The sequence below is a fragment of the Cupriavidus sp. 96C5-1 genome (assembly GCF_057798855.1).
Map to the genome: position 1 here is coordinate 1 of NZ_JBYOJU010000028.1, position 113,046 is coordinate 113,046.

General features: G+C 65.3%; 103 protein-coding genes and 4 pseudogenes (1 of these 107 only partly in view). 57 read left to right on the forward strand and 50 right to left on the reverse strand.

What is annotated here, in order from left to right; genetic code table 11:
* Nucleotides 1-377 precede the first annotated feature (377 nt).
* Nucleotides 378-635, reverse strand: coding sequence for a hypothetical protein (locus tag AC3FOF_RS26435; RefSeq protein ID WP_488728293.1), 258 nt, complete (start codon nt 633-635; stop codon nt 378-380).
* On the opposite strand from AC3FOF_RS26435, the gene AC3FOF_RS26440 reads away from it, so the two are divergent.
* The 8 genes from AC3FOF_RS26440 to AC3FOF_RS26475 all read left to right on the forward strand — a co-directional run bounded on the left by AC3FOF_RS26440 (nt 634) and on the right by AC3FOF_RS26475 (nt 11,301).
* Nucleotides 634-2,250, forward strand: a complete 1,617-nt coding sequence (locus AC3FOF_RS26440; protein ID WP_488728294.1) for an acyl-CoA carboxylase subunit beta — start codon at nt 634-636, stop codon at nt 2,248-2,250. The genes AC3FOF_RS26435 and AC3FOF_RS26440 overlap by 2 nt on opposite strands.
* A gap of 41 nt (nt 2,251-2,291) precedes the next feature.
* A complete protein-coding gene (locus tag AC3FOF_RS26445; protein ID WP_276264822.1) occupies nt 2,292-3,446 on the forward strand; it encodes an acyl-CoA dehydrogenase family protein in 1,155 nt (384 codons plus the stop codon).
* Nucleotides 3,447-3,489: 43 nt separating this feature from the next.
* Complete coding sequence (locus AC3FOF_RS26450) at nt 3,490-5,469, forward strand: acetyl/propionyl/methylcrotonyl-CoA carboxylase subunit alpha (RefSeq protein WP_488728295.1); 1,980 nt, start codon at nt 3,490-3,492, stop codon at nt 5,467-5,469.
* Nucleotides 5,470-5,565: 96 nt separating this feature from the next.
* Entirely contained in the window at nt 5,566-6,351 is a 786-nt protein-coding gene (locus tag AC3FOF_RS26455; RefSeq protein ID WP_488728296.1) for an enoyl-CoA hydratase/isomerase family protein, read from the forward strand.
* An 83-nt stretch (nt 6,352-6,434) separates the two neighbouring features.
* Entirely contained in the window at nt 6,435-8,009 is a 1,575-nt protein-coding gene (locus AC3FOF_RS26460) for an acyl-CoA synthetase (RefSeq protein ID WP_488728297.1), read from the forward strand.
* A 35-nt stretch (nt 8,010-8,044) separates the two neighbouring features.
* Nucleotides 8,045-8,656, forward strand: a complete 612-nt coding sequence (locus AC3FOF_RS26465) for a methyltransferase domain-containing protein (protein ID WP_488728298.1) — start codon at nt 8,045-8,047, stop codon at nt 8,654-8,656.
* Between the two features lie 373 nt (nt 8,657-9,029).
* On the forward strand, nt 9,030-10,337 hold the full coding sequence (locus tag AC3FOF_RS26470) for a dicarboxylate/amino acid:cation symporter (protein ID WP_017224080.1): 1,308 nt from the start codon (nt 9,030-9,032) through the stop codon (nt 10,335-10,337).
* Nucleotides 10,338-10,428: 91 nt separating this feature from the next.
* A complete protein-coding gene (locus AC3FOF_RS26475; protein WP_430869530.1) occupies nt 10,429-11,301 on the forward strand; it encodes an amino acid ABC transporter substrate-binding protein in 873 nt (290 codons plus the stop codon).
* A gap of 75 nt (nt 11,302-11,376) precedes the next feature.
* On the opposite strand, the gene glnA is transcribed toward AC3FOF_RS26475, so the two are convergent.
* Nucleotides 11,377-12,852 (reverse strand): type I glutamate--ammonia ligase, encoded by a 1,476-nt coding sequence (gene glnA, locus AC3FOF_RS26480; protein ID WP_488728299.1) that lies wholly within the window; start codon nt 12,850-12,852, stop codon nt 11,377-11,379.
* Between the two features lie 585 nt (nt 12,853-13,437).
* On the opposite strand from glnA, the gene AC3FOF_RS26485 reads away from it, so the two are divergent.
* The 9 genes from AC3FOF_RS26485 (at nt 13,438) to AC3FOF_RS26525 (ending at nt 25,245) form a co-directional block, all read left to right on the forward strand.
* Nucleotides 13,438-14,310, forward strand: a complete 873-nt coding sequence (locus AC3FOF_RS26485) for a branched-chain amino acid ABC transporter permease (protein WP_017224083.1) — start codon at nt 13,438-13,440, stop codon at nt 14,308-14,310.
* A gap of 2 nt (nt 14,311-14,312) precedes the next feature.
* The gene (locus AC3FOF_RS26490) at nt 14,313-15,389 is read left to right on the forward strand and encodes a branched-chain amino acid ABC transporter permease (RefSeq protein ID WP_017224084.1); all 1,077 of its coding nucleotides are present in this window, start codon (nt 14,313-14,315) and stop codon (nt 15,387-15,389) included.
* A 13-nt stretch (nt 15,390-15,402) separates the two neighbouring features.
* Nucleotides 15,403-16,212: an ABC transporter ATP-binding protein gene (locus AC3FOF_RS26495; RefSeq protein ID WP_488728300.1), complete on the forward strand. Its 810-nt coding sequence runs from the start codon at nt 15,403-15,405 to the stop codon at nt 16,210-16,212.
* Nucleotides 16,209-17,021 carry an ABC transporter ATP-binding protein gene (locus tag AC3FOF_RS26500; RefSeq protein ID WP_488728301.1) on the forward strand — a complete coding sequence of 271 codons (813 nt, stop codon included), beginning with the start codon at nt 16,209-16,211 and terminating at the stop codon, nt 17,019-17,021. Before AC3FOF_RS26495 ends, AC3FOF_RS26500 begins: the two co-directional genes overlap by 4 nt.
* A 47-nt stretch (nt 17,022-17,068) precedes the next feature.
* Nucleotides 17,069-18,922, forward strand: coding sequence for an AMP-dependent synthetase/ligase (locus AC3FOF_RS26505; RefSeq protein WP_488728302.1), 1,854 nt, complete (start codon nt 17,069-17,071; stop codon nt 18,920-18,922).
* 50 nt (nt 18,923-18,972) lie between these two features.
* Entirely contained in the window at nt 18,973-21,210 is a 2,238-nt protein-coding gene (locus AC3FOF_RS26510; RefSeq protein WP_276264829.1) for a 3-hydroxyacyl-CoA dehydrogenase NAD-binding domain-containing protein, read from the forward strand.
* A 60-nt stretch (nt 21,211-21,270) separates the two neighbouring features.
* Complete coding sequence (locus tag AC3FOF_RS26515; RefSeq protein WP_488728303.1) at nt 21,271-22,440, forward strand: ABC transporter substrate-binding protein; 1,170 nt, start codon at nt 21,271-21,273, stop codon at nt 22,438-22,440.
* Between the two features lie 112 nt (nt 22,441-22,552).
* The gene (locus AC3FOF_RS26520) at nt 22,553-24,166 is read left to right on the forward strand and encodes a class I adenylate-forming enzyme family protein (RefSeq protein ID WP_488728304.1); all 1,614 of its coding nucleotides are present in this window, start codon (nt 22,553-22,555) and stop codon (nt 24,164-24,166) included.
* 221 nt (nt 24,167-24,387) lie between these two features.
* Nucleotides 24,388-25,245 (forward strand): helix-turn-helix domain-containing protein, encoded by an 858-nt coding sequence (locus tag AC3FOF_RS26525; protein ID WP_017229548.1) that lies wholly within the window; start codon nt 24,388-24,390, stop codon nt 25,243-25,245.
* 21 nt (nt 25,246-25,266) lie between these two features.
* On the opposite strand, the gene AC3FOF_RS26530 is transcribed toward AC3FOF_RS26525, so the two are convergent.
* Nucleotides 25,267-26,871 carry an AMP-binding protein gene (locus AC3FOF_RS26530; RefSeq protein WP_488728305.1) on the reverse strand — a complete coding sequence of 535 codons (1,605 nt, stop codon included), beginning with the start codon at nt 26,869-26,871 and terminating at the stop codon, nt 25,267-25,269.
* Nucleotides 26,872-27,153: 282 nt separating this feature from the next.
* Between AC3FOF_RS26530 and AC3FOF_RS26535 the strand changes: the two genes are divergently transcribed.
* From AC3FOF_RS26535 to AC3FOF_RS26550, 4 genes are all read left to right on the forward strand, one after another.
* Complete coding sequence (locus tag AC3FOF_RS26535) at nt 27,154-27,405, forward strand: helix-turn-helix domain-containing protein (RefSeq protein WP_035815455.1); 252 nt, start codon at nt 27,154-27,156, stop codon at nt 27,403-27,405.
* Nucleotides 27,406-27,407: 2 nt separating this feature from the next.
* On the forward strand, nt 27,408-28,745 hold the full coding sequence (locus AC3FOF_RS26540) for a type II toxin-antitoxin system HipA family toxin (RefSeq protein WP_488728306.1): 1,338 nt from the start codon (nt 27,408-27,410) through the stop codon (nt 28,743-28,745).
* Nucleotides 28,746-28,906: 161 nt separating this feature from the next.
* Nucleotides 28,907-30,082 (forward strand): acyl-CoA dehydrogenase family protein, encoded by a 1,176-nt coding sequence (locus AC3FOF_RS26545; RefSeq protein WP_017229544.1) that lies wholly within the window; start codon nt 28,907-28,909, stop codon nt 30,080-30,082.
* A gap of 254 nt (nt 30,083-30,336) precedes the next feature.
* Nucleotides 30,337-31,953: a histidine kinase N-terminal 7TM domain-containing protein gene (locus tag AC3FOF_RS26550; RefSeq protein WP_488728307.1), complete on the forward strand. Its 1,617-nt coding sequence runs from the start codon at nt 30,337-30,339 to the stop codon at nt 31,951-31,953.
* 23 nt (nt 31,954-31,976) lie between these two features.
* Here the strand turns inward: AC3FOF_RS26550 and AC3FOF_RS26555 are convergent, their stop codons facing one another.
* Nucleotides 31,977-32,741 (reverse strand): SDR family oxidoreductase, encoded by a 765-nt coding sequence (locus AC3FOF_RS26555; protein WP_017229542.1) that lies wholly within the window; start codon nt 32,739-32,741, stop codon nt 31,977-31,979.
* A 554-nt stretch (nt 32,742-33,295) separates the two neighbouring features.
* On the opposite strand from AC3FOF_RS26555, the gene AC3FOF_RS26560 reads away from it, so the two are divergent.
* The 3 genes from AC3FOF_RS26560 to AC3FOF_RS26570 all read left to right on the forward strand — a co-directional run bounded on the left by AC3FOF_RS26560 (nt 33,296) and on the right by AC3FOF_RS26570 (nt 37,417).
* Nucleotides 33,296-33,736, forward strand: coding sequence for a hypothetical protein (locus AC3FOF_RS26560; RefSeq protein ID WP_017229541.1), 441 nt, complete (start codon nt 33,296-33,298; stop codon nt 33,734-33,736).
* A 341-nt stretch (nt 33,737-34,077) separates the two neighbouring features.
* Complete coding sequence (locus tag AC3FOF_RS26565; protein WP_488728308.1) at nt 34,078-34,521, forward strand: GNAT family N-acetyltransferase; 444 nt, start codon at nt 34,078-34,080, stop codon at nt 34,519-34,521.
* Nucleotides 34,522-34,963: 442 nt separating this feature from the next.
* Nucleotides 34,964-37,417, forward strand: coding sequence for a DUF3772 domain-containing protein (locus tag AC3FOF_RS26570; protein WP_488728309.1), 2,454 nt, complete (start codon nt 34,964-34,966; stop codon nt 37,415-37,417).
* 102 nt (nt 37,418-37,519) lie between these two features.
* On the opposite strand, the gene AC3FOF_RS26575 is transcribed toward AC3FOF_RS26570, so the two are convergent.
* Nucleotides 37,520-38,524: an AraC family transcriptional regulator gene (locus tag AC3FOF_RS26575; RefSeq protein WP_488728310.1), complete on the reverse strand. Its 1,005-nt coding sequence runs from the start codon at nt 38,522-38,524 to the stop codon at nt 37,520-37,522.
* A 195-nt stretch (nt 38,525-38,719) separates the two neighbouring features.
* On the opposite strand from AC3FOF_RS26575, the gene AC3FOF_RS26580 reads away from it, so the two are divergent.
* Nucleotides 38,720-39,700 (forward strand): quinone oxidoreductase family protein, encoded by a 981-nt coding sequence (locus AC3FOF_RS26580; RefSeq protein WP_017225348.1) that lies wholly within the window; start codon nt 38,720-38,722, stop codon nt 39,698-39,700.
* An 11-nt stretch (nt 39,701-39,711) separates the two neighbouring features.
* The gene (locus AC3FOF_RS26585) at nt 39,712-40,560 is read left to right on the forward strand and encodes a TauD/TfdA dioxygenase family protein (protein ID WP_017225347.1); all 849 of its coding nucleotides are present in this window, start codon (nt 39,712-39,714) and stop codon (nt 40,558-40,560) included.
* Here AC3FOF_RS26585 and AC3FOF_RS26590 read toward each other — a convergent pair.
* The 4 genes from AC3FOF_RS26590 to AC3FOF_RS26605 all read right to left on the reverse strand — a co-directional run bounded on the left by AC3FOF_RS26590 (nt 40,538) and on the right by AC3FOF_RS26605 (nt 43,391).
* Nucleotides 40,538-40,753: a hypothetical protein gene (locus tag AC3FOF_RS26590; protein WP_488728311.1), complete on the reverse strand. Its 216-nt coding sequence runs from the start codon at nt 40,751-40,753 to the stop codon at nt 40,538-40,540. The genes AC3FOF_RS26585 and AC3FOF_RS26590 overlap by 23 nt on opposite strands.
* Before the next feature lie 480 nt (nt 40,754-41,233).
* Complete coding sequence (locus AC3FOF_RS26595; protein WP_488728312.1) at nt 41,234-41,929, reverse strand: DsbA family oxidoreductase; 696 nt, start codon at nt 41,927-41,929, stop codon at nt 41,234-41,236.
* Nucleotides 41,930-42,005: 76 nt separating this feature from the next.
* On the reverse strand, nt 42,006-42,245 hold the full coding sequence (locus AC3FOF_RS26600; RefSeq protein ID WP_276268184.1) for a DUF1289 domain-containing protein: 240 nt from the start codon (nt 42,243-42,245) through the stop codon (nt 42,006-42,008).
* Nucleotides 42,246-42,332: 87 nt separating this feature from the next.
* Nucleotides 42,333-43,391, reverse strand: coding sequence for a beta-keto acid cleavage family enzyme (locus AC3FOF_RS26605; RefSeq protein ID WP_488728313.1), 1,059 nt, complete (start codon nt 43,389-43,391; stop codon nt 42,333-42,335).
* A 166-nt stretch (nt 43,392-43,557) separates the two neighbouring features.
* On the opposite strand from AC3FOF_RS26605, the gene AC3FOF_RS26610 reads away from it, so the two are divergent.
* Nucleotides 43,558-44,628, forward strand: a complete 1,071-nt coding sequence (locus AC3FOF_RS26610; protein WP_488728314.1) for an AraC family transcriptional regulator — start codon at nt 43,558-43,560, stop codon at nt 44,626-44,628.
* 151 nt (nt 44,629-44,779) lie between these two features.
* Here AC3FOF_RS26610 and AC3FOF_RS26615 read toward each other — a convergent pair whose 3' ends face one another.
* From AC3FOF_RS26615 to AC3FOF_RS26625, 3 genes are all read right to left on the reverse strand, one after another.
* Nucleotides 44,780-45,949, reverse strand: coding sequence for a porin (locus AC3FOF_RS26615; RefSeq protein ID WP_017224961.1), 1,170 nt, complete (start codon nt 45,947-45,949; stop codon nt 44,780-44,782).
* Between the two features lie 167 nt (nt 45,950-46,116).
* Complete coding sequence (locus AC3FOF_RS26620) at nt 46,117-46,686, reverse strand: RBBP9/YdeN family alpha/beta hydrolase (RefSeq protein WP_276268188.1); 570 nt, start codon at nt 46,684-46,686, stop codon at nt 46,117-46,119.
* A gap of 90 nt (nt 46,687-46,776) precedes the next feature.
* A complete protein-coding gene (locus AC3FOF_RS26625) occupies nt 46,777-48,123 on the reverse strand; it encodes an MFS transporter (RefSeq protein ID WP_488728315.1) in 1,347 nt (448 codons plus the stop codon).
* A 423-nt stretch (nt 48,124-48,546) separates the two neighbouring features.
* Here AC3FOF_RS26625 and AC3FOF_RS26630 point away from each other — a divergent pair, with 423 nt between their 5' ends.
* Nucleotides 48,547-48,852 carry a DUF485 domain-containing protein gene (locus AC3FOF_RS26630; protein ID WP_488728316.1) on the forward strand — a complete coding sequence of 102 codons (306 nt, stop codon included), beginning with the start codon at nt 48,547-48,549 and terminating at the stop codon, nt 48,850-48,852.
* Nucleotides 48,849-50,510, forward strand: coding sequence for a cation acetate symporter (locus AC3FOF_RS26635; RefSeq protein ID WP_035807419.1), 1,662 nt, complete (start codon nt 48,849-48,851; stop codon nt 50,508-50,510). Before AC3FOF_RS26630 ends, AC3FOF_RS26635 begins: the two co-directional genes overlap by 4 nt.
* Nucleotides 50,511-50,618: 108 nt before the next feature.
* Here AC3FOF_RS26635 and AC3FOF_RS26640 read toward each other — a convergent pair whose 3' ends face one another.
* The 3 genes and pseudogenes from AC3FOF_RS26640 to AC3FOF_RS26650 all read right to left on the reverse strand — a co-directional run bounded on the left by AC3FOF_RS26640 (nt 50,619) and on the right by AC3FOF_RS26650 (nt 54,004).
* A complete protein-coding gene (locus AC3FOF_RS26640; protein WP_488728317.1) occupies nt 50,619-51,524 on the reverse strand; it encodes a hypothetical protein in 906 nt (301 codons plus the stop codon).
* Between the two features lie 416 nt (nt 51,525-51,940).
* Nucleotides 51,941-52,528 (reverse strand): annotated as a pseudogene (locus AC3FOF_RS26645) (helix-turn-helix domain-containing protein); the annotation flags it as partial.
* A gap of 711 nt (nt 52,529-53,239) precedes the next feature.
* Entirely contained in the window at nt 53,240-54,004 is a 765-nt protein-coding gene (locus AC3FOF_RS26650) for an isochorismatase family protein (protein WP_276263588.1), read from the reverse strand.
* A 459-nt stretch (nt 54,005-54,463) separates the two neighbouring features.
* On the opposite strand from AC3FOF_RS26650, the gene AC3FOF_RS26655 reads away from it, so the two are divergent.
* The 8 genes and pseudogenes from AC3FOF_RS26655 to AC3FOF_RS26690 all read left to right on the forward strand — a co-directional run bounded on the left by AC3FOF_RS26655 (nt 54,464) and on the right by AC3FOF_RS26690 (nt 59,295).
* On the forward strand, nt 54,464-54,892 hold the full coding sequence (locus tag AC3FOF_RS26655) for a hypothetical protein (RefSeq protein ID WP_488728318.1): 429 nt from the start codon (nt 54,464-54,466) through the stop codon (nt 54,890-54,892).
* A 13-nt stretch (nt 54,893-54,905) separates the two neighbouring features.
* Nucleotides 54,906-55,322 carry a glycine zipper family protein gene (locus tag AC3FOF_RS26660; protein ID WP_488728319.1) on the forward strand — a complete coding sequence of 139 codons (417 nt, stop codon included), beginning with the start codon at nt 54,906-54,908 and terminating at the stop codon, nt 55,320-55,322.
* Between the two features lie 322 nt (nt 55,323-55,644).
* A pseudogene (locus AC3FOF_RS26665) lies at nt 55,645-55,752 on the forward strand (EamA family transporter); the annotation flags it as partial.
* 279 nt (nt 55,753-56,031) lie between these two features.
* Nucleotides 56,032-56,994, forward strand: coding sequence for a chromate resistance protein ChrB domain-containing protein (locus AC3FOF_RS26670; RefSeq protein WP_488728320.1), 963 nt, complete (start codon nt 56,032-56,034; stop codon nt 56,992-56,994).
* 30 nt (nt 56,995-57,024) lie between these two features.
* Nucleotides 57,025-58,227, forward strand: a complete 1,203-nt coding sequence (locus AC3FOF_RS26675) for a chromate transporter (protein ID WP_488728321.1) — start codon at nt 57,025-57,027, stop codon at nt 58,225-58,227.
* Nucleotides 58,228-58,250: 23 nt separating this feature from the next.
* Nucleotides 58,251-58,415: pseudogene (locus AC3FOF_RS26680) on the forward strand (superoxide dismutase); the annotation flags it as partial.
* Nucleotides 58,416-58,549: 134 nt separating this feature from the next.
* Nucleotides 58,550-58,636, forward strand: a pseudogene (locus AC3FOF_RS26685) (chromate resistance protein ChrB domain-containing protein); the annotation flags it as partial.
* Between the two features lie 32 nt (nt 58,637-58,668).
* On the forward strand, nt 58,669-59,295 hold the full coding sequence (locus tag AC3FOF_RS26690) for a 3-keto-alpha-glucoside-1,2-lyase-like domain-containing protein (protein ID WP_035811556.1): 627 nt from the start codon (nt 58,669-58,671) through the stop codon (nt 59,293-59,295).
* On the opposite strand, the gene AC3FOF_RS26695 is transcribed toward AC3FOF_RS26690, so the two are convergent.
* Entirely contained in the window at nt 59,269-59,616 is a 348-nt protein-coding gene (locus tag AC3FOF_RS26695) for a hypothetical protein (RefSeq protein WP_488728322.1), read from the reverse strand. The two genes, AC3FOF_RS26690 and AC3FOF_RS26695, sit on opposite strands and share 27 nt — an antisense overlap.
* A gap of 59 nt (nt 59,617-59,675) precedes the next feature.
* On the opposite strand from AC3FOF_RS26695, the gene AC3FOF_RS26700 reads away from it, so the two are divergent.
* A complete protein-coding gene (locus AC3FOF_RS26700; protein ID WP_017226804.1) occupies nt 59,676-60,962 on the forward strand; it encodes an MFS transporter in 1,287 nt (428 codons plus the stop codon).
* Between the two features lie 187 nt (nt 60,963-61,149).
* Here the strand turns inward: AC3FOF_RS26700 and AC3FOF_RS26705 are convergent, their stop codons facing one another.
* Nucleotides 61,150-62,148, reverse strand: coding sequence for a hypothetical protein (locus AC3FOF_RS26705; RefSeq protein ID WP_488728351.1), 999 nt, complete (start codon nt 62,146-62,148; stop codon nt 61,150-61,152).
* Nucleotides 62,149-62,807: 659 nt separating this feature from the next.
* On the opposite strand from AC3FOF_RS26705, the gene AC3FOF_RS26710 reads away from it, so the two are divergent.
* Nucleotides 62,808-63,122, forward strand: a complete 315-nt coding sequence (locus AC3FOF_RS26710) for a hypothetical protein (RefSeq protein ID WP_276263572.1) — start codon at nt 62,808-62,810, stop codon at nt 63,120-63,122.
* 192 nt (nt 63,123-63,314) lie between these two features.
* Here the strand turns inward: AC3FOF_RS26710 and AC3FOF_RS26715 are convergent, their stop codons facing one another.
* Both AC3FOF_RS26715 and AC3FOF_RS26720 read right to left on the reverse strand, forming a co-directional pair.
* Complete coding sequence (locus AC3FOF_RS26715) at nt 63,315-63,968, reverse strand: NrsF family protein (RefSeq protein ID WP_488728323.1); 654 nt, start codon at nt 63,966-63,968, stop codon at nt 63,315-63,317.
* A 6-nt stretch (nt 63,969-63,974) separates the two neighbouring features.
* Nucleotides 63,975-64,493 (reverse strand): sigma-70 family RNA polymerase sigma factor, encoded by a 519-nt coding sequence (locus AC3FOF_RS26720; protein WP_035811552.1) that lies wholly within the window; start codon nt 64,491-64,493, stop codon nt 63,975-63,977.
* A gap of 269 nt (nt 64,494-64,762) precedes the next feature.
* Here AC3FOF_RS26720 and bufA1 point away from each other — a divergent pair, with 269 nt between their 5' ends.
* From bufA1 to AC3FOF_RS26740, 4 genes are read left to right on the forward strand one after another with little or no spacing between them, the layout of a single operon-like run.
* Nucleotides 64,763-65,083: a BufA1 family periplasmic bufferin-type metallophore gene (bufA1, locus tag AC3FOF_RS26725; RefSeq protein ID WP_017226799.1), complete on the forward strand. Its 321-nt coding sequence runs from the start codon at nt 64,763-64,765 to the stop codon at nt 65,081-65,083.
* 14 nt (nt 65,084-65,097) lie between these two features.
* Nucleotides 65,098-65,988, forward strand: coding sequence for an MNIO family bufferin maturase (gene bufB, locus AC3FOF_RS26730; protein ID WP_488728324.1), 891 nt, complete (start codon nt 65,098-65,100; stop codon nt 65,986-65,988).
* Complete coding sequence (locus AC3FOF_RS26735) at nt 65,960-66,775, forward strand: HvfC/BufC family peptide modification chaperone (RefSeq protein ID WP_488728325.1); 816 nt, start codon at nt 65,960-65,962, stop codon at nt 66,773-66,775. The genes bufB and AC3FOF_RS26735 overlap by 29 nt, the downstream gene beginning before the upstream one ends.
* Nucleotides 66,772-67,236, forward strand: coding sequence for a DoxX family protein (locus AC3FOF_RS26740; RefSeq protein WP_488728326.1), 465 nt, complete (start codon nt 66,772-66,774; stop codon nt 67,234-67,236). The genes AC3FOF_RS26735 and AC3FOF_RS26740 overlap by 4 nt, the downstream gene beginning before the upstream one ends.
* A gap of 363 nt (nt 67,237-67,599) precedes the next feature.
* Here AC3FOF_RS26740 and yihG read toward each other — a convergent pair whose 3' ends face one another.
* The 3 genes from yihG to AC3FOF_RS26755 form a co-directional block, all read right to left on the reverse strand.
* On the reverse strand, nt 67,600-68,499 hold the full coding sequence (gene yihG, locus AC3FOF_RS26745) for a 1-acylglycerol-3-phosphate O-acyltransferase, YihG family (RefSeq protein WP_488728327.1): 900 nt from the start codon (nt 68,497-68,499) through the stop codon (nt 67,600-67,602).
* A gap of 198 nt (nt 68,500-68,697) precedes the next feature.
* Nucleotides 68,698-69,720, reverse strand: a complete 1,023-nt coding sequence (locus tag AC3FOF_RS26750) for an FAD:protein FMN transferase (protein WP_488728328.1) — start codon at nt 69,718-69,720, stop codon at nt 68,698-68,700.
* Nucleotides 69,721-69,730: 10 nt separating this feature from the next.
* Nucleotides 69,731-70,144, reverse strand: a complete 414-nt coding sequence (locus AC3FOF_RS26755) for a c-type cytochrome (RefSeq protein ID WP_017226793.1) — start codon at nt 70,142-70,144, stop codon at nt 69,731-69,733.
* 229 nt (nt 70,145-70,373) lie between these two features.
* Here AC3FOF_RS26755 and nosZ point away from each other — a divergent pair, with 229 nt between their 5' ends.
* Genes nosZ through AC3FOF_RS26790 form a run of 7 tightly spaced genes read left to right on the forward strand, consistent with a single transcriptional unit; the run spans nt 70,374 to nt 79,102 of the window.
* Complete coding sequence (gene nosZ, locus AC3FOF_RS26760; RefSeq protein WP_035811537.1) at nt 70,374-72,302, forward strand: TAT-dependent nitrous-oxide reductase; 1,929 nt, start codon at nt 70,374-70,376, stop codon at nt 72,300-72,302.
* 59 nt (nt 72,303-72,361) lie between these two features.
* Nucleotides 72,362-74,980: a 4Fe-4S binding protein gene (locus AC3FOF_RS26765; protein WP_017226791.1), complete on the forward strand. Its 2,619-nt coding sequence runs from the start codon at nt 72,362-72,364 to the stop codon at nt 74,978-74,980.
* Nucleotides 74,977-76,257 (forward strand): nitrous oxide reductase family maturation protein NosD, encoded by a 1,281-nt coding sequence (locus tag AC3FOF_RS26770; RefSeq protein ID WP_276263565.1) that lies wholly within the window; start codon nt 74,977-74,979, stop codon nt 76,255-76,257. The genes AC3FOF_RS26765 and AC3FOF_RS26770 overlap by 4 nt, the downstream gene beginning before the upstream one ends.
* Nucleotides 76,232-77,173: an ABC transporter ATP-binding protein gene (locus AC3FOF_RS26775; RefSeq protein WP_488728329.1), complete on the forward strand. Its 942-nt coding sequence runs from the start codon at nt 76,232-76,234 to the stop codon at nt 77,171-77,173. Before AC3FOF_RS26770 ends, AC3FOF_RS26775 begins: the two co-directional genes overlap by 26 nt.
* Before the next feature lie 2 nt (nt 77,174-77,175).
* Entirely contained in the window at nt 77,176-78,000 is an 825-nt protein-coding gene (locus AC3FOF_RS26780) for an ABC transporter permease (protein ID WP_017226787.1), read from the forward strand.
* Complete coding sequence (locus AC3FOF_RS26785) at nt 77,997-78,518, forward strand: nitrous oxide reductase accessory protein NosL (protein WP_017226786.1); 522 nt, start codon at nt 77,997-77,999, stop codon at nt 78,516-78,518. The genes AC3FOF_RS26780 and AC3FOF_RS26785 overlap by 4 nt, the downstream gene beginning before the upstream one ends.
* 2 nt (nt 78,519-78,520) lie before the next feature.
* Nucleotides 78,521-79,102 carry a nitrous oxide reductase accessory protein NosL gene (locus AC3FOF_RS26790; protein WP_488728330.1) on the forward strand — a complete coding sequence of 194 codons (582 nt, stop codon included), beginning with the start codon at nt 78,521-78,523 and terminating at the stop codon, nt 79,100-79,102.
* Between the two features lie 71 nt (nt 79,103-79,173).
* Here the strand turns inward: AC3FOF_RS26790 and AC3FOF_RS26795 are convergent, their stop codons facing one another.
* The 8 genes from AC3FOF_RS26795 to AC3FOF_RS26830 all read right to left on the reverse strand — a co-directional run bounded on the left by AC3FOF_RS26795 (nt 79,174) and on the right by AC3FOF_RS26830 (nt 91,018).
* Entirely contained in the window at nt 79,174-79,962 is a 789-nt protein-coding gene (locus AC3FOF_RS26795; protein WP_488728331.1) for a peptidylprolyl isomerase, read from the reverse strand.
* Nucleotides 79,963-79,972: 10 nt separating this feature from the next.
* Nucleotides 79,973-80,716: a respiratory nitrate reductase subunit gamma gene (gene narI, locus AC3FOF_RS26800; RefSeq protein WP_017226783.1), complete on the reverse strand. Its 744-nt coding sequence runs from the start codon at nt 80,714-80,716 to the stop codon at nt 79,973-79,975.
* Between the two features lie 2 nt (nt 80,717-80,718).
* Complete coding sequence (gene narJ, locus AC3FOF_RS26805; protein ID WP_488728332.1) at nt 80,719-81,393, reverse strand: nitrate reductase molybdenum cofactor assembly chaperone; 675 nt, start codon at nt 81,391-81,393, stop codon at nt 80,719-80,721.
* 11 nt (nt 81,394-81,404) lie between these two features.
* A complete protein-coding gene (gene narH / locus AC3FOF_RS26810) occupies nt 81,405-82,928 on the reverse strand; it encodes a nitrate reductase subunit beta (RefSeq protein WP_488728333.1) in 1,524 nt (507 codons plus the stop codon).
* 17 nt (nt 82,929-82,945) lie between these two features.
* Nucleotides 82,946-86,749 (reverse strand): nitrate reductase subunit alpha, encoded by a 3,804-nt coding sequence (locus AC3FOF_RS26815; protein ID WP_488728334.1) that lies wholly within the window; start codon nt 86,747-86,749, stop codon nt 82,946-82,948.
* A 40-nt stretch (nt 86,750-86,789) separates the two neighbouring features.
* A complete protein-coding gene (locus AC3FOF_RS26820) occupies nt 86,790-88,241 on the reverse strand; it encodes a NarK family nitrate/nitrite MFS transporter (protein ID WP_488728335.1) in 1,452 nt (483 codons plus the stop codon).
* A 164-nt stretch (nt 88,242-88,405) separates the two neighbouring features.
* Nucleotides 88,406-89,083, reverse strand: a complete 678-nt coding sequence (locus AC3FOF_RS26825; RefSeq protein WP_488728336.1) for a response regulator — start codon at nt 89,081-89,083, stop codon at nt 88,406-88,408.
* A gap of 12 nt (nt 89,084-89,095) precedes the next feature.
* A complete protein-coding gene (locus AC3FOF_RS26830) occupies nt 89,096-91,018 on the reverse strand; it encodes a type IV pili methyl-accepting chemotaxis transducer N-terminal domain-containing protein (protein ID WP_488728352.1) in 1,923 nt (640 codons plus the stop codon).
* Nucleotides 91,019-91,516: 498 nt separating this feature from the next.
* On the opposite strand from AC3FOF_RS26830, the gene AC3FOF_RS26835 reads away from it, so the two are divergent.
* The gene (locus AC3FOF_RS26835) at nt 91,517-91,732 is read left to right on the forward strand and encodes a DUF3079 domain-containing protein (protein ID WP_276263564.1); all 216 of its coding nucleotides are present in this window, start codon (nt 91,517-91,519) and stop codon (nt 91,730-91,732) included.
* Between the two features lie 391 nt (nt 91,733-92,123).
* Here the strand turns inward: AC3FOF_RS26835 and AC3FOF_RS26840 are convergent, their stop codons facing one another.
* On the reverse strand, nt 92,124-92,321 hold the full coding sequence (locus AC3FOF_RS26840) for a hypothetical protein (protein WP_488728337.1): 198 nt from the start codon (nt 92,319-92,321) through the stop codon (nt 92,124-92,126).
* Nucleotides 92,322-92,337: 16 nt separating this feature from the next.
* Between AC3FOF_RS26840 and AC3FOF_RS26845 the strand changes: the two genes are divergently transcribed.
* On the forward strand, nt 92,338-93,480 hold the full coding sequence (locus AC3FOF_RS26845) for a tetratricopeptide repeat protein (protein ID WP_035811544.1): 1,143 nt from the start codon (nt 92,338-92,340) through the stop codon (nt 93,478-93,480).
* Between the two features lie 134 nt (nt 93,481-93,614).
* Nucleotides 93,615-94,316, forward strand: a complete 702-nt coding sequence (locus AC3FOF_RS26850) for a DUF3053 family protein (RefSeq protein WP_035811542.1) — start codon at nt 93,615-93,617, stop codon at nt 94,314-94,316.
* 317 nt (nt 94,317-94,633) lie between these two features.
* Here the strand turns inward: AC3FOF_RS26850 and AC3FOF_RS26855 are convergent, their stop codons facing one another.
* From AC3FOF_RS26855 to AC3FOF_RS26870, 4 genes are all read right to left on the reverse strand, one after another.
* On the reverse strand, nt 94,634-94,879 hold the full coding sequence (locus AC3FOF_RS26855) for a hypothetical protein (RefSeq protein ID WP_017226773.1): 246 nt from the start codon (nt 94,877-94,879) through the stop codon (nt 94,634-94,636).
* 78 nt (nt 94,880-94,957) lie between these two features.
* Nucleotides 94,958-95,470 (reverse strand): universal stress protein, encoded by a 513-nt coding sequence (locus AC3FOF_RS26860; RefSeq protein WP_017226772.1) that lies wholly within the window; start codon nt 95,468-95,470, stop codon nt 94,958-94,960.
* A gap of 278 nt (nt 95,471-95,748) precedes the next feature.
* On the reverse strand, nt 95,749-96,168 hold the full coding sequence (locus AC3FOF_RS26865) for a MarR family winged helix-turn-helix transcriptional regulator (RefSeq protein ID WP_035811536.1): 420 nt from the start codon (nt 96,166-96,168) through the stop codon (nt 95,749-95,751).
* Between the two features lie 71 nt (nt 96,169-96,239).
* Nucleotides 96,240-97,532, reverse strand: a complete 1,293-nt coding sequence (locus AC3FOF_RS26870; RefSeq protein ID WP_017226770.1) for a hypothetical protein — start codon at nt 97,530-97,532, stop codon at nt 96,240-96,242.
* Between the two features lie 357 nt (nt 97,533-97,889).
* Between AC3FOF_RS26870 and AC3FOF_RS26875 the strand changes: the two genes are divergently transcribed.
* The 4 genes from AC3FOF_RS26875 to AC3FOF_RS26890 all read left to right on the forward strand — a co-directional run bounded on the left by AC3FOF_RS26875 (nt 97,890) and on the right by AC3FOF_RS26890 (nt 100,433).
* Nucleotides 97,890-98,402, forward strand: a complete 513-nt coding sequence (locus AC3FOF_RS26875) for a hemerythrin domain-containing protein (protein ID WP_035811540.1) — start codon at nt 97,890-97,892, stop codon at nt 98,400-98,402.
* A 238-nt stretch (nt 98,403-98,640) separates the two neighbouring features.
* Nucleotides 98,641-99,321: a Crp/Fnr family transcriptional regulator gene (locus AC3FOF_RS26880; protein ID WP_017226768.1), complete on the forward strand. Its 681-nt coding sequence runs from the start codon at nt 98,641-98,643 to the stop codon at nt 99,319-99,321.
* A 112-nt stretch (nt 99,322-99,433) separates the two neighbouring features.
* Nucleotides 99,434-99,733, forward strand: coding sequence for a DUF2249 domain-containing protein (locus tag AC3FOF_RS26885; RefSeq protein ID WP_488728338.1), 300 nt, complete (start codon nt 99,434-99,436; stop codon nt 99,731-99,733).
* A gap of 253 nt (nt 99,734-99,986) precedes the next feature.
* Nucleotides 99,987-100,433 (forward strand): RrF2 family transcriptional regulator, encoded by a 447-nt coding sequence (locus AC3FOF_RS26890; RefSeq protein WP_017226766.1) that lies wholly within the window; start codon nt 99,987-99,989, stop codon nt 100,431-100,433.
* Between the two features lie 56 nt (nt 100,434-100,489).
* Here the strand turns inward: AC3FOF_RS26890 and AC3FOF_RS26895 are convergent, their stop codons facing one another.
* The 15 genes from AC3FOF_RS26895 to AC3FOF_RS26965 form a co-directional block, all read right to left on the reverse strand.
* Nucleotides 100,490-101,665 (reverse strand): DUF8744 domain-containing protein, encoded by a 1,176-nt coding sequence (locus AC3FOF_RS26895; protein ID WP_488728339.1) that lies wholly within the window; start codon nt 101,663-101,665, stop codon nt 100,490-100,492.
* The gene (locus AC3FOF_RS26900; protein ID WP_017230221.1) at nt 101,614-101,967 is read right to left on the reverse strand and encodes a metal-sulfur cluster assembly factor; all 354 of its coding nucleotides are present in this window, start codon (nt 101,965-101,967) and stop codon (nt 101,614-101,616) included. Before AC3FOF_RS26900 ends, AC3FOF_RS26895 begins: the two co-directional genes overlap by 52 nt.
* 111 nt (nt 101,968-102,078) lie before the next feature.
* A complete protein-coding gene (locus AC3FOF_RS26905) occupies nt 102,079-102,723 on the reverse strand; it encodes an anaerobic ribonucleoside-triphosphate reductase activating protein (RefSeq protein ID WP_488728353.1) in 645 nt (214 codons plus the stop codon).
* A 58-nt stretch (nt 102,724-102,781) separates the two neighbouring features.
* On the reverse strand, nt 102,782-102,982 hold the full coding sequence (gene nrdD / locus AC3FOF_RS26910; RefSeq protein ID WP_017230224.1) for an anaerobic ribonucleoside-triphosphate reductase: 201 nt from the start codon (nt 102,980-102,982) through the stop codon (nt 102,782-102,784).
* A gap of 62 nt (nt 102,983-103,044) precedes the next feature.
* The gene (locus AC3FOF_RS26915) at nt 103,045-105,075 is read right to left on the reverse strand and encodes a ribonucleoside triphosphate reductase (RefSeq protein ID WP_488728340.1); all 2,031 of its coding nucleotides are present in this window, start codon (nt 105,073-105,075) and stop codon (nt 103,045-103,047) included.
* A gap of 224 nt (nt 105,076-105,299) precedes the next feature.
* Nucleotides 105,300-106,061, reverse strand: a complete 762-nt coding sequence (gene cobA, locus AC3FOF_RS26920; protein WP_488728341.1) for a uroporphyrinogen-III C-methyltransferase — start codon at nt 106,059-106,061, stop codon at nt 105,300-105,302.
* Nucleotides 106,062-106,071: 10 nt separating this feature from the next.
* On the reverse strand, nt 106,072-107,550 hold the full coding sequence (locus tag AC3FOF_RS26925; RefSeq protein ID WP_276263602.1) for a cytochrome D1 domain-containing protein: 1,479 nt from the start codon (nt 107,548-107,550) through the stop codon (nt 106,072-106,074).
* A gap of 53 nt (nt 107,551-107,603) precedes the next feature.
* On the reverse strand, nt 107,604-108,767 hold the full coding sequence (gene nirJ / locus AC3FOF_RS26930; RefSeq protein ID WP_488728342.1) for a heme d1 biosynthesis radical SAM protein NirJ: 1,164 nt from the start codon (nt 108,765-108,767) through the stop codon (nt 107,604-107,606).
* Nucleotides 108,768-108,769: 2 nt separating this feature from the next.
* Entirely contained in the window at nt 108,770-109,225 is a 456-nt protein-coding gene (gene ahbB, locus AC3FOF_RS26935) for a siroheme decarboxylase subunit beta (RefSeq protein WP_488728354.1), read from the reverse strand.
* 105 nt (nt 109,226-109,330) lie between these two features.
* The gene (locus tag AC3FOF_RS26940) at nt 109,331-109,819 is read right to left on the reverse strand and encodes an Lrp/AsnC family transcriptional regulator (RefSeq protein WP_488728343.1); all 489 of its coding nucleotides are present in this window, start codon (nt 109,817-109,819) and stop codon (nt 109,331-109,333) included.
* Nucleotides 109,816-110,799 carry a siroheme decarboxylase subunit beta gene (ahbB, locus tag AC3FOF_RS26945; protein WP_488728344.1) on the reverse strand — a complete coding sequence of 328 codons (984 nt, stop codon included), beginning with the start codon at nt 110,797-110,799 and terminating at the stop codon, nt 109,816-109,818. Before ahbB (AC3FOF_RS26945) ends, AC3FOF_RS26940 begins: the two co-directional genes overlap by 4 nt.
* Before the next feature lie 13 nt (nt 110,800-110,812).
* Entirely contained in the window at nt 110,813-112,063 is a 1,251-nt protein-coding gene (locus AC3FOF_RS26950) for a cytochrome D1 domain-containing protein (RefSeq protein WP_276263551.1), read from the reverse strand.
* Nucleotides 111,988-112,377: a c-type cytochrome gene (locus AC3FOF_RS26955; RefSeq protein WP_488728345.1), complete on the reverse strand. Its 390-nt coding sequence runs from the start codon at nt 112,375-112,377 to the stop codon at nt 111,988-111,990. The genes AC3FOF_RS26950 and AC3FOF_RS26955 overlap by 76 nt, the downstream gene beginning before the upstream one ends.
* Entirely contained in the window at nt 112,359-112,664 is a 306-nt protein-coding gene (locus AC3FOF_RS26960) for a c-type cytochrome (RefSeq protein ID WP_017230997.1), read from the reverse strand. Before AC3FOF_RS26960 ends, AC3FOF_RS26955 begins: the two co-directional genes overlap by 19 nt.
* 182 nt (nt 112,665-112,846) lie before the next feature.
* Nucleotides 112,847-113,046: the 3' end of a nitrite reductase gene (locus tag AC3FOF_RS26965; RefSeq protein WP_035818480.1), read on the reverse strand. It continues 1,483 nt past the right edge of the window; the window shows 200 of its 1,683 coding nt (coding positions 1,484-1,683); its start codon lies off the right edge, out of view; the stop codon is at nt 112,847-112,849.

Sequence of the window (113,046 nt, forward strand, 5' to 3'; positions counted from 1 at the left end):
GCGCGGTGGCTCCAGATTTTGGGTATTCGCCCCAAGCCGGGGCCACCGCGCCCACGACGAAACCTGCAAGGATAGGGAGACAGTGGCCATCCGCGCCGGTAACGGCAGATGCGTGGGCCACCACGGGCCATTGCCATCAGGGGCGCTATACTGAAACCAGTGCCATCCGCATTGGCAATGCCGTTCGCGCCGGTAGCGCCAGCAGTTTATTAGAACCGCCGCGCCCACCACGAATCCGCAAAGCCACCAATCCCGATAAGCCAGCCCCCCCTGCAAGGGGTCGCTTTCTTTTGGTTACTTTTCTTTACGAGTAAAGAAAAGTGACACCTCCATGTGCCCAAGAGCCTGACACCACTCCGCCTTTAGGCCCTGCAACCCTAAATCATGCCCCTAAAAAACCAAAGAATTAAATATAAATACTCCAAAAAAACCAACTGAAATAGCAATAACCATTGATGACCAGCTAAAAAAATCCATATTGCCGCAACCAGCACAGCCAGTTCTCGCAAGACCGGGCCGCCGCCCATCCCTACCATGGCTTCACACCGGCGCACCGCGCGGCCCGGCGCCCGGAGGCGCCAGCGGCGGCAGTGCGGCTGCGGCCGGATCGCCCTTGCGCAACGTCCAATCACCATGGCAAATATCGAATCCAGACTTTCCGCCGGCAGCGAAGCATTCCAGGCCAATCGCGCCGGCATGCTTGCCCTGCTGGAGCGTATCCGCGCCTTTGAACAGCGTGCCGCCAATACCTCCGCCGCCTCGCGGGAGCGCTTCGAGAAGCGCGGGCAACTACTGCCGCGCGAACGGCTGGCGCTGCTGCTCGACCCGGGTGCGCCCTTCATCGAGCTGTCCTCGCTGGCGGGGCTCGGGCTGGACAACCCGGACCTCGATAAAAGCGTGCCCGGCGGCGGGCTGATCGCAGGCATCGGCTTCGTGTCCGGCATCCGCTGCATGATCAGCGCCTCGGACTCCGGCATCAATGCCGGCGCCCTGCAACCCAAGGGCCTGGACAAGCAGCTGCGCGTGCAGGAGATCGCGCTGGAGAACAAGCTGCCCTACGTGCAGCTGGTGGAGAGCGCCGGCGCCAACCTGATGACCTACAAGGTCGAGGATTTTGTGCGCGGCGGGAACCTGTTCCGCAACCTGGCGCGCCTGTCGGCGGCCGGGCTGCCCGTGGTGACGGTGACGCACGGCTCGTCCACGGCCGGCGGCGCTTACCAGACCGGGCTGTCCGACTATATCATCATGGTGCGCGGCCGCTCGCGCGCCTTCCTGGCCGGCCCGCCGCTGCTGATGGCCGCCACCGGCGAAGTGGCCACCGAGGAAGAACTCGGCGGGGCGGTCATGCACACCACCGTGTCCGGCCTGGGCGACTACCTGGCCGAGGACGACCGCGATGCGCTGGGCATCGCGCGCGACATCCTGGGCAAGATCGACTGGCCGCGCGAGCAGCCCGCCGTGCGCGCCTTCAAGCCGCCGCGCTACGACGCCGAGGAGCTGCTGGGCGTGATGCCGATGGACCACAAGCGGCCGGTGGACATGAAGGAGGTCATCGCCCGCATCGCCGACGACTCCGACTTCCTCGAGTTCGGCGGGAACTACGGCGGCGCCACCGTGTGCGGCCATGTGCGGATCGAAGGCTGGCCGCTCGGCATCATCACCAACAACGGCCCGATCGACCCGGCCGGCGCCACCAAGGCCACGCACTTCATCCAGGCCTGCTGCCAGTCGCGCACGCCCATCCTCTACCTGAACAACACCACCGGCTTCATGGTGGGCCGCAGCTACGAGGAGGACGGCATCATCAAGCACGGCTCCAAGATGATCCAGGCAGTGAGCAATGCCACCGTGCCGCAGATCACGATCTACTGCGGCGCGTCGTTCGGCGCCGGCAACTACGGCATGTGCGGGCGCGGCTTCCATCCGCGCTTCTGCTTCTCGTGGCCCAACGCCAAGACTGCCGTGATGGGCGGCGAACAGGCCGCCCGCACGATGGCCATCGTCACCGAGGCCGCCATGAAACGCAAGGGCGGAGAAGCCGACACCGCCCAGCTCGAAGCGCTGCAAAAGGGCATCGTGGAACGGTTCGACCGCCAGATGAGCGTGTTCGTCACCAGCGCGCACGTGCTGGACGACGGCGTGATCGACCCGCGCAGCACGCGCGCCGTGCTGGCCAACGTGCTGGCGATCTGCCGCGAAGGGGACGCCCGCGCGCCGCAACCCATGCAGTTCGCCGTGGCGCGCCCCTGAGGCGGCCGCCGGCAGACCAACCCGACACAAGGATCCGCGACATGCAACTCACCACCGAACACGAGGCGCTGCGCGCCACCATCAAGCGCTTCATCGCCGAACAGGTCAACCCATATGTGGACGCATGGGAAGAGGCCGAGATATTCCCCGCGCACGAGGTCTTCCGCAAGATGGGCGCACTGGGGCTGCTGGGCCTGTCCAAGCCCGAAGCCGACGGCGGCTCGGGGCTCGACTACTCCTACAGCGCCGTGCTGGCCGAGACCCTGGCCGACATCAACTGTGGGGGCGTGCCGATGGCCATCGGCGTGCAGACCGACATGGCGACGCCCGCGCTCGCCCACCACGGCAGCGAGGAAGTGCGGCGCGAGTTCCTGGCGCCCGCCATCAGCGGCGAATACGTGGCCTGCCTGGGGGTGTCCGAGGTGGGCAGCGGTTCCGACGTGGCATCGATCAAGACCACCGCGCGCCGCGACGGCGACGACTACATCATCAACGGCGGCAAGATGTGGACCACCAACGGCACCCAGGCTGACTTTTGCTGCGTGCTGGCCAACACCTCGGACGGCGCGCCTCACCGCAACAAGACGCTGATCGTGGTGCCGATGAAGACGCGCGGCGTCTCCGTGGCCAAGAAGATCCGCAAGATCGGCATGGACTCGTCCGACACGGCACAGCTCTACTTCGACGACGTGCGCGTGCCGCAGCGCTGGCGCATCGGCGAGGAGGGCATGGGTTTCACCTACCAGATGGAGCAGTTCCAGGTGGAGCGCCTGTGGGGCGCGCTGAACACCTGCGGGGTGTGCCAGAAGGCCATCGGCCTGACCATCGAATACACCCGCGAGCGCAAGGCCTTCGGCCGCTCGATCCTGGACAACCAGTGGGTGCACTACACCCTGGCCGAGCTGCAGACCGAGGTGGAGGCGCTGCACGCGCTGTGCTGGCGCGCCGTGGGGATGATGGTGCGCGGCGAGGATGCCACGCGCCTGGCGACCATGGCCAAGCTCAAGGCCGGCCGCCTGGTGCGCGAGGTATCGGACCGCAGCCTGCAGTTCTGGGGCGGCATGGGCTATGTGATGGAAAGCCCGGTCTCGCGGATCTTCCGCGACGGGCGGCTGACCTCCATCGGCGGCGGCGCGGACGAAGTCATGCTGCAGATCCTGTGCAAGTACATGGGTACCTTCCCGCAAGGGAAGTAGGCGCAGGGCAGGCCAGACAGAACAACATCCATATCGGGGCACCATGAAGCAGTCCACGCCATTCCACAAGATCCTGATCGCCAACCGCGGCGAGATCGCCCTGCGCGTGATGCGCAGCGCGGCCGCGCTCGGCTACCGCACGGTGGCGGTCTATTCGAGCGCCGATGCCGGCGCCCGCCACGCCGCCGAGGCCGACCAGGCGGTGCATATCGGCGACGCCGCGCCGGCGCAGTCCTACCTGCGCATCGAGGCCATCATCGACGCGGCCCGCCGCACCGGCGCCGATGCGGTGCATCCCGGCTACGGCTTCCTGGCCGAGAACGCGGCCTTCGCGCGCGCTTGCCGCGAGGCCGGGCTGGTCTTTATCGGGCCATCGCCCGAGTCCATCCTCGCGATGGGCAACAAGGCCGGCGCCAAGCGGCTCATGATGGCGGCGGACGTGCCTTGCATCCCCGGCTATCAAGGCGAAGACCAGAACGAAGCGCGGCTGTGCGCCGAAGCCGAACGCATTGGCTTCCCAGTGATGATCAAGGCCACGGCGGGCGGCGGCGGGCGCGGCATGCGGCTGGTACCGGACGCGCGCGCCTTCGCCGAGCTGCTGCGCAGCGCGCGCTCGGAGGCGCAGGGCGCCTTCGGCGATCCGGAGGTGATCCTGGAGCGTGCCGTCGTCGAGCCGCGCCACATCGAGATCCAGATCCTGGCCGACCGCTACGGCAACGCCATCCACCTGGGCGAGCGCGACTGCTCGGTGCAGCGCCGCCACCAGAAACTGATCGAGGAGGCGCCATCGCCCGCCGTGAGCCCGGAACTGCGCGCCCGTATGGGCGCCACCGCCGTGGCCGCGGTCAAGGCGATCGGCTACGAAGGCGCCGGCACGCTGGAATTCCTGCTCGACCGCGACGGCAACTACTACTTCATGGAGATGAACACGCGGCTGCAGGTGGAGCATCCGGTCACGGAGGCCATCACCGGGCTGGACCTGGTGGCGCTGCAGTTGCGCATCGCCGCCGGCGAGCCGCTGCCGCTGGCGCAGAAAGACGTGCGCTTCTCCGGCCATGCCATCGAGGTCCGGCTGTGCGCCGAGGACGCGCAGCAGGGGTTCATGCCGCAGAGCGGCACGGTGGCGCTGTGGCAGGCTCCGGCCGCGCTGCGGACCGAGCATGCGCTGCAAAGCGGCGCGGCGATCCCGCCATACTACGACTCCATGATCGCCAAGCTGGTCAGCCACGGCGCGGACCGGGAGGAAGCCCGCCGCAGGCTGGCGCGCGGGCTGGAGGACCTGGTGGCGCTGGGCGTGACCACCAACCAGGCCTTCCTGGCGCGCTGCCTGGCGCATCCCGCCTTTGCCGCGGGCGAGGCGACCACCGCCTTTATCGGCCAGCACCAGGACGCGCTGCTGCGCGAGGACCCCGCCCGGCACGGGCGCGCCGCCGCGCTGGCCGCGCTGCTGCTCTACGAGACCGCGCCTGGCCGCGCGCCGGGCGTGCCGTCCGCCAGCCTGTCACCGGCGCTGCCGATCGGGCTGCGCTATCGCGTGGCCGGTGCCGAGCACCAGGCCAGCCTGGCATTCCTGGGGGCCAACCGCTTCGAGGTCCGTCTCGGCGAGGCACGCCACGCCTTCGAAACCCTCCAGCTGACGGCAAGCACGGTGCGCTTTTGCTGCGACGGCGTGGTCGAAAGCGCGGTGTTCCATCGCGACGGCAACACGCTGCTGCTGCGGTACCAGGGCCACCCGGTGCGGGTCGAGGACCATACCCGCATTACCGCGGAACGCGCCGGCGAGGCGGCCGGCGACGGCAAGCTGCGCGCCTCCATGAACGGCCGCGTGGTCAATGTGATGGTGGCCGCCGGCGACCGCGTGGAAGCCGGCCAGCCCATGGTCACGCTCGAAGCCATGAAGATGGAACATATCCACGTGGCGCCGGCCGCTGGCCGCGTCGGCGCGGTGCACGTGCAGGTGGGCGACCAGGCCGCGGCCATGCGCGTGATCGCCGAGATCGAGTTCGAGGCGCAGGCGGCATGAGCGCGCCATGCCTTGCGCCATGTCTTCCAATCGATGTCTTCCAACTCTTTCAGTTCTTCCAATTCTTCCAATTCTTCCAATAGCGAGCAAGACACCATGAGCGAAACGGAAACCCCGGCTGTCCTGCACGAGCAGCGCGGCGCCGCGTTCTGGATCACCATCAACCGGCCCGACAAGCGCAACGCCATCAACAAGGAGGTGGTGGCCGGCATCCGCGCGGGCTACCGTGCCGCCCACGCGGACTCCTCGGTACGCGCCATCGTGCTGACCGGCGCGGGCGACAAGGCCTTCTGCGCCGGCGGCGACCTGCAGCCCGGCAAGGGCTTCGCCTTCGACCTGTCGCAGCCCAACCTGGACTACGCCGACATGCTGCGCGAAGCGCAGCAGGCCACGCTGCCCACCATCGCCCGCGTCAACGGCACCTGCATGGCCGGCGGCATGGGCCTGCTGTGCATGACCGACATGGCCGTGGCCGCCGACAACGCGCTGTTCGGCCTGCCCGAGGTGAAGGTGGGGGTGTTCCCGATGCAGGTGCTGAGCCTGCTGCAGGCACTGGCGCCGCTACGGCTGGTGCGCGAGTGGTGCATCAGCGGCGAGCCGTTCTCCGCCGCCGAGGCCAAGGCCGCCGGCCTGGTCAACCACCTGGCCGCGCCGGGCGAACTGGATGCCCGCACCGAGTGGCTGGTGGCGCGCGTGGCCGACAAATCGCCCACCGCGATCCGGCGCGGCAAGTACGCCATGCAGGCCATGGCGTCGATGAGCTTCGCCGAAGGCATCGCCTATACCGAAAGCCAGATCGCGCTGCTGGCCATGACGGAGGACGCCCGCGAAGGGCTGGCCGCCTTCAACGAAAAGCGCAAGCCGGTCTGGACCGGCAGATGATGGCGCCGGCGCCCGCCGGCAATTTGTCAGACAACTTGCGAGATGGAACTTGCGAGACAGGGGAGTCGCATATGGGAGATGCCGTGACTGGGAAGCCATCCTCACTGTCGCCGGGCGATAGCCCCGGCATGCTCGCGCTGGGCATGGCCGACTGGCTGTGCCGGCGCGCCGCGCGCGGGCCGCAGCGGCCGGCGCTGACCTGCGCCGGCCAGACCTGGACCTACGCCGAGCTGGTGGCCAGGACCGGCCGGATGGCCACGGTGCTGGCGGCCGGCGGCGTGCAGCCAGGCCAGCGCGTAGGCTACCTGGGGCTGAACGATCCCCTGTTCCTGGTCACGCAATTCGCCTGCGGCTGGCTGGGCGCCGTCTTCGTGCCGCTCAACTTCCGCCTGACCGGCCCGGAACTGGCCTTCATCGTCAACGATGCCGGCGTGCACACGCTGTTTGCCGACGACGGCTACACCGGCCTGATCGACGAAGTCCGCCCCCGGCTGGAATGCCAGCGCTACCTGGGCCGCACCGCCGCGCCGGGCTGGGAAGGGCTGGATGCGCTGATGGCAAAGGCCGCGCAGGCCGGCGCCGTGCCGCCGCTGGCCGCCACCCACCCCGACGACGTGGCCGCCGTGATGTACACGTCCGGCACCACCGGCAACCCCAAGGGCGCCATGCTGACGCACGGCAACTTCTGGTCCAACAACCTCAACGTGATGTTGATGAGCGACATCGCCAGCACCGATGTCGCGCTCAACTTCGCCCCGCTGTTCCATGTGGGCGGCATGTGCTGCGTTACCTTGCCGATCCTGATGGCCGGAGGCCATCTTGTCCTGCAGCGCAGCTTCGACCCCGCCGGCGTGATGCAGGACGTGGCCGAACACCGTGTCACGGTCAGCTTTGCCGTGCCCGCCATGCTGCTGTTCGTCAGCCAGCACCCGGATTTCGAGCGGGCGGACCTGTCCAGCCTGCGCAGCATCTCGGTAGGCGGCGCGCCGATGCCGGAGCCGCTGCTGCGGCTGTTCTCCGCGCGCGGCATCCCGGTCAACCAGGGCTATGGGCTGACCGAGACCGCCGCCGCCACCACCTTCCTGGCCCCCGAGCGGGCCCACGACAAGCTGGGCTCCTGCGGCACCCCGGCGTTCCTGACCGAGGTGTGCGTTCGGGCATTCGACGGCACGCCGGTCACCGCCCCGCACGAGCGCGGCGAGCTCTGCGTGCGCGGCGCAAACGTGATGAAGGGCTACTGGAACCGGCCCGACGCCACGGCCGGCGCCTTCTACGAAGGCGGCTGGTTCCGCACCGGCGATGTGGGATACGCCGACGAAGAGGGCTTCTACTACATCTGCGACCGCCTCAAGGACATGGTCATCACCGGCGGCGAGAACGTCTACCCGGCCGAAGTGGAAAGCGTGCTGTACGAGCACCCGGCCATCGCCGAAGTCGCAGTGATCGGCGCCCCCGACCCGCGCTGGGGCGAGCACGTGGTGGCCGTGGTGGCGCTCAAGCCGGGCGCCAGCCTGACGCTCGAAGCCTTGCAGGCCTTCGCCGAAACCAGGCTGGCACGCTACAAGCTGCCGCGCGAACTGCGCGTGGTGGCGGCGCTGCCGCGCAATCCGACCGGCAAGGTACTCAAGATCCGCCTGAGGGAACAGGCCACGGCCTAGGGCAGGGCGAGGACAAGAACTTCAGGAGATAAGCCATGGCCGGACCGACGATCGATTTCTGGCAGGCCCGCTTCGAGGCCGGCCAGACCCCGTGGGAGCGCGATACCGCCAGCCCGCAACTGGGCAAATGGCTGGCCGCCGGCGAGATCCGGCCAGGGGAGGATGTCGTCGTGCCGGGCTGCGGCGGCGGCTGGGAAGTCGCCGCCCTGGCCGCCCACGGCGTGCGCGTGCGCGGCCTCGACTATGCACCCGCCGCGCTGGCACGGGCGGCCGGCCGCCTGGAGCGGCAAGGCCTGCGGGCGCCGCTGGAGCAGGCGGACGTGCTGCAATGGCAGCCGCCGGGGGCTGTCGATGCCGTCTACGAACAGACCTGCCTGTGTGCCTTGCACCCGGACCACTGGACGCGCTACGCCGACCAGCTCCACGCGTGGCTGCGGCCCGGCGGGCGGCTGTTCGCCCTGTTCATGCAGATGCGCCGCGATAGTGCCGCGCAGGGCATCGTCGAAGGCCCGCCTTATCACTGCGATATCAACGCCATGCGCGCCTTGTTCCCGGCCGGGCGCTGGGAATGGCCAAAGCCGCCATTTGCCGCGGTGATGCATTCCAATGGGGCGTTTGAACTGGCGATGGTGCTGGAGCGGCGCTGATCCCGGGGCTCAGGGACCTCACGCCTGGCTTTCGAAAGCCACGTTCCGGCAAGATCCAGAGCACACAGCAAAGTGTGATCGAAAAGGCGCCATCGCCTGTCAAGCTTCTGCCTGAAGGCCTTCAGCGACGGGAAGCATGCCGCCGCCGCACGCTCGCAGGCCGGCCTGTTGGACACCTATACCCCTATACCTATATCCAACACGGCAAACGTGGCCAGGAAGGCGGCAGCAAGTGTGCCGGATCATAGGTATGGAGCGGCTTTGGACAGTCGGGAGCAAGTCCGGGATTGCCCATTGCCGTACCCGTGACCTATCGTTACTCAGGTGCAGACCTCGGCGCAGGACGTCCCCCCGGAGGCCCCAAGGAGAAGCCATGAGCAAGAAGTCCCATATCACGACTTATATTGTCATCGCGATGATTCTCGGCGGCCTGGTCGGATACGCTTGCCACACTGCCTTCCCGGATCCCAGGCTCGCGAAAGACGTTGCCGGATACATCTCGATCGTCACCGACGTGTTCCTGCGGCTGATCAAGATGATCATCGCGCCGCTGGTCTTCTCCACGCTTGTGATCGGCATTGCACACATGGGCGATGCCAGTACCGTGGGGCGCGTCGGCGTCAAGGCATTGGGCTGGTTCATCACCGCGTCGCTGGTATCCCTGACGCTGGGCCTGATCATGGCCACCCTGATGCAGCCGGGCAGCCACATCGGCCTGCCTCTGCCCGAGGTGGGCGCCGCCACCAACCTCAAGACCAACGCCTTCACGCTGAAAGACTTCGTGGCCCACACGGTGCCCAGATCCGTGGCCGAGGCGATGGCCAACAACGAAATCCTGCAGATCGTGGTCTTCTCGATCTTCTTCGGCACGGCCCTGTCCGCCCTCGGCGAGCGGGGCGCGCGGATGGCCGGCGTGATCGAGGACCTGGCGCAGGTGATGCTGAAGATCACCGGTGCGGTAATGTGGCTGGCGCCGGTGGCGGTGTTCGCCGCCATTGCATCGACAGTGACGACGCAAGGCCTTGGCATCCTCCTGACCTTTGCCAAGTTCATGGGCAGCTTCTACCTGGCCCTGATCGTGCTGTGGGGGCTGCTGACACTGGCGGGCATGGTGTTCCTCGGCAAACGGACCTTCACGCTGATCCGCCTGATCCGCGAACCGTTCCTGCTGTCGTTCTCCACGGCGAGTTCGGAAGCCGCTTACCCCAAGCTGCTGGAAGCGCTCGACCGGTTCGGCGTCAACCGCAAGATCTCCAGCTTTGTGCTGCCGTTGGGCTACTCGTTCAACCTGGACGGGTCGATGATGTATTGCACATTCGCGGTCCTGTTCATCGCCCAGGCGTACGACATTCACCTGCCGCTGGGCACCCAGATCACCATGCTGCTGCTATTGATGCTCACGTCGAAGGGGATGGCGGGCGTGCCGCGCGCATCGCTGGTGGTGATCGCGGCCACGCTGAACCAGTTCAACATGCCGGAAGCGGGCCTGCTGCTGATCATGGGCGTCGATCAGTTTCTCGACATGGGCCGCTCGGCGACCAATGCCGTGGGGAACTCGATCGCCTCCGCCGTGGTGGCCAAGTGGGAAGGCCAGCTCGCCGAGTCCACCCTTGATGAGGGCGAGGGCGGCATCGGGGGCGAGCCGGTGCCGCTGCACAAGCCGGACGCCGTGCACGCGTAGCCGTCTGGGCGCAGACCTGGGAGGAGCGCGCATGCATTCCCTACAAGTACGCCAGTGGATCCTGGCCGGCCGCCCGATGCTGCAGGCTGCCATGGCCCTGTGCATGGCGATATGCGTTGGCATCGTTTCGGCGCAGGAACCCATCGAACTGGCCGGCACGCTGAAAAAGGCCAAGGACACCGGCAGCCTGACCATCGGCTATCGGGAGTCGTCCCTGCCGTTCTCGTATCTGAATCAGGCCCACAGGCCGATCGGGTACTCGATCGACATCTGCACGGCCATCGTGCAGGCCGCCGGAGCGGAAGTCGGACGCGAGCTGTCGATCCAGTGGGTGCCTGTCACGTCCGAAAACCGCTTTGACGCCATTGTCTCGGGCAAGATCGACCTGGAGTGCGGATCGACCACCCGCAACACCGAGCGTCAGCAGCTTGCCGCATTCTCGCCGGTGATCTTCATTGCCGGTACCAAGCTGATGGTGCCGCATGGCTCGCCAATCAGATCGTTCCGTGACCTGAAGGGCAAGACCGTGGTCGCCACGGCGGGCACGACCAACGCCCAGGCGCTGGAACGGCTGTCCGCCCGCTTTGATCTGGGACTGAAGATCATCCGGGCGCGCGACCATGCCGATGCGTTCGAGGTGCTGCGGCACGGCGGCGCCGACGCCTATGCGGGAGACGATGTGCTCCTGTACGGCTTCCTTGCCAAATACGCCGCCGGCAAGAAGTTCGACATCACCCGCGATTTTCTCTCCTACGATCCGTACGGGATCATGCTGCGCAAGGGCGATCCCCAGTTCTCGGCCGTCGTGGACAAGGCCGTTCGCGACCTGATCACCTCCGGAGAGCTGGAGCGCCTGTACAAGCAATGGTTTCTCAACCGGCTGCCCACTGGCGAGCGTCTTGGCATTCCGATGAGCGCGCAACTGGAGGACCTCATCGGTGCGACGCCGGAACAGCCGAACTAGAAGCGCATCGGCACAAACCGGTGTCAAAAATGACGCCCGCAAAACACGTGGATGGCCGCCGCTCAGCCTGATTCCTCAAACATCGAAATAGAGATAAAACTCCCACGGGTGCGGCCGCAGCTTCAACGTATCGATCTCGCGCCTGCGCTTGTAGTCGATCCAGGTGCTGATCACGTCTTCCGTAAAGACGTCCCCTTTTAGCAGGAAAGCCGAATCGGCCTCCAGCGCCGACAGGGATTCCTCGAGCGACCCCGGGACCTGGCGGATCTTTGCGGCCTCCTCGCGCGGCAGCTCATAAATGTTCTTGTCGAGCGGAGCGCCCGGATCGGTCTGGTTTTCGATGCCGTCCAGCCCGGCCAGCAGCATTGCCGAAAAAGCAAGGTAGGCATTGGCGGAAGGATCGGGGCAGCGGAATTCCACGCGCCTCGCGCCCGGCGCAGCGGAATACATCGGGATCCTCGCGGCGGCGGAACGATTGCGCTGCGACATGGCCAGGTTGACCGGTGCTTCGTAGCCCGGCACCAGGCGCTTGTAGGAATTCGTGCTCGGGGCGCACAAAGCCATCAGGGCCGGAGCGTGCCTGAGCAAGCCGCCGATGTACCAGCGGCACATTTCGGATGTCAGCGCCCAGCCGGCCGCATCGAAGAACAGGTTCTCGCCGTCCTTCCACAGGCTCTGGTGGCAATGCATGCCGCTTGCGTTGTCCGCGAACAGGGGCTTTGGCATGAACGTCGCGACCTTGCCATGCCGGCGCGCCACGTTCTTGCAGATGTACTTGTACATCATCACGTTGTCCGCCATCCGGGTCAGCGGCGCAAAGCGCATGTCGATCTCGTTCTGGCCCGCGGTCGCCACCTCATGGTGATGGATCTCGACCTGGATGCCGGCCTCCATCAGCGCCAGGACGATCTCGGAGCGGATGTCCTGCAATGTGTCGTGTGGCGGGACAGGAAAGTAGCCTTCCTTGTAGCGTTGCTTGTAGCCGAGGTTGCCCCCGCCATAGGCACCCTCGTCGCGACCCGAGGTCCATTCCCCTTCGGCCGATTCCACATGGTAGTAGCCTGAGTGCTGGTCCTGTCCAAAGCGGATGGAATCGAATATGAAGAACTCCAGCTCGGGGCCGAAGTAGCAAGTCGTGGCGAGGCCGGTCCGCTGCAGGTACGACTCCGCCTTTCTGGCGATATGACGCGGATCGCGGGAATAAGGCTGCTGCAGAACCGGGTCCAGCACGTCGCAGATGATCGATAACGTCGGCGTTTCGCAGAACGGATCGACAAAGGCGGTCGCCGGGTCCGGCCTCACCAGCATGTCGGACTCGTGAATCTCCTGGAAGCCGCGAATCGAGGAGCCGTCGAAGCCGATGCCCGACGTGAAAAGCTCGTCGTTGACTTCGGGCAGGGTAATCGAGAAGTGTTGCCACAGACCGGGCAGGTCCGTGAACCGGAGGTCGACCACCTGGATGCCGTGCTTCCTGATCAGGTCGATCACGTCGCCCGGATGATTCGGCCGCTCGACGCGATAACTCCCCGGCTCGATTGAGACCATCGACATGGCTGCCTCCCTTGTCTGGCTGCGGCATAGTCCAACCTTAGTCCGTCCGGACCTGGAAGAAAAGCGCGCTGGGCGCACGTGCCGCCAGCGCAACTTGTGGGGCTATCACGGCTGGCGCGATTCACCCAGGCAGCGCCTGGAGCGGCAAGGCCTGCGGGCACCGCTGGAGCAGCAGTTGGGCCAGGCAGTAGACCGGGTGCAAGCGCTGTACCGAGGTAGGCGAAGTCCGTCCGTGACCCGCACCCCGGGGTTACGCGCGACGGTGCGGTGAACCGATTTTCGGAAAAGTCAGGGCATCACCGATGAAATTTCCCAAACAACACTGACCGCATCTGCCGCCAACATCGGCGCAGCAGCCAATCAAGCACCCCCATCGTGGGTAATCCCCAACCCGCCGTAGCCAGTCCGCACAAGCGCCACCCCGATAGTTTTGTTACGGTGACACGGGCTGGCGGAAGGGCGGCACGTTCGGCCGCAAGCAGCCAACCGGTCTGCGCCGGAACCGCAATCGACGCGCTTCCCGCGACCGCCCCCGACACATCGCGCGGCCAGCGCGCCACGGCACAACCGGGACAGGAGACAAGATTGGAGATTCTCCAGCTAACCATCTCAGGCATAGCGCTGGGCTGCATCTATGCGCTGATCGCCCTGGGCTTCGTGCTGATCTACAAGGCCACCGAGACCGTGAACTTTGCCCAGGGCGAGTTCATGATGCTGGGCGCCTTTGCCGGCGTGGTGCTGACCATGATGGGGCTGCCGCTGTGGCTGGCGGTGCCGTTGACGGTGGCGGGCATGGCGGGTTTCGGCATGCTGGTGGAGCGGCTGGCGATCCGGCCGATCCTGGGCCAGCCGCAGTTCACGGTGGTGATGCTGACCATCGGCATGGGCTACGTGATGCGCGGCCTGATCACCATGGTGCCGGGCATCGGCGCTGGCACGCATACGCTGCCGGTGCCTTACCAGGGCATGGTGTGGCGCACGGGCGGGCTGGTGCTGAGCGTGGAGCAGGTGGCGGTGATCGCGGTGACGGCGGCGCTGTGCGTGCTGCTCTATCTGGTGTTCCGCTACAGCCGTATCGGCGTGGCCATGCAGGCCAGCTCGCAGAACCAGCTCGCGGCTTATTACATGGGCATTCCGGTGCGGCGCCTGAATGGGCTGGTGTGGGGCCTGTCGGCCGCGGTGGCGGCGCTGGCGGGGCTGTTGCTGGCGCCCATCACCTTTGTCCACGCGAGCATGGGCCTGCTGGGGCTGAAGGCTTTCCCGGCCGCGGTGGTGGGCGGGTTCGGCAGCCTGCCCGGCGCCATCGTGGGCGGGCTGGTGATCGGGGTGGTGGAGTCGCTGGCGGGCTTTTACCTGCCGGAGGGCTTCAAGGATGTGGCGGCCTATGTGGTGGTGCTGATCATGCTGGCGGTCAAACCCAACGGCCTGTTCGGCGAGAACCTGCGCAAGAAGGTATAGCGATGCGATTCCTCTTCAAGACCGACTACCGCCAGGACCTGCGCCTGGCCCGCCAGCCCGGCCAGCGGCTGTGGTATGGGCTGCTGATGGCCTGCCTGCTGGTGGCGCCGGGCTGGGCCAGCAGTTACTGGGTCGCGCAGCTTGGCTTTGTGCTGATCTATGCGATCGCCGGGCTGGGGTTGATGGTGCTGTCCGGGTTCACCGGGCTGCTGTCGATCGGGCATGCGGCCTTTCTCGGCGTGGGGGCGTATGCGCAGGCCTGGCTGACCGGCCACGGCGTGCCGTTCGTGCCGGCCCTGGTGGCCTCGGCGGCGCTGTCGGCGCTGGCCGGTGTGGTGGTGGGGCTGCCGGCGCTGCGGGTCAAGGGCATCTACCTGGCCATCGCCACGCTGGCCTTCGGCTTTATCGTCGAGGAGGGGCTGGCGCGCTGGGAGGGCGTGACCGGGGGCAACGCCGGGCTGGCGGTAGGCGCGCCGGAACTGGCTGGCTACACGCTGGACAGCCCGGTGGCGTTCTATTACCTGTCGCTGGCGGTCTGCGTGCTGGCCACGCTGGGCGTGCTCAACCTGCTGCGCGGCGCGACCGGGCGGGCCTTTATCGCGATCCGCGATTCCGAGATCTCGGCGCAGAGCATGGGCATCCACCTGGCGCGCTACAAGACCCTGTCGTTCGCGCTGTCGGCGGCGCTGGTGGGCCTGGCCGGCGCGCTGTACGCGCACAAGCTGCGCTTTATCTCGCCCGAGCAGTTCGGCATCGGCCAGTCCATCGACCTGTTGCTGCTGGTGGTGGTGGGCGGCCTGGGTTCCGTGCACGGCGCGTTCCTGGGCGCGGCGTTCCTGATCGTGATGCCGCAGCTGATCGTGCTGGCCAAGGACTGGCTGCCGCCGGCCATGGCGCAGGCCAGCGGCTTGCAAGCGCTGATCTACGGGCTGGTGCTGATGGCCTTCGTGCTGTTCGAGCCGATGGGGCTGTACGGGCGCTGGTGCAAGATCCGCACCTACCTGGAGCTGTTTCCCTTCTACCGCCAGGGCATGTTCCGGCGCCAGAAGGCGTTCCAGCGCTCCGAGCGCCTGAAATAAGGAGACCTGGACCATGTCGCACAGCCATTCCGATACCCTGCTGAGCGTGCGCGACCTGACGGTGCGCTTTGGCGGCGTGCTGGCGCTCAACGGCGTGAGCTTCGACGTGCGCCGCGGCGAGGTCTTTACGCTGATCGGCCCCAACGGGGCCGGCAAGACCACGGTCTTCAACCTGATCAGCCGCATCTACCCGCCCACCAGCGGCGAGATCCTGTGGCAGGGCGAGGCGCTCACGCGCATGCCGCCGCACGCCATTGCGGCGCAGGGCATCGCGCGCACCTTCCAGAATATCGAGCTGTTCGAGCACGCCACGGTGCTGCAGAACCTGCTGATCGGCCACCACACGCACCGTGCCGCCGGCTTCTGGGCGGACCTGCTGTTCACGCCCGCGGCGCGCCGCTCGGAGCTGGCCGCGCGCCGCAAGGCCGAGGAAATGATCGAGCTGCTGGACCTGCAGGCGCACCGCGACGCGCTGGTGGCGGGCCTGCCCTATGGCGTGCGCAAGGTGGTGGAGCTGGCGCGCGCGCTGTGCAGCGGGCCGCGCCTGTTGCTGCTGGACGAGCCATCGTCGGGGCTCAATGTGGAGGAGACCGAGGACATGGCGTGGTGGATCCGCGATATCCGCAGCGAACTGGGCATCACCGTGCTGATGGTGGAGCACGATATGAGCCTGGTGTCGCGCGTGTCGGACCGGGTGCTGGCGATGAGCCAGGGCCAGGTGCTGGCGCAGGGCACGCCGGCCGCGGTGCAGGCGCACCCGGGGGTGATCGAGGCCTACCTTGGCACCGTGGACGATGTGGCTTCGCTGCGGAGGGCGGCATGAATCTCGCGCAAGGCGCAGACAAGCTGCGCGGCCTGCAGCCAGCCCCGGTGCTGGCGCTGGCCAATGTGGAAAGCGCCTACGGTCCGGTCAAGGCGATCCGCGGGGTGAGCCTGAGCGTGGCGCCGGGCAGCATCGCCACCGTGCTGGGCGCCAACGGCGCCGGCAAGACCACCATCCTCAAGACCATTTCCGGAGTGCTGGACCCCACCCGCGGCGGCATCGCCTTCAAGGGCGCGAGCATTGCCGGGCTGGATCCGGCGCAGATCGTGCGGCGCGGCCTGAGCCATGTGCCGGAGGGCAGGGAGGTGTTCCCGCTGCTGTCGGTGCGCGACAACCTGCTGATGGGCGCCTACACCCGGCGCGACCGCGACGGCGTGGCCCGCGACATGGAAGCCGTGTACGGCTATTTCCCGGTGCTGCGCGAGCGCGCCGGCCAGGACGCGGGCCTGCTGTCGGGCGGGCAGCAGCAGATGCTGGCGATCTCGCGCGCGCTGATGGCCGCGCCCGAGCTGATCCTGCTGGACGAGCCAAGCCTGGGCCTGTCGCCCAAGCTTACCAAGGACATCTTCGAGATCGTGGTACGCATCAACCGCGAGCGCGGCACCACCATCCTGCTGGTGGAACAGAACGCCAATATGGCGCTCAACGCGGCGGACTACGGCTATGTGCTGGAGAACGGCCGCATCGTGGCCGAGGACACCTGCGCCGCGCTGCGCGAGAAGGACGATATCAAGGAGTTCTACCTCGGCATGAAAGACAGCGGCGTGCGCGGCGAGCGGCGCTGGAAGAAGCGCAAGACCTGGCGCTAGCCCGCGATCCCGATCCCGACTGACCGTTTTTCCCCGGAGAGCCATCCATGGCGAAACCAGCAGCGCACACCATGCAGCCCTTGTCCGAAGCCGCGTTCGAGACCCTGCCGCAGATGTTCTGGCACGCCGTCGACGTGCGCGGCGACGCCGTGATGATGCGGCAGAAGGATCTCGGCATCTGGCGCAGCTACAGCTGGCGCGAGGTGGGCGAGATCGTGGCCGACGTGGCGGCGGGGCTGGCGGCGCTGGGCCTGCAGCCGGGCGAAGTGGTCTCGGTGCTGTCGAACACCAGCCGCGAATGGGTGTGGAGCGACCTGGGCGCGCTCACGGCCGGCGCGGTGGTGAGCGGTATCTATCCGACCGATGCGCCGCCGCAGGTGGAATACCTGTGCCAGGACTCCGGCACCGTGGTCCTGTTCGTTGAAAACGAGGAGCAGCTCGACAAATACCTGGAGGTGCGCGAGCGCCTGCCCGGCCTGCGCCGCGTGGTGGTGTTCGACATGGAGGGGCTGGCCGGCTTCGAGGATGCCGCGGTGATGAGCTTCGACGCGCTGCTGGCGCTGGGCCGCCAGGCGCGCGCGCGGCAGCCGGACTGGCTGGCGGCCAGGCGTGCCGCCGGCGGCGGCGAGGCGCTGGCGGTGCTGGTATACACGTCCGGCACCACGGGACGGCCCAAGGGCGCCATGCTGTCGCACCGCAACGTGCTGCGCAGTTGCCTGACGCTGCGCGCGTTCCTGCCCGCCACCACGGTGGGCGAGCGCATGGCGTTCCTGCCGCTGTGCCATGTCTCCGAGCGGATCTTCGGCGAATACTACGCGATCCTGTGCGGCGCGGTGGCCAACTTCGTCGAGAACCCGGACACCATCTTCGACAATATCCGCGAGATCCAGCCCGACGCCTTCCTGGCGGTGCCGCGCGTGTGGGAAAAGATGTACTCCAGCGTCACCATCGCCGTGCGCGAAGCCACCGGCCTGCAGCGCCGCGCCTATGCCTGGGCGATGGCGGCCGGGCAGGCCCGCGTGCACGAGGCGGGGCAGGAGCCGCGGCTGGCCCCCGGGGCGCGCCTGAAGCTGTGGCTGGCCGATACGCTGGTGCTGGGCAATGTGCGCCGCATGATGGGCCTGAACCGCGTGCAACTGGCGGTGACCGGCGCGGCGCCGATCTCGCCGGACCTGATCCGCTGGTATATGGCGCTGGGCATCGAGCTGCACGAGCTGTGGGGCATGACCGAGATCACCGGGGCCGCCACCTGCAACCCGCCGGGGCGCACGCGCCCGGGCAGCATCGGCGTGGCCCTGCCGCAGACGGAGGTGCGTATCTCGCACGAGGGCGAGCTGCTGGTGCGCGGACCGCAGGTCTTCATGGGCTACCTGAACCTGCCCGCCAAGACCGCCGAGACCATGGTGGATGGCTGGCTGCGCACCGGCGACATGGGCCGGGTGGACGAGCAGGGCTATTTCTATATCACGGACCGCATGAAGGACCTGATCATCACGGCCGGCGGCAAGAACGTCACGCCCTCCGAGTGGGAGAACCAGCTCAAGTTCAGCCCCTACGTGACCGACGCCGTGGTGATCGGCGACCGCCGGCCCTACCTGAGCTGCCTGGTGATGATCGACCAGGACAACGTGGAGCAGTGGGCCCAGGAGCACGACGTGCACTTCTCTGACTACGGCTCGCTGTGCCGCAGCAAGGAGGTCGTTGCGCTGGTGGGGCAAGAGATCGACAAGGTCAACCAGCAGTTCGCGCGGGTCGAGCAGATCAAGGCGTTCCGGCTGCTGGAGACCCGCCTTGGCGCCGAGGACGAGGAACTGACGCCGACCATGAAGCTCAAGCGCAAGCTCGTCAACGACAAGTACAGCGGGCTGATCGAGTCGATGTACCCGGCCAAGGTGGCCTGAACGCAGGCAGCGCCAACCGCAGCCCCAACCGCAGCCCAACAGGAGGCGCCATGAGCCATGCAGCCAGCATGGGTCCCGTAACCCTTGTCCGGCACGGCCGCATCGGCCTGCTTTGCATCGACCATCCGCCAGTCAACGCGCTCTCGGTGGCGACGGTGGCCGGGCTGGACGCCAAGGTAGCCGCCTTCGAGGCCGATCCCGCGCTGGATGGCCTGCTGATCTGGTGCGCGGGCCGCACCTTCGTGGCCGGCGGCGATATCGCCCAGTTCGACGCACCTGGCTTCGACGCGGCCCCGTACAACCGCATCCTCGCCCGCATCGAGGCCAGCGAACGGCTGGTGGTGGCGGCCCTGCACGGCACCGCGCTCGGCGGCGGGCTGGAACTGGCGCTGGCCTGCCATTACCGGCTGGCGCTGCCTGGCGCCCGGGTCGGCCTGCCCGAGATCAGGCTGGGCCTGCTGCCGGGCGCGCTGGGCTCCCAGCGGCTGCCGCGGGCCTGCGGGGCGGCGCTGGCGCTGGACCTGATGCTGAGCGGGCGCATGCTGGACGCGGAAGCGGCCTTGCGCGCCGGCATCGTCGATGCGCTGGCGACCGGCGAGCCACTGGCGGCCGGCCTCAACTACCTGGAAGACCTGCTGGACAGGCGGGCGCCGCCGCGCCGGCTGTCCGCGCTCCCGGCGTCGACGGCTGGCCTGCCGGCTGATTTCTTCTCGCAGGCCTTGTTGCGGGCCAGGCAGGAGCAGGCGCGCTATCCGGCCGCCGCGGCCATCGTGCGGGCGGTGGAAGCCGCCGCGACCCGGCCGTTCGCCGAGGGCGAGGCGCTGGAGGCCGCATTGCTTGCGTCCTGCGTGGTCTCGCCCGAATCGCGGGCCCTGCGCCACCTGTTCCTTGCCGAACGGCAGGCAGCCCGGGTGCCCGGCGTGCCCGCTGGACTGCTGCCGCGCGTGCTGCACACCGCCGGGGTGGTTGGCGCCGGCACCATGGGCCGCCGCATTGCCATGAGCCTGGCCGATGCCGGCATGCCGGTAACCCTGGTCGAGGCCAGCGGGGCCGCGCTGGCGAAAGGGCTTGCCTCGGTGCGCGCCAGGTACGAGGCGGACGCGGCGGCCGGGCGGCTGCGGCCGGAACAGGTGGCAAGACGCATGGGCCTGATCGCCGGGACCCTGGACTACGAGGCGCTGGCCGGCTGCGAACTGGTGATCGAGGCCGTGGTCGAGGACATGGCGCTCAAGCAGCAGGTCTGCGGGCGGCTTGGGCGCCTGTGCAAACCCGGTGCGATCATCGCCACCAATACCTCGACGCTGGACGTGGAGGTGCTGGCCGAGGCCAGCGGCCGGCCAGCCGATTTTGCCGGCCTGCATTTCCGCAACCCGGCCAATGGCGGCCGGCTGATCGAGGTGGTGCGCGGCAGCGCCACCGCACCCGACGTGCTGGTGACGGCCATGCAGCTGGCGCGGCGGCTCGGCAAGGTGGCGGTGGTATGCGGTGTGTGCTTCGGCTTTATCGGCAACCGCATGGCCGAAGCCTACCTGCGAGAGAGCGAATTCCTGTTGATGGAGGGCGTGAGCCCGGTGCGGCTCGATGCGGTCATGGAGGCCTGCGGCATGGCAATGGGACCGTGCCGCATGCTGGACGTGGCCGGGATCGACGTGAGCGCCAAGATCGTGCTGGAGTATGGCAAGGCCGGCGGCCTGCCGCCCGATCCCGCCTATCGCGCGGTGGTGCGCACGCTGTTCCGGCTCGGCCGCCTTGGCTGCAAGAGCGGGGCCGGCCTTTACCGGTACCCCGGCGGGGCAGCGGTGGCGGACCCCGAGGCCGAGCGCATCTGCCGCGCGCTGGGCCGCGCGCACGGCATTGCCCGCCGCACGGATATCAGCGACGCCGAGATTGCCGAGCGCCTGCTCTATCCCCTGGTCAACGAGGCGGCCAAGCTGCTGGAGGAGGGGGTGGCAAGCCGCCCCGGCGATATCGACATGGTGTGGACCGCCGGCTACGGCTACCCGGATTATCTCGGCGGCCCGGTCTGGCAGGCGGACAGCATCGGCCTGGCGCGCATCGTGGCCGGCCTGGAGCGCTACGCCCGGCTGCGCGGCAATCCTTATGACTACTGGGACGTGTCGCCCTTGCTGGCAACCCTGGCGCGCGGCGGGCAGCGCCTGTCCGACTGGGTGGCGCCGCGGCCGGAAGCCGGCGCGGCCCCCATCCCCTCAGCGCCTGGCTCGGCGGCAAGGCCAGCCGGGCAAGGCAGGATTCACCCGGGACCCAAGCCGCCGCAGAGCGTGCATTGACGTCGATGCAGTTCGCAGAAACATAACGCCACCATAACGCCAACAATCAAGGAGACAACCATGATCTGGAAAACCACCGTCGCCGCCGTTGCCCTCGCGCTCAGCGCCAGCGCCGGCGCACAGACCCGCGGCGTCAGCGACAAGGAGATCGTGCTCGGCCTGATCACCGACATGTCCGGGCCGATCGTCAATTACGGCAGGGAGTCGCGCAACGGCATGACCATGGCCGTGGAAGACATCAACGCGCGCGGCGGCGTGCAGGGCCGCAAGCTGCGGGTGGTGGTGGAAGACAACGGCTACGAGCCCAGGCGCGCCGTGCTGGCGGCGCAGAAGCTGGTGACCCAGGACGGCGTGTTCGCCATCATCGGCCATCTGGGCACCGCGCCCAATATGGCAACGCTGCCGTTCCTGCTGCAGAGCAAGGTCTTCAATTTCATGCCGCAGAGCGCGGCGCGCGATATGTATGAGCCGCCCAGCCCGTACAAGATCGCGCTGGGGCCGTCCAATTTCCTGATGTCCACCACCATCATGGATTATTTCCTGAAGCAGAAACCCTATCAGCGCATCGGCGTGCTGTACCAGGACGACGACTATGGGCGCGAGTCGCTGGAAGGCGCGCAGGCCTATTTGAAGACGAAGAACCTGGCCGTGGTGGAGAAGGTCTCGTACAAGCGCGGCGCCACCGACTTTTCCTCGCAGATGGCGCGCCTGAAGGCGGCCAACTGCGATCTGGTATTCAACGCCTCCACCATGCGCGAGTACGTCGCCTCGGTCCAGGAAGCGCGCAAGATCGGCTTCAATCCGGTCTTCGCGGGCACTTCTGCCAATTATGCGCACCAGGTGCCGCTGCTGGGCGGCAAGGCAATGGAGGGCCTGCATGCAGCCGCCTTCACCATGCTGCCCTATGCCGACGATCCCAATCCGGCGGTACGCCAATGGGCCGCCGCCTACAAGAAGCGCTTCAACGAGGATCCCGGCGTGTACTCGATGTTCAGCTACTACGCCTACGTCACCTTCGCCACCCTGGCCGACAAGGCAGGCCGCAACCTGACCGCGGAGACTTTCAACGCCGCCATGGAGTCGACCCGGCTGCCGCCGGATGCGCTGGGCAACCCGGGCTTCAACGTCTCGGCCACCAACCGGCTGAGCAACGACCGTATCCGCATCATGAAGGTGGTGGGCGACAAGTGGATTCCCGCCAGCGAACTGCTGCCACCGCCCAAGTTGTGAATTCGGCGGACCCGGCCGGAGGAGGCCAGGGACAGCGTTTGGGCCCCGCCGCCTTCACGGGCGGCGGGGCCGGGGATAACGGACAACGTGCAACGGAACATCGGAGAGAGACATGAGTACGGCAACGGAACAGGCGCGCGAGCGTATCGGCCGCATCGCCCTGGGCGACGTGGTGCACCGCTCCGCCCGGCGCTTCGGCGCCCGGACAGCGCTGATCGAGGGCGAGCACAGCCTTAGCTACGCGGCGCTGGACGCCGCCACCAACCAGTTCGCCCATTACCTGCTCGGCCAGGGCATGCGCAGCGCCGAGCGCGTCGGCATGCTGTGCAACAACTCGATCGGCATGATCGTGGCGCTGCTGGGCATCCAGAAGGCGGGCATGGTGTGGGTGCCGATCAATACGGCCCTGGCGCCGGATGCGATCCAGTACATCCTGGAACATGCCGAGGTGACGCGGCTGGTGGCGGACGCGTCCGTGCTGGCGCGGCCCGGCGTCGGGGAACTGGTGGCGGCGCTGCGCCTGCCCGTCGTGCTGCTGGAGCCGGCGGGCGAGGCGGCGGGCAATATGGCGGGGATCGCCGCGACCCGATATGCCGGCGCGCTGGCCGGCCAGCCGGCTACGCTGCCCGACGTGGACATCGCCAGCAGCCAGCTGGCGCAGATCATGTACACCAGCGGCACCACCGGGCCGCAGAAAGGCGTCATGCACTCGCACGCCTCGGTGCACTCGGTGCTGGCCGCCAACCTGGTCGACACCGGCTGCGGCACGGCCCGGGAAGTCTTTACCTGCCTCCTGCCGATGTTCCACTGCGCCCAGCACGGCAATACCATGAGCGCGCTGCTGGGCGGCCATACCGTGGTGGTGGGGCGCGGCTTCGACCCTGCCAGGGTGCTGGCCGACCTGGCCCGGCACCGGGTCACCATCGTCGTGGCGCTGCCGATGATGTACCGGGCCATGCTGGAACACCCCCGCTTCGCCGGCACCGATCTGTCCGGCGTGCGGCTGTGCATCTACGGCATGGCGCCGCTGCCCAAGAACCTGCTGCTGCGCCTGCTCGATGCCTTCTGTCCCAGTTTCATCCTGTGCTCGGGCCAGACCGAGATGTACCCAGCGGCCACCATCTTCGAGGTGGAAGAGCAGCGCAAGCGCTTTGGCGCTTACTGGGGCGTGGGCACCGTGGTCAACGAAGTGGCGGTGATGGCCGACGACGGCAGGCTGCTCGGTCCCGGCGAGCCGGGCGAAATCGTGTTTCGCGGCCCCAATGTGATGCTGGGCTACTACAAGGATCCGGAGGCCACCGCCCGCGTGCAGCGCTTTGGCTGGCATCACTCCGGCGATCTCGGCATGCTGGACGAGGATGGCCAGCTGCTGTTCCTCGACCGCATCAAGGACATGATCAAGAGCGGCGGCGAGAATGTGCCGTCGATCAAGGTCGAGGAAGTGCTGCTGCGCCACGCCGCCGTGGCCAATGCGGCCGTGGTGGGGCTGCCGCATGCGCGCTGGGGCGAGGCCGTGACGGCCTTCGTTACCCTCAAACCGGGTGCGGCAGTGGGGCAGGGGGAACTGGGCGCGCACTGCAAGGCCCATCTCGGCGGCTTCGAGGTGCCCAAGGATGTGGTACTGCTGGCGGCCTTGCCAGCCACTTCGACCGGGAAAATCCAGAAATTCGAGTTGCGGCAGCGATATCGGGCGCACTACGATGAAGCGCCGGAATCGCCGGCCTGAGCCATAAAGTGATCCATGCCATGCCTGGCGATCGCCGGGCATAGCCACCTGACGCAAGACGCGGCCTGCGCCCTGGGGCTACGCTGGCCCTGGCGTTGCCTGTGGGACCGCCAGGGCACCACGGTGGTGCGGCTCAGGACCTGGCAGCGCGACCCTACAACTAGCTGGCCTGACGGCGCACCGCACGGTGCACGGACAGCGCCTGGCAGGAGACCAAGGACATGCGGATGCAAGCACCAGGCATTGCGTGCCCGCCGGTTACGACCATGGCGCCCGGCGCCAGGGACGGCGCCGGCCGGGTGATGTGGATCACGCCCGAGCGGCTGTTCTATGCCGGCCTGCTGGGCTCGCCCTCGATACGCAATATGGGCGGGTTACTGATCTATGTGGCCTTGCGTGCACCTATCCGCATCCGCTTCGACGCTGGCCCCTGGGAATCCACCGACCTGGCGGTGGTGCCGGCCTATATGCCGCACTCGGTCGCCTGCGACGACCGGATGATCTGCGACCTGGCGCTGGAGGCGGAAAGCGTCGACCTGGCGCGCCTGCCCGCGGTGATCCGCGGCCGGGCCGGACCGGTGGACGATGCCGGCTTCGTACGCCACGTGCGCCACGCGCATGCCTACCTGAGCGAGCGCGGCCGGGACCTGGACCTGCGGGCGGACAGCTTCGACGACATCTTCTTCGGCCAGGCCCTGGCGCGGCGCCAGTTGGATCCCCGCATCGAAGCGGTGGTGCAGCGCATCCGCGATGCGCCTTCGGCCACCGCCACGGCGGAATCCTGCGCCGCCTCGGCCCATCTCTCGTTTTCGCGCTTCCTGCACCTGTTCAAGGAGGAAGTCGGCACGCCGTTCCGCAGCTTCCGCACCTGGAAGCGGGCGCGCAGCCTGTTGCACTACGTGACCCAGGACTCCAACCTGGCCCACGTGGCGCTGGACACCGGATACCCCGACTCCACGCATTTCAGCCACTCCATCCGCCAGGTCTACGGGCTCAAGCCCAGCGATATCTTCGCCGGCTCGCGCAAGCTCGCCCTGATCGGCGAGCGGATGGCGGTGGGCGGCGGCATGCCTGGCTAGCCAGCCCACCGGGGCAACTGGCTAGCGGGACGGGCTGGCTTCGCTCTCCGCCCGCAAGGCCGCCTTGTGGATCTTGCCTGCCGGCGTCAGCGGCAGCGCGTCTCGCAGCACCACCTGGCGCGGCACCTTGTAGTCGGCCAGGCGAGCGGCGCAATAGGCGCGGATCTCCGGCTCCGTCACTTGGCTGCCCGGCTTGGGTACGATGTAGTAGCGCCCGATCTCGCCCATCACGGGGTCGGGCACGCCAATGCCCGCGACCATCATGACGGCGGGATGACGGGCGATCACCCCTTCGATCTCCGCCGGGTAGACGTTGAAGCCGCCCTGGATATACATATCCTTCTTGCGGCCTTTCAGATGGATATAGCCGCGCTCGTCGACGTAGCCGAGATCGCCGGAATGCAGCCAGCCCTGCGCGTCGAAACCGTCAGCGCCAGCCGCGCCCCCGACATAGCCCGGGCAAACGCCGGCGCCGCGGAACCAGAGCTCGCCGATCTCGCCTGCTGCGGCGCTCTCGCCGGCAGGCGTGACCACGCGCACGGCGGCGCCATCCAGCACGCGGCCGATCGATTGCATCAGGTCCTGCCGTTCGGCCCCCCAGGGCGTCATCACAATGGCCCCCGACGATTCGGACAGGCCGTACAGGTTCATCACCGTGGCCTGCGGCATACGCGCCTGCAGTTGCTCAAGCAGGGCGGCGTCCACCGTGGCGCCGCCCACGATCACCAGCCGGACCGAGGAAAAATCCACCCGGGCGGAATCCGGGTGCATCAGCAAGAGCGTGGCCATGGTCGGCACGCCCGAAAAGATGGTAGGCGGGTGCCGGCGCATCATGGCGAGCACCAGGTCTGCCTTGAAGGCCGGCACCAGTTCGCAGGTACCGCCGCCCAGCAGGAAGTTAAGCACCCCGCAGGTGATCCCGCCCACGTGGTTGAAGGGCAGGGCGAGCTGGATATGATCGGCGCCGGTGGTGCGCACATGGCGCGACTGGGCCAAGGCGGAAGCCAGCATGCTGCGGTGAGTCAGGCCGGCGCCCTTGGGCCGTCCGGTCGTGCCCGAGGTGTAGATCACCATGGCGAGGTCATCCGGCCCGACCATGGCTTCGGCGGCATCCAGCGCCTTGGTTTCCCGAGCGGTGGCCGCCAGCGCGGAAAACCGCGGCAGGCCGGTGGCGGGCGACGACATGTCCGGCGGCAGCGGCGCGTCGATCCGCACGACATGCCGCAGGCCCGGCGTGCGCGGCGCCAGCCGCTCCAGCATGGCGAGGAAGTCGAAGCCGTCGGATTCCGGCACCGTGAAGACGGCTTTGGCGGCACTGTCATTGAGCATATGCTCGATCTCGTTGTCCCGGTAGCGCACACTCAGGCCCACCACCGCGACCCCGATACGGGTCGCCGCGTAGAACAGCTGCAGCCACTCGATCTGGTTCAGGCCGATCACGCCAATGCGGTCGCCATGCTTGAGCCCCAGGCCGAGCAGGCCGCAGGCCAGTTGCGCGGAGGCAGCCTCGACCTCGGCATACCTGTGCGCCTGCTGCCCGCACAGGTATGCGGCGCGCTGGCCCCATTGCCGGCTGGCCTGGCGCAGGGCGGCACCGATGGTGGCGGGCGGCGGGTTGGTGGTCATGCGATTCTCCTGGCGTTGACGGATGCGTGAACCTGGCGCGCGGCACGATGCCATGCCCGGGCAGGTTTGAGCGGCAAGCGTAGCCAAGGAGCGCGCGGGAAGGCTTGCGGAAAGTGGCTGGCAGCGGCGCCAGGAAGCGGATACCGGCAGATACCGGTCGCATTGCTCGCGATCGCTTTCTACCAACTACATGGGTATTCTCGGATTACCCATGTCATTGGTATTTGCAAATTACCCATATTATTTGTAAAGTAGGGATACGCATACCATGGGTAAGGCCACATGAAACAAGTGCTATCCACCGCCTCACAGCTAGGCCAGGTGCTGCAGTCGGCACGGCACGCGGCCAGGCTGTCCCAGACGGACCTGGCCGCGCGCCTGGCCGTCAGCCAGAGCCGGATCTCGCATATGGAACTGAACCCGGGCAGCATCAGCGCCGACCAGTTGCTGGCGTTGATCAGCATCCTTGGCCTGGAACTCGTGGTCCAGGACAAGGGCGGGGCGAGCGCAGGCTCCCCGGCCGTGGAGTGGTAGCCATGGGCCGCAGATCGCATGCGCGGGCGCTTTCGGTATGGGCCAATGGCGAGCGGGTAGGGACCTGGCGCATCCCGGCGCGGGGCGACATGGAGATGCAATACGACCCGGCCTGGATGGCGTCGCCGGCCGGCCGCCCCTTGTCGCTGTCGCTTCCCTTCGGCGTCGACGCTTCGCCGCTGAAGGGCGACAGGGTCCGCAACTATTTCGACAACCTGCTGCCCGACAGCGACACCATCCGCAAGCGCCTCGCCACCCGTTTCAAGACGGCGACCACGGAAGCGTTCGAGCTGCTCGAGGCCATCGGCCGCGATTGCGTGGGCGCTGTGCAACTGCTCGGAGAAAACGAACAGCCGGCGGGGTTTGACCGCATCGACGGCACGCCCCAGTCCGATGCCGATATCGAAACACTGCTGCGCCAGACGGTCAGCCCGGCCGGCCTGGGCGCGCAGGATGACGACGACTTCCGCATATCCCTGGCCGGCGCGCAGGAGAAGACGGCCCTGTTATGGCATGGCAACCAGTGGATGAAGCCCCACGGCGCCACGCCCACCACCCACATCCTCAAGCTCCCGCTCGGACTGGTCGGCAACAAGCGGGCCGACCTCAGTACCTCGGTCGAGAACGAGTGGCTCTGCCTGACCATCCTTGCCGCCTACGGGCTGCCTGTCGCGCACAGCGAGATCAAGGTCTTCGGAAGCCAGAAGGTGCTGAGCGTGCAACGCTTCGACCGGCAGATGCATTCGTCCGGAAACTGGATCCTGCGCCTGCCGCAGGAAGACTTCTGCCAGGCGCTCGGCGTGCCGCCACACCTGAAGTACGAAGCGGACGGCGGCCCGGGCATGCGCGAAATCGCCCGTATCCTGCGGCAGTCGGTCAACGCCGACGAGGACCTGGAGACGTTCCTCGCCACGCAGCTCCTGTTCTGGATGCTGGCGGCACCCGATGGGCACGCCAAGAATTTCAGCATCCGCCTGCTGCCTGGCGGCCGCTACAGGATGACACCCCTCTACGACGTGATGTCGATCTGGCCGGTGGTCGGCAACGGCGCCAACCAGTGGTCGTGGCACAAGGCCAAGCTGGCCATGGCGGTGGCAGGCAAGAACCGCCACTACCTGTTCAAGGACGTGCAGCGCCGGCATTTCAACGCCATGGCGTCCAGGTGTTTTCACGGCCCGGATGCCGAAGGCATCATCCAGCGGCTGATCGCGCGGACACCGGCCGTGCTAGAGAAGGCAAATGCCGCCTTGCCGCAAGGCTTTCCGCAGAAGGTGGCCGACGCCATCCTGCAGGGGCTGGAGGCTTCCGCCCGCCAGCTTGAAAGCATGCCGCCCGGGTAGGCACATCGGGCCGCATCGGGGCACATCGGGGCCATCGGCGGGGCGCCGACCACTAAGCGCAAGACGAAGTGCGCGGCGCGGCCTATGGTCGAGGCAAACCCGACCCCAAAGGCCGCCACGCCGACACGCGCCGGCTGCCTGCCCACCGCCAGGACCCCACGATGAGCCTCTCCACTCTGCCGCCGCTCGCCCACTATTTCACATCGGAGCACGAACAGTTTCGCAGCACGCTGCGCGATTTCGTCGCGCGCGAGATCTCGCCGTACGCGAACGAATGGGACGAGGCCGGGACCTTTCCCCGCTCGCTGTACCGCCGCGCAGCCGAAATCGGCTTGCTGGGCCTGGGCTATCCGGAGCGCTTCGGCGGCACGCCCGGCGATATCTTCTACCACCTGATCCAGGCGGAAGAGTTCGCCCGCAGCGGCTCGGGCGGCGTCAATGCCTCACTGCACTCCCACTCCATCGGTGTGCCGCCGATCGTTGCCGCGGGCAGCGAAGCACTGCAGGAACGCGTGCTGCCGGCGGTCATCGCCGGCGACAGGATCGCCGCGCTGGCCATTACGGAACCCGGCGGCGGCTCCGACGTTGCCAGCCTCAGGACCACCGCCGTGCGCGACGGCGACCACTACATCGTCAACGGCGAGAAGACGTTCATCACCTCGGGCATGCGCGCCGACTTCATCACCACGGCGGTGCGGACCGACCCCGCCAACAAGGGCGCGGGCGGCATCTCCCTGCTGCTGATCGAGGGCAATCCGCCCGGCCTGACCCGTACCGGGCTCAAGAAAATGGGCTGGCTTGCCTCCGATACCGCGCATCTGCACTTCGACAACTGCCGGATCCCGGCGGCCAACCTGATCGGCGAGGAAAACCGCGGCTTCCAGGTCATCATGCGCAATTTCAATGCCGAGCGGCTGGGCATGAGCGCAAGCGCCTATGGCTATGCCGAAGCCTGCCTGCAAGAGGCGCTCGATTGGGCACGGCAGCGCAACACCTTCGGCCGGCCGCTGGTGGAGCGGCAGGTGATCCGCCACAAGCTGGTCGATATGGCGCTACGCATCGAAGCCGCGCGCAACCTGGTCTACGACCTTGCGTATCGGGTCCAGCATCAGGCCGGCGATCCTGCGCAACTGGTGGCGCGCACCTGCATGGCCAAGATCCAGGCCACCCAGGCGATGCAGTTCTGCGCCGACCAGGCCGTACAGATCCTGGGCGGCATGGGATTCATGCGCGGCACGCTCAGCGAGCGCGTCTACCGGGAGGTGAAAGTCATGATGATCGGCGGCGGATCGGAGGAGATCATGAAGGATCTGGCGGCCCGGCAACTGGGATTCTGATCCGCGGCCACGCGGCCGCCTGGTCTGCATGCCGGATACGTGCGGCGTCCTTGACGGAAGATCGGACAAGAGGGAAAGACGTTCACATGGCTGCACCAGCGACTCGACCGGCAGCCTGCAGCAGGGTTGCCTAAGGCAGGGCGAAAGGACATCGGTACAGCGTGGCACCTTGCCCTCGCTGGCCGCCTTTATAATCCTCCGGCGAACCAGCCTGCGGCGCTACCGGCAGGCCCAAGTTTCCTGGAACCGGCCGAATGCCTTCGTATCCCCTTGTCCTCTGCCTCGCCTTCGCGGTTGCTGGCAGCCTTACGGTTGCCGTGGCTGCCTGGACACGGCGGGACGATCCCATCGTCAAGGCCTTCCTGGCACTGGCCTTCGGGAGTGCCTTATGGAGCGGCGGCCGCCTGCTCGAGCTGAACTCTGCCGACCTGGAAACCCGCATCCTGTGGGCCAAGCTGCAATATATCGGCATTGTCGCCGTGCCGATCGGCTGGCTCTGCGCCATGATCCAGCTCAGCCGGCCAGGATTCGTCATCCCTTGGTCGCTGCTGTCGCTGCCCATCGTCATCAACCTGGTGACGCTGGGCCTGGTTTTCACCAACGAACGGCACCACCTGATCTGGACCTCGATCACGCTGGTGCCGGGCGGCGCGGCGCCCGGAGCCGTCTTTGCCCATGGCCCGGCCTACGCCGCGGCCGCGGTCTATACCTATCTGCTCCTGGCGGCCAGCCTTTACTTCCTGCTGAGCGCCAGGGTGCCCAACAGCAGCCTGACCCGAGGGGGAAGGGCGGTGCTGGCGGGCGGGCTGGCATTGCCGCTGCTGGCCAATGTCGCGTACCTGCGCGGATGGACGGGGCCGCTGGGCGGAGACCTGACTCCGGCCACCTTCTCCGTGACCGCGGTGCTGGTGTGGATCTGCGCGCTGCGCGGACACCTGGACGATGTAGGGCATTACGCCCGGCTAAGAGTGTTCGATGCCCTGCACGAGGGTTGCGTGATCGCCAATGCCGACGACGTCATCGTCGATTTCAACCCGGCTGCCCTGCGCCTGCTGACAACGGCGAAACGTGGCGCCCCATTGCCGGCGGCATGGCGGGACGCGGTCGCTGCCAGCCGGTCCGGCACGCCTGGCGGTAATGCGTCGCACCTGATCTCGGAGGAGGAGGCCGACTACGAGCTCACCGTGGAATCGGTATGCAACCTGAACAATCGGCCGGTCGGGATCATTGTGTTCCTGCGGGACGTCACCCGTTTCCGTTCCCGCGAACAGGCCTTGACCGTCGAGAATTCCAGCCTTGCGCTGCGGCTGGGCGAAACGGAGGAAAAGCTGTCGCGCATCGAGGCGGATCTTTACCGCGACGCGCTGACCGGCGCGTTCAACCGGCGGTTCTTCCAGCGCGAGGCAACCTCCGCGCTAGCCAGCGCGTTCGCGCGGGGCATCGCGGTCGGCCTGCTGATCATCGACGTCGACTATTTCAAGCAGTACAACGATCACCACGGCCATGTGCATGGCGACGCGTGCCTGCGCCGGGTGGCGGAGGCGATTGCGCAAGCCATGCGCAACGGCCCGGACGACTTTTGCGCCCGCGTCGGCGGCGAAGAATTCGCGATGGTGCTGCCGGCGGTCACGCCGGGCGAGACACGCGAAGTCGGCCTGCGCCTGCTCAAGGCAGTACGCGCCATGGCGCTTCCCCACGGCGGCTGGCCCGGGCACCCGTGCGTCACCATCAGCGTCGGCGCGGTATGCGAAATCCCGGCGTCGCCGCTGCTGGAGGCATTGCTCGAACGGGCCGACGCAGCCATGTACGAAGCCAAGCGCACCGGCCGGGACCGTTTTGTGATGGGCGAAACTGCGTCGCTGCCGGCCTAGGCCCCGAGGGCAAGGGACGACTGTCAGGCCCGGTTGATGGACACGCCGCCATCCGCCATCAGCGCCGATCCCGTCGTGAAACTCGACGCATCGGAGGCAAGGTAGAGGGCTGAGCGGGCGATCTCCTCCGGTAGCGCAAGACGCTTCAGCGCGTGCAGCCCCTCGACGAAGGCGCGCGCTTCGGGCGTACTGGTGGCAGCGCGGCCCATGGGCGTATCCGTGCCGCCGGGCAGGAGGGCATTGGCCCGGATCCCTTTCGGGCCGAACTCGGCGGCGATCACTTGCATAAGGCCGATCAATCCGGCCTTGCTGGCCGCGTAGGCCCCCATTCCGGGGAAACCTGCGGTGTGCCCGACAAAGGTGGAGGTAAAGATGATCGAGCCACCGCCTCGCGCCACCATCGCCGGAATCTGATGTTTTGCGCCGAGGAACGCGCTCGTCAGGTTGATGTCGAGAATCTCGCGCCAGGCATCCACTGGAATCTCGGGAACCGGTGCAGCCTCTCCTGTCGAGCCTGCATTATTGAAGGCAATGTCGAGGCCGCCAAAGCGACCGACCGCGGTCTCCACCAAGGCGAGAGCAAGCTGCTCGTCCCTGACATCCCCGGCAATGGCGACCGCCTCGCCTCCATCCTGTCCGATCTGCGCAACGAGCGAGTCCAACTCACCCTGACGGCGTGCCGTCGCGACGATTTTCGCTCCTTCCTTTGCAAACAGCTTTGCTGCTGCGTATCCGATCCCCGAGCTTGCTCCCGTGACGATGGCGACTTTCCCTGACAACTGGCCCATTATTGAGAATCTCCTGTTGGATTGACTTAGGATTGCCAGTCTAAAGGCGCCCGCGTCATGGTTGCCATCCGTTTCTTGTGGTCAAAATCTCGTGCTCAAAACCCGCTCGATACCCGCTCAAAAGCAAGGGCGGCGGGGTCCGTAACGCCAGAAACCGTCAGCCTGCCACTGAGAAGGATCTTGCCACGATCCAGCTGGCGCGGGCCCCGAATCAGGGTTGTCGATCATGTAGCTGTCGGTCGCAACATTCGGAAATTTGTTGCAATCTGTTTCCGTGCGCTAGTTGAGATCAGGGTTGATGCTGGCCGGATTGGATTCCCTTCATTCATGGATGGCTGCCGACCACATCACCTGATCGCCGCGGATGCGGTGATGGCGGCACACTATAATCATCACATGATAGAAACAATGAATTATCCTCCAACAATAAATCTCAAATAAATTATAAATTGGAAACAAAATTCAATATATTTTCACGATTAATATAGCAATGAATTCAGAACAATTTAAGCATGAAAACATCCAATCTATATCGGCAGATCTGGAGATCTTTCATGCGAACAATCCGTCATATATGGCAGCCTCTGCGCAGCCGGAAGCCCTATAGCGCCAGCCTATGTGCCCTTGTGGCCGGCGCGCTTACGGTACTCGCGGCCCCTGGCGCATATGCGGCCGATCTTGCGCGCCAGACCATAGGCCCCATCAGCTACGTTTGCGGCGGTGTTGGCGAGGACGAGCAGCAGGCACTCCAGTCGGAAGCGAAGGACTTCGATATGGGCCTGCTCTTCACCGAAGGTGCGCGTGGCGAGTATCTATCCGACGTCGCGGTCACGCTTTCACGCAACGGCGTGAATGTCGCTTCCTTCCGCTCGAATGGGCCACGCTGCCTCATCAAGGCGCCAAGGGCGACTTATCAGGTCGTGGCAACCTATAACGGTGTAGACAAACACACCACGTTGCGTGCGGGTGAACGGAGTGTGCAGCTGAACTGGTAGCCCGTTGGTTTCGCAAGACTCCGATGAGGTGGGACAGGCGCGATGGCCAGCACCTGTCTCGCCCATGACATAGCGGACTCAACGCCGCCACTATGGAATTCCCTAGCCCACAACAAGCCCTTGCATGCTCAAGGGCTTTCCATTTCGATAGCAGGAGTCGGCGGTATCCTCCTGACATCGGACGATTTGCATTCCCGGCGGGACCGCTTGTGCAAAGGATGTCACACGATGACGCGATCGCCTCGATGCAGATGACAGAAGAGGGCAAGCATATGCCCTCGGTACTATCAAGATGTGCCGCTCGCGCTGCAAGCGCCAGCCGGCCTTGGAGACACACCTTCATGCTGACCGATGTTCTTCTACGTTTGGCCTCGCACCCGGATTGGCAGCAGGTCGCCGCATTGCTTGAGCTCTGCGGTCTGTCCAGCGCTGGTACTGCCGAAGCTATCGAGAACTTCCATGTCGCCCTTTGCGATGGCCGTATCGTTGGCTGCGCAGCGACCGAGCATCACGGGCAATCCGTCCTGGTCCGCTCGGTAGCGGTTGAGCCCGCATATCGCGATAGAGGCATCGCCAGCCGTCTGGTCGAAGTCCTGTTGATGCGGGCGCGCGGTACGCAAGCCCGCCATGGCTTTCTCTTGTCGGCTTCGGCACCGGCCTACTTCGCTCGCTGGGGCTTTTCGCTGATCCCCGCGGACAAGGCGCCGGCTGAAGTCAGGGCCTCGTCGGAGTTTCAGCATGCCGTGCGCACGTCCGCACTCTGCATGCGCTGCGAGCTGCGCTAGCGCCGATGCCGTTTCGCGCGTATTCGCGCTCGCATCTTCCCGTCGGCAGGCGCCCTCGAAGTTGCCTTTGCGATGAAGGCGATTGCGGCTGGGTGCTGCCGGTACTGCGCCGTGTGACCTGAACGCTTGGGTATAATCCAGGCTTCCGCGGTCGAGTCGCTAGCTAGCCAACCGACCGCCTGAACCCTGTCAGCAAGCCCCGCGCCAACCAGGCCCGGTGCAGGCCTTGACGGCGGTAACACCGCCCGCGCCGCTGACCAACCCTCGCGGAAGTGGATCGCTAATCACGCGGCAATCCCTTCCTTGTGTTCTTCTCCGGCACCCGGCCGTCCAGCACCTCGATTGTCGTTTCCCGCGCTCCGCCGCCCGGCGGCGCAGTGGCAGACGGCAAGCCACTGCTTGATCGCCGGCCCAGCCGGACCATCCATCACGTGTTTCCGCTATGAGCAGACTTTCCAGGCTCGCGCTGAGCCTTGTGCTGGTTGCCTTGTCCTTCCTGACGCCGGCGGCATTGCCGGCCGCCATTGCCGCCGACGCGGCGTCCGATGCAGCCGCGCTGCAGCCGGCAGCCTTGACGCACGCCGAGGCGGTCGCTGAGCTGAAGCGATTGCAGACCGAGCAGGATCGCATCAAGCAACTGGCATCGGGTGCCACCAGCAGCACAAAGCTAGACGGGCTCGACGACACCATCCAGCAACTGGCGACCGACGTCGACAAGCTGGCTGCGGCGTTGACGCCCCAGCGCGCGCAATTGCAGGCGCAGCTTGATGTGCTCGGTCCGCCGCCTGCAGCCGGCACGACGCCGGAGGCGCCCGCCGTAGCCCAGCAACGGGCTGACCTCAATGCACGCAGGGCGCAACTGGACGTCGAGCTGAAGCAGACGGCGGAGGGCAAGGAGAATATCGCCAACCTGAAGGTCCAGCTCGCCAGGCTGCAGCGCAGCCGGATGAAGAACCAGCTTGCCTTGCGCTCGGAAAGCATCCTGAGCCCGCAGTTCTGGGCGCCGTTGTTCAAGCCGCCAGCGGAGGACCAGGAGCGGCTGGGCGCATTCAAGGACCAGGTCGTGCCGATGCTGCAATTGGCGTGGCAGCCCGGGCAGCGGGGCACCACCGCTTTGCTCCTCGTGCTCGCACTCGCTGTCTGGTCACTCGGCCGGCGGCTGATCGAGCGAGCCTTGGCGTGGGTCTGCCTGACGCGGCTGCCGGAGACCAGGCTGCGGCGCAGCGCCTTGGCGCTGGCGACGGCGCTGAGCACGGTGGCGACAACGGCCTTGGCGGTCCAGATTGCCTACACCGCGTTCACCCGCCGCTACGATCTGCCACCCGAACTGCAGGATCTGCTCGGCGAACTGGCAAAGCTGATGTTGACCAGCGCGCTGATCGCGGGCCTGGGCCGAGCGCTGCTGTGCACCCGCCACCCGTCATGGCGCCTGCCCGCGTTGGCAGATCCGGTGGCGCTGGCGATGAAGCCATTCCCGACCGTGCTGGCCGGCCTGCTGCTATTGGCCGGCACGCTGGAACAACTGAACCGGATTGCCGACACCAGCGTGCAGGTCACGCTGCTGGGCCGGGGCCTGGTCTCGCTGGTGGTGGTCCTGACCATCGGTGCGGCGCTGCTGCGCGCCAACCGCGTGCGCACCGTGCTGGCGGCAGCCGGCGAGCGGCCCGAAGCACGTGCCACGCTGGCCGGCATGATCCACGCCGGCGTGACGATCACGATCATCGCATCGCTCGGTGCCTTGCTGGTTGGCTACATCAGCTTTGCGCGCTTCCTGACCTACGAGCTGGTCTGGTTCGACATCGTGCTATGCAGCCTGTACCTGCTGACGCAGCTGACCCGCGACGTATGCGAAAGCCTGTTCTCGGCGCATCACGCCAGTGGCCGCGTGATCAAACAGCTGTTCGGCGTTGGCGACAGCCACCTGGAGCAGGCCGCCACGGTGCTGTCGGGGATGGGCGCGAGCCTGTTGCTCCTGGTGGCCGTGATTGCCCTGCTGACCGGCGGCTTCGGCACCACGCCGGTTGACCTGCTGAACAGCTTGTTGAGGGTGCTTGGCGGCGACAAGCTGCGCAGCCTCAACATCATGCCCGAACGCATCATGAATGCGGTGATCGCGCTGACGGTCGGCATCTGGCTGCTGCGTTCGGTGCGGCGCTGGCTCGACGCCGAACTGCTGCCCAAGGTCTGCATGGAGCCCGGCCTGCGCGTCTCGCTGATCACGCTCTTCAGCAATGTCGGCTATGTGCTGCTGGTTCTGCTGACCCTGTCGCTGCTGGGCGTCAGATGGGAAAACCTGGCATGGATCGTCAGCGCGCTATCGGTGGGCATCGGCTTCGGCCTGCAGGAGATCGTGAAGAACTTCGTGTCAGGGCTGATCCTCCTGACCGAGCGGCCGGTCAAGGTCGGCGACATGGTCAGCATCGGCGGCGTGGAAGGCGATATCCGCCGCATCAATGTGCGCGCGACGGAGATCCAGCTGGGCGACCGCTCCACCGTGATCGTGCCGAACTCGCAGCTCATCTCGCAAAACCTGCGCAACGTGACGATGAGCAACAGCACCCAGGGCGTAGCGACACTGCTGCTGACCTTTCCGCTGAACACCGATCCCGAGCAGGTGCGTGACCTGCTGCTCGATGCCTATCGCGAGAACGAGGCGATTCTTGACATACCCGCGCCGTCGGTCACCTTCAGCCAGCTCGCGCCGAACGGCATCACGCTGAGCGTGACAGGCTATGTGGGCAGCCCGCGCATCGCCACCACGACCAAGAGCGAGCTATTGTTTGAAATCCTGAAGCGACTGCGCGCGGCGGAGATCTCGCTGTCGGTACCGCAAACGCTGCGGGTCGAGAGCATGCCCGCGCTGGGCACGGCGCCGCTGACACCGGCGGTTGGCTGAACATGCCGGACTTCAAGGTCCGGAAATGGCGTACACCTGCCTGATTGCAGCGGGAACCATTCATGCACCGGCAGGGAGCGACTCGACTGCGGGCGGCACCGCTCAGCCGGCCCGACGGCCACTGTCCTGCCGCCGTGCCACCGGTGCCATACCGAACTGGGCGGAGAACCAGCGCGAGAAGGCGGCCGGCGAAGCGTAGCCGAGCAGCCCGGATACGCGTGTCAGGGAGTACTGCGGGTTCTCCACGTAGCGCTGGGCCAGCTCGCGCCGCACCTCGTTGAGGATGCCGCTGAAGGTCTCGCCCGCTTCGTCGAGCTGGCGCTGCATCGTGCGCAGGCTCAAGCCCAGCCCCTGGGCCACCGAGGCGCTGGTGGCCCGGCCCATCGGCAGCAGAAGATAGATGGCGCTGCGTACCTCGTGGCCGATCGCGCCGCCACCGGGGTGGGGCAGCGCATCGACGAAGCGCTGCGCGTAGCGGGCCATGGCCGGGTCGGCACCAGGGTTGGGCGCGTCCAGGTCGGCGGCCAGGCAGACGATGCCATTGAATTCGCTGTTGAACGCCAGCGGGCAGGCGAACAGCCTGCGGTGCACGCGCAGGTCCGCCGGCGCCGCGTGCGTGAAATTGACGCTGACCGGCTGCCAGCGCGCGCCCAGCAGCGCGCTGCCCATGCGCGCCAGCACGCCGATGGCGAGTTCGGTGGCCTGGCGCGAGCCCGCCGCCGACACCAGTTCCTGGCGGATCACGACCGCCTTGCCGACGTCCTCCAGCAGCAGGGCGATCGAATCGTTGACCAGGTAGCGGTAGCGGATCAAGGTGGCCAGCGCCGCGCGCAGCGTGGGCTGCTGGCTGATCAGCAGGCTCATCGCGCCGAAGTCGGAAAGCTGGCGGGACTCGGCCATGCGCAGGCCGAAGGTGGGGCAGCCGCTGGCCTGCGCCGCAGCCTCCAGCAGCGCCACCACGGCGCTGGCCGGCACGCGCTGGTCCGGGTCCTGCAGCATGGCGCGGCTCAGGCTGGCCTGGCGCAGCAGCGGCTGCGGGTTGAGGCCAAGGCTTTGCGCGACCTCGAAGAAATGGGCCAGTGCCGCGGCACGTATCTGCGTCTCCACGCCAGTCTTGTCTCCTGATCGTTGTATTGGCGCGCCGTCGTGTGTCGCGGCGTGCTCGCAGCGAGATCATAGACGCGAGTGGCATGAAATGCAAAGTCGCTGGTGCGGATTGCAAAGCGTGCCGCCGTGCGGCCTCCTACAGTGTGGGTCATGCACGGCGCACGTCTGCGCCGCGACGAAAAAAGGAGACGACAGATGGCCAAGGTTATCCGGATGTATGAAACGGGCGGCCCGGAAGTGCTGCGCTGCGAGGAAGTGGAGGTGGGCCAACCCGGCCCGGGCGAGGTGCGCATCCGCCACGTGGCGGTCGGCCTGAACTACGCCGATACCTATTTCCGTACCGGCATCTATCCGGTGCCGCTGCCTGGCGGCATGGGCGTGGAAGCGTCCGGCATCGTGCTGGCGGTGGGACCGGGGGTGACCAATGTGGCGGTCGCCGACCGCGTCACCTATACCGGCTTTCTCAACACGCTGGGCGCCTACAGCACCGAGCGTCTGGTGCCGGCGGCACCGCTGATCCGCCTGCCCGAGAGCATCGGCTTCGAGACGGCCGCCGCGATGACCATGCGCGGCCTGACCTCGGCCTACCTGCTGCGCCGCATCCACGCCTTCCAGGCGGGCGACACCATCCTGCTGCATGCCGCCGCCGGCGGCGTCGGCCTCATCGTCTCGCAGTGGGCCAAGCTGCTCGGCCTGACCGTGATCGGTACGGTGTCGACCGAGGCCAAGGCCGAGGTGGCGCGCGCCCATGGCTGCGACCATGTGATCAACTACAGCCACGAAGACGTGGCCAAGCGCGTGCGCGAGCTGACCGGCGGCGTGGGCGTGTCGGTGGTGTTCGACAGCGTGGGAAAGAACACGTTCATGGCCTCGCTGGACTCGCTCAAGCGGCGCGGCACCATGGTCTGCGTCGGCACCGCCTCGGGCCCGATCCCGCCCTTCGATCCCGTGCTGCTCGCCATGAAGGGCTCGCTGTTCCTGACCCGCCCCGCGCTGGCCGACTACGTCGCCGATCCGGCCGAGAAGGCAGCGCTGGCGGGCGAGCTGTTCGACCACGTCGGCGCGGGCCGCATCCGCATCGAGATCCACCAGCACTACGCGCTGGAAGACGCCGTGCAGGCGCACAGGGACCTGGAGGCGCGCAAGACCACGGGTTCCTCGATCTTCGTCATCTGAGGAGGCTCGCCATGCAAGTCCGCCAACTCACTTGTGCGCTCGGCGCCGAACTGAGCGGTGTCCAGCTCGCCGACGCGGTCCGCGACGACGGCTTGTTCGCCGAGATCCGCGCACTGCTGCTACGCCACCGCGTCCTGTTCCTGCGCAAGCAGGAACTCAGCCGTGCCGGGCATGTGGCCTTCGCGCGCCGTTTCGGCGAGCTGGAGGACCATCCGGTCGCCGGCAGCGATCCGGAGCACCCCGGCCTGGTACGCATCTACAAGACGCCAGACCAGCCCAACGACCGCTACGAGAACGCCTGGCACTCCGACACCACCTGGCGCGAGGCGCCGCAGTTCGGCGCGGTGCTGCGCTGTGTGGAGTGCCCGCCGGTGGGCGGCGATACCATGTGGGCCAATATGGTGCTGGCCTACGAGAACCTGCCCGTGCACGTCAAGGCGCAGATCGCCGACCTGCGCGCACGCCACGGCATCGAGGCCAGCTTTGGCGCGGCGATGCCGATCGAGAAGCGGCTGGCGCTGAAGGCGCAGTATCCCGACGCCGAGCATCCGGTGGTGCGCACGCACCCGCAGACCGGCGAGAAGATCCTGTACGTCAACGGCTTCACCACCCACTTCACCAACTACCACACGCCCGCGCGGGTGCGCTTCGGCCAGGACGCCAATCCGGGCGCCGCCGACCTGCTGCGCTACCTGATCAGCCAGGCCTATATCCCGGAATACCAGGTGCGCTGGCGCTGGGAACCCGACAGCGTGGCGATCTGGGACAACAGCGCGACCCAGCACTACGCGGTGATGGACTATCCGCCATGCCACCGCAAGATGGAACGGGCGGGCATCATCGGCGGCAAGCCGTTCTGAGCGGTGTATTGCCATGACACGGCAACCGGCGCTGGCGATCGATCTGACCTTGAGCGTTATGCCCAGCCATGTACGCCAACAGCGTGGCGATTCCTGGCTCGACATTGGTGAACCGGCGGCTTGCGCGGTCAGGAAAAGCGTTCAGATCCAGCGTGTTCTTGCCAATGTCGATTCCTTCAACCTTGATATCCATTCGGCGTCTTTCCATCCAACCGCTTTTGTTTAATATCTTTTTAAAAATTAAGCGATGTGGTTGTCTTTGCTATCTCAGTGTTTTTTTAGTTATCTGATTTAGATTTGCAGGGATTAAAGGCAGAGTGTTTTCAGGCTCTTGAGCCCGATATCACTCCGCCTTTATGCACTGAAAACCTAAATCATTCCCATAAAACAGCCTGAACGCTGTTAAAAATGGAAGCCCCGATCCTCGCTCTCCCACGAACTTGGGCTTGCGCCCAGGGCTTTGGTAAATCGATCTGAAGCCTCCAGAACAGATTAAAAATACAAGGGGTTGGGGGAGAGAGCGAGACAGCCATCGTCATGGTGGTTTGTTTGTGCCTGTGTTGTGGCGCTGGTCGTTGCGCTGGTCCGCGCGCGGAGCGGTATGCGTGCCGGTGCGCTTCCCGGGGGAGATCCGGCCGACGGGGAATGCGGGACCCCGTGCCGGTACTGCCGCTCAGGCGCAGGTGGAGACGGCGACGCGTGGCGTCGTCGCCAGTGCCTGCTGCATGGCGCCGAACAGCACCGGGGCCGTGCGCGCGCCGGTGATGCAGTGCCTGCCGGCGAAGACGAACTGGGGCACGCCTTGGCCGGCACGCAGCGGCGGCGGCGGCACGCTCAACCACGGCAGCCACGGCTCGCTGCCTTGCACGGGCGCATGCGACGGTCCGGGGGGGACGATGCCGCAGGCCAGGATGGCGTCGCGCAGCACGGCGGGATCGCCGATGTCCTGCGCCTCGACGAAATAGCGCGTGAACAGTCCGTCGATGAGCGCCGCGGCCGCTGGCGCACCATGCGCTTGCGCGGCGTACTGGATCAGCCGGTGCGCCAGCAGCGTGTTGGGCAGGACTTCGATGCGCTCCAGCGCCAGCTCGAGGCCGGCTTCGCGGGCCGCCTCCCGCACCTGGGCCTGACGCGCCGCCATGGCCTTGGGGCTGCCGAGGCGGGCCAGGTAGAACGCGCGGTAGTCGATGCCCGCCGCGGGAACGGCGGGCATCAGGGGATGGGCGTGCCAGGCGAGGCGCACGGGCACGTCCGGCTGTTCCTGCGCCCAGCGGGTCAGCGCCGCATCGAGATGGCGCTTGCCGATCAGGCACCAGGGACAAATCAGGTCGAAGTACACGTCGACCGTCAGGGAAGGCTGAGGGGTCATGAGAGCTGCAAGCGGAATGCCGCCACCGGCCTGCGGGCAGCGGCGGTGTGAAAGGGGAGGACGAGGCGAGGGCGGTTCAGCCCTGCGGCCGCTCCGGGGCGGCCGCGGCCGCCGGCCGGTGCAGCGCCGGTCGTCGGCGCGCGACCTCGGCCAGCACGGCGCTGCGTTCCTGCGCGGTCATCCGGTCCCAGCGGCCGATCTCCAGCGCGGTCCTGCCACAGCCCTGGCAGTACTTGCCTGCCAGGTCCATGCGGCAGATATTGATGCAGGGGTTGCCGGCAGCGGCTTCGGCTGGATCGGAATCGGTACGGCTCATCGGTGTCATCCTGCGCGCAGGGCGCGGCAAGCTTGCCCAATCGGCCCGGCTGCCCGGAAAGTTGCGCAGCCGGGCCCGGCAAGCGGTTCAGGCGGCGTTGCGCAGCGGCAGGTTGCGCTGCCCGGCCTTGCGATTGGGGGCCATGCCGTTGGCCGCCAGCGTTTCCTCCGCGCTGTCATACCAGGTGTCGATGCGGTAGATCCGGCGGGCCTCCTGGCCCGAGGCGATGTCGCGGCCCAGCTCGCGTGCCACCCGCACGCACTGCTCGATCTGCTGCACCGAGGTCATGCGCTGGCCGTGCTGGTCGATGATGGTGTCCTCGATGCCGCAGCGCGGGTGCAGGCCCATGGCCATCGCCATCATGTTGAATGGCAGCACGTTCTTCAGCAGCGATTCCGCCGTCAGCGTGCAGCCGTCGGGCGCGCGGTGCACGAAGTTGACGAAATTGAACGGGTTGGGGCCGTCGAAGCCGCCGCCGATGCCGATCCAGGTGAGGTTCAGCGGACCCTTGTAGACGCCCTTGCGTACCAGGCGCTCGAGCGTTTCGAGCGCGTGGATGCCGGTGAGCTGGAAGTGCGGCTGGATGCCCGAGGCTTGCAGGCGGCGCAGGTGCTCCTCGACCCAGGCCGGGCCTGCGGGCACGGTCATCTCGCTGTAGGCGGCCTGGTAGGCGGGGTTCTCGAGCGATGTCCCCTTCAGGTACTCGGGGTAGAGCAGCTCCATGATGTTCATCTGGGTGGTGTTGATCGCCACCGTCACCTGGTCCGGCCTGGGCTGCAGGTCCGCCAGCATGTGACGGGTATCGTCCGACAGCCACTTGGCTGCCTCGCCCTCGTCCTCCGGCGCGAAGGAGATCGAGCCGCCCACCTGGATGATCATGCCGGGTACCGCCGCGCGCACGCCGGCGATCAGCTCATTGAACTTGGACAGGCGCTTGGAGCCCTTGCCGTCGAGTTCACGCACGTGCAGATGCAGCACCGTGGCGCCGGCGTTGTAGCAGTCCACCGCCTTCTGCACCTGCTCCTCCATGGTCACGGGGATGTCCTCGGGGAAGTCCTGCGGCATCCACTCCGGGCCGTAGGGGGCCACGGTGATGACCACCTTGTCCTGGTTCTCGGGGTGCAGGGAATCATCGAGGAATTGCATGTTGTCTCTCCTGTTCAATGTTCTGGCATCGCCAGCGCGTTGCGCGCGGGGCGGGAGCCGTTCGGGTTGATCGCTTCCGGATGTCGGAAGTATCGTGCAACGGTGCCGATGGATTTGACGATCCGGGACGATCAATTTACATTTAGGGACAGTCAGGGAAAACACGATGTCCTACTATCTACGCAGCGCCAGCCTCACCAACTACGTCGACGTCGCGCATGCCTTGGGGCTCGATCCCTACCAGCAGCTGCGGGCGGCCAAGATCAGCCGCAACGTGCTGCTGGACCCGGACATCCGCATTCCGGCGGCCCATGTGGGCAGGCTGCTCGACGCCTCGGCGAAGGCGGCGCGCGCCGACGATTTCGGCCTGCGCATGGCGGAGCAGCGGCAACTCTCCAACCTCGGCCCGCTGGCCTTCGCGGTGCAGGAGCAGCCCACGCTGCTGCGGGCGCTGGAGTCGATGGTGCGCTACATGGACCTGCAGAACGAGTCGTTGTCGATGCGGGTCGAGCGCGATGGCGAGCTGGTGATGATCCGGCTGCAGTTGCTGAGCGACGAGGCCATCATGCTGCGCCAGGCGACCGACCTGGCGGTCGGCGTGATGTTCCGCATCCTGAGCGTGTTCCTCGGCCCGTCCTGGCGCCCGCGCAGTATCAGCTTCTCGTACCCCACCCCGGCCAGCACTGCCACCTGGCTGCGCGTGTTCGGCATGCCGGCGCTGTTCAACCAGGACTTCGACGGCATCGTCTGCAAGGCTGCCGATCTCGAAGCGCCGCTGCCATCCTACGACCCGGTCATGGCACAGCAGGTGCACCAATATCTCGCCACGCTGCTGGCACAGTCCAACATCACGATGCAGGACAAGGTGAAGAAGCTGGTCTACGTGCTGCTGCCCTCCGGCCTGTGCTCGGTCGAGCGCGTTGCGCAGCACCTCGGCGTGGACCGGCGCACCATTCACCGGCACCTCGACCAGGAGGGCACGACCTACTTGGGCATCGTCGGGGAAGCGCGCGCCAGCCTGGCGCTGCGCTACATCGAGAACCGCGAGCGCCAGCTCTCCGAAGTGGCGACCCTGCTGGGTTTTTCGTCCCTGAGCGCGTTCTCGCGCTGGTTCGCCGACCGCTTTGGCTGCAGCGTGACGCGCTGGCGCGGACGCGCCAGCGCGGCCGACGCTGCGGATCCGGCCTTGGGGGCCGTACCGGCGCCAGCCGCCCGCCGGCCTGCCGGGAAGGCCTAGGACGCGCAAGGGAGCGGCAGGCGCGGGGGCGCGGCCGCGCAGGTTGTTCCCGGGCAACTCAAAAAAAAGCCACCGTCGCGGGTAGTCATACGGTGGCCCCAAATCGAGCAGGGTGTCGGCGGGGCGGCCGCTCAGTGCGGCCACCACCGCGTCAGAACTTGTGGCGCACACCCACAGCCACGCCCAGCATTGAGCGCTGGCCGCTGGCCAGCGCATAGCTGTTGCCCAGGGAGAAGCTGGTGGCATAGGCGGTCGCCACCGAATCCAGAGTCAGTCCGGCGTTCTTGGCGAAGGCCGCCGACAGGTAGACATCCGTGCGCTTGGACAGGTTGTAGTCGGTGACCAGGGCAACCTGCCATGGGTTGGCCACCTGCGTGCTGCCGTACAGATTCCTCACGGTGTCGTAGTTGTACTCGAGCGTGAGGCCCAGCGCCGGCGTCACCTGGTAGTTGGCGCCGAGCCAGTAGAAGTCGTCGCGCCCGATCACCGCGCCAGCCGCGTTTTTGTTCTGGCCCCAGCGGTAGCCCCCCATGACCTTGGCCGGCCCGAAGGTGTAGCTGGCAGCGACCGTCGCTTTCTTGAACGTGCCGCTGCCGATGCCAATGCCGATGGTCGGGTTCCACTGGTCGTAGCCGAGCGCCAGGCCGAGCGGTCCCGCTATATAGGTGGCGGCGGCGCCGTAGGCCGAATCGCGCCGGAAGGCGCCGGGAACTTCGCCGTTGCCGCCGACCGGGATCGCCACGCCGGCGGTCTGCGGCAGGGCTAGGCCGGTGCCGAAGGAGAAGTGGGCCAGTGCCGTGACCGGGCCGAACTGGCCGGTGTACTTGATGGTGTTGTCCTCGCGGAAGTTCGCACCGGACTGCAGCACGATCGGTTCATACTGCGTGGCATAGGCGGTAGGCGAAAAGTTGGCCAGGGCCTCGAACATCGAGGTGTACTGGCGGCCCAGCGTGACCTGGCCCAGCGTGGCCGACTGCAGGCCGACGTATGCCTGGCGGCCGAACAGGCGTCCGCTTTGCTGCAGCGTGCCGGTGTCCAGGTTGAAGCCGCTTTCCAGCGCGAACACACCCTTCAGGCCGCTCCCAATATCCTCGGTGCCGCGCAAGCCCCAGCGCGAGCCGGACAGCCCGCCGGAGTTCATGCGATAGGCGCTGGCCGCCGGCCCCGGGTTGAACTGGTTGGCGGCGGTCGGGATCGCGCCTACGTGGTTGACGTATTCCACATTCATATCGGCCACGCCGTAGAGCGTGACGCTGGACTGCGCGCCGGCCAGCGCCGGGCAGGCGAGCAGAGAGGCCAGGGCGGCTTGCTTCAATTTCATCGGTGTCTCCTCGTTCTTGCTTGAGTCTTTGCTGCTGGATCGGGGCGGAGGCGTTGCGCGGTGCTCGGTGATCTCCGTGCCGGCTTCGTGCATGGGTCCGGGGCCTGTTGCGCCCCGGGGGCGCCAGCGGGCAACCCGGCGAGGCGGGGGCGGAGCCGCCGGCCGGCTCAGTCGCCGGCCAGCAGCTGCGCCAGAAGTTCCGTCGCGCGGGGCCAGGGACCGTAGCCGGCCGCCGGATTGAGATGGCCCACTTCGCCCAGGTCGACCAGGCGGCTGCCCCAGGCATAGGCCATGCCCCGTATGCGCTCATAGGCGGCCAGCGGATCGTTGCGGCTTGCCGCGACCAGGCTGGGGAAGGGGAGGGCGAAGCGCGGCGCCGGCAGCCAACCATTGGCTTCCAGCGTGGCGCAGTCGGGATAGCCGGGCGGCAGCGGCTGGTCGAAGTCCGGCGGCGTGGCCAGCAGCGCGGCGCGGATCGGGCGCCGGTTCTGCGCGGCCCAGTGCACGGTGATCATCACGCCCGCACTGTGGGCCACCAGCACCACGGGCCCGTCGATGTCCGCCAGCGCGGCGTCGAGCGCCGCCACGCGGGCCGCGCAGCTCAGCTTGTCGTGCTCCAGCGGCGGCACGGAACGCGCGTTCGGCAGTTGCGCCTGCAGCAGCGTCTGCCAGTGGTCCGGCACATGGTCGCGCAGGCCGGGTACCAGGAGGAAGGTGATATCGGAATCGAATTTCATGGAATGCCTGTGATGCCTGGGATGCTTGCAAGTCGTTGCGATGCCTGTAATGCGCCTCGATGTCCGCAGCGCGTGTGGCTCTGCGCTGGCTCAGGCGGCGCGTGCCTCGCGCCGGCGTTGCAGCTGCTGCAGGTCGGCGGCGTAGTGCCGGCGGCCGATGGCGAAGACTACGGTGGCGCCGAGCCCCGCCAGCGGGATCAGTTGCAGCGTGGCGAGCAGGCCGATGTGGTCGGACACCATGCCGGTGACGAAGGGGCCAGGCGCCAGGCCGAGCAGGTTGTTGGCCAGCGTGAGCGTGGCGAAGGCCGTGCCATGGATGCGCGGCTCGGTGAGATTGGCCACCATTGCGCTGGTGGGCCCCGCAGTGCCGCCGACCAGCAGCATGCCGGCGGCGAGCAGCACGAGCTGCGCGGTGCTCGGCGGCAGGCGGAAGGCCGCGGCCAGCAGCGCGCAGCAGAGCGCGCTGTAGGTGATCGAGACCAGCCACTTGCGCGCCGGCACATGGCGGGCCAGCCGGTCGGTCAGCGTGCCGCAGGCGATCATGCCGGCACCGCCGGCCACCACCAGGCCCGCCGCGGTGACCCCGGCGCGGTCCGTCGCCATGCCGTAGTAGCGCGACAGGAAGCTGGGGATCCAGGCGAGCAGGGCGCTCATCACCAGCAACTGCAGCGCGCTGCCGACATAGGCGCAGAGGATGGATGGCGCCGAGAACAGGGCGGTCAGCAAGGGGCGCAGCGTCATCCTGCCGGGCGCCGCGGCAACCTCCTCTTCCTCGCCCAGCGCGCGCCGCTGGGCCTGCACGCGGGTCTCCGTGATGCACACACGGAACAGGGCCACCACCGCCAGGCCGAATAGCGCCATGCCGGCGAAGGCCCAGCGCCAGCCAAAATGGGAAGACAGCAGCCCGCCCAGCGCCATGCCCAGCACCGAGCCGAAGGCCCCGCCGGCGATGAAGGCGGCGCTCAGGCTCGCGCGCAGGTGGCGCGGGAACACCGACAGCACCAGGGCAATGCCCACGCTGCCGTAGGCCGCCTCACCGACGCCGACGCACAGCCGCGCCAGGAACATCTCGCCGAAGTTGGTCGCGAGCGCGCAACCCAGCGTGGCGAGGCTCCACATCGCCGCCATCCAGCCCAGGCTGCGAACCCGGCCCCAGCGGTCGCACAGGATGGACAACGGAAAGGTCAGCACGCCGACCATCAGCGCGACCACGCCGCCGAGCGCGCCGAGCTGCGTATCGCTCAAGGCCCATTCGGTCTTCAGCAGCGGAAAAACGACGTTGAGCACTTGGCGGGACATGTAGTCCGACAGCAGCAAGCTGAAGCTCAGCGCGAAGACCAGCCACGGATACCAGCGTCTGCCCGCGCTGCCTGTAGTGCCCTCTGTGCGTGTGGCGCCGGCAGCCATGGCGGCGCGGTTCGTATGTTGTCCCAGCATGTCAGCTCCTGTCGGAAAACCTCGTCCGCGCTCCGGGCGTGGACCTCGGAACTGCGGCTTCGCACCCCGGTCGTGGCGGGGAGGCGTAATCGATGGCTGGGAGTATCTAGGATCGGTGCAATCTGGTTTGTCATTACGTGACAAGTTTTTTGCATACGGTGACAGTGCGGGAAAACGTGGAGATCAGTCCGGAGCGGCAAGCGACGCATTGGAAAGCGGTCAGCTACGCGTTTACCCCGAGGCAATTCGATCCGCCATGTAAGACGTGGGTAAGGGGTACCGATTAACTTATCGGCACGGAATTCGGATGACGCCCACGCAAATGCGCCTATCGCCGCAGCACGCTGACGCGGGCGACTATCGCGTCCGGCGCTGCACCGACTGCATCCGGCAACGCAAGGCCATAGATGGCAGGAGACATAGATGAATGAAGATCTGGTCGCAAGACTGAAGGCAAATCCCCGATATCGCGAGCTTGTCCGCAAGCGTACAAGGCTCGGATGGTCGTTGACCGCCATCATGCTCGTTATCTACTACGGATACGTCCTGCTGATTGCATTCGATAAGGAACTCCTTGCCACAAAAATAGGAAGTGGCGTGATGACGTGGGGCATGCCGATTGGCCTGTTCGTGATCGTCTTTACCGTTGCCATCACCGGTTTCTACGTACGCCATGCCAACGGCTCCTACGACAATCTGACCGCGCAGATCAAGAAGGAGGTGGCATGAAAGCGAATCACGCAGTCGTTGCCTGCTGGGCGCTGCTTCTGTCATCGGCCGCACTCGCGGCCGGTGGAGACCTTGGGCAGGCGGTGCGGCAGCCAACCAACTGGACAGCTATCGGAATGTTCGTCGTGTTTGTCATTGGCACGCTTTTCATCACAAAGTGGGCGGCAACGAAGACAAAATCAGCAGCGGCGTTCTACACGGGCGGAGGCGGCATCACCGGCTTCCAGAACGGCCTGGCGATTGCCGGCGACTACATGTCAGCGGCTTCATTTCTCGGCATATCGGCTGCAGTTTTCACCAATGGCTATGACGGGCTGATCTATTCCATTGGCTTCCTCGTCGGCTGGCCGATCGTCACCTTCCTGATGGCGGAGCGGCTGCGCAATCTTGGCCGGTTCACATTTGCCGACGTTGCGGCGTACCGCTTCAAACAGGGGCCGGTCCGTGCGTTCGCGGCGTCGGGCACGCTGGTGGTGGTCGCGTTCTATCTGATCGCGCAGATGGTGGGCGCCGGGCAGCTGATCAAGCTGCTGTTCGGGCTGGAATACTGGATCGCAGTGGTCATCGTGGGTACGCTCATGATGGTGTATGTCCTTTTCGGCGGCATGACCGCAACGACGTGGGTGCAGATCATCAAGGCCTGCCTGCTGCTCGGCGGAGCTTCGTTCATGGCCTTCATGGTGCTGGCCCAGCATCACTTCAGCCCTGAGGCTCTGTTTGCGAAAGCGGTCGAGGTCCACGCCAAGAAGGACTCCATCATGAGTCCCGGCAACTTCATCAAGGACCCTATCTCGGCCATCTCGTTTGGCATTGCCCTGATGTTCGGTACGGCTGGCCTGCCGCACATCCTGATGCGATTCTTCACCGTGCCCAACGCCAAGGAAGCGCGCAAGTCGGTCTTCTGGGCGACTACCTGGATCGGTTACTTCTACATCCTGACCTTTATCATCGGTTTCGGCGCGATCGTGCTGGTAGGAACGAACCCGAGCTTCCAGGATGGGAGCGGCAAGCTGCTTGGTGGCGTCAATATGGCGGCCGTACACCTTGCCAGCGCAGTAGGTGGGAACGTGTTCCTCGGTTTTATCTCAGCAGTGGCGTTTGCCACGATCCTGGCCGTCGTTGCCGGCCTGACGCTTGCCGGCGCATCAGCCGTTTCGCACGATCTCTATGCAACGGTATTCAAACATGGCAATGCGTCCAGTCGCGATGAACTGCGTGTATCGCGTATCACGACCGTCATCCTCGGCCTGGTCGCGGTGGTCCTTGGCATTGTCTTCGAGAAGCAGAACATTGCATTCATGGTGTCGCTTGCCTTCGCCGTTGCGGCCTCAGCCAACTTCCCGGTGCTGTTCATGTCGGTGCTGTGGAAGGGCTGCACCACGCGAGGCGCAACCGTGGGCGGCTTCCTGGGACTGTTGTCGGCGGTGGTTCTCACCATCCTGTCGCAGGCCGTCTGGGTCGACGTGTTCCACTTCAAGAACGCGCCGTTCCCCTACACGTCCCCGGCACTGTTTTCGATGACGATCGGCTTCCTCGGCATCTGGCTCGTCTCGATCACCGACAAGTCGGCAAGGGCGCGCCTGGACAAGGCCGGCTTCGAAGCCCAGGAGCTGCGCTCCGAGACCGGGATCGGTGCAGTCGAGGCGGCAGGCCATTGATGGAGGCCACGGCGGATCCGATGTGATATTCCACTTTAAAGCTCCGCTCCGGCCCGGCCTGCCGTGTCCGCCTGTAAGCCGTCATATGAACTGTTGCTTCGACATCGGTCAGTGCCCCCCGCTGCCGCCTTGCGCATGGCCGCTTATGAGAGCTGGCGCGAGTTCGAGCAGCGCGGCTGCGCGTTGCTTCACCCGTGGGACCGGGTCCGTCTGCATCAAGGTCTCGATGGCATTGCGTAGGGCACGCTCGCTCGGGGGGTTTCCCAGAGCAGGGCGTATCCGCCGCAGGAACGGAGTACGCGGCCTGGCGATGGCCAAAAGTGCATCAATGGCAATCAGGCTCAGGGGCCGGCCAGCTTTAAACCAGGCATCCGCTTTGGACCAGCTGAAGCCCGACGCTGCAGCCAGGTAGCCCCATGCATCAACCGATGGCTCGCTCGCGTGGGTTTCAATCCAGTCAAGGGCCATCGTAGACCTGAAGTGCGACAAGGCTCCGAACAGCTGCCGCCGCTCTCTCTCCGGCATCGCGTCCAGTGCGTCGACGACCAACTTGAAACCCTCGTCAAGGGGCAGGCATGCCGCCGCAGCCTCTGCGAGGGACCGGAGCAAGCGATAGTCTGGCGAGGCCTGCCACGCGCGTCTGGTCACAGGAGCTCCCTCCGTGCCAATGAGCGCCGCCACTTGCAGGACTACAGAGCGGACCGACAGATTGCGCGTGCTATCAAAACGGTCAGAAAGACAGGCCAGGACTTCCTCGGCAGGCAGGCGTAGCCATGCTGCGCGCAGCTCGTCATCCAGCTGCCATCGTGTTATGGAGTAGCCCAAGAGTGCATCAGGCGACTGCTGGACTTGTCTCAAGTTCGGGGCTGGGTACAGGTAGGGCTGCTCGACATCCTCTTCAGGCTGGCTCGCTTCCCCGTCGTCGTCATAGAAGTCGTCGTGCAGCAGGAACTTCGCCCACCCGTGCCTCTTCGCCAGGTTGAACCACTCGAGCGGACGAAGCGAGCGGCTCATCAGCCGGACGTGACATTGCTGGCAGACGAGGTACGGCTCATCTGGGTCGTCCGCCCGCTCCCCTAACGAGGAAGGGCGCCGCTCGCATGCTTGGCAAAGAACTGTCATGGTGGGATAACTCAGCGGCAAGCTTGGTGTATCCACGATTCCTTATAGGTAGCCACAACGCGCCCTTTGGATTGATATTGACGCCATCGTACCTTATTCCTTATGTTCATTTTTGGCCTCATCAATCAACGCACCACATACCATTCGCCAGTATGGCGGAGGCTGAAAGCGGGGAATCGGACAGATGCCTCCACCAGGCACACGCAATTCGCGCACACGCGGCTGGTCCGCCAGCAAATATAGCGTCTTATCGTACTGCAGCGTCAGGCTCTGCGACACCTTGCGCCATTCGCGCCAGGTCCTCATCAAGCCCGTGTCGCCTCAAAATACGCAAAGGCCGATTCGGTTGGCACGAAGCGCAGCGCCATCAGTTGGCTGGTGGCATCGTCCACGTAGACCAGCAACATGCAAGGCGACGAGCGGTCTTCGAACCAGGCATGGTCGCTGCCATCGATCTGGATCAGTTCACCCAGGCAGGCACGCCGATTCCTTGGCTGGTGGACCTTGGGCGGACGCAGCCGGCGCGGCACCCAAAAACCCGCGTCGATCATGAGGCGGCGCACGGTCTCCTTGGCCAGCGTGATGCCATGGCGTTCACGCAGCTTCTCGCAGGCCAGGGTCGGGCCGAAGTCGGCATAGTCGTCACGGATCAGGCCGAGCGCCCGCGCCGCAAGACCCGGCGGTGTCCGGTTGTTGGCCAATTGACCCTGGTGGCGATTGAGCAAGCCGGCGGCGCCGTCCTGTTGGTACCGCCGCGGCAGGCGCAGGGTCTGGCGGGAGGTCAGCCCCAGTCTGGAGGCGGCAATCCCTGTCTTGAGATAGCCGTCGGCCAGCGCCTGGATGACCTTGAGCCGGTCAATCTGCCGCATCGTCATGGTAATGGCTCCTGCTGGCATGACGGGCTCCGTGGCGCTGGAAGCCGTCAAGCTTACGCCTGCCAAACTCGGACATTTGAACTTGGCCAGAACCGGACATTCTGATTTGGCCTCTACAATACGTTTTACGGATAATAAGGATTATGTTAAATCAATAAAATGCAGTGCGGCTTGTCGTTCTCCGCTGCCGTAGCCCGGCACCAAAATGTTGGATCCGCGAAAAACAACTACCGATCATTGCCAACCTGGCACACCCACTCGAAGTCGCCCACAACGTAGCAGTGCTCCGGCGCAATTGTATGTGGAAATTCCCGTAAGCCCGTCCAATTGTGGCCCGTAAGCCACTGGCTACTTTTCCTACATACCATTGATCACCATTGATCGCGGCTTACTGCTTCTATCTCGATCGAAGCTCATCAGCGGTAACCCACGAGCGCTGGCTGATGTCCTCCTCGTAAGCCTCTTGACGCACGGCGAATCGAATGCCGCATATCTTAGCCCTCCGCTGAGGGCTGTTCAGGAGCGGTCATGGGGGGCTCCAACGGCACAGCTTGTTCATCTAGGCTGCAAGCACAACCAAACCTACCTATTCACATCGCTCCGTAGCCCTTGCATGCTACGAACCGTTGGCCATAGCGCTCGGAGAGAGAGGCATCCACATCAATACCCTTTCGCTTGGCGGTACGCTCACGCCGCACTACGTTGCGTCGCTTTCCGCGCGCCGGCACTCCCCTACTTCACCATCCCGAACGGATCGGGGACGACATGGCCGTTGGCGTTGTTCCAGAAGTTCTGGAGCACAAAGCCATATTCGGAAAGATTCTGGTTGAACGGTTCGAGCATCGCATTTGCACTGGACAGCTTCCAGTCGGCCTGCAACTCGCAGGCAAGCGCGAATGTCGTGACCAGTTCCGCGCCAGCATTGGCCATACGCGACATGGCGGCATCCGCCTCATAGCGGTTCCAAGCGCCGCACGCATCAACCACCGGGTATACGCTGTAACCGTCGTTCAGCATCGACAGTGTCGGCAGCGCACAGCAGGTGCCGATCGTCACGCCAGCGATAATGATGTGGCGGCGGCTGGTCTGGGCGACAAGATCCTCCAGCGCCTTGCGGAAGGTCGGATCTTCATAGCAGTTGATGATGCCGGTGCGGCGGTAGATTGGCTGGTCGGAAAAGATCTCTTTGATCTCCGGCAGATTGTCGCCGTTTTGCCACTGCGCGTTCGACGAGGTGATGAGCGTGGGCAGGCCCAACGCCTTCGCCGTGCGGGCAAGACCGACTACATTGCTCTTGAGTTCGGCCAGCGAGGTGGTGTCGCGCATCCCCGCCATCAGCCCGATCTGGTGATCGACCAGCAGGACGATACTGTTCTCGGCAGTCGGCTTGTCGTGGCCGTAGCGGCCGGCAACGCGGGCGTCGGCGGCGGACACGCGGTTGGGAAGTGCGTTGTCAGTGATGGGGCTGACGATATCGGCGGGACGGGTCGCGGTCATGCTGTTTCTCCTTGATGGTTGTGGGGATATGCGGGGCACGGACTCGACGCCTGCGCCCTAGGGATCCACATGGGAAAACCGCCTTCTCTGGCATGCGTTGCAGCACACCGCCAGCAGTCAGGTAGCCGAGTTGCTCGTTCAGAACCTTGGCCGAAATCATGAAAGCATGATAGGAAGTCGAGGGGCTGGTTGATGGAATAAATCCGACCTCTCAGCCGTTTACACGATAACGCGGCGCCCCCCTCAGGCCAGGCGTGGCCGGGTGCCGTGCCGGTAATAGCGGCAACGACGCCACATTTTCCGGGGCTCCATGGCCGGCGCCGGATGCGTCAATTTGATATTCAATACAAGCGGAGATACGTGCACGGGGTATCTAAGCAAACTAAACGATACAGAGCGAACGGTCCGGCGCGGGTCCCGAGTGACCCGGAAGTCGGGCAGCAAAGCAGGAGACACATCATGAACGGGCGCAGGTTTTGCAAGATCGCCCTCGCACTAGTGGCAGGGGCGGCGATGGCCGCCGGCGGTCCCTCGCTGGCCGGCGGTCGGGGCGGCGGTCGTGGTGGCGGCGGTGGCATGCACGGCGGCTTTCACGGTCACGATGGCTTCCACCATGACGGTTTTCACCATGGGCACAGGCACGTGGTCTTCGTGGTAAGCAGCGGCTGGCCGGGCTGGTGGGGATATCCATACGACGGCTGGCCATACCCCAATGCCTACCCCGGTTACTACACGCCCGCAGCGCAATACATCGAGCAAGGTGATGGGTCGGACGGTGCGTCGGCTAACGCATGGTGGTACCGCTGCGACCAGCCCAGTGGCTATTACCCATATATCAAGGACTGTCCTGGCGGCTGGCAAACAGTGCCGGCCCAGCCGTCGCCGTAATGCCGAGGCATAGATGAAACCGCGTTCCGTTCCCCTCCTGATGGCGGCCGCGTTAGTTGTGGGCGCCTGTACGGCAATGCCGTCGAGTCCCAGCGTGATGGTGCTCCCAGGCAGTAGCAAGACGCTCGACCAGTTTCTCGGTGATGACCATAACTGCCGCCAGTTCGCGCTGGGCCAGGTCGGCGGCGTGAGCTCGCATCAAGCCTCCAACACGGCGGCAATGGGCAGTTCGGCGGTCGGTGCCAGCAATTCCAGCGACTCAGCAGACAGTGCGCAGCACCAATACGACGCTGCCTACATTCAGTGCATGTACGCCAGCGGACACCGGGTCCCGGTCTACGGCCAGATGCTCGCGGCACCGCCCGCGACGCCACCTGCCAATTACAAGCCCTACTCCCCGCCGCCGGCACCGCAAGGGTACGCCCCCTGACCGTCCTGGCGAATCTTCAAAGCAATTGGCGCAAGGGACCGTTGCAATATCGGCGCAACGGCGGCGGCTGCCGGTTGGGTCAGGTTGACCGCATTGGCCGACGAGCCGGCGTTGGCCGACACGGCGGCGGACGGCTCGTCGACCATTGCAGCCGTTTGATTGGGTTGAGCCGAGTGTTCGAAATGGATCGGCGACGGCCGCTCGGCCGGCAATGGTGGTCGGCAACTTCCGGTCAGTGGACTAGACCGCTAGCGCGGTAACCCTCCGGCCAAGCGCCGGGGCAACCGGGCCGGCAGCGCTGTTTCCCATGTTGAGGAGCGAGGCCAGGACAGGTGCTTACTTTTCAGTGGCCCCCCCCCCCTTGTGCGGTGTGGTGATCTCCTTCGTCTTGTGGCCGGCGATACCGAATGTCCTGCTCTGGCTCGCCGCAGGGCCTATTACCCCTCCCCATGCCGCCTTCGAGTAGCCGGCTTCAGAATTCGGTGAACTGGCTTCCAGTCGAAACGCTTTTCCCAACTTGAGCGGTCGAGAGCGACACCGGATGTGGTGTCCCGTCCACGTTTGCCCAGCTTCCAGGCTGGTCTGCGAGGCGACGCCAAGCAATCCAGGATCGATCCATCTAAAGACGGCACTCTACAAGGCTGCCTCCGTTTTTGTAATGATCTCTACATCATTGAAACTCGTGCTAAGCCCCCCTATGCTGCCTTCCATGACCACATCCCAAGATTCCTGGATCCTGCTGATCGTCAGCCTTCCCACATCGGGCGCGACCGCCCGCATGCGGATTTGGCGCACGCTCAAGGCGTTAGGCGGAGCCGCCTTGCGCGACGGGGCCTATCTGCTGCCGGCCAGGGCCGAGCAAGTGGAGCAGTTCCGCGAACTGGCCGACGAAACCCAGTTGCAGGATGGCCAAGCCTGGCTGTTGACCGTACATCCCCAAGAGGACGACGACGCCGCCGTCTACCGCGCACTGTTCGACCGATCGGGCGACTATGCCGATTTCCTCGCCTCCGTCTCGGAAGCTCGCCAGACGCTTTCCGGACTAAGTGAAGCCGAGCTCAATCGCTTGCTGCGGCGGCTCGGACGCAATTATGAAGCGATTCGCAAGGTCGATTTCTTCCCCAACGAGGCGTCCTTGCGTGCTGAAGCGCAGTGGCGAGACTTTACGGGCGCCATTGAAACGATCCTGTCGCCGGGCGAGCCGCATCCTGCGGCCGGGTCGATCGCGCGGCGCGACCCCACGCAATACCAGGGGCGGCTATGGGCGACCCGCCGCCATCTTTGGGTCGACAGGGTGGCGTGCGCCTGGCTGATCCAGCGCTTCATCGATCCCCACGCCCGTTTTCAGTGGCTCGAATCGCCCAGCGACTGCCCCACCGACGCGTTGGGCTTTGATTTCGACGACGCGACATTCACCCATGTCGGCGACAAGGTTTCCTTCGAGGTGCTGCTTGCAAGCTTTGGCCTGGACGCAAATCCAGGATTGCAGCGCCTGGCGGGGATGGTCCACGCGTTGGATGTCGGCGGCCCGACCGTCCCCGAAGCGAGCGGGTTCGAGGCGATTCTGGCCGGCGCCCGCGAGCGGCTGGCCGACGACGATGCGCTGTTGGCCGAAATCGGCCTGGTGCTGGATTCCCTGCATGCCCACTTTTTGAATCACCGGAAACGCTAGCCGTCACCGAGTCCATCTCAAGGAAGCTCCATGAGCAACCCGCAGCGAACCGACATTCCGCAAGCGCCGGCGGCCGAACGGCCGAGCTATTCGTTCCGGCAACTTGTGTTCTATATGTTGCGCCTGGGTACGCTGGGCTTCGGCGGCCCCGTTGCCCTCGCCGGCTACATGCACCGGGACCTGGTGGATGCGCGTAAGTGGATTACCGATGCCGATTACAAGGAAGGCCTGGCGCTGGCACAGTTGGCTCCCGGTCCGCTGGCTGCGCAACTCGCCATCTATCTTGGCTATGTGCATTACCGCATCGTCGGAGCGACCTTGGTCGGCATTGCATTCGTCATCCCGTCATTCCTGATGGTGGTGGCGCTGGGTTGGGCCTACGTCCGCTTTGGCGGGCTGACCTGGATGCAGTCGGTGTTCTATGGGGTTGGCGCGGCGGTCATCGGGATCATTGCGATCAGCGCCTACAAGCTCACCAACAAAAGTGTGGGCAAGGACAAGCTGCTGTGGGTGATCTACCTGGTGTTGGCAACGGTGACCGTGGTGACCGAATCCGAGATCGCCTGGCTGTTCCTGGCGGCCGGGATCGTAGTGTGGTTCTGGCGCGCGCCACCGAAGTGGCTGCGACAAGGCGGCCTCAACGCCATTGCGGCGACGCAAGTGCCCGCGGTGAGCGGGATCGTCAGCACCGTGGACTGGCCGCTGTTGACGCAGATCGGCGTGTTCTTCGCCAAGGCCGGCGCCTTCGTATTCGGGTCCGGACTTGCCATCGTGCCGTTCCTGTACGGCGGCGTCGTGACCGAGCACCATTGGTTGAACGACAGGCAGTTTGTCGACGCAGTGGCAGTGGCCATGATCACGCCGGGCCCCGTGGTGATCACGGTCGGGTTCATCGGCTATCTGGTTGCCGGCCTGCCGGGGGCGTCCGTGGCCGCGCTAGGCACATTCCTGCCTTGCTACCTGTTTACCGTGATCCCGGCCCCCTACTTCAAGAAGTACGGGAAGCGCCCCGGCATCATCGCCTTCGTCGATGGTGTGACGGCGGCGGCGGTTGGGGCCATCACGGGCGCCGTGATCGTCCTGGCCAGACGCTCGATTATCGATCTGCCCACTGTCTTGCTTGCGCTTGTCACGGTCGCGTTGCTCTGGAAATTCAAGAAGTTGCCTGAGCCAGTCATCGTCGTCGGCGCCGCACTGATCGGCCTGGTCGCCTACCCGCTTCTCCATTCATGAACCGCACGAACAAGGCATCCATCATGATCTATGAAATGAAGCCGCTGGGCGTCGATCCAGGCAAGCTCACTGGCCTCTCGGAAAAACTGATCGTCAGCCATTACGAGAACAACTATGGCGGCGCGATGAAACGATTGAATGCCATCGCCGCGGAACTTGCCTCGCTGGATCCGGCAATCGCACCCGTGCTTGGCGCAATCCCGATGACATGGATGGCTGGATCTCCGCGCTCGACACCAGCCGGCCGGTGATCGTCTATTGCGTACACGGTCATCAAGTCGGCCAGGACAGTGCCGCCCGGCTGGAAGACACAGGCTTCCGAGGCATGGTGATGTATGACGCCCTGTATGCCTGGTGCCTGCATTGCCGGGCGGAGACGCATCGGTGGCCAGCGAAGATGCCTGCATGAACTTCTTTGCGATGTCGCCCGGGAGGTACCCCGTGAAAGCGATCCTGCTCTTTGTATGGATGCTGCTGACAGCCATGCCGGCAACTGGAGAAACGATCATGTTCAACCAGGACAAGCAAGGTGCGTTGCCCGCAGGATGGGTGGCGGGTGTCACCGGCCGCGGCACGCCGAAATGGACCGTCGAGGCAGACCCGGCCGCGCAGAGCGGCGCCAACGTGCTCAAGCAATCGGGCTCCGGGGATTTCCCCTGGTGCGTGAAGCAAGCTGTTTCCATCGCCGACGGCTTCGTGGAGGTCAAGTTCAAGCCCATCGCTGGGCGAGAGGACCAAGCCGGCGGCGTCGTCTGGCGCTGGAAGGACAGCGATAACTACTATGTCGCGCGGGCGAATGCATTGGAGAACAATGTCTCGCTGTACTACACGACAGGCGGCCGCAGGCACACCATTCTGTATCAGGAGGCCCCAGTCGCTGCCCGGGTCTGGCATACGCTGCGCGTGGAATTCCTTGGGAACCGCATCCAGGTCGCGCTGGACGGCAAACGCTACATCGATGTAGCGGACGATCACATCAGCGGCGCCGGGGCGGTCGGCGTATGGACCAAGGCGGACAGCGTGACCTTGTTCGACGCCTTCTCATTTGGAAACCCCAGTGCGAAATAGCACCGAAGAAAAGCACCAAGAAATAGTAAAACCAATGATCACATCAGAGCAATCCAGAAGCATCGCCAGCAACCCGCAATGGCAAGCGAAGGCAGGAACGTCGCGACTGGCGAAGGCAAATCCGGCCCCGGTCAGTCTCCAATCGCGAGTGCCAGGATATGGATCGGCATCGCGATCCTCCGCTCTGCTACCGCAGTCCCGGCCGAAGGCGCATTCAAGCGCCTGTCTGTCGCCGGCATCAAGAAGGGGCTTGTTGGCAAGATCGTCACTGACGGTGCCCATTGGTCGGATAAGATCACTTGCTGCACGGGAAATCCTCATGAAGCCGATCACGCGCGAACGTGCCGGGTTAGACCGTTTCCCCTACCGCACAGCCGACTATGGCACGCAGCGTGGATGGTACCTTTGCGATGTACACGCTTAAGGACCCGGCTTTCACTACCCGCCAAAGTTGGCTCGCGCGCCTGCTACTGCCCGCAGGGGTCCATGCCAGCGCTCTACCGCTTCTCATCGGCCGCGCGCTACGCGCCTTCTGTGACGGGTTCATCGCCGTTCTGTTGCCTGCGTACCTTCTTGCGCTCGGTTTCGGACAACTGGCAGTCGGGTTCATCAGCAGTGCCACCCTGACCGGCTCTGCACTGGCAACGATACTGGTCGGAGTCCTCGGCAATCGCTTCCCGCAACGCCGCCTGCTGGTGTTGGCGGCTGCATTGATGGCCGCGACCGGCATCGGCTTTGCCGGTCTGTCTTCCCTATGGCCGCTGTTGCTCGTTGCATTCGTCGGTACGCTCAACCCAAGCTCTGGGGACGTCAGCGTATTCCTGCCACTGGAGCAGGCTCGCCTGGCTGACTCGTCTACCTCTGATGCCCGCACGGCGCTCTTCGCCCGTTACAGTCTGACCGGCGCCTTCTCTGCCGCCATTGGTGCGCTGGCCGCGGCCTTTCCGGACTGGCTCACCACGCACTTGGGAATATCGTTCCTCAGCGCAATGCGCGCCATGTTCAGTTTCTATGCTTTGACCGGCGTCGCGCTCTGGTTTATCTATGCCCGCTTGCCAGAGCTACACCCGGAGACCGTCTCGGCGACAGTACCGCTTGGCCCGTCTCGCCGGATCGTTACCCGCCTTGCACTGCTCTTCAGCGTCGACGCCTTCGCTGGTGGCCTGGTGGTGAACTCTTTGCTGGCGCTGTGGTTGATGCAGCGCTTCGGTCTTTCCCCAGGGATCGCCGGCCAGTTCTTCTTCTGGGCGGGGTTGCTCACCGCAGGCTCCCAACTCGTTGCCGTGCCGCTGGCTCGCAAGTTCGGCTTGCTGAACACAATGGTGTTCACCCATATTCCATCCAGCCTCTGCCTGATCGGGGCTGCATTTTCCACATCCCTGATGGCGACCCTGGCCCTGCTGCTGGTGCGCAGCGCACTGTCCCAGATGGACGTACCGACCCGTACCGCTTATGTGATGGCCGTGGTAACGCCCCCCGAGCGACCGGCTGCCGCGAGCCTGACCGCAGTACCCAGGAGCCTGGCTTCCGCGCTTAGTCCGACCCTCGCGGGCGCGCTGTTGGCAATGGGCTGGGTCGGCGCACCGCTGGTCGCCTGCGGCCTACTCAAGATTACCTATGATCTGGCGCTCCTGCGCGCATTTCGACATATCAAGCCGGCCGATTGACCGAGCTCCAATCCTGTCCAGAGGCATGAACACCTTTCTAAGAATGTTCAGGGACGAACGGTGTTGCGCATCATGGATCGAGTATGACACCGGGCGGGCAACCGCACGGTGCATGAGTCGCCGAACCCGGAAACCCCCGCTACAAGCCTAAGGCTTTAGCGGCGGGAGTATTGATGCGCCTTCCTGGTCAATTGCCGCCGATCGGGCGCAACGTCCAGACGGTTGCCGTATTCGTGTTGTCGTTCACCGCCGCGAATTGCGGCTGGCCACTGCTGCTCAGTCCGAATGCGAGGCCGAATGCGGAGCCAGGTGACGGGTCGACCTGCATCGTCGCGATGAAACGCCCATCGGGCGTGAACTCGACGATTTCGCTGGCATGTTGCGCATTAGGGTTAATGGCATCGCCGTTCGCTGTCACCAGATCTCCATTCGGCGCAAGCGCCAATGCCAACGGCCCGCGAAGGTGGTCAATGTCTTGATAGATTACCGTTCCCGGTCCATTGTCGCGCGCGAGCGCCGCAGCGCGCGATACTGCGAACACCTTATTGTCGTTGGTTGATGCGACATAAAGCACATCATGGGCCGCGTCATAGGCCAGTCCTGTTGGGCCAACAACGAGCGCTGCGGGATCGGTTCGGTGCGAGTAGCCGGACGCAATGATATGCGAGCTATTCAAGAGCGTCGCGCCACTCGCGCCAATGTTGATATCGATCCTTGCCACCGTTCCGTTCAACACGTTCGATACGAACGCCGTGACCTGCGGTCCTTGATCGATGGCGACCGTCATGTCCCACGGCCCGTCCAGGAGGATTGGATCGTTCAGCTCGCTGAGAAGCCTTCCTTGAGGAGTGATCACCAATAGTGAGCTGTTCGAGGTGATGGCTGTGCCATTCGTCGTCGGAAGATTGCCGACCAGCACGAACCCGCTCTTCAGCACAGCCAGGGCGGTGGTGAGCCCCCGATTTTGCCCCTGGAAAAAGGTGACTGGCTTGCCGTCGGTCACAAGCTTCACAATGGTCGTTCCCGTGCCTTGTTTGTTGGAAGCGGCGTTGAAATTGGACACCAAGACGTCCCCCGGCTTCAGTGCACTCCCCGACGGTACGCCGCCAGGCACGAAAGCAATGCCGTAGGGATTGAGGTCGTGGTTGGTCGGAACGGTCGACGCGACCGTGGATGTTGGTGGAATGATCGGTTCTCCACCTGCATGAGATCCATGCGCGCTGCTTCGAACACCAAGAGCGGTACCGCGCCAGCGGCTTCAATCTGGTCACGGCAGCGATCGTTGTGGAATTACGGGCTACCTCGAACGGGCTGTCGAGGCGATGGTTGGCCGCGGCATGTCCCGTTGACACGGCCTTGTTGCCGTCACCGCTCGGCTGAGAGGGGGAGCCGTCGGACGACGGATGACTGAAAGACGAATACAAATAATTTGCATTCCTGATTATAGAGAGACGACCAGCAAGTTCACAGCCCACTTCGCCCGAAATTTTAGCCAGGAGAGAAAGTGTTGCTCGGATGCAAATATTGACCGAAAAAGAGATCTATTTAGCGCTTGAAAGCGAAAGTTGTCAGTAGATTGGAACATCCCGCAAGACGTTAAATGTTTTTACCTAATGACAAGCAATATTGATGTCATATGTATTCTGCAGCGGCAACGCTGTGGGTCGGCAATAGGTGCATGCGCTCCTGATACACCTGCTTACACGATTGGCGCCCTTCCATCGGCCAAGGCGTCAACGCTGCAGCATGCGCATCGTTACAGACGGTAACCCATCTTTAATTCTGCGAATACGCAACTGGACAATGGCGGCATAGAGTACTTGCAGAATCATCAGGAGCAGCATCATGCGAAAGATCTTGGCAATTGGCCTGCTGGCTGGCGCCGCCGGCCTTATCTCAGGCGTCGCCGAGGCACGAGTCGACGTAGGAATTGGCATCGGCCTGCCCTGGCCGGCCGTGGTTGCACCTCCCCCGCCCGTTTACTATGAGCCGGCGCCCGTTTATGTCGCCCCCCAGCCAGTCGTGGTTGCGCCCGGCTACTACGACGATTGGCAAGCCCGTGCATGGCGCGAACAGCAATGGCGTGAAAGACGCTGGAGAGAACGCGAATGGCGCGAGCGACACCGCGATTGGCATCGTTGGCACGACGACGATGACTGAACTTGATCGTTGACTGCAGGCATTGACGATTCGGCTCGCAGGCTTGGATACATTTCACTACATTTTTCTAACAGTGCCGGGAGCGCTTTCGCAAGGTCCGCAATCATCGGAGTAATACACACGCCATTGCGTTTCTTAATCTTCTTGGCACACCGCATCCGCACAGCCCGCATGATTCTTGCATGAAGGCCCTCACACCGTAGCTACCCACCCGAAGAGCCGGTGACCCAATAGGCCACCAGCCACTAAAAAAAGGGCTGCGACGCCGAGATTCGAGATAAGGATCATAAGCGTAGCATCCAACGGGTGGAGGAGTGAAAGGGCAGTCGCTGCCATGGCGGCGACCGACAGGCTGGCCACCATTGCGATCGGCGCTGGCGCCAGCCGCGCCACATAGCGCAGCATGATCAGCAACGCTAGCGACAGCGGTATGCTTACCATTGCCAATGTCGCAAAGCAGCGTGCTGTCTCGCCAAGGTTCAGACCATCCGGGCCGATGCTTATCCAGCCAGTCAGGCAGCCGTAGCCGATTGTGGAGATCCAGACGAGCATTGCCGGTGCCGGCAATAGCAGCCATCGCCGAGACCGGCCCGGGATGCTGGCAAGGAATACCGCTACCGCTGCCATCGCGCCCGTCGCCAATGCACTGGCAATGCTGATCACAAACGCGGGTTGATGAAGCTTGAGCGCCAAATCCGACCGCACGCCATGACCAACGGCGACAAGCGCGAGCACCAACACAGCAAACAGCAGCCAGCACGCTGCGCGCACGACAGGTGAGCGAAGCCGTCGTATGGGCGGTGCATTTTCAACGAGAGAGTCGATCAAGTCGGCGGTCGGAATCATCTTTCGCTACCTCGCGGGGCCTATCAATCTACGCAGCGTTTTCAAAGCCCTGTGGACGGCCACTTTCAACGCCGCGACCGACACACCGCTAGCTGCCGACGCCTCCTTCAGGGACATCTCCTCAAGCTTCAGCATGCGAAGCGCATCGCGCTGTCCGGCCGGCAGCTGTTGAACGGCCTCGCGTACGGTACGCGCATCCACCGCTTCTTCCTGCAGGTTCGCGGCTGGATCCATAAAGGTTTCGTTCTCGGATTCAAACGGCGTTTCGTGAATCCCCGTGCGCCCTCTCCTGCGTAGTCCGTCGACGATGCGCCGGTTGGCAATGGCGACTAGCCAGGGGCCGAACGGGCGGCTAGGGTCATAGGTATGGCGTACCGAATGCACCGTTAGCAGGATGTCCTGTACTGCGTCCTCGATGTCGCTACGGTTGTGCATCTGGCGCGCGGCGAGCGCCCGCAGGTAGGGCGTGATGTCCTCCAGAAGACGGCGGTAGGCGCCGCGGTCGCCACCTTGTGCCCGCTCCATTTCCATAGACCAATCGGGCGTCCCGTCGGGGCGAGTTGCCGGCAGCTCCGGCTGGCGATCAGGCGCAAGCGAGTCCGCAGCCTCCTTCACGAGGCTGTGGAGAGCGCCACGACGATCCGGATGTTGGGGCATGTTCGAATTTTGCTTCGAAGATGAAATTCTGTCGCGCAAAAAAAATTCATACCGCAGGTAACCTTTTACCTTGCCACGCCGAATCTCTTCACACGACCCCAATCCCCGGGGCCGCAAAAGCGTGCGGAGGATGCAAGATGAACAAGCATGTATTGGCCGCCTCGTCCCTGTCGACAGCGATTGGCCTCGCGCTCGCCATGCAGGCCGCGCCAGCTCAGGCACAGGCCATGAAGGACATGAGCGGTATGCCGCAGATCGTCAAGGACAACATGGCCAGGATGGAGAAGGGCAAGCTCGAAAAGTGCTATGGGATCAACGCCGTGGCCAAGAACGATTGCGCCGAAGGAGCCCATTCCTGTGCCGGGCAATCCACCCAAGCTCGCGATTCGAGATCTTTCGTGCTGTTGCCAGCAGGAGACTGCACCAAGATTCAAGGCGGCAAGCTGAAGGCCACGTAAGCGAGTGTCTGCAGATGCGTACGTCAATTGCGGCAAAGCAAGGCGCATTCGGTCTGATTCCGGCCAGCGCGGGAGTCGGACTGCGCTTCCGGCACCATCAAGAGGTCCTCGGAGAACGGCCTGGCGTCGCCTGGTTCGAAGTACATAGCGAGAACTACATGGGCGGAGGCACGGCGGCGCGCTACCTGGACGCGATTCGCCGGGACTACCCCATTTCGCTGCATGGGGTCGGCCTGTCCCTGGGCAGTGCCGAGGGGCTAGTTCCGGCCCATCTTGCGCGAATACGGAAGGTCGTCGAGCGGATCGAGCCCGGGCTGGTGTCGGAGCACCTGTCATGGAGCGTCGCCGGCGGGACGTATCTTGGCGACCTGTTGCCCCTGCCCATGACCGAAGAGGCGCTGGACATCGTATGCCGGCACGTCGATCAGGTCCAGACCCACCTGAGGCGGCGCATCCTGGTTGAGAATCCCTCGACCTACCTTCGTTTTCGTCACTCCACCATTCCGGAGTGGGAGTTTCTTTCCGCGGTCGCGCGTCGCACTGGCTGCGGCATTCTGTGCGACGTCAATAACGTCTATGTCAGTGCAAGCAATCATGGCTGGGATGCCTCAGCTTACATTGCAGCACTGCCGCCGGAGGTGGTCGGCGAGATCCATCTTGCCGGTCACAGCGTCAGGCAAATCGAGCAGGGACCAACGATCCTCATCGACGACCATGGCTCGCGTGTTGCACCGGAAGTCTGGAAGCTCTATCGCGCAGCCCTCAAGCGGTTCGGACCGATTCCCACGCTGATCGAATGGGACATCAATGTGCCGACGCTCGAAGTCCTGATGAGTGAGGCTGCTATTGCCGAAACAGATCTGGAGCACCAACGCCATGACGCAGACCGCCCCTACTCTGCTTGAGCTCCAGCGCGCATTCGGCCAGAGCCTGCTGCGCGGCGCCGGTAATGGCGTGACGGCCTACGTAGTCGCGGGTGGCCTGGCACCGCAAGCGCGGCTGAACATCTACCGTAACACCGCCATCAGCGTGCTATCCACGGCACTGCGCCTCTCCTACCCGGCTGTCCAGGCGCTCGTCGGCGAGGAATTCTTCGAGGGAGCCGCCAGGCTCTTCCTGGAAGCTTCTCCACCGCAGAGCGCGTGGCTGGACGAGTACGGCTCGACATTCCCGGACTTCCTGGAGCAACTGCCGCAAGCCGCGACACTTTCCTATCTGCCGGACACTGCCCGGCTCGAATGGACCATTAACACCGTGCAGCATGCCCCTGAGGCCACACCCCTTGCATTGGCGCAACTCGCGTGCCTCACGGACGCCGAGATGGGGCGCACGTGTTTCGAGAGGCATCCCGCGGCACAACTGATGCGATCCGAGTACCCGGTGGACGCTATCTGGTGCGCGGTGCTGGCCCACGACGATGACGCTCTAGAGGCAATCGACATTGCCGGCGATCCGGTCTGCTTGCTTATCCGCCATACGGAGTCCGGCATCGCTATCGACCGGCTCCACGACTGCCAATGGCGCATCGCGGCATCTCTTTTCGCGGGGCGGCCGCTCCATGCTTGCCTCGACGAGACAACGCCGGCAGAGATACACAGTTTGCTCGCCACGCTTCTGGCCGGCGGATGCTTCACGCGCTTCAGCATCGCTGCCCAGACCTTCGATCAATGCATCCCGGACGTTTCGTCATGACAAATCCAGCACCGTCCGCTCGCACCCGCACGACCGCGGTCCAGCGCGCGCTGCACGCGGTCGCGTGCCTTGAGCGTATTCCGTACTCAGTCCTTGCGATCCCGCTGCGACTCGCGGTGGCCACAGTCTTTTGGAGCTCGGCGATGAGCAAGCTGGCTAACTGGGATACCGCCCTCGATCTGTTCAGGGAGGAGTACCGGGTACCTCTGTTGCCGCCCGAACTGGCCGCTTATCTGGCGGTGTCAATTGAGTTGACGACGCCCGTGCTGCTTGTTCTCGGGTTGGCCGCACGGCCCGTAGCGCTGGTGTTGCTCGGCATGACGGCGGTCATCGAGGTGTTTGTCTATCCACAGGCCTGGCCCACGCACATTCAGTGGGCGGCGATGCTACTGGTACTGCTGAGCCGAGGCGCGGGCGACTGGTCCGTGGACCGGTGGTTGTGGACGCGCTTCGGCCGCTAGCCTGACAACTATGCTCGCAGCCTGAACGAGGCAGACAAAGCCCGCGCGCGAATCGCATCCCTCTGGCTCTGTCCGGAGCGGCTGAGAACGGTGTCCGTTCACGCGTGTCTTGCCGCGCCGTAACGGCGCCGGTCGCGGCCTGCGTGGCCTTGACACGTGATGTCCTTGCCGGACATCGGCGACAAGCGGAAACGGGGATGGCAAGCCCTTGGACTCAAGCGCGGCATCATCCAAAGCGACGTGCCCCCTCCCCCAACCTGCCGCAGGCGCAGGCTATCCGTTCTGGCTTTCCGGGTCCCTGATTTCTTGGCGCCGGATCGTCCCCGCACTGACCGGGACATGGCCACACTCTTCGCCGCTGCGTTAGCGTCCGGCTTGGGCCAGTATTGTTTCGATTTGCCGATCCTTTTCTTCCCACAGTTGGGTGAGCCAGCGATGAAACTCGGCGCGGAACGCGGCATCTCCGTCGTAGTCACCTCTACAGAGATTGGACGGGATCGGCAGTTCGCGAGTACGCACGATGACGCGCCCGGATCGGCCACAGGCCAGTTGCCAGAAACTTGGGGTGCCGTCGGGATAGACGATGCTGACGTCCAGCAGCGCACTGAACCGCGGGCCCATCGTGTTGAGCGCCAGCGCCAGTACGCCGGCCTTCGGCTTGAGCAGGTGCCGGTAGGGCGAAGACTGGGTCCGGTGCTTGGCCAGGGTAAAGCGCGTGCCCTCGGCGAAGTTCATTACGCTGGTCGGCACCAGGGCGAACTTGGCGCAGGCACGCCGCGTGGTCTCGCGGTCTTGCGCGCGCAATGCCGGACGCTTGCGCAGCGCCGCCTTGGAATGCCTGCGCATGAACGGAAAATCCAGCGCCCACCATGCCAGGCCGATCACCGGCACATAGATCAACTGCTGTTTCAGGAAGAATTTCAACAGCGGGATGCGTCGGTTCAAGACGCGCTGGAGCACAAAGATATCGACCCAGGAGCGATGGTTGCAATTCACCAGATACCAGCCGGCATAGCGCAGTTCGTCCACACCTTCCACATCCCAGGGTCCGTGTAGCAGCAGGCCGATCCAGGCATCGTTGCAAGTGATCCAGGCAGTGGCGAGGCCGTTGAGAACCGGGTCAATGCGTCGCCGCACCGCGGGAAACGGCAATAGTAACTTCAACACCGCGAGAACGAAGAGCGGTGCGCACCAGAACATTGTGTTCAGCGCCAGCAACGAAAAACTGAGCAGGCCGAGTGCAAAAGCAGGCAACGCACGCATCAGTCGTGCTCCTCGATCAGTGTGGGATGGAAGGATGGCCGCCCTGGTTTGGGCGGGGCGGAAACAGTGGACTGCCACGACCGGAAAGGCGTCAGGTCGGCCATGGATTGCGAGTACCGCCGAAATCCATGGAGAGCGCAGTGCATGGCGTCATGGAGCCAGGCCGTTGCTCGATGCGTGTGCCTGCTTGCCGGCATGTCAGGCGCGCAGGCGGTCGGCCATGCCGGCCGATAGCCAAGGGGGCCGATGAGAGTCCACGATTGCCGCATCAACATCCGTCATCGTTGCGAGCAGCCGACGCCCTGCCCCCGCGCCGGACACCATGATGGCCGCGCCTAGTCCGCTGACGCGTTCGGCGCTGCCGGCCACCAGGGTGACGCCGTGCGGGCCATGGCTTGGCAGTCCGGTCTTCGGGTCAAGGATGTGGTGATAGCGCCGGCCCTCGCGGATAAAGCAACGCTCATAGTCACCCGACGATGCCACGACGCCGTTGCTTAGCGCGACCACACCGACTAGCCGCTCCGGTGCGCGCGGATCGCGCAGGCCGACTCGCCAGTCGCGGCCCTGCAATTGACCGGTGACAAGCACGTCACCTCCGCCATTGATCATCGCGTCGTGCAGGCCCTGGCGATGCAGCACCTGCAGGCCGGCTTGCAATATCGGCAGCTTGGCGATCCCGCCCAAGTCCAGTTTCATGCCGGGCCGGCGTAGATAGGCAGTGCTATCCGCTTCATTGATCACGACGTCGCGGTAGTTCACCAGATGGCGTTCGCCGGCCAGTTCGTCACGGCTGGGGATCACTGCCTGCGTTTGATCGAAATTCCAGCCGGAGAATGCCCCGACCGTAATGTCAAAGGCCCCTTGGCTGCGCGCGGATACCTGGGCCGCCAGCTTCAGCACTGCCAGCAATTCAGGTGCGACCCGCACCGGATTGCGTCCGGCAGCCCGCTGCAATGCGCTGACCTGGCTGTCAGCCCGGTAGCGGCTCATGAGTTGTTCGAGCCGGGCCATCTCGGCAAAGGCCGCAGCGATGGTGGGCTCGGTTGCCCTGGATCCGTGGCCCTGGACCACGATATCGACTCGAGTGCCCAGCAGCGTGCGCGAAACGCGTTGCACGCGCGGGTCAGCCAGCGCCGGCCGCAGGAACATCCCGGTAACCAGCAAAGGTATGCCTGCCAGGTAGCGGCGACGGCCAGGATTGCGAGGATGTTCGGTTCGCATGGCAAAGACCTCAGCGTGCCTGTGCTGTCATGTAGTCCACTGCCGCCTTGACCGCGTCATCGGCCAGGGAGGTGCTGCCGCCGCGTGCCGGCATCATGCCTGTGTTGCCACTGAATCCTTCCAGTGCGTGCTTGTAGAGCGTTTCATTGCCCTGGGCCATACGTGGCCCCCAGTCAGCCTTGTCCCCCACCTTGGGCGCACCAGCCACGCCGGGGACATGGCACATTGAGCAGACCTTGCCGAAGGTGCTCTTGCCAAGTGTGTTCTCTGGGGTGGCCGCCGGAGACGCGGCGGTCAGCCCAACGCTCTGCGCGGGTGTGGGTGCGGCGGCCTCGGCTTGTGCCGAGGCGGCGTCATTCTTCTTCCCGCAAGCAAGCAGGACAGCAGCACAGGCCAGCATCAGGCATAGATTTTTCTTGAGCATGGCGATCTCCTTGAATGAGTTGAAAGCGCTCTGGAAACGAGCATGCCATGCATTCTGTCTTCTTGGTTTCTAAAAAGAAGTATTAAAAATACTCATTTTAAGAATGCCTGACCCAGATCAAGTGCCTTCCCGGCTACTGCTCCGAAGATGCTACCTGCCAACGGGAGCGATGCGCGACATGTGAATCGGCACCGTTGCCCGGCCTCTATTAAAGTTGGTTTAAGGACTGATGATGACCAAGGATAAGACACAGCGGAATGACGTTCCCAGCGCGCCCGGGCGGCGGCGCTTCATTAACACAACAGCGCTGGCCGGGCTGGCATCCGTGGTGGCCTGTACGGACAAGAGCGCTTCGTCCGTGCCCGCCGCCGCAGCCGCCGGTGCGGCGCCTGCTGGCGAGCACGTTATTGCCGGCCTGCATCCGAAACCGGGCGAGCTCGATACCTACTACGGTATCTGGAGCGGTGGACATGCCGGTGACGTGCGCATACTGGGCATGCCTTCGGGGCGTGAAATTCATCGTGTCCCGTGCTTCGTGCCGGATGCGCTGGTCGGCTGGGGCATCACCAATGAGTCGAAGAAGGTGATGGGCACCAAGCCCGACGGCAGCTTGAAATACACGGTTGGCGATACGCACCACGTCCACGCTTCTTACAAGGACGGCAACTATGACGGCCGCTATGCGTGGGTCAACGACAAGATCAATGCACGTCTTGCCCGTATCCGGCTCGACTATTTTGTCTGTGACAAGATCACCGATTTGCCTAACGTGCAGGGCTTCCACGGCATCTTCCCTGACAAGCGGGATCCGGTGGACGAGAAGATCAACTACACCAGCCGCGTGTTCTGCGGCGGCGAGTTTGGCATTCCGCTGCCGAACAACGTCGGCACCGAAGATCACAGCAAGTACCGTTCCCTGTTCACTTGCGTGGATGCCGAAAGCATGGACGTGCGATGGCAGGTGCTGATCGACGGCAATTGCGACCTGGTGGCGACGTCCTACGACGGCAAGCTTGCGGCGACCAACCAGTACAACACGGAAATGGGTGTTCACTACGAGGACATGATGTCCGCCGAGCGCGACGCCTGCCTGTTCTTCAACGTGGCGCGGATTGAAGCCGCGATCAAGGCCGGCAGGTTCAAGACCATCGGCGACTCCAAGGTCCCGGTCGTGGACGGCACGCACGCTGCCAACCAGGACCCGAAGACGGCACTGACTGCCTATGTATCGGTGCCGAAGAACCCGCATGGCGTCAACGCCAGTCCTGACCAGAAGTACTTCATCTGCGCGGGCAAGCTGTCGCCCACCGTCACGGTGATCGAGCTGTCCAGGATCCTCGACTGGTTCGACGGCAAGCTCGCGGCGCTGGATGACGCGATCGTGGCGGAAGTCGAGGTGGGTCTGGGGCCGCTGCATACCGCCTTCGACGGCCGCGGCAACGCCTACACCACCTTGTTCCTGGATAGCCAGATCGTGAAATGGAACATCGACAAGGCGATCCAGTTCCACAAGGGAGACAAGAACGCCAAGTACGTACTGGACCGGCTGGACGTGCACTACCAGCCGGGCCACTTGAGTGCCTCGCAGTCCGAAACCGTGGCGGCCGATGGCAAGTTCCTGGGCGTTGGTTGCAAGTTCTCGAAGGACCGCTTTCTGCCGGTGGGTCCGCTGCACCCGGAGAACGAGCAGTTCATCGATATCTCCGGCGACAAGATGATGTTGGTGGAAGACCACCCGATTCGCAGCGAGCCGCACGACTTCATCATCTTCAAGCGCGATTTACTACGTCCGAAGCAGGTCTACTCTCTGGACGACTTCCCCTTGGCCATCAAGGACGCCAAGCAGTCCGGCGTGTTCCGTAACGGCAAGAAGGTAACGGTCAAGCTCACTTCGCAAGCCCCCGCTTACAGCCTGCGCGAGTTCAAGCTGAAGAAAGGCGACGAGGTTACGCTGATCCTGACCAACTTGGACAAGATCGAAGATCTGACGCATGGTTTCGCCATCCCCAAGTACAACGTCAACTTCATCGTGAACCCGCAGGAAACAGCATCCGTGACCTTCGTGGCTGACAAGCCTGGCGTGTTCTGGTGCTACTGCACGCACTTCTGCCATGCACTGCACCTGGAAATGCGTAGCCGCATGATTGTCGAGGCCTGAGCCCTAGCTTGATCGCACGCGTGCGCCGATCGCGCACGCGCGCTCTTATGGATGGGAAGATGCAATTCGGAAGCCAACGGTTCGCGGTCTGGGTGGCTGCGTTCCTTTTATTCCTGGCGTTGGGCATGCACCCGGCAATGTCGAGTACCGGCGCCTATGAAGCCGCGCTGCCGGCCGATCTCGCCGACGCCAAGGCGCTGTGCGCGCTCGTGCCTTGCGCGGATGTGTTTCCCGGTGCCAAGCGTTTCTCTGAGCGCATGGGGCAGCCGCCCTATGTCGAAGCCTACGGAGCGTCCGAGGACGGCAAGAAGACGCTGCTTGGCTACGTGATGCTGTCCACCGACATCACCGATACGCCGGGCTACTCGGGCAAGCCGGTTGTCACCTTGATCGGCATGGACAGGCAGGGCCGCTTTACCGGCATCAAAGTGCTCAAGCATTCCGAGCCGATTCTGTTGTTGGGGATTCCTGAATCCGCGCTATTGAATTTCAACAAGCAGTATCTTGGCAAATCGGTGGCGGACAAGATCGAAGTCGGCCAGTCGCGTCCGGACGAAGGTGTGCTGGGCGTGGACGCGATCTCGGGTGCCACCGTGACCGTGATCGCGCAGAACCAGGTATTGACGGCTGCCACGGCCGCAGTGGCGCGTCAGGTCGGCATCCTGGCGCCGACGCGGCGTGATCCTGCGCGATTTGCCGTGAAGGGGCAGCGCTTGAGCTGGGCTGAATTGGTCAGGCAAGGCAGTATCCAGCATCTGTTGGTGCGGCCTGAACAGCTGGGGCTGGAGCGCGCCGCCGAACCCTTCATCGAGCTCTGGTTCGGCGACCTCAATCACCCCGACCTGGCTACAAACCTGCTTGGCGAACTGGGGTGGCAAAACCTGCGCGCCCAGCTAAAGGAGGGCGAGCACGCAATCTTCGTGGTCCGCACGGCTGGAACGGAATCATTCAAGGGCTCGGGTTTCGTGCGCGGCGGTATCTATGACCGGGTGCAGATCAAGCAGGGCTCCGACTCCTTCACTTTCCGTGACCTTGACTACCTGAACCTCTACGGCTTGACCGCCGCCGGCGCGCCGGCTTACACCGAGTCGGCCATCTTCGTGATCCGCTCACCGGCATTTTCGGCGGCGTATCCGTGGAAGCTGTCTTTGCTTGGCAATCGAGTCGACCGCGCCACCGGTACGCGCAGCTTTGTCAGCTTCGATGCGCCATACTGGCTGCCCGATGCCCTGTTGCAAGGCGGCCGTCCGCAGGTCGAGGAAGCCGTCGCACCATGGCAGCGGGTATGGCGCACGCGCGCGCCGCAGATTGCACTGTTTGTTGCGCTGTTGCTTGCGGTGACTGTGGCCTATGCGCTGCGCGAGCGTCTGACCCGCCGCGCCACGCACAAGAACAAATGGCCGGTCAACGTATTCAAGTACAGCGCGTGGGGCCTGAGCATCGGTTTCGTCGGTTTTGGCGCGATGGCCCAGCCGTCGATCACCCAGGTGCTGACGTGGTTCCACTCGTTGCTGTTCCAGTGGACCTGGTCCCTGTTCCTCACCGACCCTTTCATCTTCTGCTTCTGGATCTTCATCATCCTCACTGTGTTCCTGTTCGGACGTGGCCTGTTCTGCGGCTGGCTCTGTCCGTTCGGCTCGCTTTCGGAGGCGATCTACAAGGTTGGCGGGTGGATTGGCTTCAGGCGCTGGCAACGCCACCTGCCGCGCGCATGGCATGATCGGCTGAAGTGGCTCAAGTACGCCATCTTCTTCGGTCTGCTGGCGGTCTCCGTATTCTCGATGGGCCTGGCAGAGAAGCTGGCCGAAGTCGAGCCGTTCAAGACCACCTTCCTGGTCGGCATCGGACACCGCGCCTGGCCCTATGGCTTGTTCGTCTGCACCTTGCTGGGCCTGTCGCTATTTGTCGAACGCCCCTATTGCAAATACATCTGTCCGCTTGGCGCGGCGCTCGCCATGCCCAGCACGTTCCGCTGGTTTGGCCTGCGCCGCAAGCAGGATTGCAACACTTGCAAGGCGTGCGCGGTGGGCTGCGGTTCGCTGGCGATCGATGCCAACGGCCGCATCGACCATCGTGAATGCCTGCACTGCCTGGATTGCATGGTGCTCTATACCGACGTGAAGGGCTGCCCGCCGCTGGCGAAGGAGCGCAAGCGCCGTGAGCGTGCCGGCCTGGAGATCACGCCCATCGGCCGCGACGGCTATTTCATCCCGATCCAGCCTGTGCCCATGAACTCGCGCGTCGCGCAGGGCCCTGACCCGCGCATGCCGACCGATCCGGTATCGTCTCCGCACAAGGCTGGCGTGCGTGGCTGGCGCCGGCTGGTGCCTGGGTTGCTCGACCACTTCTGGCCCTGGAGCCGCGAGGGCTGGACCTCGGCACGCGCATTGCAGGTGGCCGGCATTTCGCTGGCGCTTGCGGTAAGCCTGGCCTGGGTACTGGCCGCCATGGGCCGGCTGTCGTCGGGGGCCATCATCGGCTGGTGGTTCGGGTGGAGCGTCTATGAGGTGCTGATCCGGCTGTCGGGACGCCGCTATGTCAAGGACGGTCCCTGGTGGCAGGATCGCTACCGTCACGCAAGCCTGATGGACATGCTCAGCTATGTGGGTTTCAAGAATCTGCTGATCGGCGCGGCGCTGTTCCTGACGTTGAAGGCCATGGGCCTATTGATCGCATGAAGTGTGTTCTGATACCGCTCCTGCTGGCTGGTGCACTGGCCTCTGCCCAGGCAGCTACATTGCCTGTCAGGCCCGGTCAGTCACTTCAGGCGGCGATCGATGCCGCTCGCGCTGGCGATGTACTGGAAATCGAACGCGGCATCTATGTCGGAAATTTCACCGTCGGCAAGGCGCTGACCTTGCGCGGGCTCGACCGGCCCACGCTCAGCGGCGGCCAGCATGGCGATACCGTGCGTGTGACTGCCCCCGATGTTGTCATCGAGAATCTGATCGTGCGCGACTCCGGCGACAGCTTGAAGGATCAGAACGCCGGCATCTATATCTGGCCCGGCGCGCACCGCGCCGTGGTGCGGCATTGCGACCTCACATACAACCTGTTTGGCTTGTGGATCGAGAAGGCTGACAACGTTCGCATCGAAGACAACACCATCACCGGCAAGCGCGACTACAACTCCGCGCAGCGCGGCAACGGCGTGGAGCTCTACAACACCCAGGGGGCCCGCATCATCGGCAACAACATCAGCTTCGTGCGCGATGCGCTCTACGTCGATGTCTCGCACCACGCGGTCTTCAGGAGCAACCGCCTGCACCACAGCCGCTATGGTACGCACTACATGAACTCCTACTACAACCTATGGGAGGACAACGACAGCCATGACAACCGCGGTGGCCTGGCGCTGATGGAGGTGCGCGACCAGATCGTACGCAATAACCGCACCTGGGGCAATTCCGACCACGGCATCATGCTCCGCACGCTGCAGGACTCGCGCGTGGAGAACAATATTGTTGCGGGCAACAACCGCGGATTCTTCATCTATGACGTCGAATACACGACGCTGCGCGGCAACCTGGTCATCGACAACCGCGTCGGCGTGCATCTCTCGGCCGGCTCCACCCGCAACGTCGTACAGGGCAACGATTTCATCGCTAACCGCGAGCAGGTGCGCTACGTCGGCGCGCGTGACGAGGCCTGGGGCGGCCGCAACGCCGCCGAGCGCGCCTCGGGAAACTACTGGAGCAACTATCTCGGCTGGGACCGCGACGGCGACGGCATCGGCGACCTGCCCTATGAAGCAAACGACATGGTGGACCGGCTGAGCTGGCGCCACCCGAGCCTGCAGCTGCTGCTGGCCAGCCCGGCAATACAGGCGCTGCGCTTCGTGAGCCGGCAATTCCCGGTGCTGCGCGTGCCCAGCATTGTCGATGCCTATCCGCGCATGCGGCCGGCCAACAAGAACTGGAGTAATTGGCGTGACAAGCAACATCCCGGCCATTGACGCCGCCATCGAACTGCGCGGTGTCAGCAAGCACTATGGCGCTGTCCATGCCGTCGACGGCGTGGACCTGCATGTGGGTGCCGGCGAGCTGTTTGGCCTGATCGGCCACAACGGCGCGGGCAAGAGCACCTTGTTCAAGATGATGCTTGGACTGATTCCGGCCAGCGCCGGCGAGATTCGCGTGGCGGGCGCTTCGGTGCGCGGGCGCGCTTTCCGCGCCGCGCGCCGCATGGTTGGCTACCTGCCTGAGAACCTGGTGCTGTACGACAACCTCAACGGACTGGAGACGCTGCGTTTCTTCGCCAGGCTCAAGGGCGCAGAGCCGGCGAGCTGTGGGTCGCTGCTGGCGCGGGTGGGCCTCGCGGATGCGGCGGCCAAGCCGGTGCGCGAGTATTCAAAGGGCATGCGCCAGCGCCTCGGCTTTGCCCAGTCGCTGCTAGGTGCACCGCGCGTGCTCTTCCTGGACGAACCCAGCAATGGCCTGGATCCGGCGGCCATCCGCACGTTCTACGCCATCCTGGAGGAATTGCGCGGGCAAGGCGTCACGATTCTGATCACGTCCCACATCCTGGCCGAGCTGCAGCAGCGCATCGACCGCCTCGCCATCATGGCCGGCGGGCGTATCCAGGCGATCGGCAGTGTAGCGGCGCTGCGCGAGCAAGTAGACCTGCCCTTGACCCTGGCGCTACGCGTCGAGCCCGGCGCGCGGGCCGAACTCCGGCAGCGGCTTGCGTCCCTGCGAACCCTGGGTGCGCAGGTCGAAGACGGGATGCAGGCGCAAACGCTGACCCTGCGTTGCCCACGCCCGCTGAAGATGGCTGCTTTGGCCGCGCTGCAGCCATTGGGGGGCCGCCTGCTGGATCTGCAGATCCACGAGCCCTCCCTGGAAGACGTCTTCTTCGGGCTGGGGAGCTGAGCATGATGCCTATCGAATGGCGGCAGATCGCCACGCTTGCGGCCAAGGAGTTCCGCGACCGCATGCGCAACCGCTGGGTGCTGGCGGTGGCCCTGGTGTTCACCGTGTTCTCGCTGGTGATCAGCTACTTTGGCGGTGCCGAGCAGGGCACGCTGGGGCCGCGCTCCATCGAGTTCGTGATCACCAGCCTGGTCAGCCTGGTGATCTACCTGATTCCGTTGATCGCTTTGCTGCTGGGTTTCGATGCGATCGTCGGCGAGCGCGAGCGCGGCTCGCTCGAGCTGCTGCTGGCCCTGCCGCTGACCCGGCTGGAACTGTTGCTGGGCAAATATCTGGGCCTGGCGGCAGCGCTCACGCTCTCTACGCTGGCCGGCTTTGCGCTGATGGCCGTGCTGCTTTACCGGCAATTCGGCTGGCCCGGGCTCTACCAGTATCTGGGATTCATGCTCAGCTCGACCTTGCTGGGTCTGGCGTTCCTGAGTCTCGCCATGCTGGTTTCGGTGGTGAGCCGGGAACGCACGCGCGCCTCGGGCTTGTCCATTGCGCTGTGGTTCGGCTTCGTGCTGGTGTTCGATCTGCTGCTGCTGGGCCTGCTGGTTGCCGGCGGGGGCGAGTTCGGCGGCGACGTGCTGGGCTATCTGCTGCTGCTCAACCCGACCGATGTGTTCCGTATCCTTAACGTCTTTTCGCTGGATCAGCTGCGCGGCCTTCCCGGCCTCGCCAGCATCATGCCGCCCGCACTGGCCAATCTCTGGCTGATGGGTGGGGCGATGCTGGCCTGGATCGTCGCGCCGCTGGCGCTGGCCACCTGGAGGTTCCGCACATGAAACTCAATCGTCGCCGACTGCTGCTGTTCATGCTGGCTGGCGCGTCGGGCCTGGCCGCCTGCGGCCGGCAAACCAGCGCATCCATCACCCCCGCCGAGATCGACGCCGCCAGCACCTGCGACCTGGATGGCATGTTGCTGGGCGACTACCCCGGGCCGAAGGCCCAGATCTACTACGCCGGCGATCCCAAGCCGCATTGGTGCTGCGATACAGTCGAGATGTTCAGTACCCTGCTCAAGCCCGAGCAGGTCAAAGCCATTCAAGCGGTGTTCGTGCAAGACATGGGGCGGGCCGACTGGGAACAGCCGCGCGGGCATTGGTTCGACGCCAAGACCGGCTTCTACGTGCTGGGCAGCAAGCGCCATGGCTCGATGGGGCCGACCGTCGCCAGCTTCCGACAAGAAGCTGACGCGCGCACCTTCATCGTCGAGCATGGCGGGAGACTGCTGCGCTACGCCGAGGTCAAGCCCGAAATGGTCGACCTGAGCGGAGGCGTACTGCATGACGGCCGGATGTAGCGATGTTGCTACGTCGCCTTGCCCCGGTGCTCCTCGTTGCGTCGACCGCCCTGCTACTGTCCAGCGGACATACCGTTCGCCAGGTCGAGCCGGAAGTGCCTTCCGACATCTGCTTCGTGGCACCGCCAACACCGTATGACCCCCGCTCCGGTGTGGCTTTGCTCGCGCCACGCGCGATTCCGCTCAATGCGCGTTGCCCCGTCTGCGGCGGCTTTGTTTCGCGCGCGCCTGACTGGGCGGCGCAGTTGATCTTCAGGAACGGTGACACCCAGTTCTTCGACTCGCCATTGAGCTTGTTCATCTATTTGCGGAACGTGAACCGCTACACACCGGGGCGGCGTACGTCGGACGTTGCGGCAAGCTATGTCCGTGCGATGGGAGACGGCCGCTGGACGCCTTCGCAAGAGGCGGTTTACGTTACCGGTTCATCGCTGCCCGGCCCCATGCGCGGGGGAAACTTGCCCGCTTTCCTTGATGTGTCCGATGCGCAGCGCTTCATGTCGAACCATGGAGGCGAGATCGTGCACCCCGCCAACATCACGGCGGCGCTGCTGCAAAGTCTGAACGCCAGGCACGCGCACTGAAACCGTCTCAGCCGCCGGAACGGATGACATCGTAAGCCGTGCCCGACCGACTGCTGTTATCCCTTGTCGCTCTATTGCACCAAGGGTGTGTCGGCCCCTTCGAGATCCACCCCCTCGATGACGGCCTGGCCAGCCAGCAGCCGCAGGTACTGGCGTAGCGCCGTGACGTAGGCTTGCTGGCGCAATCGCTGCGCCACTGCTGCGCTTACCGCCTCGAACGGTTGCACCTCGCCGCCTTCGCGCGCGCACACTTCGACCACGTGCAGGCCAAAGCGGCTATGCACCAGCCGTGGCAGGACTCCCACCTCCTGATGGCCAAAGAGTTCGCGAGCGAATTCCGGCGCGCAATCGCCCGCCTCCAGCCAGCCCAGGTCTCCCCCCCGGGCACCGCTGGGGCAATTCGAGAACTCGCCCGCTGCCCGCGCAAAGTGTTCGCCGGCGGACGCCGGGTCTTCATGGCAGCGCACTTCCACCAGCATGCGCTCGGCGCGCAGGCGCAGTGCATTGACATCCAGGCCGGGCGTCACCGCGAACAGGATGTGGCGGGCCAGCACACGCTCGCCGCGGCTGTACTGCGCAATATGGGCCGCGTGATGGCGCCGGCAAGCCTCCTCGCCTGGCTCGGGTACGTGCAGTTCGGTCTCCAGCAGGGCTTCGATGGCGGTGCTTGCGGCTTCGCTGATCACGCCGTCGGCTGCCCCGGCGTCGGTGCGATCGAGCAGCCCGGCGCGCTGGGCCGCCTGGCGCAGCAGTTCGGTGCAAGCGCGCTGGCGCAGTGCCTCCGGCGCAAGCGTCTCATCGTCTGAGTGCAGCGCCTGGCCGTTGACAGACGCGGCACGGGTAAAGACAGGATGGCTCATGGCGTGCTCCTCAACGGGATGGTCCGGACAGTGGCCGCTTCTCGCGTTCATGCCCCGCCGGCAGGTTCAGGCGGCGGCTGCGCACCACCTGGTAAGGACGGAACACGTAGGCCACTGCGGCGAAACCGCTCCAGACATGGACCAGGCGGGTGAAGGGGAAGACCAGGAACACGGTCATGCCCAGCACCATGTGGAGCTTGAACACCCACCCCACCCCTTGCATCAGATCTGCCGCGCCGCCGCGCAGCGTCATGATGCGCTGCGCCCATTCGGCCAGCACCAGCATCATGCTGCCGTCCAGGTGTTGGCCGGACAGCGGTATGGTGCCCAGCCCCAATGCCAGCTGCACCCACAGCAGCCAGAGGATCGCAATATCCCCGGGCCGCGAGGTGGCGCGGATACGCGGGTCGCCCAGGCGGCGATGCAGCAGCAGGCTCACCCCGATGAAGCCGAGCACGCCGGCCACGCCGCCCGAGACCATCGCCAGAACCTGCTTGGCACCGGCACTGATGAAATGCCCGTAGACCGCATGGGGCGTGAGCATGCCGAACAGGTGCCCGAAGAACAGGAACAGCACCCCGGCATGGAACAGGTTGCTGGCCCAGCGCAACTGCCCGGCGCGCAGCATTTGCGAGGAGTCGCTCTTCCAGGTGTACTGATCCCGGTCGAAGCGGATCAGGCTGCCGACCAGGAATACCACCAGGCAGATATACGGATACAGACCGAAGAAGAAGGTATCGAGGGCGGCAGTCATGATCACGCTCCGGTGACAGGTCCGGCGCGGCGGACGAAATGGATGGGCTGGGGCTCGCCGGGCTTGCTCTGGCCGCGCGTGGCGCAGCCGTCGAAGGCCGGCGGCTCCGCCCAGGCCTCGTCGAGCGATTCTTCAGGCGGCAGCCGTACCGGCTCGACGCGCTCCCCAGCCAGTTCCAGCACGGCCGCGATGGCGGCATGATACGGGCTGTGACGCTCGGCCAGCGCGCTATGCACGGCATTGAGGATGTGCGCCATCTCGGCCAGGAACTCGCGCGCGGTCGGTGCGGGCTGGGTGGCGGCGAACTCCAGCACTACAGGCAGATAGTCGGGCAGCTCGCCCGGCCCCAGGAACAGGCCGGCGGCCTCATAGGTCTGCAGCAGATCAACCAGCGCCTGGCCGCGCTCGCGCGAGTCGCCATGCACATGCTCGAACAGGTGCAGCGCGGTGGCGCGGCCACGGTCGAAGGTGTCGACGTAGCGTGCCTCGAGTTCATAGGGGTCACGACGCCGCATGCCGTCGACCAGCGCCAGCAGGCTGTCCCGCCCGGCATCGCTGAGCGAGCGGCTCGCCGCCACCAGATCCCGCATCGGCACCAGGGAAGCACGCAGTTCCTCCCCCGGATAGGCCAGCAACCGGGCCAGCACCAGGCAAATTCGCGCATCGAATGGTTTCATGGCAGCATCCTCTACAGGGTTGCCTTGATCGGAATGGTCCGCCTCTTCTTGCCGCCGAACAGGCTTGTCTCGCTAGTGCCGTCGGAGCAACCGTTGCCGAACGAGAAGCCGCAGCCGCCGCGCAGGTCGAAGGCGTTCTCCGCGTACTCCCGGTGCGCCGTGGGAATGACGAAGCGATCCTCGTAGTTGGCGATCGCCATCACCTGGTACATCTGCTCGACCTGCGCCACGCTCAGCCCGGCCTGCTGCAGCGCCGCCAGGTTCTGGCGTCCTTCCACGTGCTTGTCGCGCTGGTACGCGCGCATGGCCAGCAGCCGCTCCAGCGCGCGCACCACCGGTGTGGTGTCGCCGGCGGTGAGCAGGTTGGCCAGGTACTTGACCGGGATGCGTAACTGCTTCACGTCGGGAATCTCGCCGTTGATGCCGACCTCGCCCGCGTTGGCCGCAGCCGTGATTGGCGAGAGCGGCGGCACGTACCAGACCATTGGCAGGGTGCGGTACTCCGGATGCAAGGGCAGCGCCACCTTCCAGTCCACTGCCATCTGGTAGACCGGGCTGCGGCGCGCACCCTCCAGCCATGACTCGGGCACGCCGTCCGCGCGGGCCTGCTCGATGACCTTGGGATCGTTTGGATCGAGGAAGATGTCGAGCTGCGCCTGGTAGAGATCACGGTCATGCTCCACGCTGGCCGCCGCTTCGATGCGGTCCGCATCGTAGAGCAGTACGCCGAGGTAGCGGATGCGGCCGACGCAGGTTTCCGAGCACACGGTGGGCTGGCCGGCTTCGATGCGCGGATAGCAGAAGATGCACTTCTCCGCCTTGCCGCTCTGCCAGTTATAGTAGATCTTCTTGTAGGGACAGCCGGACACGCACATGCGCCAGCCGCGGCACTTGTCCTGGTCGATCAGCACGATGCCGTCCTCTTCCCGTTTGTAGATCGAGCCGGACGGGCAGGACGCCACGCAGGTTGGGTTCAGGCAGTGCTCGCACAGGCGTGGCAGATACATCATGAAGGTGTTCTCGAACTGCCCGTAGATCTCCTTCTGGATGTCGTCGAAGTTGCGGTCCTTGGAGCGTTTGGCAAACTCGCCGCCCAGGATTTCCTCCCAGTTCGGCCCCCATTCGATCTTCTCCATGCGCTTGCCGGTGATCAGGCTGCGCGGGCGCGCGGTCGGAGCGGTGCGGGACTCCGGCGCCGACTGCAGGTGGTCGTAGTCGAAGGTGAACGGCTCGTAGTAGTCGTCGATCTGCGGCAAGTTGGGATTGGAGAAGATGCGCATCAGCAGCTTCCATTTGCCGCCCTGGCGCGGCTCGATGCCGCCATCGGCCTTGCGCACCCAGCCGCCGTTCCAGCGCGCCTGGTCTTCCCATTCCTTGGGGTAGCCGATGCCGGGCTTGGTCTCCACATTGTTGAACCAGGCGTACTCCATGCCGGGACGGTTGGTCCAGACGTTCTTGCAGGTCACCGAGCAGGTATGGCAGCCAATGCACTTGTCCAGGTTGAGAACCATGCCGATCTGTGCGCGGACTTTCATCGTCGATCTCCTTCTTCTCAGACGGCGCCGGGGGCGTCGGCGCTGGCGGGTTCGTCCAGCCAGTCGACCCGGTCCATCTTGCGCACTACCACGAATTCGTCGCGATTGGTGCCGATGGTCCCGTAGTAGTTGAAGCCGTAGCTGTACTGCGCATAGCCGCCGATCATGTGGGTGGGCTTGAGCACCACGCGCGTGACCGAGTTGTGGATACCGCCGCGCAGGCCGGTGATTTCCGAGCCGGGGGTGTTGATGATCTTCTCCTGCGCGTGGTACATCATCACCATGCCTGGCTTGATGCGCTGGCTCACCACGGCACGCGCGGCAAGGGCGCCGTTGGCGTTGAAGAGCTCGACCCAGTCGTTGTCGACGATGCCGGCCCGCCCCGCATCGTCTTCCGACAGCCAGACCACCGGCCCGCCGCGATTGAGCGTGAGCATGATCAGGTTGTCGGTGTAGGTCGAATGGATGCCCCACTTCTGGTGCGGCGTGATGAAATTCAGCGCGATTTCCGGGTGGCCGTTGGGCTTCTTGCCGAGCATTGCATCGACGTTCTTCAGGTTGACCGGCGGCCGATAGCTCACGAAGCCTTCGCCGAAATCGCGCATCCACGGATGGTCCTGGTAGAACTGCTGCCGCCCGCTCAGGGTGCGCCAGGGGATCAGTTCGTGCACGTTGGTGTAACCCGCGTTGTAGCTCACCTTCTCGCTCTCCAGCCCGCTCCAGGTCGGCGAGGAGATGATCTTGCGCGGCTGCGCCTGGATATCGCGGAAGCGGATTTTCTCATCCTCGCGATACAGCGCCAGGTGGGCGTGCTCGCGCCCGGTAATGCGGCCGAGCGCCTGCCATGCCTTGACCGCCACGTGGCCGTTGGTTTCGGGCGCCAGCATCATCACGACTTCCGCTGCGTCGATATCCGTGTCGATGCGCGGCAAGCCCTGGGTGACGCCCGCCTCCTGTACCGTGCCGTTGAGTTCGCCCAGCGCCTGCACCTCACTTTCCGTGTTCCAGCTGATCCCTTTCCCCCCATTGCCGATGCGCGTCATCAGCGGCCCGAGCGCAGTAAAGCGTTGATAGGTATTGGGATAATCGCGCTCCACCACGTTGATCTGCGGCGCGGTCTGGCCGGGAAGCAGATCGCATTCGCCCTTCTTCCAGTCCCGCACGCCGAAAGGCTGGGCCAGTTCGGCCGGCGTGTCATGCATGAGCGGGGTGAGCACCACTTCCTTTTCCACGCCAAGGTGGCCCACACAGACCTCGCTGAACGTCTTTGCGAACCCCTTGTAGATCTCCCAGTCGTTGCGTGCCTGCCAGGCCGGATCGACGGCAGTGGAAAGCGGATGGATAAAGGGATGCATATCACTGGTGTTGAGATCGTTCTTCTCGTACCAGGTCGCCGTCGGCAGCACGATGTCGGAATACATGCAGGTGGTGCTCATGCGGAAATCGAGCGTGACCAGCAGGTCCAGCTTGCCCTCGGGCGCCTGTTCGTGCCAGCGCACTTCCTCGGGCTTGGCATCGTCGGGACCCAGGTCCTTGCCCTGCACGCCGTGGCTGGTGCCCAGCAGGTGCTTGAGGAAATACTCGTGCCCCTTGCCCGAGGAGCCGAGCAGGTTGGAGCGCCACACGAACATATTGCGCGGCCAGTTGGCCGGGTGATCGGGATCCTCGCAGCTCATTTTCAGCGAGCCGTCCTTGAGGGACTGGACCACGTAATCCCGCGTGTCCAGCCCGCGCTGCTGCGCGTCGCGCTGCACCTGCAGCGGATTGGTCTGCAGTTGCGGCGCCGATGGCAGCCAGCCCATGTGCTCCGCGCGCACGTTGTAGTCGATCATCGAACCGCTGTAGCGCGCCGGATCGGCCAGCGGCGACAGGATCTCGTCCACGCCCAGCTTCTCGTAGCGCCACTGGTCCGTGTGGGCATAGAAGAAGCTGGTCGAGTTCATCTGGCGCGGCGGACGGATCCAGTCCAGCGCGAAGGCCAGCGCGGTCCATCCGGTCTGCGGCCGCAGCTTTTCCTGGCCCACATAGTGCGCCCAGCCACCGCCGCTCTGCCCAACGCAGCCGCACAGCATCAGCATATTGATGATGCCGCGATAGTTCATGTCGCAGTGGTACCAGTGATTCATCCCCGCGCCGATGATCACCATGGACTTGCCCCGGGTCTTGTCGGCGTTGTCGGCGAATTGCCGCGCCACCGCGACGACCTGCTGGCGCGGCACGCCGGTAATGCGTTCCTGCCAGGCGGGCGTAAAAGGGACCTCGTCGTCGTAGCCCGCCGTGGCGGCACCGCCCTGCTGTTCCCCCGGCAGCCCGCGCGCCACGCCGTAGTTGGCCGCCAGCAGGTCGAATACCGTGGCCACCAGCGTTTCGCGCTGCCCGCCCTCTTCCTGCAATGCCAGGCGCGCCGCCGGCACGCGCCGCACGATCACGTCGCCGGCGGTCTTGCTCGCCGTGAAATGCGGCGTGTCGATGCCGCCGAAGTATGGGAAGCCGACGTCGACGATTTCATGGGGCTGGGCGCCATCCTCCACCACCGACAGCTTGAGCTTCACGGCTTCGCCCTGCCTTGCCTCCTTGCTCTCCAGGTTCCATTTTCCGGCGTCGGGCCGGCCGTCCGGGCCCCAGCGGAAGCCGATCGAGCCGTGCGGCAAGGCTACCTTACCCTGCTCGTCGAAGCCGACCGTCTTCCATTCGGGATGGTTCGCCTGCCCCAGTGCATCGGCGAAATCGCTGGCGCGCACATAGCGATCGGGCACCAGGGTCTTGCTGCCGTCGGGCAGCGCGTGTTCCTTGAGCGCGACCAGTAAAGGCAGGTCCGTATACCGGCGTGCATAGTCGTCAAAATAGGCGCTGCGCCGGTCGAAGTAGAACTCCTTGAGGATGACGTGGCCCATCGCCATCGCCAGCGCGGCGTCGGTGCCCTGCTTCGGGTGCAGCCACAGGTCGGCCAGCTTGGAGACCTCCGCATAGTCCGGGGTCACCGCCACCACCTTGGCGCCCTTGTAGCGCACCTCGGTAAAGAAGTGGGCATCCGGCGTGCGCGTCTGCGGCACGTTGGAGCCCCAGGCGATCAGGAAGGTGGAGTTGTACCAGTCGGCGCTTTCCGGCACATCGGTCTGTTCGCCCCAGGTCTGCGGGCTGGCGGGCGGCAGGTCGCAGTACCAGTCGTAGAAGCTCATGCAGACCCCGCCGATCAGGCTGAGGTAGCGGCTGCCGGCCGCGTAGCTCACCATGCTCATCGCCGGGATCGGCGAGAAACCGATCACCCGGTCGGGGCCGTGCTTCTTGATGGTGTACACGTTGGCTGCCGCGATGAGTTCATTCACCTCATCCCAGCTGCTGCGCACGAACCCGCCCAGGCCGCGCTGCTGCTGATACTCGCGGCGTGCCGCGTCGTCTTCGACCACCGCCGCCCAGGCGTCCACGGCACTCTTGGCCACCGCCCGCGCCGCCCGCCAGTGTTTGAGCAACCGGCCCCGCACCATCGGGTACTTGACCCGGTTGGCGCTGTAGAGATACCAGGAATAGCTCGCGCCGCGCGCGCAGCCGCGCGGCTCGTGGTTCGGCAGGTCCGCGCGCGTGCGGGGGTAATCGGTCTGCTGGGTTTCCCAGGTCACGATGCCGCCCTTCACGTAGATCTTCCACGAGCACGAGCCGGTGCAGTTGGTGCCATGGGTGGAGCGCACGATCTTGTCGTGCTGCCAGCGATTGCGGTAGGCGTCTTCCCAGGTGCGGTCCTCGCCTGTGGTCTGGCCGTGGCCGCCGGAAAAACGCTCGCGCGGCTGGCTGAAATAGGTAAGGCGATCGAGAAAATGGCTCATTGGGGGGCTCCGGTATCTGTTGTGCAGATTGCGATCGTGCTCAGCACGGCATCTCGGCGCCGCGGCGCGCGTAGTACCACCAGGTAATCCCCACGCAAAGGAGGTAGAAGACGATGAATATCCACAGCGCGGCCTCGGGGCCGCCCGTCGCGGCGATGGCTGTGCCATAGCTCTTGGGAATGAAGAAGCCGCCGTAGGCGCCCAGTGCTCCGGCAAAGCCCAGCGCGGCCGCCCCCTCGGTATTGCCTTCCTTGGTGGTCCGGGCCTGCGCCTCCTCGCCGGCACCGTCCACCTCGCGCAGCTTCTGGTTGAGGAAGATCACCGGGATCATGCGGAAGGTCGAGCCATTGCCGATACCGGTGGTCAGGAACAGCACCAGGAACATCAGGAAAAAGCCGGTGAAGCTGCCCTGCGCAGGACCAGCCTGCAGGGCATAGGCGCCCGCGCCCTTTGGCAGGAAATACAGCACGCCGACCACCGCCAGCGCCATCACCATGAAATTCCAGAGCGTGACGGACGCGCCGCCCAGCCGGTCGGCCAGCCAGCCCCCGACCGGCCGGATCAGCGCGCCGAGCAGCGGCCCCAGCCAGGCATACGCCAGCGGGTTGACATCGGGAAACTGGCTCTTGATCAGCAGCGGGAAACCCGCGGCAAAGCCGATGAACGAGCCAAAGGTGCCAAGGTAGAGCACGCACATCAGCCAGTTGTGCTTGCGTTTGAAGATGGCCGCCTGCGCAGCGAATGAAGCCCGGGCGTCGGCAATGTCGTTCATGAAGAACCAGGCCGCCAGCGACGCCAGCGCGATCCAGGGGATCCATATATAGGCAGCGTTTTGCGCCCATACCTGGCTCATCTGGCCGGTCTTGCCGACAATGGTCTGCGGATCGCCGCCAAAGATGCCGAGGATGCCCACTGAAACGACCAGCGGGCTCAGGAACTGCACCACCGAGACGCCAAGATTGCCCAGCCCCGCATTCACGCCCAGCGCGGAGCCCTTGTGCTCCTTGGGAAAGAAGAAGCTGATATTGGCCATGCTGGAACTGAAGTTGCCGCCCCCGAGGCCGCACAGCAACGCCAGCAACAGCATGGTGGGATAGCTGGTGGTCGGGTCCTGCACCGCTATGCCGATCCCGATGGCGGGAATCAGCAAGGACGCGGTGGAAATCGCGGTCCAGCGGCGCCCGCCGAACAGCGGCACCATGAAGGAGTAGAAGATGCGCAGCGTCGCGCCCGATAGCGCCGGCGCAGCCGCCAGCCAGAAGAGCTGGTTGGTCGAGTACTTGAAGCCAAGTTGCGGCAGGTTGACCGCCACCACGCTCCACAATTGCCAGATCCCAAACGCCAGGAACAGCGCGGGTACGGATATCCACAGGTTCAGCTTGGCGATCGCCTCACCCTCGCGCTCCCAGAATGCCCGGTCTTCGGGGGTCCAGATGGTCAGCACCCGGCCGCCGCCGGACTGCTTCGGTGTGTCTGCGACGGTTCGGCTCATCTCAGTCTCCAGGCGCAATCAGGACGCTCACCCAACTCCAATCTAGGTGCCAGTCGCAAAGTGCGAAATCCCTCGACCAGGTAGGCCGGCATGTCCGGAAGGAGGATGGCTACAGAAGGAAAAGCGCTCCGGCCATAGTTCGAAAGAACTATGGCGGGCCGCGCTCAGGCGCCGCTGCGCGCGGCCAGGAAGACGGCCGCCTGCACCCGCGAACCAAGGTTGAGCTTGCGCAGGATGTGCTGGACATGGATCTTCACCGTCGTCTCGGCGATGTCCAGCTGGCGCGCGATGGCCTTGTTGCTCGCTCCGCTGGCGATACGATGCAGGATCTCCAGCTCCCGCGGCGAGAGCACGGCAAGCGGATCGGCAGGTACGGGAAGCGCTGCGGCGCATTCCGGACCAGCATGCACGGCCTGGAATGCGGCGGCCAGCTTGAGCGTCATCTCGGGGCTGATGGCCGACTGCCCCTGCAGGGTCTGGTGGATGGCCGCCACCAGGGCGGCGCCTTCGATGTTCTTGAGCACATAGCCGTCCGCCCCCGCCTTGAGTGCCGCGCCCAGGTCGCGCTCGTCCTCGCTGACCGTCAGCATCAGCACGCGTGCGTGCGGCGCGGCCTCCCTGAGCCCGGGCAGCGCATCGATCCCCGTCACTCCGGGGAGATGGTTATCGAGCAATATGACGTCCGGCTGCAGGGCCTGGGCGCGACGCTGGGCCTCGCCGGCGTCTGCGGCCTCGCCGACAACCCGCAGCGCCGGTTCCTGCGCCAGCAAGGCGATCAGACCGCGGCGGAACAGGGTATGGTCATCCACGACCAGGAGGCGGACGGGATCAGTGGCAGGCATCGGTTTCCCCCATCAATGACACTGCACGGTATCGGCCAATTGCGCTGGCCGGGACAACGCTTCGCGCTGCGGTGGTGGCTGGTGCGGTGGCAGCGTCAGGATGACCTGCGTGCCCACACCGCTGGTTGAGCTCAGTGCTACGGTGGCGCCGATGCGCTGCGCGCGCTCGTGCATGATGCGCAAGCCTACGTGCAACTGAGCAGATGGCGGCTGTTGCGCGACGTCGAAGCCAAGGCCGTCGTCGCGCACCTCGAAGCGCCACGCCGCAGCCTGGCGCACGTAGACCCAGACCTGTTTTGCCTGCGCATGCTTGCGTATATTGGAGAGCGCCTCCTGTATGACATGCAATACCTGGACCTGCACGTCGGGCATCAAGGGCACATCATGTCCTTCGATGCGCAGATGCGTGCGCAAGCCTGTCTGGTGCTCGAACTTCTGCAACGTGGTGCGCAACGCGGGCTCGATGTCTTCATGGTTGGTACGCGTGCGGAAATGCACCAGTAGTTCGCGCACGTCGCTATAGGTTTCATGCACGCCGGTCTCGATCTCTGCGAGCACCCGCTCGACCGCGGGCGCGTCACTGCGGCCGAGCGCGCTCCTCATCAGCTCCACCTGGATCCGCAGAAAAGCCAGCGACTGGGCGATCGAATCGTGGAGTTCCTGGGCCAGCAGGCCCCGCTCCTGGGCCACGGTGGCTTCTTTCTCGAGTGCGCCTGCGCGTAGCCCCTCTATCGCACTCGCAAGGTGGGCCGCAAGGCCTTCAAGCAGGGAGCGATCCTCCTCCGCCAGCACGGTCTCTTCCAGGAAAAACAGATCGATCTCGCCAAGTACACGCTGCTGCAGTTTCACCGGCACGGAAACAAGTGTCCGGTATCCAGCTTGCGCACACCGGATCGACGGATCAGTGGGCATCCCCCGGATAGGTATGACCCGCAACTGCGCGGTGCCCGCAGCCTGGCCGCAATAGCAAGCGCCCGGGTGCAGACAGCGCTCCTGCTCGATCATCACCTGGGGCAGGCAGTCGCCCGCCAGCAAGTGATAGCGCTGATTGGCTGCATCGGACCAGCGGATTGCTACCGCGTCGGCATGGGCAACAGCGCGAAGCTTGCGCGCAAATCCCTTTGCCAGCTCGTCGAGCGTGGTCGCCTGCGCCATCTGGCCGCTCATCTCATACAAGGCAGCGAGGCGCATGCGATCGCGCTCCAGCCGCGCGGTCTTTTCGTTGACGCGTTGCTCGAGGTCGCCATACATCGCCTCCAGGTTTGCGGCCATATGATTGAAGCCATCGGCCAGTTCGCCAAACTCGTCCCTGGAGGTCACTTCCACGCGCGCGCTGAAATCCGCGGCTTCGACACGCTGCAGACCGCGCCGCAAGCGCGTCAGCGGCTCCACAATGATCAGGTAACCCGCATAGAGCAGTGTCACCGCGCTGCCAATGGCCAGGGCCACCATCGCAAGCTGGATCATGTGCAGGCGTGAGGTCCACAGGGAAAGCTGCGACTCGATGCCGGACACCAACGCGTCGACCGCGGCTGCGAGGCGGTCGACATCACGCATCGGGGCAGGCTTGCCAGACAGCCAGCGCGCGTGCAATGGGGCCCAGTCCTTGCGCACCCTGGCGAACTGCGCCAGCGTCTCGGCATTCCACGGGACGAAAAGAGGACGTGCGGGGTCGCCATCCGCCAGCCGCGCCAGGCTCTGCTCGAACTGCCGCAGCCGGGGCGTCGCCGATTCCATCGAATCGCCCTGCTCCATGGCCAACTCGATCCGATAGCCCTGCATGCGCATCCGACCCGCTTCGTTGACGGCCGCGGCGCCCCCCTCGATCTGCCAGGTGACCCAAAGCGTGAAGCCGATCGACGTCAGGGCAAGGCCCAGCACGCCAGCACCGATCATCATCAGCTTGGTCAGCAGGCTCCGGCACGGCTGGCGCATTGAGGAACTCCGGATTGAACGTTCTGCTACCGCAGAACCGTTGCTGCCTGACAAAAAATCGCAGCCGCTGGCACCGCCCGTCTCCGCCGACGCTACGTCGCCAGCAAAGTAGCGACCAAGTGCGGAGATGTCATCTTCTCCTGCAAGCCGTCTCATTTGGCTTCGCGCAAGGGCCCGCAAAAAATAGCCCCGACTGAAAGAAATATATTCAAAGCCACGCGAGATAGTTTGATGTATCGCAAGCTGAATGGCATGCGGACTTTCAATATGGACAATGCGCCGCATCTCTCCCGATGCTATCGATCCGGTCTAGGATCCACGGATACGACTTCAACGGCGTATGCCGAACATCTTTCCGCCAGCAGCCCGTTTCGCCTGTTCGACACCACACAGCAGGACGCAGGCCCGCAGGTGTAGTTGCACTCCCATTGATCCTGGTCACGTGCGCATCCCTCAAAACGGCCTAAGGTCTGTCTCAGGTAACGGATTCCCAGAAAGATGGCAAAGAAATTTCCTTTGTATCCGAATCATCCCGAGCGGATTTGCTGGGGATGCGACAAGTATTGTCCCGTTGATTCGATGGGATGTGGAAATGGCTCGAGTCGCACACAGCACCCGGTTGAATTGCTTGGAGAGGACTGGCTCGCATACGGAGACTGGGGCATCGCTCCCCCAGAGAAGGCGGGCGAAGTGCCAGGCAAGCCGGACGACTGATCTGGCTGCCATCGAACCGCAAGACGGAGTTTGTCAGGAAAGGAGGCCAGGATCACGCCGTGCCGGGCCATTTGCTCCGGCTCGCAACGTTGGCCACCTGTAAGATCAAAGCGCAGACACGATCAGACCGTTGCGAGGAGGCTCGTCTGGCTCGCAGGCCCACTCTTGCCAGGATGATCGGCATCGCCCGATTGCGCAATGCGTCAGCGCTTCCGTCAAGTCAGGCACGGAGCACGCGGACAGCCTCCTGACCAGCGAAGGCGCTGAGCCACTCCGCAGGCGATACCTGCCGCGACTTCCGCTACGGAATCGACTCCCCTTGCGCTGGGCGGCGGAACGGATCGACTTCCACCGGCGTGGCGACAATATGATAAGGGACCAGCGGCCCCAATCATTGCGCCAGGCTCACCCCGCTTTCCACTTGCAAGGCGTGCCTCGCCGCATGAGATGCCGATGAGGTCAAGCTCAGCGCAAAAACGCCTTCCCGGTAGCTCTCCCCCAGATCAATTCCTGCCACAAATGAAAAAAACGCTAAAATCACCGGCTCATCTGGCAGGCTTGAAGCCGCCAGCGCATCACCCCGCTCCATCTTGACATCGAAGGCAATGAGAAGCAGAACGCTTTACCTGAAGGGCGCAGTCCTGTTGGCCATGGCGGCCATTCCCGCAATGACGCTGGCGCGCGACTACCGCGCACCCGGCACGCTCGGCAAAGGCGCGCAGGTGCATCATTTCGTGCTGCGCGATCCGGCCAGCGGAGACGTCATGCCGGAGACGCGCTACCGGCTGTTCCTGCCGGGCCACCGGATCGCCGGCATCGCACCCCAGTCGCAAGAGCAGGACAGCGTCATTTTCGGGATCACCGACAAGCGGGGCAATACCGTCTCGGTCCGTCTGCCGAAACGTTACGCGAGGAGCAAGTGGATCCTCAACCCGATCGTCGGCGACGGCAATTTCGGCGAAGCGTTCTCAATGCGCGACTCGCAGCGCGGACAACCGTTGCCAGGCATGCCCTATGTGCTCGACCTCAAGGATGGCTACCTGTTCTGCAGCAAATCGGACAGCCGGGGCGACACCTATTATGCGCAGAGCCACGAGGCCCGCACCCTCAGCCTGGACTACGCCCTGGGAGCGCTCGAGCCGGCCGACTACGCCTGGTGCAAGCGCGAGGCCGACACCATCGCCGCCATGCCTGCCGACGCCGGGCCGGCGGCCGTCTTCCGGCAGATGTTGGCCAGCTATGCGGCCGACAGCGAAACGCTCGGCGCGGATTTCCAGGCGCGCATCCGCCGCAAGCTGATCGACCTGTCGATCGCCAGCCGGGACAGCAGGCAACTGGATCTCGCCCTCGGCCTGGCACCGCTTGAGCAGGACCAGCTGAACGGAGTCGGTTACGCCCTGGCCGATGCGAACTGGATGGTCGAGCGTGCCCTGCCCCTGATCGACGAGGCCCTTGCCCATGCCCCGGACGACCCCTACATCCTGGACAGCAAGGGCTGGGCTCTCTTCCGCCTGGGCCAGTCCGAGCAGGCGCTGGGCTATATCAATCAATCCCTGGCCGCCTTCGGCGAGGGCACCGAAGGCAACCTGTCTGCCCGGGTCGAGAGCCTGGTCCATAAGGGCGAGGTACTTTGGCAATTGCAACGGCAAAACGAAGCGCGCGAGGCGTTCGCCGCCGCCAGCGATCTCGCTCCCGATCATGAAACGCTGCTGCAGACGCTCGCGCGGCTGCATGTGGAACTGTCTTGACCACAGGACGCAGCCCGGGGCCGCCTATGCCCCGAGGCAGCGTCCGAGCCACGCTGCCGCGCACCTGCCGCGCCAATGGCATCCGCGGCTCGCGGGCAGCAATCGATGAAGATACCAACCAGGAAGCCCCGCCAATGAAGCTCCAATCCCGATCGCTCACCGTGCTTATCGCCGCCTTGCCGCTGGTGCTCGCCGCCTGCGGCAACAAGGAACCCGAACAGCGCGCGGCGTTCACGCAATTCCTGCAAACGCGAATCGTCGACAAGCCAGGCGTGCACGTGCCGCAACTCAGCGCGGCGGAGAAGGCATCGTTCGGCGACTACGCTGCGCAATATGCAGTGATCACCGATTTCAACGCAGGCATGAACAATTCAGTCAAACCGCTGGGCAACATCGTGCAAAAAGGCGCCATGCGCTCCCTCGGCGACATCGTGGCGCACCGCGACGAGGTGAAGGCCGCGCGCGACATGCTGTCCGGGATGCGTGGCGCACTGGACGCCGAGCAGGCCAAGGCCGACGCAGCGCATGCGCAATTGAAGCAAGCGGACGACTTGAAGGCGGTCTACGACAAGGCATACGACAAGACCGTGACGCTGCCGGCCAACACCTTCAAGGAAATATTCCCGCAAGTCGATGCCGCGTTCGCCAGCGGGCTGAAGATCGTCGATTTCGTGGAGGAAAACAAGGCCCGGATCGAGATCTCCGGACTTGTGGTAAAGGTGCAGAGCCCCGCGGTGCAGGCCGATCTCAACAAGCTGCTGCAGGAGATGAACGAGCATGCAAGAGGCGTGAACCAGGCGCAAAGCCGTCTGCGTTCCGTCATGCTGGGCAACTGATTTCCGGAAGTTGGGGCCGGGTGTCCACGTGGGATTTTCGTGACCCGTGGGACTGCTGCGCGCATGGCGCCCGGTTGCATGACCTGCAAAGAGCCCTCGCGGACAACATGCCTGGCTACAGCCGTCGCTTCGCCGGCCGCATGGAAACCGGCAAGGACACGGTGTCCGATCCGGCCATGGGCAGCGTCGCGGTGGGCGACCAGGTCAAGATCGCCTGATCGGCCCGATCGGGGCGGACGCCCGAATGAATCCGCCCCGTCCTTTCCTGTCAGACCGGTGGCCACGCTATCGGCGTGGACAGCGATGCACCCGCAGCGCTACAGAAGGATCTCTTCCACCCTATCCCTGCCCCACGCGAAGCCCGCCTGCTCTGCCTCGGCGAGCGACGCGAACCGATGGTTCGCATCGCGATGCCGCAGCATGGGAGGGGCCTCGCCCTTGGCCACGTCGACCTGAATGGTCCAACGGCTCTCGTTCAGGTAGCCGGAGTGGAAGCTGCGCACAAGGATGCGATAGCCGCGGTACTGAATGTACCGCTCACGAAGCAGGTTCGACACGGTCATTGCCTTTGATACACCAGCGGCGGCCTGCCTTTGCATTGGGGGCGGCTAGCTTGAGCACGATGATCCCAGGCCGGGATGTCATTGGTGCTGCGCACGGCCGGCGGCGTCAGCCTGGCTGCTTGCCTCGCTTTGCGCCAGTTCGGGAACCTCCGCATCGGACGGATCGATCGCGACCAGGATGCTGCACGAAACCCTGTCCAGCAGCAAGCCATGACCCGGTCCTGCCCACCAGCGCGCCAGCAGGCCACACCGTCGATGGCCGACCACGATCAGGTCCACCTTTAACGCATGTGCCACGCGAGCGATCTGGTCTATCGGGCTGCCGACCGCAAAGTGGCCGGTGGCCGTCACGCCGCTTGCCTTGAGCTTGCTGACGCCCTCGCTCAGGATTTCCTTGGCGGCGCGCTCTTCTATCGAGAGCGCGTCGGCCGCCAGGGCATCGAAGCCATGCAGCCAATGGGCACTCTCCAGCACTGCGAGCAGGTGCGTATCCGCGTGAAGTTGCTGTGCCAGTTCCGCGCCATAGCGCAAGGCCCGGCGCCCTTCCCGTGTCGCGTCGTAACACAGCAGAATCCGAGAGAACAGTGACATCGCCCTTCCTCACATCGAGAGATCCATGGCGCGCGCCGGCGTCCTTGAAAGGCGACGCCATCGGTACTTTCTACCAGCAGCAAGATGTCGTGCCAAGGCACGCGCCGGCAGCTTTCTCCAGACCGCGGTGATCACATGGCGTCTATGATGTCCCATATCCCACGCTGAAGCATGGATCGATTATATATCACATAGTGATATAACTTCGCTTCGCACATTGAGGAACCCCCTGGCGCATGAAGCACCCGGTACGCGAGATGGAGTGGAATAAGGCTTGGCTATCGCGCCGTTAGCTCGGAAACATTGAAAGCGGAATGCAATGAGCTGAGCTGCGCCTTGTGAAGCGCCGCCAGTTGCATCAGGCATTGTTCGCCGCGCTGGCGCAGATGTACCTCCACCAGCCGATGGTCGGTATCGTTCTGCCTGCGCTTCACCAGGCCCGCTGCTTCGCAGCGAGACACCAGCCCAACCACACCGTTCGGAGCCGCTTGCAGGCGCTCGGCCAGTTCCCCGACGGTCGCCCAATCGCGGCCAGGAATGCCTTTAACGTGCAGCAACAGCAGATACTGCAGAGGCGTGATGCCCTCCGCCTGCGCGGCCTCCTCGGAGAAGCGGAGGAAGCGGCGAAGTTGATAGCGGAACTCCGACAATGCCTCGAAGTTCTGTGTCGTTATGTCGCTATGCCTTGCAGACTTCATGGTTTGAAAGGAATTCTTCGAAACGGTCGATGCAACTTGAACCAGGCGCGAGTGACGCGCCGGGGGCGGGATCACGCTTCCGGGTGCCGTGGTGGCAGCCCGCCCGCGATCATGGTGCGGCGAAAACATCGCACAGCCCGCAGCAACTGCAGGCCAAGCCAGACGTTGGCGGCGGCAAACAGTGCTCCGCCCGGCAAAGCCAGCCATCGCGGCGCCAGGGGCAGCGCCAGCAGCAGGACATAGGCGAGCAACAGCAAGTTGGCTTGCCAACGCTGCTGGCTGGGCGAAATCATCGCCTGCATGGCGGGAATCCGGGCTGGCAATGGCAGCCGGCGGCGCAAACGCAGCCAGATCAGGAAAGGCACGATCTTGCCGATCATCGCCGTTACCGGCAGCACCCCGCACCCCACCAGCACCGCCGTGCCGATCCACCAGGGATAGGCGACGGCCCCCGGCAAGGCGGGAGCCGCCAGCGACAATGCCACCGCGCCAAGGGCGCTCAAGCAGGCGGCAACCCAAAGGCGCCAGCCTGGATCGTGGCGGCGCCGCGCACGCAATACCCCCTGCAATCCAACTACGGCGAGTGCCGCCAGGAAGAGCAGAAGCGGCACCGCGCCTGCGCCTGCAAGCTGTGGCAGGTCGATCACAACACCGCAGTATCCCAGCAGAAGCAACCAGATTCCCCAAGGCAGGAACCGATCCAGGCTCGCCGGCAAACGCCTGGTTTGCCAGAACATCGGCACCACCGTGGTCGCGACACCCGCAACGAGCGTGGCCAGCCAGCCAACCAGCCCCACGGCCACATGCAATTGCAGCGTCGGACCCAGTGATACCTGCCATTGGCCGCCAAGCGCGCCTGCCAGCGCGGCGCCGGTCGCAACCGTCGCGATCAGCGCAGCGCCTATGCACGCCAGCGTGCGCGTGGTGGCGTCGATGGCAGCCACGCGTGTTCCCGCCCACAGCAATGCCAGTCCGACGAGGCTTAGGAAAGGCGCGCCCAGCATGATCGCCACGCGAAAGCCGAGTGGCCGGCCGGTAAGGAATCCACCTGCCAGCCCGAGTGCCGTGCTCCCCGCTATCAACGCGACCAAAGGCGCCAGTCCGGCAGTTCCGCGTATCCGCACCCCGGCGACCACCGGCATCATCTGGAACAATGCCCCCACCATGACGGGAACCAGCATCCCCAGTGCGAGCAGATGGACCGCCGCCAGCACGGTCGGTGAAAAACGGAATGGCAGGCCGTCCGCGGGACCCAATGCCACCAGCAATCCCGCGGCGGCGCCAAGCCATGGCGCCGGCAACAGGCAGCCAAGCACCACCGATGGCCGGGGAGCATTCTCGTATTTCAGCTGCGCAGCTTTCATGTGCCCTGCCATGCCGCAAGGCGCGACCAGGAAAGGCGAGGTGGCTCACCGGCATCCTCGCAAAAATCGGAAGGGGGAAGTCGTCTCAGCATTGCGTCAATCTCCGCACTTGGTCCAGCGGGGCCGGGCAGAAAATGCCCCTGCCCCTGCACGCTATTCCGGCGCAGCCATGCTAGCCGGCGAAGACCGGTCTTGTCTTTGATCGCGGTAAAAGGTTGCACTACTGGCGAAGCCACCCGTGAGCCGGCGCCGCGCCCCCTTTGCGCTATATCAAAAAGGGCACACCCCGCTTCGGGCGATACTTGACGAGTCTGCAGCAGGCAATTGAAGACGGCCTGGCCCAACCGGAGCGCGATCATGTTTTCTTCCGCCGCCAGCCTTCCTGGCTTCGATTCACCGATTGAACTGCTGCTGGCCTGCCACGAGAAGGTGCGGCGATTCGCTGGCTTGTGCCAGAGGCTTGAGCAACACGCAACGCTGCACGGCGCGGATGAAGACGCGCAAGCCGCCGCCGCCAGCGTGCTGAGATACTTCCAGATCGCGGCGCCGCTGCACCACGCCGACGAGGAGGAAGACCTGTTCCCGGCGCTGCGGGAGCTGGGTGACGCCAGCCTGACTGCGCGTATCGACGAGCTGGATGCCGAGCATGGGCACCTGGCCGAATTGTGGTGCTGCCTGCAGCCGTGGCTGGAGGCGCTCTCTCAGGGAGCAAGCCACCCCGCTCCACCAGAGCTCAGCGCGTTCGCCACCCGCTATCCCGAGCACGCATTGCGGGAGGAGCACGAAGTTTATCCCGCCGCCGTCCGGCTATCGCGCGAGCGCCTTGCCGGGATTGGCCTGCGCATGGCGCAAAGAAGAGGCGCACGCTAGTGGCAGCAAGCACGGGCATCCCTGCGCCATTTCACCGATCGTCAACGCTTGCAGGCTAAGGCAGGATGACTTGATCTGCCACAAGATCCGGCTGGGCCTGGCGTGGAATCCTATGCACTACGAGCCTGTCGTCGTGCTCCGGATACGCCACACTGTGTCGGCCCGCGCGGCCGGCAAGCCCTGGAGGCTTGCCTCGACAGACAGATGACAGATGCAACTACCGCCACTGAGGCATGCCATGCGCCACAAACTCAATCTCGACGGACTGCTTGGCAGCCTGCCCCTGTTCCGGAACCTCGACGCAGCGCAGCTGGCCGAGCTTGCCGGTTCCTGCCATGAGGTCAGGGTCGCCAAGCACAGCCATGTCTTCCGGCGTGGCGCCGCGGCGCCGGGACTATATGTTGTTGCCGTTGGCCAGATCAAGCTGGCACTGCCTTCGATAAACGGCAATCCGGAGAAGGTCGTCGAATTTTTCGGCCCCGGCGAAGCATTCGGGGAGGCTGTCATGTTTCTGGACCGCCCTTACCTGGTGGATGCCCAAGCGCTCGAAGACACCCTGCTGATCCTGCTCGACAAGAAGGATATATTCGCCGCCATCGATCGCGACCCGTCCTTTGCTCGGCGCATGCTTGCCGGCTTGTCGATGCGCCTGCACGCCCTGGTGCAGGATATCGAGACGGTAAACCTGCACAACTCGCAACAGCGCGTGATCGGCTACCTTCTGAACGGGCCGCGCGAGGGCAACCTTACGCGCTTCGCCGTCAACAAGAATCTCATCGCCTCCAAGCTGGGGCTGTCGCCGGCAACGCTTTCGCGCACCCTGCAGCGGCTCAGCGAAGCCGCCTTGATCAGCGTGGCTGGCCCAGAGGTCCTGATCCACGATGTCCAGGCACTTCAGCGCCGGTTTGCCGGAGCCTGAGTCCTGTTTGCCGGCGTGGAATCCGAAGCGGAAATTGCTTGACCGGCGTCAATCGCGGCAGGCCGATCCCTCGTTAGCATTGCTGCGTAACCACCATGCCAAGGAGCCTGCCATGCAGACCAGTTCCCCCTTCATCTTCGACGCGCGCGGCATTGCCAAGCGCTTTCGCCATGCCGCGATTTTTGGTGCGCTGGAAGCGCTGGGCGAAGGCGAGTCGATGCGCTTCGTCAACGACCACGATCCCCTTCCCCTGATCGAACAACTGCGCCGGCGCTATCAAGACCAACTCCACATTGCCTATGTTCAGCGCGCGGACGATGCCGTGGTGATCGACTTCACCGTCCATCCAGCGGGTACCGCGCAAGGATGCGGCAGCGCAAGCGGCACGGGCTGCGGCTGCAGCGGCGGCTGAACCTTGCCGTTATCCGGCACCCGGATCACCTGCGCGCCCTCGAACCGCACGAACCGCACGATCCGCGATTGGCTTGCCCGCGGACAAGCCGGCCCCGGCGGGCCTGGGGCAAGATACCAATGAGGCCGCCGCGCTGTGGTGCAAGGCGCCCGGCGGCCTTGATGTTGCTGTCCTGCCGAAAGCCTGTCCGTACGATCTACGGGCAGGCTTCTTTTTTTAACCGTCGACGGTATTGCCACCGCACAGCCATACGATGCGCCTGACCACCATGACCGACTACGCGCTACGGCTGCTGATTTACGTGGCGCGCCATCCTGAACGGCTGTGCACCAACAGCGAGATCGCGCAGGCCTACGGCATCTCCAGGGCGCACCTGGTCAAGGTGACGCACAAGCTGAGCCGCCAGGGCTGGATCGCAACCGTGCGCGGCAGAGGCGGTGGCATCCAGTTGTCATCCGGGCCAGGGAGCATCAATCTTGGCGACGTGGTTCGCAGCGTGGAGCCCGATTTCGATCTGCTTGCCTGCCTGGCCGACGGTGGCGCCTGCAAGCTCGCGAGCGATGAGCCCCTTTGCTGCGTCATGGACGGCGCTCGCCGGAGCTTCCTGCAACATCTTGAAAGCTATACCCTCGCTGACGTGCTGGCGCGAACGCGCTCGGCCCCGCCGCATGCGGCAGTGCTGAATCCCGGCAAAAGCTGAGGCCCATGCCGCCGGTGCCGATGCGGCCCCGGCGCCGGCCGCGTCCGGCGGAAGGTTCAGGACTGCGCCGCGCGGACCCGCCATGCCCGCGCGGCGGCGGCCACCACGGCAATAAACACCAGGATCGCAGCAACGTTGCCGATCGCCGCCGCGGCCTTGACGGCCGGCAACTGGTGGCCGAAACTCAGCCGCGCGGCCAGGGAGAAGTGCAGCAAGGCAAGCGGCACATAGAAGCTGTTGCCGAACTGCAGTTTGACGCGCGTGATCGCCGGCAGGATGACAGGCGCATGCGCCATCACCATGCTGACGATGAAACCCAGTCCCAGCGCATGCAGCGCCGCGTCACGCCATGGCAGCCCGGCCGCGGTGCCGGCCCATGCCACGCCTGCCACCAGCAGCCAGCCATAGCCCAGCAGCAGGCAGACCGCCATATAGCGGCTCAGTCCATGGCTGCGCACCGTGCGGCGCGCAATGTCGAACAGTGCCAGCCAGGCGCCAAGGAACGCCAGCGAGACGCCATAGACGACGCCACCTGTCCTGCCCGCGTTCCCTGCCAGCGCCGAGGCGGCAGCACCCAGTATCAGCGCTGCCAGAATGGCAAGCAAGGCCGTTTGCGCGCCGGGCCGGCGGCGCATCAGGCGCGTCATTTCAAGCCGCTCGGCAGCAACGGTGACTACCAGGAAGATGAAATACCAGGCGTTGGCCGAGGCCAGCCAGCGGCCCGAAGCCAGCGCCGCGTTTCCTGCCAGCCAGGCCACGGAGGCGACCAGCAGCAAGGCGGTATGGGCAGCCGGCTGGCGCCGCAGCACGGCCACGCTGACGCCCACGAACACCAGCGCGCCGGCCGCCAAGGCCCACGCGCCGGCGGCGGGGAATCCCGCCACCATCAGCAAGGCACCCAGCCCCGATGCCACCGGCGCGGCGAAGGCGGCGGGACGCCCAAGCGCCACCGCGCGCTCGATGCCGATGACCGTGCCGAAGAAGCCGCCGGTCATCAACGCGCCGTGGAATGAAACCGCGTGCCATAGCAGGCGATAGCCGTCCGCCCCGGGCAACGCCACGCCTGCACGCAACAGGCCGCCGAGCATGCCCGCGAGCAACGCGAATACGGCCAGCAGCAGCACTGCCAGCCGAGGCCAGGTCTTGCGCCGGCGCCCTTGCGCGCGGCGCGCGGCCATGCTCACCATCCCATGGCGTGCTTCGCGCTGGCGCTCATGCGCTCCGGCGTCCATGCGGGCTCCCAGCATAGTTCCACTTCGATCAGGTACCCCAACGGCATCACGCCCTCAAGCTCGAGTTGTACGTCGTCCAGGATCATGTCGGCCACCGGGCATGCGGCCGAAGTCATCGTCATCGAAACGTGCACCGATCCGTCGGATACGGTGACGCCGTAGATCAGGCCAACCTCGAGGATGCCCAGCGCCAGTTCCGGATCGACCACGCGGCGCAGGGCATCCATGATCGGTATGCGCCATTCCTCGGGGCCCTGGTAGTCAAGCCTGCCTTTCCCGTTCGATGCTTGCCTGGTGAGCATGCTCCCTCCTTTTCGCGTTCCTGTTACGCACAGTCCATGGTAGTACGGGCCACGCGTCCTGCATGCCCCGTACCGCCGGTCGGTTGACATAGCGCAAGGCCGGCGCTTCCGTCATGCCTTGCGCAGCGTGAAACTGCTGAAATGCGCTGCCAGCCTGTCGATATCCTGACGGCCAAGCGAAGCGCCCGCGCCGCTGCCGCGGCACTCCTGCAATGCCCAGTGCGTCACGCCAAGCGCGGCGATCCGTTCGGCCAGCGCGTGCAGCTCGGCGACACCGAACAGGCCGGCGTGCCAGGTGGTGCGGCACTCGCCCGCCACGCCGCTGGCAAGCCACCGGCGCAGCGATGCCCACGCCCGCTCCCCGCTGCCCGGTACCCGCGTAACGCTGTCATAGCGATGCAGGGGTGCCTTGAGATCCAGGCCGATCCAGTCCAGCCGGGGCAAGATGGCGGCCAGGCGATCCGGGTACATGCCGGCGGTGTGCAGCGCGACCTGGAAGCCTCGGGCCCGCACGTCCTCGATGGCACCGGGCAGGCCCGCCTGCAGGGTCGGCTCGCCCCCGGAAAACACCACGCCGTCGAGCAGGCCTTGCCGCGCCTGCAGGAAATCCAGCACGTCCGCCCAGGCGATGGCGGGCGGCGCGGCGGCGTCCAGCAACGCCTGGTTGTGGCAATAGCCGCAGCGCCAGGGACAGCCCTGGCAGAACACGACGGCGGCGAGGCGACCGGGAAAATCGATGGTCGTCAGCGCCGTCATGCCGCCCGCGCGCAACGGGTCCGCGTTGCGGCGATGCCTGGCCGTCCCCGCGCAGGCGTCAGGCCGCAATGCCACGAGGCTCCGCGAAGAAGCGGCGCTCGCGGTGCTCGCCCTGCTTGCCTGTGTTGAAACTGGAGACCGGCCGGTGGTAGCCCATCACCCGGGTCCAGATCTCGCAGGGTTGGCGCTCCTCGTCGCGCAGCACGGCGTCGCCAGGTTCGGCTTGAATGGCTGGCGAGGATTGATATTGGTCAGTCATGGGGTGTACTCCGTTTTTTGGGTGGGTTAAAAAATAAAAACGAGCAAGCCGGACGATCGTGCTCAGGCAGCGATCGGAACCCGCTTGCGGGCCAGGATCTCCTCGTCGCAGCGCGGGCAAAACGGATGCTCGCCAGCGAGGTAGCCGTGCGTGGGACAGATCGAGAACGTCGGCGTCACCGTGATGTACGGCAGGCGGAAGCGCGTCAGTGCGCGCCGCACCAGTTCGCGGCAGGCTTCGCCGCTGGACAGGCGCTCGCCCATATACAGGTGCAGCACCGTGCCGCCGGTGTACCGGGACTGCAATACCTGCTGCCGCGCCAGTGCCTCGAAGGGGTCGTCGGTCCAGCCGACCGGCAGCTGCGAGGAGTTTGTGTAGTAGGGTTGCGCGGCCGTGCCGGCCTGGCGGATCTGCGGCCAGCGCTTGCGGTCCTCGCGGGCGAAGCGGTACGTGGCACCCTCGGCCGGCGTGGCTTCGAGGTTGTAGAGATGACCGGTTTCCTGCTGGAAGTCCACGATGCGCTCGCGCACGTGTTCCAGCAGGCGCAGCGCGAACGCATGGCCCCACTCCGAGGTGATATCGTGCGCGTCCGCGGTGAAGTTGCGGATCATCTCGTTGATGCCGTTCACGCCCAGCGTCGAAAAATGATTGCGCAAGGTGCCGAGATAGCGCTTCGAGTAAGGGAACAGGCCCTGGTCCATCAGGTGCTGGATCAGCTTGCGCTTGTTCTCCAGGCTCTGCTTGCCCAGTTCGAGCAGGCGGTCCAGTGCGCGCAGCAGCGCCGCTTCGTCGCCCGCATGCAGGTAGCCCAGGCGTGCGCAATTGACGGTGACCACGCCTACGCTGCCGGTCTGCTCGGCACTGCCGAACAGGCCGTTGCCGCGCTTGAGCAGCTCGCGCAGGTCGAGCTGGAGCCGGCAGCACATGGAGCGCACCATATTCGGCTCCAGCTCCGAGTTGATGAAATTCTGGAAGTACGGCAACCCGTACCGGGCCGTCATTTCGAACAGCCGCGTGGCATTCTCCGACTCCCATGGGAAGTCGCGCGTGATGTTGTAGGTTGGGATGGGGAAGGTGAACACCCTGCCCTTGGCATCGCCCGCCGTCATCACCTCGATATAGGCGCGGTTGATCAGGTCCATCTCTTCCTGCAATTCGCCATAGGCGAACGGCATTTCCTGGCCGCCGATGACGGGCACCTGCTCGCGCAGGTCCTCGGGGCAGGTCCAGTCGAAAGTCAGGTTGGTAAAGGGCGTCTGCGTACCCCAGCGCGACGGCACGTTCAGGTTGTAGATCAGCTCCTGGATGCACTGCCGCACCTGGGCATAGGACATGGCGTCCTTGCGCACGAACGGCGCCATATAGGTGTCGAACGACGAGAACGCCTGCGCACCGGCCCACTCGTTCTGGAGCGTGCCGAGAAAGTTGACGATCTGCCCCACGGCGGACGACATGCGCTTGGGCGGGCCTGCCTCCACCTTGCCCGGCACGCCATTGAAGCCTTCATGCAGCAGCGTGCGCAGCGACCAGCCGGCACAGTAGCCGCTGAGCATATCGAGATCGTGGATATGGATATCGCCGTTGCGGTGGGCCTCGCCGATTTCAGGCGCGTAGACATGGGACAGCCAGTAATTGGCGGTGACCTTGCCTGCCACGTTCAGGATCAGTCCGCCCAGCGAATAGCCCTGGTTGGCATTGGCATTCACGCGCCAGTCCGCCTTGCTCAGGTATTCGTTGATCGACGCCTCCACGTCGACCAGGGCCTTGCGGTCCTGGCGCAGCCTGGCGTGCTGGCCGCGGTAGGCAATAAACGCACGCGCGGTGTTCCAGTGGTTGGCGGCAACCAACACCTGCTCGGCCACGTCCTGGATCTGCTCGACGCCTGGCGTCCGCTCATGGAAGCGGTGTGCCAGGACCCTGGCCACCTGCTCCGCGAGGTTGCCTGCCTGCGCATCGGCGAACTCGCCAGTTGCAGCGCCGGCGCGGCGCAGCGCGGACCGGATCCGCTCGATGGCGAAAGCGGTTCTTTCGCCATCGCGCTTGACGACCTCCCTGGGCAGGCTGGCAACAACGGCTTCGGTACAGTGCTCCATACATTCTCCCGGCAATATTCACACTAGATGTGGGACAGAGCGTACCGGTCAAACACTATATGTTGATTGACGACGGGCAAGCGTATGACATATCCGGTGATATTTCCAATGCCCACGGCTTGTGCCGGGAATACGGGAAAGCATGCGAATATGCACGCCGCAGCGTGCAGTCCGCCGCGCCGCCAACGGTAGGCGAGCGTCGGGCGCGGACGATCGCGGCCTGGTCACGCGGCGCTCATGCGTGCCACGGCTTGCGTGGTCACAGCCCGCTCCACCACGCCGCCGATCAGAACCACCGCCGGACTGGCCAGGCCGGCCGCGAGCGCCTCGGAGAGCGTGGCCAGCGTGCCGGACCAGCGGCGCTCGCCGGGGCCGCTGGCATGCATGACCACGCCGGCCGGCATGTCGGGCCGCATGCCCGCGGCCAGCAAGGCGTCGCGAATGGCGCAGAGCCGCCCCATGCCCATGTAGATGACCAGTGTGGTGCCGCCGGCGGCCAGTGCCCGCCAGTCGGGGCCGCCGTCGCCGCTGGTATGCGCGGTGACGAAGGTCACGCCGTGGCAGTGTGCGCGATGCGTAAGTGCGATGCCCAGCGCCTGCGCTGCGGCCATGCCGCTGCTGATGCCGTTGACCACCTCCACCGCGATACCGTGCGCGCGCAGGAATTCAGCCTCTTCGCCGCCGCGGCCAAACAACAGCGGATCGCCGCCTTTCACGCGCGCCACGTCGCGGCCGGCCAGTGCATGCGCCAGCGTCAGCGCATGGATGCTGGCCTGGCTCACCGAGCAACGCCCGCCGCGCTTGCCCACCGATATGATCTGCGTGCCGGGCCTGGCATAACGGTGCATGTCGGACGACACCAGATCATCCACCAGCCACACCTGGACCTGGCCGAGCACCCGAGCAGCCCTGACAGTGGCCAGGTCCGGATCGCCGGGCCCCACCCCCACCAGCCATACCTTGCCCGGCTTCAGCGGTCTGTTCATCTCATGCTCCTCAATGGCTTGTGCCCGACGAACGGGTGGTCTTGTTGAATACGTTGTACTTGCCGACCGGCTTGTCCATGGGGATACGCCGGACCTCGCGCAGCGTGGTGGCATCGTAGGCCACGATGGCGCCGTCCTGCTCCATCACGCTGACCAGCGCGTAGCGGCCATCGCGGGTGAACTCCACGTGCGCCGCGGTGCGGCCCGGACTGGGCGTGACGCTGGCCACCACTTGCAGGCTCTCTTTGTCGATGACCTGCAACGTGTCGCGGCGCGGACTCATCATGGCGTCGGTCCAGGCATATGGCGTGTTCTCGTGGCTGCGCAGGAAGAACCCCGGTCCGTTGGTCTCGATATTGCCGACGGTCTGCCAGGTCCGCATGTCGATCACGCTGATGCGGCCTTGCTTCAGGTTTGGTGAAGCCATCACCTCGCGGCCGTGGCGCACCCACGTGATGCCGCTGCCCAGGTGCGGCATGCCGGACAAAGCCAGGTCGGCCACCTTGCGCCCCTGCGCAAGATCAATCACCTGGCCATGCCCGTTGCGAGAGGCGCCAAGAATGTGCAGGTAGCCCTGGTCGAAAAAGAAGTCATCGAGCACTTCGTCCAGCGCGATCACGCGGGGGGTGAATTGGCCGGCGGATGATGTGGCATCGACGGCGCCGCCGTACGGGATCTCCCACACTGCCGGGATGTCCCTGAGCGCGGCGATGAAGCTCTGGCGCGGCGCGGCATCGTACACCGCCGACACGCGCGAGGCCGTGCCATCGCCACCCCTTACGTCGTACACGCGCACCGGCACCAGGTCCTCCGCGCGCAGCAGCACCAGCGTCTGCGGCAGCGTGTTGCCGGCCAGCACCCATTTGCCGTCGTCGCTGACCGCAACGTTGCGGGTGTTGATGCCGACGCGGATTTCGGCAGTGAGCGTCAGGTTCCACAGGTCGAACTTGCTGACCCAGCCATCGCGGCTGGCCAGGAACACATAGCGTCCGTCGGGGCTGAACTTGGGGCCGCCGTGCAGGGCGAAACGGCTGCGGAAACGGTGAATGCGTTCGAGCTTGTCGCCGTCCAGCACGCTGATATGGTGACTGCCGGCCTCCACCACCAGGAACAGGTTGGCTGGATCGGCGCTGAACACCGGGCGCGCTGGCAGGCTGCCGGGCGCATGATAGACGATGCGCGACGCGTCGATATCGGCCGCCGTCCAACCCGGCATCGCCGCCGGCGCAGTGCGCAACCACGCCGCCAGCGCGTCCAGCCCGGCCGCGTCCACGCTGCCAGCAAAGCCCGCCATCTGGGTGGCGGGACGGCCCTCGCGCAATACCGCCGCCAGCTCCTGGGGCCGCAGGCGCTCCAGACTCTCCGGCAGCAGTGCGGGCCCCATGCCGCCCAGGCGTTCGGGGCCATGGCAGGCGGCACAGTGCTGGCTGTAGAGCGCGGCGGCATCCGGGGGCTGCGTCGCGGCCAGCGCCGCGGCGGCATAGGGCACGGCAATCAGCGTGGCGGCCAGCGCGCACCATCGCGACGACGGGATCGAAGTGTTCACACCAGGGCCTCCGCAGCCAGCGGCGTCATGATCTCCGCCTCGGTCAGGTAACAGCCCGGGTCTTCGGCCCAGGGGTTTCCGCTCACGGCATAGGCGCGCGCACGGGTGTTGCCGTTGCAGATGGCGCGCTGCGCGCAGCTTGCGCAGCGGCCCTGCAGCGGGCGCGGCCGGGCGGCCAGGCCGGCCATCAGCGGATGGCTGCAATCGGCCCAGATCTCGCCGAACGGCCGTTCGCGCACATTGCCCAGCGTCACCTGCCACCACATGGTGTCCGGGTGGACGTTGCCGAGGTTGTCGATATTGGCCACGTTCACGCCGGTGGCGTTGCCGCCCCAGTCCACCAGGCGCCGCCGCATGTCGGCCACGCGCGCGGGATAGCGCCGCGCGATCCAGTGCAGCAGGTAGACGCCGTCGGCATCGTTGTTGCCGGTGACGAAATCGCCGGCGCGGCCTTGCCGCGCGCGCGCCCATACGTGGTCGAACAGCCAGTCCAGTGCCGCGCGGGTGCCGGCATGGCGGGCATCGTCGTCCTGGTGGCCGCGGCCGCGGCCCGCATAGTTGAAGTGGGACAGGTAGAACTTGTCGATACCCTCGGCCTCTGTCAGCGCCACCAGCGCGGGCAGTTCCGCCGCGTTGGCTTCGGTGAGCGTCATGCGTACGCCCACGCGCAGGCCGGCGGCGCTGGCGGCCCGCAGGCCCGCCAGCGCCTGCGCGAACGCGCCGGCACAGCGCCGGAAACGATCGTGGGTGGCTTCGAGCCCGTCCAGGCTGACGCCCACGTAGTCAAAGCCCGCGCCGGCAAGCCGCGCCGCGTGCGCGCCGTCAAGCAGCGTGCCGTTGGACGACAGCGACAGGTGAAAACCCAGCGCCCGCGCACGCCCGGCCAACTGGTACAGGTCGGGCCGCAGCAGCGGTTCGCCGCCCGACAGGATCAGCGCAGGCACGCGTGCCTGCTTCAGTTGCGCCAGCACGGCAAGGGCTTCGGCCGTGGTCAACTCTCCTTTGAAGTCGGTATCGGCCGACGTGGAATAGCAATGCCTGCAGTTGAGATTGCAGCGCCGCACCAGGTTCCAGATGACCACCGGGCCGGCGGGCTTGCGCGCGGACGGCACCGGGCCGCCGTCGCGCAGGGCTTCCATGAATCGGGACAGGCGGAACATATCTAGTCTCCTTGCAGCAGGCGCAGCCCGGTCTTCTTCAGGATGCGGGTGGACCACAGCACATCGTTCGCCCGGCAGGCGTCGCCCAGCAAGGCGCCGATCTGCGCCACCAGCGGCAATGCCTGCGCGCGCGTGCGTGCGTGGACCATGGCGAACAGGTTGTAGGGCCATTGCGGCAGCCGGCGCGGGCGCCGGTAGCAGTGGCTGACGAAAGGCAGCGCGCCGACCCGCTGGCCAAGCACCTCGATGCGCTCGTCGGCCACGTCCCATACGGTCATGCCGTTGGCGCGCCAGCCCAGCGCGTAGTGATTGGGAACCGCGCCCAGCCGGCGCATCAGGCCACTGGCCCGCATCGCCTCGAAACGGGCGATGACCTCCCGCTCGCTGATGCCAAGCGCGGCGCCCAGCGCCGCATAGGGCGCTGCCACCAACGGCAGCCCGGCTTGCGTGGCGCGCATCAAGGCGCGGTCGATCGCGTCGGGCAAGGCGGCATCGTCAGCGCCGGAAATGCCGGAGAACGGGGTATCCAATGCTTGCGTGAGGAGCTTATCGTGCATGAATGCTTATGCTCTCAGGTAGAGATTGACGTAGAACTCCCGCTCCTTGGGGAAGGCCAGCACCGCCACCCCGGCACTGGCTTCGATGCGCGCGAGCGTCTGCGCCACGGCGTCCGGGTGCGCGACCGCTAGCACGAACCACAGGTTGAGGTGGTGGGTACGCGCGTAGTGATGGGCAACCTCTGGATGGGCATTGATGGCCGCGATCACGGCTTCCGTGCGCGCGGCCGGCGCGTGGCAGGCGCACAGCACGAAGCGCCCCCCCGCCCGTTCGATCTGGTACAGGGGACCGAAGCGGGTCAGTATCCCGCCATCGAGCATCGCCTGCAGGCGCGCCAGCAGCGTGGCCTCGTCGGTGCCGAGCGCACCGGCTGCATCGGCATAGGGGCGCGGCGTCAGCGGAAAGCCACCTTGCAGGGCGTTGATGATGCGGCGGTCGAGCGCGTCCAGTACTACGGGCGATACCCCGGTGGCCAAAGTGCGGGCTGCGCTCATAGGCTGACCTGCGCGCCGGCATAACGGGTGCCGCGCTGCTTGTAGCACTGGCTGCCCAGCAACACCGCGCGCGGCGCGGCGGCCAGCCCGCATTGCTGGTCGAACAGCGCCAGCGCGGCCTGCAGTTCATCCTCGCTGCGCGTGTGAACCATGGCGAACAGGTTGTATGGCCAATGCGGCAGCCGCCGCGCGCGGCAGTAGCACAGGCTGACCGCGCAGAGCCGCGCCAGGCGCTTGCCCAGCGCATCGACCCGGCCATCCGGCACGTCCCACACGCACATCGCGTTATGGCTGTAGCCAAAGCGCCGATGGTGCAGGATCGCGCCGAAGCGCCGGATCACGCCACAGGCGTGCCACTGGGATAGCCGTGCCAGAACGCGATCCAGCGGCATGCCGCATTGCCGGGACAGCGCGTGATAAGGGCGCGGGGTCAGCGGCAGGCCCGCTTCCAGCGCCGCCACGAGGCGCCAGTCGTCGTCGTCCAGCCGCTGCAGGGGCGGCATCCTGACCGTCGGCCACGATGGCTTGCGGACCTCGCTGCACAGTGGGAAGCCCAGGTCGATGTGGTATTCGCGCTCGAGCGGCAGGTCCAGCGGCGCCTGGCCGGCTTCGGCGCCGATCTCTGCCAGTGCCGCGTCGAGCGCCGCGCGGTGCCGCGCCCCGGCGACAAACCACAGGTTATACGCGTGCCCGTGGCGCGCATAGTTGTGGCTGACGGCGGCATTGGCGCTGATGCGTGCCGCCACCCGGTCCAGCCAGGCCGGCTCCACCTTGAGGGCGGCAAGCGTACTGACGCCGATCGTGTTGGGGGCGAAGACCGCGCCGATGCGGCTGACGCGTCCGGCGCCCAGATCGCGCGCCAGCAGGCCGAGCACGGCCTGTTCGCTCAGGCCGTGCGCCTGGGCCACGCATTGGAAGGGCCGCGGCTGTAGCGGAAAATCCCGCTGGATGTGGTCGTAGAGTTGGCGTTCGTCGTACATGGTCGGTGTGGATCTACATGCCGAAGCGCTGCGCGCGCACGGTGAAAAAGATGCCGCTCGGGTTGTCGGCCGGCAGCGTGGCGAGGCGGGCGAAACTGGCGGTGTCGTAGACCTCGACGCGGTCTTCATCGCGGCATGACAGCCATACCGCTTCCCCCTTGGGCGTGAATTCCATGTGCAGCACGCCCCGGCATGGCTTGATGGTGCGCACCACCTGGCGCGTGGCGGTGTCGATTACCTGCACGGTGTCGTTGTCGGGAAAGGCGAAATTGACCCAGACCTGCCGCCCGTCCGGGCGGGCCATCACGAAGACCGGCTGGCCGGCCAGCGCAACGCGGCCGCTCTCCTGCCATCCGCGCGCCGGATCGGCCACCAGGACTTCGTGGCGCCCTACCGCCGGCAGCCAGGCCTGGCCTTGCGCCATCGCCCAGCCGCGCAGGTGCGGCATCTTGTAGACGGGCAGCCGGGTTTCGCCTCGGCCGTAGCCCGCCAGCACCTTGCGCGCCGCCGGCGGGGTCTGCCACAGGTCCACCAGCGCAAGGCCGTCCTCGCCGAAGAGACCGGCGAGGTACCAGCGGCCATCGGGTGTGACCAGCCCGTCGTATGGCTCGCGGCCGGCGTCGAGCCGGGTGACCTGTGGATGGCGCGGATCGGCTGCGTCGATAATCCAGATCTCGCCGGATTCGAAAAGGCTGGCGGCCAGGCGCCGCCCCGGCAAGTCGGCCAGGCCGACCACCTTGGAGCGGCGGCCGTCGCGGCCGATGGCGGGGATCTCGGCCAGCGGCTCCAGCGTGGCGGCATCGAACAGGCGGATGCCGCCGGGTGCATAGTTCTGCGCTGCCACCACGCTGCCGTCCTGCAGGATGGCGCCGCCGATACTGTTGCCGGCCTGCATCACGCGATGCGTCACGCGCGCGCGCAGCAGGTCCACGCGCGACAGGCCGCCGTCGCGGCCGAAGACATAGGCATAGCGGCCGTCGCGCGAAAACACCACGCTGGCATGCGACAGGTCGCCAAGCCCGGCCACGGTGGCCAGCCGGGTCATGCCCGAGGTTTCCACGACCTGGATGCGGCCGGCGGCGCGCTCGATCACCACGCCCAGGTCACCGGTGCCGCGCATCATCCCGTCCGCCCCGCCGGCGCAGCCAGCCAGGCCGGCGGCAGCCAGGGCGAGCGCGGCGGCCAGCTTCAGCGGGCCGGTCCAGTGCTTGCGGGAGGTAGTACGGCGGGCGCTTCGCCCGCCTGAAGTCGTTCGATCAGCCATGCTGCTTCGTCTTGCGTCATGAAGGGTTGCCAGGGGGGCATCGCGGTGCCGGGGCGGCCTTGCAGCACGGTTGCCACCAGGGCGTCGTGTGGCTTGCCGGCCAGCGCCGCCGCGACGAGCGGCGGCCCCAGGCCGCCACGCAGGGTCATGCCATGGCATGCGCCACAATCGTCGCGCAGCCAGCGCGCCAGCTGCGCCTGCCGTGCCGGCGCCGGAGCGGCGGCCGCGGCGATACCCGCCGCGGTGGCGCAAGCCAGCGCCAGCACCAGCGCGCGCGTGGCCGCCATGGCCCGGCCTACAGGCTGAGTACCCATTTGGCCAGCGTGCCGGCTTCCGCTTCGCTCACGCGGTTGGCCGGCATCGGAATCGGCCCCCACTTGCCGCTGCTGCCCTGCAGGATCGACTGGACCATCTGCGCCTGGCCGTCCTTGCTGCCCCTGTACTTCGCAGCCACGTCCTTGAAAGCCGGCCCCACGAGCTTCTTGTCGACACCGTGGCAGGCCAGGCAGGCCTTGCTGCTGGCCAGCTCGGCGCTGGCGTGCGCGGCCGCCGGCAGGAAGGCGGCGATCAGCGCCGCGGCGATTGCGTTGCTTGCATGCATGTGATTGCTCCGGATTAGTGTCCTGAGTCTGAGATTCGTTGTAGAAACAAGTCAGTCGAGAAGGCGTGGGCGCCTGCGAGCGAAGCGCAGCAAGGCTGAAGCCTTGCGCGCATTGGTGACGACGGATCGCGCGCCTTATCGGCCAACTGATGCAACGATTTTGTGATTGAGGACACTGGCGCTCAGTAGATGTCGTGCTGGGTGTTGAACGCGTTGAACTTGCCGGTGGGCGTGACCAGACGCGGATCCTTGATCACCGTCTTGAGCGCGCGCGTCTTGTCGTCGACCACCACCAGCGCGGATTCACCGTCCTTGGTGCCCCAGACCGAGAACCAGACCTCGTCGCCGGCCTGGTTGTACTCTGCCTGCACCACGCGCTTGG

Coding starts and splice junctions, on each gene's coding strand:
- AC3FOF_RS26440 (WP_488728294.1), top strand. CDS start 634: ATGGCAAATATCGAATCCAGACTTTCCGCCGGCAGCGAAGCATTCCAG.
- AC3FOF_RS26435 (WP_488728293.1), bottom strand. CDS start 635: ATGGTGATTGGACGTTGCGCAAGGGCGATCCGGCCGCAGCCGCACTGC.
- AC3FOF_RS26445 (WP_276264822.1), top strand. CDS start 2,292: ATGCAACTCACCACCGAACACGAGGCGCTGCGCGCCACCATCAAGCGC.
- AC3FOF_RS26450 (WP_488728295.1), top strand. CDS start 3,490: ATGAAGCAGTCCACGCCATTCCACAAGATCCTGATCGCCAACCGCGGC.
- AC3FOF_RS26455 (WP_488728296.1), top strand. CDS start 5,566: ATGAGCGAAACGGAAACCCCGGCTGTCCTGCACGAGCAGCGCGGCGCC.
- AC3FOF_RS26465 (WP_488728298.1), top strand. CDS start 8,045: ATGGCCGGACCGACGATCGATTTCTGGCAGGCCCGCTTCGAGGCCGGC.
- AC3FOF_RS26470 (WP_017224080.1), top strand. CDS start 9,030: ATGAGCAAGAAGTCCCATATCACGACTTATATTGTCATCGCGATGATT.
- AC3FOF_RS26475 (WP_430869530.1), top strand. CDS start 10,429: ATGGCCCTGTGCATGGCGATATGCGTTGGCATCGTTTCGGCGCAGGAA.
- glnA (WP_488728299.1), bottom strand. CDS start 12,852: ATGTCGATGGTCTCAATCGAGCCGGGGAGTTATCGCGTCGAGCGGCCG.
- AC3FOF_RS26490 (WP_017224084.1), top strand. CDS start 14,313: ATGCGATTCCTCTTCAAGACCGACTACCGCCAGGACCTGCGCCTGGCC.
- AC3FOF_RS26495 (WP_488728300.1), top strand. CDS start 15,403: ATGTCGCACAGCCATTCCGATACCCTGCTGAGCGTGCGCGACCTGACG.
- AC3FOF_RS26500 (WP_488728301.1), top strand. CDS start 16,209: ATGAATCTCGCGCAAGGCGCAGACAAGCTGCGCGGCCTGCAGCCAGCC.
- AC3FOF_RS26505 (WP_488728302.1), top strand. CDS start 17,069: ATGGCGAAACCAGCAGCGCACACCATGCAGCCCTTGTCCGAAGCCGCG.
- AC3FOF_RS26510 (WP_276264829.1), top strand. CDS start 18,973: ATGAGCCATGCAGCCAGCATGGGTCCCGTAACCCTTGTCCGGCACGGC.
- AC3FOF_RS26515 (WP_488728303.1), top strand. CDS start 21,271: ATGATCTGGAAAACCACCGTCGCCGCCGTTGCCCTCGCGCTCAGCGCC.
- AC3FOF_RS26520 (WP_488728304.1), top strand. CDS start 22,553: ATGAGTACGGCAACGGAACAGGCGCGCGAGCGTATCGGCCGCATCGCC.
- AC3FOF_RS26525 (WP_017229548.1), top strand. CDS start 24,388: ATGCGGATGCAAGCACCAGGCATTGCGTGCCCGCCGGTTACGACCATG.
- AC3FOF_RS26530 (WP_488728305.1), bottom strand. CDS start 26,871: ATGACCACCAACCCGCCGCCCGCCACCATCGGTGCCGCCCTGCGCCAG.
- AC3FOF_RS26535 (WP_035815455.1), top strand. CDS start 27,154: ATGAAACAAGTGCTATCCACCGCCTCACAGCTAGGCCAGGTGCTGCAG.
- AC3FOF_RS26540 (WP_488728306.1), top strand. CDS start 27,408: ATGGGCCGCAGATCGCATGCGCGGGCGCTTTCGGTATGGGCCAATGGC.
- AC3FOF_RS26545 (WP_017229544.1), top strand. CDS start 28,907: ATGAGCCTCTCCACTCTGCCGCCGCTCGCCCACTATTTCACATCGGAG.
- AC3FOF_RS26550 (WP_488728307.1), top strand. CDS start 30,337: ATGCCTTCGTATCCCCTTGTCCTCTGCCTCGCCTTCGCGGTTGCTGGC.
- AC3FOF_RS26555 (WP_017229542.1), bottom strand. CDS start 32,741: ATGGGCCAGTTGTCAGGGAAAGTCGCCATCGTCACGGGAGCAAGCTCG.
- AC3FOF_RS26560 (WP_017229541.1), top strand. CDS start 33,296: ATGCGAACAATCCGTCATATATGGCAGCCTCTGCGCAGCCGGAAGCCC.
- AC3FOF_RS26565 (WP_488728308.1), top strand. CDS start 34,078: ATGCTGACCGATGTTCTTCTACGTTTGGCCTCGCACCCGGATTGGCAG.
- AC3FOF_RS26570 (WP_488728309.1), top strand. CDS start 34,964: ATGAGCAGACTTTCCAGGCTCGCGCTGAGCCTTGTGCTGGTTGCCTTG.
- AC3FOF_RS26580 (WP_017225348.1), top strand. CDS start 38,720: ATGGCCAAGGTTATCCGGATGTATGAAACGGGCGGCCCGGAAGTGCTG.
- AC3FOF_RS26585 (WP_017225347.1), top strand. CDS start 39,712: ATGCAAGTCCGCCAACTCACTTGTGCGCTCGGCGCCGAACTGAGCGGT.
- AC3FOF_RS26590 (WP_488728311.1), bottom strand. CDS start 40,753: ATGGATATCAAGGTTGAAGGAATCGACATTGGCAAGAACACGCTGGAT.
- AC3FOF_RS26595 (WP_488728312.1), bottom strand. CDS start 41,929: ATGACCCCTCAGCCTTCCCTGACGGTCGACGTGTACTTCGACCTGATT.
- AC3FOF_RS26600 (WP_276268184.1), bottom strand. CDS start 42,245: ATGAGCCGTACCGATTCCGATCCAGCCGAAGCCGCTGCCGGCAACCCC.
- AC3FOF_RS26605 (WP_488728313.1), bottom strand. CDS start 43,391: ATGCAATTCCTCGATGATTCCCTGCACCCCGAGAACCAGGACAAGGTG.
- AC3FOF_RS26610 (WP_488728314.1), top strand. CDS start 43,558: ATGTCCTACTATCTACGCAGCGCCAGCCTCACCAACTACGTCGACGTC.
- AC3FOF_RS26615 (WP_017224961.1), bottom strand. CDS start 45,949: ATGAAATTGAAGCAAGCCGCCCTGGCCTCTCTGCTCGCCTGCCCGGCG.
- AC3FOF_RS26620 (WP_276268188.1), bottom strand. CDS start 46,686: ATGAAATTCGATTCCGATATCACCTTCCTCCTGGTACCCGGCCTGCGC.
- AC3FOF_RS26625 (WP_488728315.1), bottom strand. CDS start 48,123: ATGCTGGGACAACATACGAACCGCGCCGCCATGGCTGCCGGCGCCACA.
- AC3FOF_RS26630 (WP_488728316.1), top strand. CDS start 48,547: ATGAATGAAGATCTGGTCGCAAGACTGAAGGCAAATCCCCGATATCGC.
- AC3FOF_RS26635 (WP_035807419.1), top strand. CDS start 48,849: ATGAAAGCGAATCACGCAGTCGTTGCCTGCTGGGCGCTGCTTCTGTCA.
- AC3FOF_RS26640 (WP_488728317.1), bottom strand. CDS start 51,524: ATGAGCCGCTCGCTTCGTCCGCTCGAGTGGTTCAACCTGGCGAAGAGG.
- AC3FOF_RS26650 (WP_276263588.1), bottom strand. CDS start 54,004: ATGACCGCGACCCGTCCCGCCGATATCGTCAGCCCCATCACTGACAAC.
- AC3FOF_RS26655 (WP_488728318.1), top strand. CDS start 54,464: ATGAACGGGCGCAGGTTTTGCAAGATCGCCCTCGCACTAGTGGCAGGG.
- AC3FOF_RS26660 (WP_488728319.1), top strand. CDS start 54,906: ATGAAACCGCGTTCCGTTCCCCTCCTGATGGCGGCCGCGTTAGTTGTG.
- AC3FOF_RS26670 (WP_488728320.1), top strand. CDS start 56,032: ATGACCACATCCCAAGATTCCTGGATCCTGCTGATCGTCAGCCTTCCC.
- AC3FOF_RS26675 (WP_488728321.1), top strand. CDS start 57,025: ATGAGCAACCCGCAGCGAACCGACATTCCGCAAGCGCCGGCGGCCGAA.
- AC3FOF_RS26695 (WP_488728322.1), bottom strand. CDS start 59,616: ATGAGGATTTCCCGTGCAGCAAGTGATCTTATCCGACCAATGGGCACC.
- AC3FOF_RS26700 (WP_017226804.1), top strand. CDS start 59,676: ATGGCACGCAGCGTGGATGGTACCTTTGCGATGTACACGCTTAAGGAC.
- AC3FOF_RS26710 (WP_276263572.1), top strand. CDS start 62,808: ATGCGAAAGATCTTGGCAATTGGCCTGCTGGCTGGCGCCGCCGGCCTT.
- AC3FOF_RS26715 (WP_488728323.1), bottom strand. CDS start 63,968: ATGATTCCGACCGCCGACTTGATCGACTCTCTCGTTGAAAATGCACCG.
- AC3FOF_RS26720 (WP_035811552.1), bottom strand. CDS start 64,493: ATGGAGCGGGCACAAGGTGGCGACCGCGGCGCCTACCGCCGTCTTCTG.
- bufA1 (WP_017226799.1), top strand. CDS start 64,763: ATGAACAAGCATGTATTGGCCGCCTCGTCCCTGTCGACAGCGATTGGC.
- bufB (WP_488728324.1), top strand. CDS start 65,098: ATGCGTACGTCAATTGCGGCAAAGCAAGGCGCATTCGGTCTGATTCCG.
- AC3FOF_RS26735 (WP_488728325.1), top strand. CDS start 65,960: ATGACGCAGACCGCCCCTACTCTGCTTGAGCTCCAGCGCGCATTCGGC.
- AC3FOF_RS26740 (WP_488728326.1), top strand. CDS start 66,772: ATGACAAATCCAGCACCGTCCGCTCGCACCCGCACGACCGCGGTCCAG.
- yihG (WP_488728327.1), bottom strand. CDS start 68,499: ATGCGTGCGTTGCCTGCTTTTGCACTCGGCCTGCTCAGTTTTTCGTTG.
- AC3FOF_RS26750 (WP_488728328.1), bottom strand. CDS start 69,720: ATGCGAACCGAACATCCTCGCAATCCTGGCCGTCGCCGCTACCTGGCA.
- AC3FOF_RS26755 (WP_017226793.1), bottom strand. CDS start 70,144: ATGCTCAAGAAAAATCTATGCCTGATGCTGGCCTGTGCTGCTGTCCTG.
- nosZ (WP_035811537.1), top strand. CDS start 70,374: ATGATGACCAAGGATAAGACACAGCGGAATGACGTTCCCAGCGCGCCC.
- AC3FOF_RS26765 (WP_017226791.1), top strand. CDS start 72,362: ATGCAATTCGGAAGCCAACGGTTCGCGGTCTGGGTGGCTGCGTTCCTT.
- AC3FOF_RS26770 (WP_276263565.1), top strand. CDS start 74,977: ATGAAGTGTGTTCTGATACCGCTCCTGCTGGCTGGTGCACTGGCCTCT.
- AC3FOF_RS26780 (WP_017226787.1), top strand. CDS start 77,176: ATGATGCCTATCGAATGGCGGCAGATCGCCACGCTTGCGGCCAAGGAG.
- AC3FOF_RS26785 (WP_017226786.1), top strand. CDS start 77,997: ATGAAACTCAATCGTCGCCGACTGCTGCTGTTCATGCTGGCTGGCGCG.
- AC3FOF_RS26790 (WP_488728330.1), top strand. CDS start 78,521: ATGTTGCTACGTCGCCTTGCCCCGGTGCTCCTCGTTGCGTCGACCGCC.
- AC3FOF_RS26795 (WP_488728331.1), bottom strand. CDS start 79,962: ATGAGCCATCCTGTCTTTACCCGTGCCGCGTCTGTCAACGGCCAGGCG.
- narI (WP_017226783.1), bottom strand. CDS start 80,716: ATGACTGCCGCCCTCGATACCTTCTTCTTCGGTCTGTATCCGTATATC.
- narJ (WP_488728332.1), bottom strand. CDS start 81,393: ATGAAACCATTCGATGCGCGAATTTGCCTGGTGCTGGCCCGGTTGCTG.
- narH (WP_488728333.1), bottom strand. CDS start 82,928: ATGAAAGTCCGCGCACAGATCGGCATGGTTCTCAACCTGGACAAGTGC.
- AC3FOF_RS26815 (WP_488728334.1), bottom strand. CDS start 86,749: ATGAGCCATTTTCTCGATCGCCTTACCTATTTCAGCCAGCCGCGCGAG.
- AC3FOF_RS26820 (WP_488728335.1), bottom strand. CDS start 88,241: ATGAGCCGAACCGTCGCAGACACACCGAAGCAGTCCGGCGGCGGCCGG.
- AC3FOF_RS26825 (WP_488728336.1), bottom strand. CDS start 89,083: ATGCCTGCCACTGATCCCGTCCGCCTCCTGGTCGTGGATGACCATACC.
- AC3FOF_RS26830 (WP_488728352.1), bottom strand. CDS start 91,018: ATGCGCCAGCCGTGCCGGAGCCTGCTGACCAAGCTGATGATGATCGGT.
- AC3FOF_RS26835 (WP_276263564.1), top strand. CDS start 91,517: ATGGCAAAGAAATTTCCTTTGTATCCGAATCATCCCGAGCGGATTTGC.
- AC3FOF_RS26840 (WP_488728337.1), bottom strand. CDS start 92,321: ATGGAGCGGGGTGATGCGCTGGCGGCTTCAAGCCTGCCAGATGAGCCG.
- AC3FOF_RS26845 (WP_035811544.1), top strand. CDS start 92,338: ATGAGAAGCAGAACGCTTTACCTGAAGGGCGCAGTCCTGTTGGCCATG.
- AC3FOF_RS26850 (WP_035811542.1), top strand. CDS start 93,615: ATGAAGCTCCAATCCCGATCGCTCACCGTGCTTATCGCCGCCTTGCCG.
- AC3FOF_RS26855 (WP_017226773.1), bottom strand. CDS start 94,879: ATGACCGTGTCGAACCTGCTTCGTGAGCGGTACATTCAGTACCGCGGC.
- AC3FOF_RS26860 (WP_017226772.1), bottom strand. CDS start 95,470: ATGTCACTGTTCTCTCGGATTCTGCTGTGTTACGACGCGACACGGGAA.
- AC3FOF_RS26865 (WP_035811536.1), bottom strand. CDS start 96,168: ATGAAGTCTGCAAGGCATAGCGACATAACGACACAGAACTTCGAGGCA.
- AC3FOF_RS26870 (WP_017226770.1), bottom strand. CDS start 97,532: ATGAAAGCTGCGCAGCTGAAATACGAGAATGCTCCCCGGCCATCGGTG.
- AC3FOF_RS26875 (WP_035811540.1), top strand. CDS start 97,890: ATGTTTTCTTCCGCCGCCAGCCTTCCTGGCTTCGATTCACCGATTGAA.
- AC3FOF_RS26880 (WP_017226768.1), top strand. CDS start 98,641: ATGCGCCACAAACTCAATCTCGACGGACTGCTTGGCAGCCTGCCCCTG.
- AC3FOF_RS26885 (WP_488728338.1), top strand. CDS start 99,434: ATGCAGACCAGTTCCCCCTTCATCTTCGACGCGCGCGGCATTGCCAAG.
- AC3FOF_RS26890 (WP_017226766.1), top strand. CDS start 99,987: ATGCGCCTGACCACCATGACCGACTACGCGCTACGGCTGCTGATTTAC.
- AC3FOF_RS26895 (WP_488728339.1), bottom strand. CDS start 101,665: ATGGACGCCGGAGCGCATGAGCGCCAGCGCGAAGCACGCCATGGGATG.
- AC3FOF_RS26900 (WP_017230221.1), bottom strand. CDS start 101,967: ATGCTCACCAGGCAAGCATCGAACGGGAAAGGCAGGCTTGACTACCAG.
- AC3FOF_RS26905 (WP_488728353.1), bottom strand. CDS start 102,723: ATGACGGCGCTGACGACCATCGATTTTCCCGGTCGCCTCGCCGCCGTC.
- nrdD (WP_017230224.1), bottom strand. CDS start 102,982: ATGACTGACCAATATCAATCCTCGCCAGCCATTCAAGCCGAACCTGGC.
- AC3FOF_RS26915 (WP_488728340.1), bottom strand. CDS start 105,075: ATGGAGCACTGTACCGAAGCCGTTGTTGCCAGCCTGCCCAGGGAGGTC.
- cobA (WP_488728341.1), bottom strand. CDS start 106,061: ATGAACAGACCGCTGAAGCCGGGCAAGGTATGGCTGGTGGGGGTGGGG.
- nirJ (WP_488728342.1), bottom strand. CDS start 108,767: ATGTTCCGCCTGTCCCGATTCATGGAAGCCCTGCGCGACGGCGGCCCG.
- ahbB (WP_488728354.1), bottom strand. CDS start 109,225: ATGCGCGCCACGCAAGCCGGGCTGCCGTTGGTGGCAGCGCCCTATGCG.
- AC3FOF_RS26940 (WP_488728343.1), bottom strand. CDS start 109,819: ATGAGCGCAGCCCGCACTTTGGCCACCGGGGTATCGCCCGTAGTACTG.
- ahbB (WP_488728344.1), bottom strand. CDS start 110,799: ATGTACGACGAACGCCAACTCTACGACCACATCCAGCGGGATTTTCCG.
- AC3FOF_RS26950 (WP_276263551.1), bottom strand. CDS start 112,063: ATGGCTGATCGAACGACTTCAGGCGGGCGAAGCGCCCGCCGTACTACC.
- AC3FOF_RS26955 (WP_488728345.1), bottom strand. CDS start 112,377: ATGGGTACTCAGCCTGTAGGCCGGGCCATGGCGGCCACGCGCGCGCTG.
- AC3FOF_RS26960 (WP_017230997.1), bottom strand. CDS start 112,664: ATGCATGCAAGCAACGCAATCGCCGCGGCGCTGATCGCCGCCTTCCTG.